Origin of the sequence: Mesorhizobium sp. M0802, assembly GCF_040320115.1 — a bacterium.
Lineage (GTDB): Bacteria > Pseudomonadota > Alphaproteobacteria > Rhizobiales > Rhizobiaceae > Mesorhizobium.
The window spans coordinates 1-110,480 of the sequence record NZ_JAMYOY010000011.1 but is presented as its reverse complement, the minus strand read 5'-3'; the positions used below and the strand labels follow the sequence as shown (position 1 = coordinate 110,480).

Below are 110,480 nucleotides of genomic sequence, written 5' to 3'. Positions count from 1 at the left end.
CGGTGCGCTGGTCGCTGTCTTCGGCTCCAACCTTCCGGCGACGCTGCGCGCCAATGTGCTGACCGTGCAGGGGGCTATCGGCGCCACCTTCTTCCTGTTCATCCTGGCGACATCCAATCCGTTCACCCGGCTCAATCCGGCGCCGATCGAGGGCCGCGATCTCAACCCGGTCCTGCAGGATCTTGGCCTCGCCATCCATCCGCCGCTGCTCTATCTCGGCTATGTCGGGTTCTCTATCTGCTTTTCCTTCTCGGTCGCCGCCCTCATCGAAGGCCGCATCGATGCCTCCTGGGCGCGCTGGGTGCGGCCGTGGACGCTGGTCGCCTGGATGTTCCTCACCGGCGGCATCGCGATGGGCTCCTACTGGGCCTACTACGAGCTCGGCTGGGGCGGCTTCTGGTTCTGGGATCCGGTCGAAAACGCCTCCTTTATGCCGTGGCTGGCCGGCACGGCTCTTCTGCATTCGGCGATCGTCATGGAGAAGCGTTCGGCGCTCAAGATCTGGACGCTGCTGCTTGCCATCCTCACCTTCTCGCTGTCGCTGCTCGGCACCTTCCTGGTGCGCTCCGGCGTGCTGACCTCGGTGCATGCTTTCGCCACCGATCCGACCCGCGGCATCTTCATCCTGTGCATTTTGACGCTGTTCATCGGCGGCTCGCTGGCCCTGTTTGCGCTGCGCGCCTCGCGGCTGACGGCCGGCGGCCTGTTCCACCCGATCTCGCGCGAAGGCGCACTCGTCCTCAACAATCTGTTCCTGACCACGGCCACGGCCACCGTGCTGGTCGGCACGCTCTATCCGCTGGCGGTCGAAGCGCTTTCGGCCGGCAAGATCTCAGTCGGCGCCCCCTTCTTCAACCTGACATTCGGCCCGCTGATGGTGCCGCTGCTGGTCGTGGTTCCTTTCGGACCATTGCTCGCCTGGAAGCGCGGTGACCTCTATGCCGTCGCCCAGCGCCTGATGGCGGCTTTCGGCGCCGCTCTCCTGGCGATGCTGGTCACCGGGCTGTTCATCGACGGCGCGTCGGTGTTCGCCGCCCTTGGTGTCGGCCTCGCCTGCTGGCTGGTCTGCGGCGCGCTCACCGACCTCGCCGTCAAGTCCGGCTTTGGCAATGTGTCGCCCGCCATCATGCAGCGCCGTTTCGCCGGCCTGCCGCGTTCGGTGTTCGGCACTGCACTTGCCCATCTCGGCCTCGGGCTGACGACGCTCGGCATTGTCGGCACGCTGTGCTTCGGCACCGAAAGGATACTGTCGATGCATGCCGGCGAGAGCGTCGAACTCTCCGGCCACACGCTGCGTTTCGACGGCCTCTTCCCGGCGCAGGGTCCGAACTACAGCGAGCAGCGCGGCCGCTTTTCCCTGATCGGCGCCGATGGCGGCGTTTCAGCCGAAATCACCTCGGCCAAGCGCTTCTTTCCGGTGCGGCAGACGACGACGACCGAATCCGGCATCGAGACGATCGGCTTCAGCCAGCTCTATCTGTCGCTGGGCGATGAAGGCACCGATGGATCCGTCGTGGTGCGCCTGTGGTGGAAGCCGCTGGTGACGCTGATCTGGGGCGGAGCTCTGGTGATGATGGCGGGAGCCGCAATGTCGCTGCTCGACCGTCGCCTGCGGGTTGGCGCACCCTCGCGCCGCCGCAAGCAGGCAGCCTCCATGCCGTCGGCAGGCGCGCCGTGAGCACCAGGTTCTCGTTGGCCTCGCTCACCCTGCTTCTGGCGCTGCTGTTTGCCGGCGCGGCGCAAGCGGTGAAACCGGACGAGGTTCTCACCGATCCGGCGCTCGAGGCGAGGGCGCGGCTACTGTCGGAAGGCCTGCGCTGCATGGTCTGCCAGAACCAGTCCATCGACGAATCCGATGCAGACCTCGCCCGCGACCTGCGCATCCTGGTGCGCCAGCGCCTGGTTGCCGGCGATACCGACCAGCAGGTGATGGACTATATCGTGTCGCGCTACGGCGAGTTCGTGCTGTTGAAGCCACGCTTCAGCCCGCGCAACGCCTTGCTTTGGGGCACGCCGGTGCTTCTGCTTCTAGTCGGCGGCATTTTCATTGTGCTGACCACACGCTCCCGCCGCTCGTTGGCAACCAAGGCGCTGAGCGCCGAGGAACAGGCGGCGCTGGACAAGGTGCTGAGCGACTAGCTCGGCCATTCCTCCAAAGGCCAGTCCCGCGACGTGTGGATGGCGCGCAGGATAACAATGCTCTGACGGCCGGCGATCAGGCGCAATTCATAGGCAATGATGTAGGGCAGGCGGCCGATGGGCTTCTCATAAGTGCCTGTTACCCGGCCAGGTCGGCCCGTCGCCATATCACCAAGGCCCCGGCCCATTTCACGGATACGGTCCGCGAGGCGTCGGGCGGCGGCAGGATTGTCCTGAGCGATAAAGGCAACTTGCTGCGTGAGATCGTCCAGCGCTTCTCGCGACCAGGTGACGAACAGCTTCACGCCTTGCCTGCGCGCCTGGCTTTCGCTGCTTCGATCACCGCGTCGAGCTCCGCCATGGCGTCGTCGTGGGGCACGACACGGCCAGCCTCTGCGTCGGCCATGCCACGTTTTATGCCTTCGATGATATCCAGCTCGCGATCGACATAGGCTGAGACCGCCTCGGCGGCGAGGAACGATTTACTACGCCTGGTATCGGTAGCGATCTGCTCCAGCTTCAGCTTGGTCTCGGACGAGACTCGAATGGTCATGGTGGTGCTTGCTGTCATTGTGAAAGCCTTGTGCTGAGTTGTGTACACCATAGGGCAGCAGGCGAGCGCAACCAAGCGATTTGTGCGACCGCCCAACATTACAAAACTTTCATGCACCGGAAATGGCGCCGTAATGTGCGCCTCTCTATTTCTCTTGTCCGAGGATGCTCTGCCTGAGCCGCATCCAGTGAAAAGAGGATACGAGACCCATGACTATCGCCCCCAACCCATATTCCCGCACCCGCAAGCGCCTGTTGGCCGCCGCCGCTTCGCTGGCCATTGCCGGCGGCATCGGTTTCGGCGCCGTTGCCACTGGTACAGCTCCCGTTCTGGCCGACGCCGTGCGGGTCGAAGCGCCCCAGGTGCCGGGCTTTGCCGATGTCGTCGAGCGCGTTTCGCCGGCCGTGGTCAGCGTCAAGGTCAAGGCCAAGATCGAGCCTGCCGCCGATGACGGCTCCGACCAGTCCGACGATCCGGACGGCATGAACAACCTGCCCGACAATCCGCAGCTGCGCCAGTTCTTCAAGCAATTCCGCGGCTTTGGTGATCAGAACGGCCATGACGGCGGCAATCGTCGCTTCAGCCACCGCGACCATAACAACGACCAGCCGCGTCCGGTGGCGCAGGGTTCTGGCTTCTTCATCTCCGATGACGGCTATCTCGTCACCAACAACCATGTCGTCGAGGAAGGCTCCGCCTTCACAGTGGTGATGAATGACGGCAAGGAGCTTGACGCCAAGCTGATCGGCACCGATCCGCGCACCGATCTGGCGGTGCTCAAGGTCGATGGCGTCGGCAAGTTCACCTATGTCGATTTCGCCGACGATTCCAAGGTTCGCGTCGGCGACTGGGTGGTGGCCGTCGGCAATCCGTTCGGCCTCGGCGGCACCGTCACCGCCGGCATCGTCTCGGCCCGTGGCCGTGATATCGGCGCCGGTCCCTATGATGACTTCATCCAGATCGACGCTTCGGTCAACCGCGGCAATTCGGGCGGCCCGACCTTCAACCTTAACGGCCAGGTCGTCGGCATCAACACCGCGATCTTCTCGCCGTCGGGCGGAAGCGTCGGCATCGCCTTCGACATTCCGGCCTCGACCGCCAAGCAGGTGGTGCAGGATCTGATGAAGAGCGGCTCGGTGCAGCGTGGCTGGCTCGGCGTCGAAATCCAGCCGGTTACATCGGACATCGCCGAATCGCTGGGCCTGAAGTCGCAGAACGGGGCTCTGGTTTCGGGCGCCCAGGACGGTGGCCCCGGCAAGCAGGCCGGCATCACCGCCGGTGACGTGATCACCCAGGTCGAAGGCAAGGACGTCGCATCGCCGAAGGAACTGGCTCGTCTGATCGGCGCCCACCCACCCGGCAAGTCGGTCGACGTCACGGTGTGGCGCGACGGCAAGAGCCAGACCATCAAGGTCGATCTCGGCACGCTGCCGTCCACCGACAAGCAGGCCTCGGCCGACCCGCAGCAGCCCGCGGCACCGGCAAAGCCCGCCGCGCTGGCCGATCTCGGCCTCACCGTCACCAAGTCGGAAAACGGCAAGGGCCTGGTGGTGACCGATGTCGATCCCGACAGCGATGCCGCCGACCGCGGCATCCAGCCCGGCGATGTCATCACCTCGGTCAATTCGACGGAGGTGAACGGCACCGACGACGTCGCCAAGGTGATGGCCGATGCGGTCAAGTCCGGCCGCAAGGCGGTGCTGATGCAGATCACCCGCGACGATTCAAACCGCTTCGTCGCGCTGCCAGTCGCCAAAGGCTGACATCACACAGTTTCCAGTGCGGCGGTTTCAACACCCCCGAGCCGCCGCACGGGAAGCAAGGGGCCGAACGCGTTAGTCAGTCATCGTGTTCTGCCCCCGGCGGCAGCGGGCCCCCATCGCCCGCTGCCGCTCTAACATCGAAGCATGGCGCCCAAAAGTGCACGGCGGTTTTGGCAAAACGACATGCTTGAACGAAAGCTTTTGCGCTCATGGCGGCCCCTCAATCTTCCGGCGAAATCGCGTATAACGGCTCTATGAAGATTCTCGTCATAGAAGACGATCGCGAGGCGGCCGACTATATGCAGAAGGCCTTTGCCGAGGCTGGGCACACCGCCCATGTCGCCGGCGACGGCGAAACCGGCTTTGCGCTGGCCGATGCCGGCGACTATGACGTGATGGTCGTCGACCGCATGATGCCACGCCGCGACGGGCTCTCCGTCATTGCCGGCCTGCGCTCGCGCGGCAACACCACGCCGGTGCTGATCCTGTCGGCGCTGGGCGAAGTCGATGACCGCGTCACCGGTCTGCGCGCCGGCGGGGACGACTATCTGACCAAGCCCTATGCCTTTTCCGAATTGCTCGCCCGCGTCGAGGTGCTGAACCGCCGCGCCAGCGCCAGGGAGGCCGAAACCGTCTACCGGGTCGGCGATCTCGAGCTTGACCGGCTGTCCCATTCGGTCAAGCGCGCGGCGCGCGAGATCACGCTGCAGCCGCGCGAATTCCGCCTGCTCGAATATCTGATGCGCCATGCCGGCCAGGTGGTGACGCGCACCATGCTGCTCGAAAATGTCTGGGACTATCATTTCGATCCGCAGACCAACGTGATCGACGTTCACGTCTCGCGCCTGCGTGGCAAGATCGAGAAGGGTTTCGACAAGCCGATCCTGCATACGGTTCGCGGCGCCGGCTATATGCTGAAGAGCGGCTAGAGCATGATCCCAAAAAGTAGGTACCGGTTTTTGGAGAAGATCATGCTCCAACAAAGGGGTAGGTCATGATGAGATTTCAGCCAAATCTCATCATGAGCTAGAACTCGATGGCCCTTTCCCTGCCGGCCATCATGAGGACGACGGCGGCGCGGCTTTCAGCGCTTTATTTCCTGCTTTTCGCGCTATGTGCCGTGTTGCTGGTCTTCTACATGACGTCGTTGTCGGCCCGCATGCTGACCGGCCAGACCCAGCAGACCATCAATGACGAGGTGCTCGGCCTCGCCCGTGCCTATCAGAGCGGCGGCCTGCCGCGGCTGGTGCGCGTCGTCGAGCAGCGCTCGCGCCAGCCCGGCGCCAACCTCTATCTCATTGCCGATGTCAACGGCCAGATCCTCACCGGCAACGTGCAGAGCCTGGCACCGGGGGTGCTCGAGACCGATGGCTGGACGACCGAACCCTTCTCCTATCGCCGTTTCGGCGAAGGTGAGCTCGAACGGCAGCGCAACCAGGCTTCTGACCCGAATGGCGCGCAGCCCGGCGAGACCGAAATTCAGCCCGAGGGCGAGAAGGGCCACAACGCCATCGCGCTGGTGCTGCGGCTGCCCAACCAGATGATCATGCTGGTCGGCCGCGATCTCGGCGAGCCCGAGCGCTTCCGCGCCGTCGTCCGCCGCGCCCTGATGCTGGCGCTGGGCATGATGGGCCTGGGCGGGCTGCTGATCTGGTTCCTTGTCGGCCGCGCCGCGCTGAAGCGCATCGACAGCGTCTCGGAGGCAAGCCGCCGCATCATGGGCGGCGATCTCACGGGACGGCTGCCGGTGACCGGCGCCGGCGATGAGTTCGACCGCCTGTCGGAAAACCTCAACACCATGCTGGCCAGGATAGCGACGCTCAACGAAGGGCTGAAGCAGGTCTCCGACAACATCGCCCATGATTTGAAGACGCCGCTGACCAGACTGCGCAACCGCGCTGAGGCGACACTTTCGGGCAAGCACAAGACCACCGACTACCGGCAGGCGCTGGAAGGCACCATCGCCGAATCCGACCAGCTGATAAAAACCTTCAACGCCATCCTGATGATCTCCAGGCTGGAGGCCGGCTATTCCTCGGAGAGCACCAGCAACGTCGATCTCGCCGCCGCGGTGCATGACGTTGTCGAGCTTTATGAGCCGGTGGCGGAGGAGGCTGGCGTGGTGCTTGAAACTGCCGCGGACGGGAATTTTTCCGTCGATGGCAACCGCGAGCTGATCGGCCAGGCACTGTCGAACATCGTCGACAACGCCATCAAATACTCGACCGATGCGACGGAAAAGCCTGCCGTGCGCGTAGCCCTGCAGCGCGTCGGTCACGAAATCCGCCTTTCCGTTTCCGACAATGGCCATGGCATCCCCGACGATGCCGACCGCGCCAGGGCGACCGAGCGCTTCGTGCGGCTGGAAAAGAGCCGCTCGCAGCCGGGATCCGGTCTTGGCCTCAGCCTCGCCAAGGCGATCATGACTTTTCACAATGGCCGGCTTGAACTTCTGCCTGCCAATCCCGGATTGTCCGTTATCATGAGCTTCCCGGCGCGGGAGGACCATTGATGGCGGTGAGGATGGCTGCGAAACGGATCGAGACCGAATGGCGCCTGCAACTGGCGGCGCAGCTCGCGCCGCTGGATGAGGCCCGCGCCCGGCGTGAACTGTCGGAGATCGCTGGCGATGCCAAGGACGAGAACCTGCCGCGGCTGGCGAAATTCCTAGGGGTCAAGGGCGCCGCACAGGAGTTTCTCGCTGCCGTCTTCGACCTCTCGCCCTTCCTCCGCGATGTCGCGCGCCGCCGGCCGCAAATCCTCGACGCGCTGTTCGATGGCAGTGTCGAGGCTCGGCTGCTCGCCATCGCCGAAGCGATCGGCAAGGCCGCCTTTTCCGAGACCGTTTCCGAATCCAGCCTGATGATGGAACTCAGGCAGTGGAAGGGTGAAGCTCACTTCCTGATCGCACTTGCAGACCTCTCCGGCGAGGCCGATGCCGCGCTGACGGTAAGGCGCCTCAGCAATCTCGCCGATGCCTGCACCTCCGCGGCGGTCGACTTCCTGCTGCGCGAGGCGCACAGCCAAGGCAAGCTCAAATTACCCGATCCCGAAAATCCGTCACGGCAATCCGGCTGGATCGTGCTCGGCATGGGCAAGCTTGGCGCGCATGAACTGAATTTCTCCTCCGACATCGACCTCGTCGTCTTCTTCGATCCGGATGCGCCGGCAATCGTCGATCCGCTCGAGGCCACAGAGCTGTTTGCGCGCCTGACCCGCAGGCTGGTCCGCATCCTGCAGGACCGCACCGGGCACGGCTATGTCTTCCGCACCGATTTGAGGCTTCGTCCCGATCCAGGCTCGACGCCGCTGGCGATCCCGGTCGAGGCAGCACTTCGCTACTATGAGGCGCGCGGCCAGAACTGGGAGCGCGCCGCCATGATCAAGGCGCGTCCCTTGGCCGGCGATCTCGATGCCGGGGATGCGTTCCTGCGGGAATTGCAGCCCTATGTCTGGCGCAAATACATGGACTATGCGGCGATCGCCGACGTTCATTCGATCAAGCGCCAGATCCATGCCCACAAGGGTCATGGCGAGATCGCGGTCAAAGGACACAACGTCAAGCTCGGCCGCGGCGGCATTCGCGAAATCGAGTTCTTCGTCCAGACCCAGCAACTGATCGCCGGCGGCCGTTTTCCGGAGCTGCGCGGCCGCGAGACGGTGCCGATGCTGGGTGCGCTGGCGGCGCGCAACTGGATCACCGCCGATGCACGCGACGCGCTCACGCAGCAATATTGGTTTCTGCGCGGCGTGGAACACGCCATCCAGATGGTCGCCGACGAGCAGACGCATATTCTGCCCGACGATGATGAAGGGCTGGAACGCATCGCCCATATGCTGGGCTTTGCCGATGCCGCCAGATTTGCCGAAACCTTTCGCGCGGCTTTGCATGAGGTCGAGCGCCATTACGCCGCGCTGTTCGAGACTGCGCCTGAATTGTCGGCCGGCGTCGGCAATCTGGTCTTCACCGGCGATGTCGACGATCCCGACACGCTGCAGACCTTGCACGGCCTTGGCTTCCAGCGGCCAAGCGACATCTGCCGCGTCATTCGGGGCTGGCATTTCGGCCGCTATCGCGCCACCCAGTCGGCGGAAGCGCGCGAGCGGCTGACCGAACTGACGCCGGCGCTGCTCAAAGCCTTCGGCCAGACGCGCCGGGCCGACGAGGCGCTGGTTCGCTTCGATGAACTCCTCGCCGGCCTGCCCGCCGGCATCCAGCTGTTTTCGCTGCTGCAGTCGAATCCCGCTCTGCTGAAGCTTATGGCGACGATCATGGGCGCCGCGCCTCGGCTGGCGGCAATCATCACAAGGCGCCCGCATGTCTTCGACGGTCTGCTCGACCCGGCGCTGCTCACCGAACTGCCCAACCGCGCCTATCTCTCAGCGCGGTTGGCCGCTTTCATCGATGGCGACAGGCCCTACGAGGATGTGCTTGACCGGCTGCGCATCTTTGCCTCCGAGCAGAAATTCCTGATCGGTGTCAGGCTGCTCGCCGGCTCGATCGACCCGGCGCGCGCCGGCCGCGCCTTTTCCGATCTCGCCGACCTCACCATCGACGCCGCATTGCAGGCGGTGACCACCGAATTCGCGCTGCGCCACGGCGGTATCGCCGGCGGCACGGTTTCGCTGCTCGGCATGGGTAAGCTCGGCAGCCGCGAATTGACGGCGGGTTCGGACGTCGACCTTATCCTGCTTTACGATCACGACCCGGATGCCGACGAGTCCGACGGCGACAAGCCGCTCGCACCGTCGCACTACTACACCAGGATGACGCAGCGGCTGATCGCGGCTGTCTCGGCGCCGACCGCCGAGGGCGTTCTCTACGAACTCGACCTGCGCTTGCGGCCATCCGGCAACAAGGGGCCGGTGGCGACCCATATCGACGCCTTCAAGAAATACCAGCGCCAGGAGGCCTGGACCTGGGAGCACATGGCTTTGGCAAGGGCTCGCGCCATCGGCGGTGACGCTGCCCTTTGCACCGAGGTCGAGGCCGAGGTGGCGGCACTTCTGGCCTTGCCGCGCGACGCCGCCAAGGTGAGGGCGGAGGCATCCGAGATGCGCGCGCTGATCGAGAAGGAAAAATCGCCGCGCGATCTCTGGGACATCAAGCTCATCTCCGGCGGCCTCATCGACCTCGAATTCATCGCGCAGGTGGCGGTTATAACCGGGCAGGTCGAAGCCGGCCGCAGGGTGACCGCGACCGGCGAAATCCTGGCGCATCTGTCGCCGGATTTCGCCGAGGCTGACGTCAGGCAGCAGCTTTGCGAAGCCTACCAACTCTATCTGGCGCTGACCCAGATGACGCGGCTTTGCCTCACCGGTGCATTCGAACGCGATGACGTTCCGCCGGGATTGTCGGATCTGCTTCTGGCGGTGACTGACCTGCCGGATTTCGGTGTGCTGGAAGCACATCTCAAGGAAACGTCGCAAAAGGTCAGAAAGGATTTCAACCTTTTGCTTCGTACGAAACGGTCGTGAGGGCGTGAAGCGTTGGCGGCTGTTTCGGATCGCATCGGGGGTGACGATGCAACAGGAGATACCCATGAGAAAGACAACCGGACTTGCCCTTGCCTTTGTCGCGCTTGCCGGCGCCGTTGGCACCACCGCCTATGCCGAGAACAATGCCAGCGCCAGAATGCGCGAGGGCGCGATGATGCGCCTCGACAAGGCGATGAAGGATTCCAACGGCACCATCAGCTTCGACCAGTTTTCCGACGCCATGAACGCGCGGCTGAAGAAGCTGGTCGCCGATAATGGCGGCAAGCTGACAGTCGCCCAGCTCGCTGACGCGCTGGAGAAGGCGCGGTTCGAGGAAATGGCCAAGCGCATAGTTGCCCGCTACGACAGCAAGGGCGACGGCACGCTGACCACGGACGACATCACCGGGCGCGAGAAGAAGGTGTTCGCCATGCTCGACCGCAACAATGACGGCAAGATCGAGCGCAACGAACTGCCAAAGAAAGGCCGCATGGGCCGCCACCACCAATGGGACGGCGGCGACGACAGCATGGAGTGAAATGGCGATATGTCTCCGGCGGCGAAAGCCGCCGGAGCCCTTACATGACCGGGGCTACTCAGTCCTTGAACGCGGCGGAGAGCACCGCTCGCATTGGCGGGCCGTCAGGCAGCCGCCTTCACCGCCAGCGCCGGCTTCTTCACCGGAATGCGCACCGACACGATCGTGCCGACGCCTTCGGTCGAGCGGATTTTCAGCGCGCCGCCCTGCAGCTCGGCCAGCGAGCGCGAGATGGCAAGGCCGAGGCCGGAGCCGGCGTGGTTCTTCGAAAACTGGTTCTGCACCTGTTCGAAGGGGCGGCCAAGCTTGCTCAGTGCCTCCTTCGGAATGCCGCAGCCATTGTCCTCGATGGTCAGCACCAGCGCGCCTGACGTGTTGCGGGCGCGCACCGAGATATGGCCGCCCTGACCGGTGAACTTCACCGCATTCGACAGCAGATTGATGGCGATCTGCTTGATCGCCCGGCGGTCGGCGAACAGCGTCATCGTATCGGCGATGCGGGTTTCGACCGTGATCGATTTCTCCGCCGCCTGCAGCGAGATCACCCGCACCGTCTCGCGGATCAGCGGGCAGAGATCGATTTCCTCGCGGTCCACCGAGAATTGGCCGGCTTCGATCTTCGACATATCGAGTATGTCGTTGATGACGCCGAGCAGATATTTGCCGCTGCCGTTGATGTCGTTGGCATATTCCTCGTAGCGCGGCGAACCGAGCGGCCCGAACAGGCCTTGTTCCATCAGTTCGGAGAACCCGATGATGGCGTTGAGCGGCGTGCGCAGCTCGTGCGACATGTTGGCTAGGAATTCGGATTTGGCCCGATTGGCGGCCTCGGCGCGCTCGGTTTCCTTCATATATTCGCGGTTGAGCTCGACCAGTTCCTTGGCGCGCTCTTCCTCGGCCCGGCGGGCGAGGCTGAGGTCGTGGATGGTCGCCATCAGCCGGCGCTCGCTGTCGACCAGCTTTTCCTGGTGCAGCTTGATCTGGGTGATGTCGGAGCCGACGGAGACCGTGCCGCCGTCCCGGGTCCTCAGTTCGTTGACCTGCAGCCAGCGGCCGTCGGAGAGCTGCCGCTCGAAGGTTGCGCCCCCTTGCGGCCCGTTGGTGTTGGCCAGCCGCCGTTCAGAGGCGAAGGCCAGCATGCGCTCTTCAAGCACGGCGCGCGCAGCGCCCGGCATGACGTCGCGGTCCGACAGGCCGTTGTCCTTCTGGTATTTGGAATTGCACATGATCAGGCGCTGGGCGGCATCCCACAGCACGAAGGATTCGTTGATGTTTTCGATCGCGGTCCGCAGGCGCAGGTCGGCCGCCTCCGAGCGCAGCGCCAGATGCCGCTGCTCGGTGACGTCGACGGCAATGCCGATCAGCTGGATCTCAGGCGCTTCCGGGTCGATCACCTGGGCCCTGGCGCGCATCCACACCCACTGGCCGTCGGCGTGACGCATCCGGAACACCTGGTCGATATGGTCGATCTCGCGCTCGACGATTTTGTTGGCCAGCTCGAACAGGTCGCCGTCCTCGGGGTGGATGATGTCGTCGACCTCGCCGAACGACAGCATCGAGTTGCAGGGCTCGTAGCCCAGCATGTCGTACATCGAGCGCGACCAGTACATCTTGCCGCGCACCATGTCCCAGTCCCACAGGCCGCAGCGACCGCGAACCAGCGCCATGTCGATGCGCTGATGGGCTTCGAGATAGATGCGGTCGGCTGTCTGGGCGCGCGATGCCTGGCCGAAATAGGCGTAGAGGATGATGATCAGCACGCCGGCTGTCAGCACAAACAGCGTGACGTTGAGCGAGACGGTCTTGCGCCAGTTGTCGAACACCGCTTCCTGCGGCACCAGCACGGCGGCGGCGTTCTTGCGGTCCCGGGTCAGGCTCACCGCCGCGTACCAGTCCTGGCCGCCGATGCTGACATCCATGACCCCGGCGCGGTCGCCGAACATGAACAGCGGCTGGCCGTTCAGCACCAGGCTGTCCAGCGATCGCCCTTGCCAGCCGGTCGACAGCGGCGACACGGCAATGATCTTGAAGGCGCTGTCGGTGATCACAAGCACATGGCTTCTGCCCATGGCGCCCTGGCGGCTCGTGCTTTCCAGAAGATCAATTGCACCGCTGGATGCCGCGGTCGGGTCGGCCGAGATTGCGTTCGCCATCTGGCCGGCGGCGAGACCTAGCACCGCCTTGCCGTCGCGCTCGGCCTCGTCGCGCTCGTTCATCAGCGACAGCACGCGCAGTGCGGCGATGACGATCAGGAAGATGATGATGAGAGCCGGTATCGAACGGCGCAGAAGGGGTTCGGCAGCCAGGAGCCGCCGGTAGGCTGGTTCAGCGATGAGCCGCGTATTGCCGGCGAGGCCGTCGCCTCGCGCCTTGCGCCGCTCAAAAGCCGTCCCTTCGGGCGCGCCCCACGCGTCCGCCTTGGCCATAAATGGCACTCCCCGAATTTCCGTACGCTTGACGATCCGGCAACACCGCACATCCGAATCGTCTGTAAAGAATCAAAGGTGATTCGCCTTGTCCAGAGGCGCGGCCGAAAAACATTAAAAATTGATTGAAATAACGCTGAAATCCCTCCCCTTGAGGGGAGGGTGGCCCGAAGGGCCGGGTGGGGTCCTCGGCGAAGCGCTCGACTCTCTCAATCACGGTCGAAGTTGGTCGAGGTCGCGCACTGCCGCAACGACCCCACCCGTCCATCCGCCTTCGGCGGCTGTCCACCGTCCCCTCAAGGGGGAGGGATCAGGCCAGCGTTCGCTCCACAATGTCCCGCAAATCCGCCGACAGGTTCTCGGCACCGGCGATGGCCAGCAGCGCTTCCCTGGCCTTGGCTTGCCTGCCCGGCTCCAGCGAGCGCCACGAGCGCAGCGCTGTCGCCAGCCTGGCCGCCACTTGCGGATTGCGTTTTTCAACCTCGAGTACGGTCTGGGTAAAAAACCGGTAGCCTTCGCCATCGGCGCGGTGGAAGCCGGTCTGGTTGGCGCTGGCGAATGTGCCGACCAGCGAGCGCACCCGGTTCGGATTGGCCATCGAGAAAGCTGCGTGACCAGTCAGCTCGCGTACCGTGTCGACTGTCCGGGGTCCCGGCACGCTGGCCTGGATCTGGAACCATTTGTCCATGACCAGCGGATCGGCGCCATAACGGGCCTCGAAATCGGCCAGCGCCTTGATCGCCTCCGGCGAACCGTCATGGCGGTGCGCAAGGACGGTCAGCGCTGCGGCGCGGTCGGTCATGTTCGTCGCGACCTCGAAATGCCGGGCGGCGAGCGCAGCCCCTTTCGGCAGCAGCGAGAGGTAGTCGAGCAGGATGTTGCGCAGCGCGCGGCGTCCCGCACTTGCCGCGTCGGGGCTGAACGGCCCGTCGTCGGCGAGGCGGCCGTATAGGTCGGTGAACGTTTGCTGATTGGCGCGCGCGATTGCCAGCGCCAGCGCCTCGCGGGCGGCGAAGATGGCGTCGGGGTCGATATTCCTGCCGATGTCGCGGGCAATGTCGGCCTCGCCCGGAAGCGAAAGCGCCAGTGCCCGGTAAGCGGGTTCCAGCGTCTCGTCGCCGGCGATCTTGCCGGCAAGTCCGGTCAGCCTGGCGGTGAAGGCCGGCTTTGCGCCGCCGAGGATCTGGCGGAAGGCCGCTATCAGCGCATCGGTCAAAAGCGTGTTGAACGCCTGCCAGCGCGCAAAGGCATCGCTGTCATGGCCGGCGAGAAAGAACTGGTCGTCGGCCTTCTGCTCGACCGAAAGCGTGATCGGTGCCGAAAAGCCGCGGTTGAGCGACACCGCCGGCCGCTCGGCAACGCCTGAGAAGCGCACCATGTGACGGCGCTTGCGAATATGGATGACACCGTCCTCGACGGCGGCGCCCTCGACGCCGCCATAGGCAACCGGTTCGCCGCCGGCGCCGACCAGCCCGAAGGCGAGCGGGATGTGCATCAGCCGCTTGCGGCTTTCCGACGGCGTCGGCGGCACCGACTGCTCGATCTCGAGCGTGAACTCGCGCGTGGCCGGATTGTGCGTCGAACTGACGGTCAGGTTCGGCGTGCCCGCCTGGTGGTACCAGAGCGCGAATTGCGACAGATCGCGCCCGGAGGCGTCCTCGAACACTTTGAGGAAATCCTCGATCGTCGCTGCTTCGCCGTCATGGCGCTCGAAATAGAGATCCATTCCGGCGCGGAACGTGTCAGGTCCGAGAATGGTGCGGATCATGCGCACGACTTCCGAGCCTTTTTCGTAGACGGTCGCCGTGTAGAAATTGTTGATCTCGCGGTAGCGGCGCGGCCGCACCGGATGCGCCAGCGGTCCCTGGTCCTCGGGGAACTGGTGTGCCCTGAGCGTGCGCACTTCGGCGATGCGCTTGACCGCGCGCGAGCGCTGGTCGGCGGAGAATTCGTGGTCGCGAAAAACCGTCAGCCCTTCTTTCAGGCAGAGCTGGAACCAATCGCGGCAGGTGATCCTGTTGCCGGTCCAGTTGTGGAAATACTCATGCGCGATGATCGCCTCGATATTGGCGAAATCGGCATCGGTGGCGGTTTCCCGGTCGGCCAGCACATATTTGTCGTTGAAGATATTGAGGCCCTTGTTCTCCATGGCCCCCATGTTGAAGTCGGAAACGGCGACGATGTTGAAGACGTCGAGGTCGTATTCGCGGCCGAAGGCCTGCTCGTCCCATTGCATCGAGCGCTTCAGCGCATCCATGGCGTAGCCGGCAAGCCCCTCCTTGCCTGGCTCGACATAGATGCCGAGTTCGACCTCGCGCCCGGACATGGTGACGAAACTGTCCGCAACCTTGCCGAGATTGCCGGCCACGAGCGCAAACAGATAGGACGGCTTGGGGAAGGGGTCGTGCCAGACTGCAAAGTGCCAGCCGTCGGCAAGCGCGCCGCTTTCGACCGGATTGCCGTTGGAAAGCAACAGCGGCGCTTCGTCCAGCCTCGCCTCGATACGCACGGTATAGACCGACAGGATGTCGGGGCGGTCGAGGAAATAGGTGATGCGGCGAAAGCCCTCGGCCTCGCATTGCGTGCAATAGACATTGCTGGAGCGGTAGAGGCCCATCAGCGCCTCATTGCTGGCCGGCGCGATCTCGGTCTCGAGCAGCAGCTGGAAACGGGCCGGCGGCCTCAAAATGGTCAGCTGGTCCGGCGTGGCGAGATACTCGGCCGGGGCAAGCTCGCGACCGTCGATGGCAATGCGCTTGAGCACCAGCCCGTCGCCGTCCAGCACCAGCGACGTCGAGGCGGCGGCGCCATCGCGGCGTTCGATCGTCAGCACTGCGGTGACACGCGTTGCGTCTGGCGAAAGGCGGAAGGTGAGGCCGGTTTGCGGGATGGAAAAGTCGTTGGGGCGGTAGTCTTCGAGCTTGAAGACCTGGCCGGTATCGGTTCGCATTCCCTTGGGTTTCCCTGTCGCTATCGGAGCCGCTGACGTGTCCTGGCCCATTAATCTAAAGTTGCGCGCTCTTTACACGAAACGGTCACTCGACAAAACTGCGCCAATGCCTATTTCGGGGCGTTCCCCTTCCGCCATCATCGTGAGGCCTTGATGACCGTCGTCAGATCGAAGTTCGGCATGGGCGCCTGTGTACCGCGTCGTTCGACGCGCATCTCAGCGGAGATCCGGGAAGCAACAGAACAGTGAAAGCCGGACCTGGAGACGAAGCGGGCGGGAAACTGTCCGATCATCCCGGCGCGCATCGGCCCAATAATCGATGTCGATTTTTGGAAAGCACGATGCGCAGATTTAAAGTGTCAGAGCGTCCTTTGCGCGTCGAAGACGACGCGCGGCGCTCTGATGTTCTCACCGGGATCATGCTCAAGGTCATGTCGGTGGCGGTCTTTGTCGGCATGCAAACCTGCATCAAGGCCGCCGGCACTTTGCCGGCCGGCCAGATCGTCTTCTTCCGCTCCTTCTTCGCCATCTTCCCGATCATCGCCTTCCTGGCCTTCAAGAGAAAACTCGGTACGGCGTTCGCCACCAAACGCCCGCTGAACCACATTGCGCGCGGTGTCGTCGGCGTTTGCGCCATGGGGCTCGGCTTCTTTGCGCTGACCCGGCTGCCGCTGCCTGAGGCGATCACGCTGAACTATGCCCAGCCTTTGCTGGTGGTGGTGTTCTCCTCGCTATTCCTCGGCGAAGCCATTCGCGTCTATCGCTGGAGCGCGGTTGCGGTCGGTCTGGTCGGCGTGCTGATCATCTCCTGGCCGGAGCTGACGCTGCTCACGTCGGGCGTCGCGCTCGGCGACCAGGAGGTGCTGGGCGTCATCGCTGCTCTTGTTTCTGCAGCAATCTCCGCCAATGCCATCCTGCTCGTGCGCAATCTTGTCCAGACTGAACGAACAGCGACCATCGTGTTGTGGTTCTCGGCGACGGCGAGTGTCATGGCGCTGCTTACGCTGCCCTTCGGCTGGCAGGCGCTGACGCCGCTGCAGGCCGGTCTGCTGGTCGCAGCAGGGTTCTGTGGCGGGCTGGCGCAGATTTTGATGACGGCGGCGTACCGCCATGCCGAAGCTTCGGTGGTGGCGCCGTTCGAATACACCTCGATGATCCTCGGCGTCGTCGTCGGCTATTTCGCCTTTGGCGATATTGCCACCATCAACACGCTCGTCGGCGGTGTGATCGTCGTTGCCGCCGGCATCTTCATCATCTGGCGCGAGCGCCAACTCGGCCTGGAACGCACCCGAACGCGCAAGGCAGCGCCACCACAGGGGTGAGGAGGTCCGCGGGGTTGCTCAGCTAGCTTCCGCACGTTCCTTCGCCAGCCGCACCAGCACCGCTCGCGTCTGCTCGTCGGCCGGGAAGAAAGACTCGATCGCCAGTTCCGACAGCGTCACGTCAAGCGGCGTGCCGAAGACGGTGATGGTGCTGATGAAGGACAGCACCTGGTCGCCATGCGCCAGCCGCAGCGGATGGACGATGCCGTTGGGCTCGACCGGCACCGGCCGCGCACCCTTGAGCCCGGACGGATAGGTTCGCAATTCGCGCTCCAGCTCGACCAGGACGGGATCGCCGGCGGCATCGTTCTGGTGTTTCAGCCGCTCCAGCAGATGCGCCCGCCATTCCGCGAGATTGACGATGCGCGGTGCGATGCCGTTCGGGTGCAGGCTGAGGCGCAGCACATTGACCGGCGGCTGGAGCAGCGACGGCTCGGCAACATCGGCCAGAAACGGGCCGATGGCGGCATTGGCGGATATCAGGTTCCAGTGCCGGTCGACGGCGAGGGCGGGGAACGGCTCATGCCCTTTGAGCACGCTCTCGACCGCGGCAAGCGCCGGCGCCAGAGTCGTATCTGTGAGTGGCCGCTCGCTGAAGCTCGGGGCAAAGCCGGCAGCCAGCAACAGCTGATTACGCTGCCGCAGCGGAATCTCAAGCTGCTCGGCCAGATGCAGCACCATCTCGCGCGAGGGCGCGGCGCGGCCGCTTTCGACGAAGGAGAGATGACGCTGGGAAATCTCAGCCTCCATTGCGAGATCAAGCTGGCTCATGCGCCGGCGCGTGCGCCATTCGCGGATCAGGCTGCCGGCGGAGGTTTGGGCTGTTGTCATCGGGCGGGATTAAGGCGGCGGGAGAGGGATTTCAATTACGTCGGAGGTTATAGCGGAGGCCGAGGCGAAATCTTCTCCCCCTCTGAGGGGGAGATGGCCGGCAGGCCAGAAGGGGTTCGACGGGATGCGACCTTCTTACGGAAATGGACGTTGGCGCTCCACGCGCAACGACCCCACAGTCGCCTTCGGCGACATCTCCCCCTCCAAGGGCCCTCAAGGGGGAGATCAGCTAGCTAGCCCACCTCTCGCAACTTCGCTTTCACCTCGAGAAAATCTCGCCACGCCAGTTTCTTGTGCGCAGGGGTTCGCAAGAGATAGGCCGGGTGCAGCGTCGGCATGGCCGGAATGGCAATGCCGGAAGCCGTGGTGTGGACGCGCCAGTTGCCGCGCAGGCGCAAGATGCCTTCGCTCGTGTTGAGCAAGGTCTTGGCCGAAGGGCCACCGAGATTGACCAGCACCTTGGGATTGACCAGCTCTATGTGCCGCTCGATGAAGGGACGGCAGATTTCGGTCTCGTGCGGCGTCGGCGTGCGGTTGCCGGGTGGCCGCCAGGGAATGACGTTGGCGATATAGACCGAAGTCCGGTCAAGCCCGATCGCCGCCAGCATGCGGTCGAGCAGCCGGCCCGAGCGGCCGACGAAGGGCAGGCCCTCAATATCCTCGTCGCGGCCGGGCGCCTCGCCGACCAACATCACCGAACCTTCCGGATTGCCGTCGGCAAAGACCAGGTTCTTGGCGGTGAATTTGAGGTTGCAGCCATCGAACGACGCCATGTGCTGGCGCAGTTCGTCGAGCGTCGAGGCACTTGCCGCCATTTGCCGGGCCAGGGCCGCCTGTGCCTCGTCGGGCACCGTCGCCATGGCCGGAACGGAACGCGCCGGCGCGTCCGGCACCCGGCTTGCGTCCAGCCCGGGGCTGGCGGCGGCTTGTTCCGGAAACTTGTTTTCGCGAGGCGGCGCGGCAGGCGCCGTTGTGCGCTCGGGGCGCTTCGGTGCTGCCCCGGCAAACCGGTTCACCGGCGCGTCCTCCAACGCTTCGTCGACGCTGGCAGAGGCGTAGAAGGCGAGCAACTCGGCCAGGTCGGATCGGTTGTTGGGGGAGGCGGCAGTCATGCCGGGCACATTCGTCCGCCGAGAGACGATTTGCAAGGTTGGGCGGTTAGTAATCTCCCCCCTCGAGGAGGGAGATTACGCGCTCGTCGGCTTTCGCCAATCACGAAGGGCATTTCGTGGCGATTTTCACGGCGTCTGCCGCTTACCCCGTCGGTATCCGCGGATCCTGCACCAGATAGAACGTCCAGCGCGGCGTGTAGTCGGTGATCAGAAACTCGAAGCGTCCCCTCTTCAGCGGGTCGATCTGTCCACTCTTGAACAAGAGCCGGTCATAGGGTTCGAAATCGCGGTCGAAATCGGCGTACGCGCTCGACAGGATGTTGTCGGGCGTCTTGTTGCGCTGGTCGAAGGACAGGCCGTCGCCGAACACGCTCGGCTGGTTGAGTATCTCCTGCAGCTCGAACTGGAATTCGACCCAGGCCTGGCCGCTGTTGTTGAGAACCTCGATACGCATGTACAGGATGCCGTTGGCGAATTCGCCGTTGGTGCTGAACGGCTGGATCGGTTTGGTGGTGCGGATGGTGAGCGTCACCGGCGTTGACGAATTCAGCTCCTCGGAGATGACCAACGGATCTTCCTTGGTGCCGGTGCCCGAGGCGCCGGTGATGTGGAAACCGCCAAGCTCGTCGGAAAAGGAATAGGCGCCGGTCGCCCACACCTTCACCGGCTCGGCCTGAGCGCGAACCGGCGTAAGCATTGAAAGGGCGAGAAGGATCGCTCGGCAGGTCCGGCCGGGCGGAAGGGGGAAGCGCGTCAATGAATAGCCGGACGGCGTGCGCATGGAAATAAGTATGGCCGATAAGAGAGCCGTCGAACAATTAAAATATGGGACGCTGAGCGCGGCCGCGCGCAAAACGCTTGCGGCAGAGTTGTCATCCGCGACTTTTTGTCGAAATCGGCATTGTCACGTCAGCGCCGGTTTCCTGTCGCGGATTGATGCGCTATGCAGCGCAGGAGCCAGCAAAATGCCGGAAACGGTTGGCCAGAGCGGAGGGGTTGATGAGCGAGATCGAACGCGAGAGCATGGAATTCGACGTGGTCATCGTCGGGGCCGGCCCGGCGGGCCTTGCCGCAGCGATCCGTCTCAAGCAGGTCAATCCCGAGCTTTCCGTCGTGGTGTTGGAAAAGGGCGGCGAGGTTGGTGCCCACATTCTGTCAGGCGCCGTCGTCGATCCCATAGGCGTCGACCGCCTGTTGCCGGGCTGGCGCGAGGAAGATGGCCACCCCTTCAAGACGCCGGTTACGGCCGACGATTTCCTGGTGCTCGGCCCCGCCGGCTCGTTCCGTCTGCCCAATATACTGATGCCGCCGCTGATGAACAATCACGGCAACTACATCGTCTCGCTCGGCAATGTCTGCCGCTGGCTGGCAACCAAGGCTGAAGCGCTAGGCGTCGAAATCTATCCGGGCTTTGCTGCCGCCAGCCTCGTCTACAACGATGCCGGCGCGGTCACGGGCGTCGTCACCGGCGACATGGGCGTCGAAAAAGACGGCACACATGGCCCGGGCTTTGCGCCGGGCATGGCGCTGATGGGCAAATACGTGCTGATCGGCGAGGGCGCGCGCGGTTCGCTGTCCAAGCAGCTGATCGCAAAATACAAACTGTCCGACGGCCGTGAGCCCGGCAAGTACGGCATCGGCCTCAAGGAGCTGTGGCAGGTCAAGCCCGAGAACCACCGGCCGGGCCTGGTGCAGCACTCCTTCGGCTGGCCGCTCGACCTGAAGACAGGCGGCGGCTCCTTCCTCTACCACCTCGAGGACAACCAGGTCGCGGTCGGCTTCGTCCTGCATCTCAACTACAAGAACCCCTGGCTGTCGCCCTTCGAGGAATTCCAACGGTTCAAGACGCATCCGGCGATATCGCGCACCTTCGAGGGCGCCAAGCGCATCGGCTATGGCGCGCGCGCCATTACCGAAGGCGGCTGGCAGTCGGTGCCGAAACTCTCCTTCCCCGGCGGCGTGCTGATGGGGTGTGCGGCGGGCTTCGTCAACGTGCCGCGCATTAAGGGTTCGCACAATGCGGTGCTGTCCGGCATGCTGGCGGCCGAGCATGTCGCGCAAGCGATCGGCGCCGGCCGTGCCAATGACGAGCTGTCTTCTTATGAGGACGCCTGGCGCGCGACCGATATCGGCAAGGATTTGAAGAAGGTCCGCAACGTCAAGCCGCTCTGGTCGCGCTTCGGCACCATTATCGGCGTCGGCCTCGGCGGTCTCGACATGTGGCTGAACACGCTGTTCGGCTTCTCGCCCTTCGGCACGCTGAAACATGGCAAGGCCGATTATGCCACGCTTGAGCCTGCGGCCAAGCACAAGAAGATCGCCTATCCCAAAGCGGACGGCGTGCTGACCTTCGACCGCCTGTCCTCGGTGTTCCTGTCCAACACCAATCACGAGGAAAACGAGCCGGTGCATCTCATCGTCGGCGACATGGAGTTGCAGAAGCGTTCCGAGCATGATGTCTTTGCCGGGCCTTCGACCCGCTATTGCCCGGCCGGTGTTTACGAATGGGTCGACAAGGACGGCAACGCCGCCGCCGATCCGTCTGACAAGGATGTGCGTTTCGTCATCAACGCGCAGAACTGCGTGCACTGCAAGACCTGCGACATCAAGGATCCCAACCAGAACATCAACTGGGTGCCGCCACAAGGCGGCGAAGGCCCGGTCTATCAGGGCATGTGAGCCTCACCGACCGGGGCCGTCTCAACCAGCAAAAATGGCGGCGATGGCCGGGTTTACCAAGGCATGTAAGGCGCTCGGCGCCAAAGATTGTTGAAACCGTCGTCTGCTTGTGGTCTCATTGCCGCGTCCATGGGGAAAATGGCATGCGCGTGTTGGTCTTGTTTTGCCTTGCCGTCGTAAGCGCGGCCTGCGGCGTCGTCGGGACGGCGTCGGCGGGGGTGAAAACCGTCGTCAAGACGCGAACCTATGACATCACCGGCACGACAGGTGCCGGTCTGGTTATCGCCATGAACCGCAGGGGCCCCAAGCACGGTTTCATGACCCACGCCATCGCGCAGACAAGCTACACCGCCGACTGGAGCCTGGACGTGGGTCAGGTCAACGGCGTCTGCCGCCTGCGCCAGGCCAATGGAACGCTCAACATCGCCTACACCTACCCGCGCGTCGCCTCGGCCATCACGCCGGCGCTGCGCAAACGCTGGAACCGGTTTTTCACAGGCGTTCTCGCTCATGAAGGAACCCATGGCCGTATCGCCGGGCAGATGATGCAGGCTGCCGAGCGGTCGGTTCGCGGCCTGAAATTTGCCAACGATCCGCAATGCAACAAAACGCGCGTCGAAGCCACGCGGCGCTTGCAAGCCACTTCCAAGCTCTATGAGGCAAAACAGATCGCGTTCGACGCGCGCGAGCACAGTGAAGGCGGCCATGTCGAGCGCATCATCGAGGCCTTGGTAGGCTTGTGAAACCGTAAGCCCCGTGGCGTACGATCTAGCCGCCCATGCTGGGCTGGATCAGCGACACAGTCGCGGTAGAATCCTCGTCGACCGGCTTGGTCTCGTCGCGCATCAATGAAAATTCCACCATCACCGGCAGATGATCGGAGCCGGTCTCTTCCATCTGCGTCGACGACAGGATGGTCACCCCGCCCTTCGAAAACACCTGGTCGATCGGCAGGCCCGCATAGCGCCGCAGGAAATCGGGCAGGGTCCGGTGGATCCAGGTCGGTCCGGCCGACGGCATCACGGTCAGTCCGCCGAGCGAGGCAACGCGCCGTACCGCGGCGCTCCACGGCACGGCGTTGCAGTCGCCGGCCATGATCGCCGTCTCGCCGAGCGAGGTGAGCGTCTCGGTCAACTCGCCGATCTGCCAGTATTGTTCCTTCGGCCACGGCCAGCTCAAATGGATCGCCGCGACATCGACCGGAGTGCCGCCGAAATCGATGGTGGCGGCCGCCATCGCGCCGCGCGGTTCGCAATGCGGCTCGGTGCCGGCCGCAAAAGGTCGCCGGGACAAAAGCGCCACGCCCCACACGCCGTCGGGATGGGCGCACAGGATGCGATAGGGATAGGCGTTCTGGATATAGCCGAGTTCGGTCGCCCACATGGCCGATACTTCGTCGAGCGTGATCACGTCTGGGTTGGTCCTGGCGATCAGCGAAAGAACCTTCTTGGGTGTCGGATTGTTGAAACGCAGGTTCATCTGCAGCAGCCGGTAGACCGGTTCGTTGCCGGGCGCGGCGTCATTGGCGGCCTGCACCGGCCACAGGCGCGGCAAGGCGCTCAACGTGCTGGCGAAGGCGGCCACGGCCAGCAGCAGGCCCACGCCCGCCTGCAGGCGAAACGAGGTGGCGAGCAGCGGCAGCGCAATCAGCCCCATCAGCACGGCAAAATGGATGCGGAAATGGGCGAAGGAATCGAAGGCCGGATGCAGTGCGCCAAAGAACCCGGCTACAAGCGCGGCCGAGAGGCCGAGCATTGCCAGGAACGCCATTGAAGCCATCATCTTTCGCACGCGTGCCATCAGACCGGGTTTTGCCCATAGACCGGGTAATACATTGCCGAGGTATCAGGCCTTTATCGGCTGAAATGCGGCCCAATCAAGATGACGAAACGCCTCGCGGCAAACATTTACGGCAAGCCGGTCTACTGAAAGGCCGTCTCCGAAAAGCTTCTCAGCTTGCGCGAATGCAACCGTTCCATCGGCATTTCCGCCAGCTTCTCCATCGCCTTGATGCCGATGGTCAGATGCTGCGCCACTTGCCGCTTGTAGAATTCGGTCGCCATGCCGGGCAGCTTCAACTCGCCATGCAGCGGCTTGTCGGAGACGCAAAGCAGCGTGCCGTAGGGCACGCGGAAGCGGAAGCCATTGGCGGCGATCGTGGCCGATTCCATATCGAGCGCGATGGCGCGCGACTGCGACAGCCGCTGCACCGGTCCGCGCTGGTCGCGCAGTTCCCAGTTGCGGTTGTCGATGGTGGCGACGGTGCCGGTGCGCATGATGCGCTTGAGATCATAGCCGGAAAGTCCGGTGACTTCGGCGACCGCCTCCTGCAGCGCCACCTGGATCTCGGCCAGCGGCGGTATCGGCACCCACACCGGCAGGTCATCGTCCAGCACATGGTCTTCCCGGACATAGGCATGCGCCAGCACATAGTCGCCCAGCGCCTGAGTGTTGCGCAGGCCGGCGCAATGGCCGAGCATCAGCCATGCATGTGGCCGCAGCACCGCGACATGGTCGGTGATCGTCTTGGCGTTGGACGGGCCGACGCCGATGTTGACCATGGTGATGCCGCCATGGTTCGGCTTCTTCAGATGATAGGCTGGCATCTGAGGCAGGCGCGGCGCCGCCACGCCTTCGCTGGGCGCGTTTTGCCCTGCCTTGGTGATGACATTGCCCGGTTCGACGAATTCGGTATAGCCGTGGCCGCCTTCAGCCATCTGGGCCCGCGCTCGGGCGACGAACTCGTCGATGTAGAACTGGTAGTTGGTGAACAGCACGAAGTTCTGGAAATGCTGCGGGCTGGTCGCCGTGTAGTGCGTCATGCGGTGCAGCGAATAGTCGATGCGCTGCGCCGTGAACGGCGCCAGCGGCCTTGGTTCGCCGAACGCGACCTCGAAGGTACCGTTGGCGATCTGGTCGTCGGTGCCGTCGAGATCCGGCACGTCGAACAGGTCGCGGATCGGCCGTTTGATGCGGTCGGCGGCGGCGCCATCGACATGGGTTCCTTCAAGGAACGCGAAATGCAGCGGGATCGGCGTGGTCGATTCCGAAACCGTTACCGGCACGCCGTGATTGCGCATGATCAGGCGAAGCTGCTCTACGAGATAGCGTTCGAACAGCACCGGCTGGGTGATGGTGGTCGAGAAATGCCCGGGGGTCGGCATGTGGCCGTAGGCCTGGCGCGAGTCGATCTGGGTGAACGAATTGGTGGTGACGCCGATCTCCGGGTAGAAGGCGCGGTAGCGCTTGCTTTCGTCGCCGCCGGCGGCAAGCGTGGCAAAGGAGTCGCGCAGAAACTTGGTGTTGCGGTCGTAGAGCACCTGCAAGGCGGCCACGGCCTTTTTGGCGTCGTCGAAGCTCCGCTTGCCGAAAGGCTCCGGCATGACGACCGATTCGATAGCTTGTGGGTAGATTCGCTTTTCCATGGCTCAATATAGAGACTTGAGGCCGCACTTGGGAGGGGAGGGTGGCCGCCAAGTGGTCGATTTATTCGTCCACGCCCAAGGTGTGCTGAGATTCAGGTAACGCTGAGCCGGAGTCGAGGACGGGCGCGAAGCGACCAAACTGGCTGGCTTCGAGAACCGGAGCGGAGCGTACTCGAAGCATGTGAGCACCAAGGCCGCCACTTGCAGGCCGGCATCACCTTAATACCGGCACACCTTACCCGCGCTGCAGACTGACCAGCAAGACAAAGCCGACGCCATGCTTCTTCGTCGCCGGCGCGTCGATCGTCGTGTCGGCATTGGCCCGCATCATTGGCATGGCCAGGACCGGCGCCGACAGCACGACCAGGACGAGCGCCGCCCGCGGCAGGAGCCGAAGGGTCTGGAGGGCGTTGATGGCGATGCGGTTCATGGCTTTTGCTTTTCTGTTTGGATCTATGTCTTTGTCGTCTCAGGGGCGAAAATGGTTCATGCAATCGAATTGGCAGGAACTGGCTGCATCCCAGGAACGGGCCGGACGGCCGGATTCGGCCACGAGGATGGCGAAGAGCATCCCGAACAGGCTCATCAACAGGCAGACGATGGTGAAGCGGCGAGCGAGCATTTGCGGAGTGTCTCCTTGAACACGCCATCAAAATGCCCTGATGCGACTGAACCGGCGCTGATGCCGGCGTTCATCTGCGGTTCAAAGTGATTGACGATGTTTTAGGGAGAGCATCGGTTCGGGTTTGCGCCGCCGCAAACGGCACGGTCCTCGCTATGGCGCGGACCGTCCTGCAAAAGAAAACGGGGCCTGTGAAGGCCCCGTTGGTCAACTCAAAGCAGCAAGATCAGAGCTTGTGCCAGGTCTGGCTCTTGCAGATCAGCCCGCCGAGCACGCAGCCGCTCATTTTGAGCGAGGTGCCCGACAGTGTTGCCTTGCCCGAATAGGTCTTGTCGTTTGCCGGATCGGTGATGTTGCCGGCATATTTGTTGGCCCCGGCCGCCTTGAGCGAACCGATAGTCTTCCCGGCATATTTGCCGGTCTTCAGGGTGATGGAGAATGAACCGCTGCCGCCGATAACTGCTGTGTCGCCGGCTTGTGTCTTCCAGTTCCCTTCGATCGGATCCGCCCAGGCCGCACCAGCCATCATCACGGTGGCCGCCAGGGCCAAGCTCACTTTGCGAAACATATCTGTCCTCCCTGGTGTTAGGTGGGGCAGCCGCCTCTCTGCCCCTTACGCAAACGTAAGCTAATCCAGCTCCCGGCAAAACAAAAGCGGGTGCCGCGACGGAAGGTTTCGCAATTTTCATGCGGGGTCGGGAGAGCGCAGCCCGTGAAAATGAAACGATCGAGGCGTTGGCTTTGGTTTGCGTGGTTAGCAGAGTGTTGATCGGCGCCTTGCAAATTTTCGTCAAATCGATCGAAAAACGGCGGGATTGCTGACTTTGTATCCTTAACGAATTTCCGCGTTTACCTCTTGTTTTAGCTTTGTTTTCTCCAAATTAAGCACGCCATTTAACGACGGATTCAAGGCTCGGCCTCATTCTCGGAAGCATCGAAAGAGCGGCTCCCCAGGGAACACCGGGGGACAGAAGAGGCCCGCTCTCGGGAGCCAGACAGGGGACTAAAATGGCACGTTTTGAAATGCTTGAAGCCGGCTTCGGCGCCATGGGGGCAACTGCCCAGGCCGACATTCTTTTCGAACTTGGCATGATGTATGCGACCGGCCGCGATTGCGAGACCGATGTCGTTGCCGCCCACAAATGGTTCAACATCGCCGCCATCAAGGGCTCGGTCCGCGCCGCGGAACTGCGCTCGGAACTGTCGGCCGCAATGTCCAAGGTCGAGATCGCCAAGGCGCTGCGCGAAGCCCGCGAATGGATGACGATGCACTGAGATCGCGAGCAGATTATCGCAGGCAGATTATCGAAAACAGGGAAGCCCCGGGATCAAGACCGCAAAGACGGTCGGAACCGGTGAAACGACAAGGCCGCGACAAGACGGCCGACCATGAAAGAACAAGAACGCGGCAGGCCGGCACGGTCCAGTCGTGCACAATGGGGACGGCGGGCAGGTTTTCGTGGCGCGGGGGCGCATGGGGACTGCTACGAGCAAAAAGCCACGACCGGCCGGAACAGGCTGGCGTGGCTTTTTGCGTTGATGAGGCCCAATCGAGCGGCGCCGATGCGCCTAGACAGGCCCAATGAAGGATGAAATTGTCCCGCCTTCGGAAAGAAGCGCGGCCAGAGCGGCTGCGCGAGTGTGGGAGGAGTTCTATCACCATGAAAAAAACGGGTATTTTGAGCGCGGCCGTATTTGGCCTGATGATGAGCGCGCCGGTTGCCTTTGCCGATGACATCACCATTTCGGTGGTCGGCCCGATGACCGGACAGCTCGCCACGATCGGCGATCAGTTCAAGCAGGGCGCAACGGCAGCCGCCGATGCGATCAACGCCGCCGGCGGTGTCAACGGCTCGATGATCAAGCTCGACATCGAGGACGACCAGTGCGATCCCAAGCAGGCGGTTTCTGTGGCCAACCGGATCGTTGCCAACAGCGTCAAGTTTATTGACGGCCATGCCTGTTCAGGTTCGAGCATCCCGGCTTCCGCCGTCTACGCCGAGGCCGGCGCGCTGATGATGAGCCCGGCCTCTTCAAATCCCGAGCTGACCGATGCCGCCGCCAAGGCCGGCTGGCCGACGATCATGCGTCTCTATACGCGTGACGACGCGCAGGGCGCCTTCATCGGCCCGTGGATCGCCAAGAAATATGCCGGCAAGAATGTCGTTATCTTGCATGACAAGAGCGCCTACGGTCAGGGCGTTGCCGATGCCGTGAAGGCGACGATGAATGCCGGTGGCCTCAAGGAGATCGACTATGAAGGCATCAATGCCGGCGAGAAGGATTATTCGGCTCTCGTCACCAAGCTGAAGGACCTCAAGGCCGACGTTGTCTATTTCGGCGGCTATCACCCGGAAGCCGGGCTTATCCTGCGTCAGTCGGCCGAGCAGAGCGTTAAGTTCCAGCTGATCATGCCGGACTCGATCGCCTCGCCGGAATTCTGGCAGGTCGCCGGCCCCGCCGGTGAAGGCACCCTGTTCGTCTTTCCGTCGGACCCGCAGGCCAAGCCGGAGGCCAAGGAGGCCATCGCCAAGATCAAGGCGGGCGGCTTCGTGCCGGAAGGCTTTACGCTGTTCTCCTACGCCGTCGTTCAGGCGTTTGCAGAGGGCGTCAAGCGCGCCGGAACGGACGATCCGGTTAAGGTAGCCGAAGCGCTGAAGAACGGCACGCCGTTCAGCACCGTGGTCGGCGACGTGACCTTCGACGAGAAGGGCGATCTGAAGAACGCCAGCTACGACATCAACCAGTGGCACGACGGCAAATACGCACCGATCGCGCAGTAAGCGGCCGCGTACTCATGGAATGGCCGGGCTTGTCCCGGCCATTTTTCATTCAAGCCTCCAGCCGGCTATGCAGCCTCTTCAACGAAGCGCACCAGCACCGTTCCGTCGGTGACCTGCGCGCCCTCGGTGGCGATTTCCGCGATCACGCCGTCATGGCTGGCCGCGATCGTGTGCTCCATCTTCATCGCTTCCAGGATCAGTAGCGGCTGGCCCTTGATCACCCTTTCGCCCTTTGCCGCGCGCACCAGCTTGACCACGCCTGGCATCGGCGCGCGCAGGCTGCCGGAAGCGGCGGCCGCCTCGTCGGTGCGCGCCAGCGGATCCGGGACGAGGAAACTGTAGCCGACCGCGCCTTCGAACACGGTGACGTGGCCTGGCCAGCGGGCAAGGCGAGGGGCGGCGCGAAGATCATGCGAATTGACGCTGTCATAGGGCGCGTCCAGCGCCACCTCGAAGCGCCCGTCCGGCCGCACTGAAACACGCGCCAGTATATCGTCCTCGCCATGGCGCAGGCGCGTGCGGCGCGCAATGCTGTGGAAATGCGCATAGCCGGCAAGCGCCGACCACGGATCGTTCGACGGCGGCAAGGCACCGGCGCCAGCCGCGGCAAGGGCCGCCGCGGCAACGATCTCGCTGCGCGGCGGGGCGACCGCGGTCAGCGCTTCCTGATGCCTGCCGATCAGGCCGGTATCGACGTCGCCGGCCGAAAAATCGGTGTTCGCGGCAAGTGCCGCGAGAAAGGCGGTGTTGACGGTCGAGCCGGCAATCTCGGTCTGCGACAACGCAGTCCCGAGCGCATCGAGTGCCGCCTGCCTGTCCTTGGCGTGGACGACCAGCTTGGCGATCATCGGATCGTAGAAGGGCGAGATCGCATCGCCGGCCCGCACGCCGGTCTCGATGCGCATGCTGGCGCCTTCGGGCGCGTTGTCGGGAAACGCCAGGTGATGCAGCGTGCCGGTCGCCGGCAGAAACCCTTTCGCCGCGTCCTCGGCATAGATGCGCGCCTCGAAGGCGTGGCCGGAAAGCGTGATTTCGCTCTGCGTCTTCGGCAGCTTTTCGCCGGCGGCTACCCGCAACTGCCACTCGACGAGGTCGGTGCCGGTGACCGTTTCGGTGACGGGATGCTCGACCTGCAGGCGGGTGTTCATTTCCATGAACCAGAAGCGGTCGGCCTTCAGCCCTTGCGAGGCATCGACGATGAATTCGATGGTGCCGGCGCCGGAATAGCTGATCGCCTTGGCCGCCTTGACCGCCGCTTCCGTCATCGCCTCGCGCAGCGCCGGCGTCATGCCGGGCGCCGGCGCTTCCTCGATCACCTTCTGGTGGCGGCGCTGCGCCGAGCAGTCGCGCTCGTAGAGATGCACGGCATTGCCAAAATTGTCGCCGAACACCTGGACCTCGATGTGGCGCGGCTTGTCGACGTATTTTTCGACCAGCACGCGATCGTCGCCGAACGCGGCCTTGGCCTCGCGCCGTGCGCCTGACAGCGCTTCCGAAAAATCTTCGGGATGTTCGACGCGGCGCATGCCCTTGCCGCCGCCGCCGGCGCGCGCCTTGATCAGCACGGGATAGCCGATCTCACGCGCCTTGGACGCCAGCAGCACGATCTCCTGCGCCTCGCCATGATAGCCCGGCACCACCGGCACGCCTGCTTTCTCCATCAGCCGCTTGGCCGCATCCTTCAGCCCCATGGCGCGGATCGAGGCGGCCGACGGGCCGATGAAGGTGAGCCCCGCCGCCACCACCAGGTCGACGAAATCGGGGTTTTCCGAGAGGAAGCCGTACCCGGGGTGAATTGCTTCGGCGCCGGTCGCCAGCGCCGCCGCAACAATCTTGTCGCCGCGCAGATAGCTTTCGCCGACGGGCGAAGCGCCGATATGCACCGCCTCGTCAGCCATTTCGACGTGCAGAGCCTTGGCGTCCGCGTCGGAATAGACGGCAACGGTGCGCACTCCCATCTTCCTGGCCGTGCGTATCACCCGGCAGGCGATCTCGCCCCGATTGGCGATCAGGATCTTGGCGAACATGGAGCCTCCAGAGTTTGTCTCGGGCGGCGCCGGTCTGGCATGAATGAGCCTATTTCGAAGCCGCGATTTTGCAGCCGCCGCTCGCGGTCTGAACCTTCCACTTTTTCAGGCCAACCTGACAGCTTCGCAACGCCAACTCTTCCGCGGCCTTCTGAGATGGCGCGTTCAGCCGCGCACCGCAGATGATGTAAAGATCGTCGACGCGCGAGTAGAATGTGGTCGCGTAGGCCGAGTGGCCACTCGCCGCGACATAGGCGTTGTACGACTTCGTGCAGGGCTCCTTTGGATTCAGTGACAACGGAGGCCAGAATCGGGTGTCTCCCTTGCTGCCCGCCAGCGATCCAGCCGCCCCGATACCGGGTGCCGTAAATACGAGCAGGCCTGCAGGCATCGATACAGTAATTCGTTTGATGCGTGTCGATTTCATCTTGCGCCGCCCATTTGAAAAATGCCCAAGCCGATGCTTGTCGGCCTACTTCGATGCCGCAACTTCGCAGCCCGCACCTGTAATGACCTTGTAATGGCTGCGGGCGGACTCGCAGGATTTCATCGCCCGTTCTTCGGCAGCCTTCTGTGACGGTGCATTCAAGCCCGAGCCGCAGATGATGTACAACGAACGGATCCGGGCATAGGGCGTGGTCGCATAGGCCGAATGGCCGCCGGCGGCCACATAGGCGTTGTAAGCCATGGTGCACTGGTCTTTCGGGCTTTTCGGCAAATACGGATAGAAATGGATGTCGCCTTTGCTTCCCGCCAGCGATGCCGCGGCGCCAACGCCGGGTACCGCAAATATAAGCAAGACTGCAAGTACCGACGCAGTCGTTTTTCCCGAATATTTCGGCCTCATCTTTACCCCATCCCCGTTGCCCAATGCGGGATGAACAATAGCGTCTATTCTCCAGTGCCGCCAGCCTGCTCACCGAAAATTGCTTTTGCGTAGGTGGATGAACCATCTTATCCATGCAGACTAGCATCCTCCAATGGCAGCAACGGCTTGTCGGTATAGTTGAGCTGTTGGCTCGTCGAAGCAGCAGAAAATAACTGTTTCGGGCGTTGAGTTCTGTCCGACGAAGGTACCTGCGATGCCAACGGCAATCTGCGTCGCCTCATTTTTCGGATAACGGTAGATGCCGGTGGAGATCGCCGGAAATGCCACGGTCCGGCAATCCCTGGCGGCGGCGATTTCGAGCGACCTGATATAGCAGGAGGCGAGCAGCCCGGCTTCGCCTTTTCCGCCGCCTTGCCAGACAGGTCCGACCGTGTGGATGATGTAACGTGCCGGCAGGTGATAGCCCTTGGTAAGCTTTGCTTCGCCGACCTTGCAGCCGTTCAGCATCCGGCATTCGAATTCGAGCTCCGGGCCTGCGGCGCGGTGAATGGCGCCGTCCACGCCGCCGCCGCCCAGCAGCGAGGAATTGGCGGCGTTGACGATGGCATCGACCGCAAGCCTGGTGATGTCGCCGGTGTGGCCATGTATCCGTTCGCCGAACTTGCTCATCCTACATCCTGAACACGCCGAACTTCGTTTCTTCGATGTCGGCGTTGAGCGCGGCCGAAAGGCTGAGCGCGAGCACTTCGCGCGTTTTCGCCGGATCGATGATGCCGTCGTCCCACAGCCGCGCCGAGGAGTAGAGCGGGTGGCCCTCATGCTCGTATTTCATCAGGATCGGCTTCTTGAATTTCGCTTCCTCGTCCGCGCTCCACTCACCGCCCTTGCGCTCGATGCCCTCGCGCTTGACCACCGCCAGCACGGTCGCCGCCTGTTCGCCGCCCATCACCGAAATGCGCGCGTTCGGCCACATCCACAGGAACCGCGGCGAGTAGGCGCGGCCGCACATGCCGTAATTGCCGGCGCCGAACGACCCGCCGATGATCATCGTCACCTTCGGCACCTTGGCGGTGGCGACCGCCATCACCAGCTTGGCGCCGTCCTTGGCGATGCCGCCGGCCTCGTATTTTCGCCCGACCATGAAGCCGGTGATGTTCTGCAGGAAGATCAGCGGGATCTTGCGCTGGCAGCACAGTTCGATGAAATGCGCGCCCTTCACAGCACTTTCGGAAAACAGCACGCCATTGTTGGCGATGATGCCGACCGGCATGCCCTGAAGATGGGCAAAGCCGGTGACCAGCGTGGTGCCGTAATTCTGCTTGAACTCGTCGAACTCGGAGCCGTCGACGACGCGCGCGATCACCTCGCGCACATCATAGGGCTGGCGCAGATCCGTCGGCACGATGCCGTAGAGTTCCTGCGCGTCATGAAGCGGCGGCATGGGTTTCTGTAAGGTCAGGCTTACAGTCTTGCGCCGGTTGAGATTTTTGACGATGCGCCGGCAGATGGCCAGGGCATGTTCGTCGTCCAGCGCATAGTGGTCGGCGACACCGGACAGCCTGGTGTGCACGTCGGCGCCGCCAAGCTCCTCGGCGCTGACATCCTCGCCCGTAGCCGCCTTCACCAGAGGCGGGCCGCCGAGAAAAATGGTCGCCTGGTTGCGCACCATGATCGTCTCGTCCGACATTGCCGGCACATAGGCGCCGCCCGCAGTACATGAGCCCATGACGCAGGCGATCTGCGGAATGCCGGCCGCCGACATGTTGGCCTGGTTGTAGAAGATGCGGCCGAAATGCTCGCGATCGGGAAACACCTCGTCCTGATTAGGCAGGTTGGCGCCGCCGCTGTCGACCAGATAGACGCAAGGCAGATTGTTTTGCAGCGCGATCTCCTGCGCCCGCAAATGTTTCTTCACGGTGAGCGGGTAATAGGTGCCGCCCTTCACCGTGGCGTCGTTGACCACGACCATCACCTCGGTGCCTTCGACACGGCCGACGCCGGCGATGAGGCCGGCCGAGGAAATCTCCTCGCCATACATGGACCATGCCGCGAACTGGCCGATCTCGAGGAAAGGCGAGCCGGTGTCGAGCAACTGCGCCAGCCGCTCGCGCGGCAACAGCTTGCCGCGCGAAACATGACGCTCGCGCGCCTCCTCCGAGCCACCGCGCTCGACGCTTGCCGCCTTGTCAGCAATGTCGGCAACCAGCGCCCGCATGCGCTCGGCATTGGCGCGGAAGGTCTCGGAGGAGGGCGAGATCTGGGTCTGGAGTACGGCCATTTCGAGCTCTACATCTGGGCTAGGAGTTTGCCGTTGCGGCGTTCGAAAATTTTATCGGATAGCAGATTGAAGCCATCCTCGAACGTGACGTCGATCATCTGTCTGGCCGCGCTTTGGGCCTGCGGATTGCTCGCATCGAAGATGAACAATTGATCCCGGCGCGGCAGCGCAAATAAAACATCGCCGGGAAACTGTGCTTTGATCGACAGCCAGAACTCGTCGAGCAGCACAAGGCTCGTGGAGAGCATCGTATTGCCGTCGACGTAATAGAGATAAAATGTGCCAATCTGGCCGTCGGAGACAATTTTCGGCAGCCATTTCTTCACATTGCCTAGTGCGACATCGCGCAAATCGGAAAGCGCCCGGCCGGGGAAGTCCGTCGGAGCAACAGGTGAGACTGAATCGGGAAGGTCGGCCATGTATACGACCGCAATTTCACCAACCAGCGGTTCGCACAATAAATCCAAACCCATCGATTTGAGGTGCTCGACATACTGCTGGGTCCGTATCACCGCGATCAGACTTTCTTCACTCGCCCTAGGTCGTATTTCGGCGAGGCCTCGGACAAGCCTGCGTATGGCCGCATCGGCGTCTTCGTCGGGGTATGAGTTCAAGTGCCCGAACACGTTTGTGACGTCTGCCGTCACTTCTGCGCCATCGAGTTTTGCACCGATTTTTGCAGGATCCGATGGGTCTGCGACAGCGCTATCGACACCCGGCTGCCGTTTGAATTCGGCAATTACGAGCTCTCTGAATTCCGCCATATTAGAAAAGCGACGCTTCTGAGCCTTCGCGCGCCCGAGAAAGCCAGCGATTGTGGAAAACAAAGCCATCGCAAATATCCCCCGCCTTGTGACTGGATGCCCCGATGACGTAACCATCTATCGCCCTACTTGTCTCTCGATACCCGCAAAACTACAGCCTGCCATCTTGGCAGGCACTAAACCCCTTCCGCCATGATCTCGCGCCCGATCAGCCAGCGGCGGATTTCGCTGGTGCCGGCGCCGATCTCGTAGAGCTTGGCGTCGCGCAACAGCCGGCCGGTCGGATACTCGTTGGTATACCCGTTGCCGCCAAGCAGCTGGATGGCGTCGAGCGCCATCAGCGTCGCCTTTTCCGCGGCAAACAGCACGCAGCCGGCGGCATCCTTGCGTGTCGTCTGGCCGCGATCGCAGGAAGCCGCGACAGCATAAACGTAAGCGCGCGCGGCATTCATCGTCGAATACATGTCGGCGAGCTTGCCCTGTACCAGCTGGAACTCCCCGATCGGCTGGCCGAACTGCTTGCGCTCATGCACATAGGGGATGGCGACATCGAGGCTCGCCGCCATCAGCCCGAGCGGGCCGCCGGCGAGCACGGTGCGCTCGTAGTCGAGGCCCGACATCAGCACCTCAACGCCGCGGCCTTCCTCATGCAGCACATTGTCGTAGGGAACCTCGACATTGTCGAACACCAGTTCGCCGGTGTTGGAGCCGCGCATGCCGAGCTTGTCGAGCTTTGGCGATGCCGAGAAGCCGGCCATCGTCTTTTCGACGATGAAGGCGGTGATCCCGTGCGATTTCCGCTCCGGATCGGTCTTGGCGTAGACCACCAGCGTTTCGGCGTCGGGGCCGTTGGTGATCCACATTTTCGAGCCGTTGAGCACATAGCGGTCTTTGCGCTTTTCGGCGCGCAGCTTGAGCGAGACGACGTCGGAGCCGGCGCCCGATTCCGACATGGCCAGCGCACCTGCCCTTTCGCCCGAGCACAATGCCGGCAGGAATTTCTCCTTCTGCGCCGGCGTCGCCCAGCGGTTGATCTGGTTGACGCAGAGGTTCGAATGAGCGCCGTAGGAAAGGCCGACCGAGCCCGAGGCGCGCGAAATCTCTTCCACCGCAATGACGTGGGCAAGATAGCCCATGCCGCTGCCGCCGAAATCGGGATCGGCGGTGATGCCGAGAAGGCCGAGCGCGCCGAGCTCTTTCCACAGATGCGTGGGGAATTGATTGCTGCGGTCGATCTCGGCAGCGATCGGCGCTATTTTCTCCTGGGCAAAGCGGCGCACCAGATCGCGCAACGCCTCGATGTCCTCGTCATGCCCGAAGCTGAGTGTGTTCGTGTACATGCCGTTCCTCCCCGATTTCGATCTTCGCGCCAACCAGGCGCATTGTCATTGAAAGATATGTCGCCGTGACTTCAGCCATCGACAGCCGCTCGCCCGGCCGGAACCAGACGATGACGCCGGTCATCATCTGGATCAGGGCCATGGCAGTGAGCCCGGTGTCATCGACACTGAAGGCGCCGGCCTCCGCGCCGTCGCGCAGGATGGCGCGCAACTCCTTCTCATAGGCGGTGCGCATGCGCAGTATCTGCGTCAGCCGGTCATGCGACAGGCTGCGCAATTCCATGTTCGAGACATGGGTGGAGTGGCGGCGCTCGATGTGGAAAGCGATGTGGTTTTCGACATAGGCGGCAAGCTGCGTTGCCGGATCGGCAGCGTCGGGGCGTGCGGCGTCCCACGCTTCGATCAGCCCTTCCATATGTTCGCGCATCAGCGTGAACAGCAGGTCTTCCTTGGTCGGAAAATAGCGGTAGAGCGCGGCGGCCTGGACGCCGACCTCGGCGGCAAGCTGCCGCATCGACATTGCCTCGTAGCCGAAGCGGGCGATCAGGCTGACCGCAGCCTCCCGGACGGCCGCTTCAGTTTTTTCGCCGTCGGATCCCGTTGTGCGTGCCATGAACGTCTCCCGATACCTAGTAATAAAACGAACGTTCAATTAATTCAAGCGGCAATAAAGTGGTTCCGTCTAGACGATGATCCGAAAGTCGATGGGCGCGTCGAGGAGTTCGAATTCCTCGGTCTCGACCTTCGAAACCGAAGCTCCCCTTGGCCCTTGCCGGAGCTGTTCGATCATTGTGGAAACCGCAGCATCGGCACCGGCAATCCAGGCCGTCACGGTGCCGTCTCGTTCATTGCGTACCCAACCTACGAGGCCAAGCCCTGTCGCTTCGCCTCGCGCCCACATCCGGTAGCCGACGCCTTGCACCTTGCCATGCACACGCGCCTGCACTGCCCTTCGCCGGTCATCCATCGTTGCCTCCCATGCACAGAAACTGGCGCGGAATCGGACGAAAGCAACAGGCTTGAGTGTCGGATTGCTGCTGGATCGACGGAGTCGGGGTCGCGGCTGATTCTGTTTTGGCCTTGGCGGCCTCGGCAGGCTCTGTTGCGATGGCAATCGGCGGGGCTAGTTTCCCCGCGCCGCGGCGAGTGCGCCGGGCAGTTCCTCGGCAAAGATGTCGAGTTCATGATCGAGGCCGACGCTGACCCGGATGCAACGTTCGAGCCTTGGCGCCATCGGCTTGCGGATGAAAACGTCGCGCGACAAAAGGTTTTGCAGCACTTTCAGCGCGAAGGCGCCGTCCTGGCCGCAGTCGATGGTGACGAAATTGGTCGCCGATGGCAGCGGCTTTAGCCCATTCGTCTCCGCAATCCCGGCGATTCGCGTGCGGCCGGCAGCGACTCGCGCCACCACGCTGTGCAGCCAGTCCTGGTCGGCCAGCGCCTCGACGCCGGCGATCTGCGCCATGCGGCTGACGCCGTAATGGTTGCGGATCTTCTCGAAGTCGCGGATCACCTCCGCTTCCGCCACCGCATAGCCGCAGCGAATGCCGGCCAGCCCATAGGCCTTGGAGAAGGTGCGCATGTGGATGACATTGGGTCGCGCGACATCGATCGGCGGCAGCGCCGAGGCCGGCCCCAATTCGCCATAGGCCTCGTCGAGCACCAGCATCGTGGTTTCCGGCAACGCTTCGACGAAGCGGGTGATATCTCCTGCTTCCCACCAGCTGCCCATCGGATTGTCCGGATTGGAGAGATAGACCAGCGGCGCCTTCTCCTTGATAATTGCCTTGAGCAGTCCATCCAGACTTTCCTTGTCGTTCTCGTAAGGCACCGTGACCAGCCGGCCGCCGACGCCGGCAATGTGGAAATTGAACGTCGGATAGGCGCCGAGCGAGGTGACCACCGCGTCGCCAGGCGCGACATACATGCGCGCCACCAGGCTAAGCAGCCCGTCTATGCCTTCGCCGACCACGACGTTTTCGGCGCCGACGCCGAGATGGCGGGCCGCAGCCTGCTTCAGATCGTAATTGTCGGGATCGCAATACATCCACTGGTCACGCGCGACGCGCTCCATACGGGCGATAACGCGCGGCGAAGGCCCGAAGCTGCTTTCATTGGCGCCGATGCGGGCGCGAAAAGCACGTCCGCGCTCGCGCTCCTGCGCTTCCGGTCCGACAAACGGCACCGTCGAGGGAAGCGCGCCGACAAGCGGCGTGAGGGCAGGGCGCTGGCGCATGGCAAAGGCTCACGAGAAGATGGGCCTTCTTGCTAGCGTGCCCAATAGGACGGCGCAAGTTCTGGCGCGGCTGGAAATAGTGGCCATCACGCCCGTGATGAAATCGGCGCGGGTGGTCACGCTCTACCACCTGACCGCCGGTAGGCGGCAACCCTTTTGAAGGCCAGCACTGCAGCCAATGGCGACGGGCGCTTCAAAAAGAAAACCCGGCGGTTGCCCGCCGGGTTCGATTTTCAGCCAGGCTGAGCGTCTTAGAACGAGCGCTGGAAGCGGAGGAGACCGCCGATGCTGCTCTTCTTGTCGGCGTTGGTGAAGTTGGAGAAATTGGCGTCGTCGAACTTGCCTGCATTGAGGTAGTCGACTTCGGCCGTGACCGTGAAGCCGGGAACAACGTCGTAGGCGATGTTGGCGGCAACACCGAGATTCTTCCATTCGTCATACGAGACCTGGGCATTAAACGAGGTCTTCTCGTTGATGGTGTAGGTGCCACCACCCCAGAAAGCCCAGTTGCCGCCCCACTGCTTGTAGAAGCCGCGGCCGCCGGCGTCGATCGCATAGCTCGAGTCCGTCAAATTGTCGTCGGTGCCGTAGCCGCCCATGATGAAGAGCGACAGGTTCTGCATCGGGGTGATGTCCAAACGAACTTTGCCGGCGACTTCTTCGTAGTTGCTGTCATAAGCGACGACGCCGGTGATGGCGCCCCAGCCCTGCGTGTACTTCACGCCGCCGACGACATGCGGAACGTAGCTGTCGATGGTGCCAACGGTTCCGGAGCCTTCTTCGAGAGAGACCACGGCCGAGAAGCCGTTGCCCGCATCGAAGTAGTACTGGACGACGTTGGTATCGAAATCGCCGTAGGGAACGAGCGTATCCTGGAGGACGTTGCCGGCGTAGCCGATGAACGTGTCGAAGGCCGATTCGTCCTTACCGACGCGCAGGCCACCGAGCTGGATCCAGGCGAAGTTCAGCGAAACGTTCTTGTTGCCGGCAGGGTTGGAGTTGAACTCGTCTGCTTCGGTCGTCGGATCGTCTGCCGAGGGGTAGCCGTTGCGGTTGCCGAAGTTGAAGCGGGTCTCGGTGTAGGTCTTCAAGGTGCCGAGTTCGGTTTCCTGGCCGGTCCAGGTCTTCAGCGTGAAACGGGCGTTCTTGTAGAAGGTATCCTGCTCGTCGCCATCCTTATGGTCGAAGGACGTCGCACCATCGAACGAACCCACGTCGCCGGCACCGATGTCGTAACGGACATAGCCGCCGATGCGCAGGCAGGTTTCGGTGCCGGGAATGTAGAAGTAGCCGGCGCCGTAGACGTCGCAAATCTTGACGTATTCAGCCGGTTCCGGCTCGGCGACGACGACGGCGTCGGCGGCGCGCGCACCGGAAACTGCGATCAGGGCCGCAGCGGAGCCGAGGAGAAGGCTCTTAATGTTCATTTTCTGACCTCCAGTCAGAATCGAACAAGACAGTGAAGCCGGCGACAGGCGTTTTCGCTGTAATCAGTTGTTATTGTTGAGGTCTATTGAAAAATGGAACTTTGCTGCGGGTGATGCGGCCATCACCACAGGCGCTTGTTTGCGGAAGCATGCCCTGAACCGGATTTGAGATAGCGCTCGAATGAAGCTGCCTTGCCCTGGTTCGAAAAGGCCATATAGGTGACGATCCGCCACGGCAGAAACTTGGATGTATGGCTGGATTTCCCCGCATTGTGCTCGACAAGCCGTCGTTTCAGGTCCGTCGTTATGCCGATATAGCGTTCGCGTTCGGCAGCCGCACTCTCCAGAAGATACACATACCACATGAGCTGCTCTCCTTTGCCGGGCGTCGAAGGGCATCCTCTCCGCCATCCTGCTTCGCGCTGAGGTGGGCTTGTCCTGCGAAGCTCGAAGAGCGAAGCAGGACTGCCAATCGAATTTTGCAAGGGATTGTCTGGGCTTACGCTGTGCGGCACGTAGCACACCACACGGTCCGGCCCTTCTACGCCAAGGCTTCGGAGGGCATCCTCTCCGCCATCCTGCTTCGCGCTGAGGGTTGGGCTTGTCCTGCGAAGCTCGAAGAGCGAAGCAGGATGGCGGAGAGGATGGGATTCGAACCCACGAGAAGCTTTTGACCTCTACTCCCTTAGCAGGGGAGCGCCTTCGACCACTCGGCCACCTCTCCGTTGCGCCGCTGGATAGAGAAAAGCGCCGGCACAATCAACAAGCCGGCGCGATAATCGTTGAAAAATCCGCATTCGGCCGCAGCGGCGCCTTTTGCATGCGGCGATTCTACGGCAGTTCCCTGGCTGGCGAGTCGGCGACATGGCCGCAATTCTGGCCGGCCATCGCCGGATTCGGCCGCATTGCGCGGCGCTGGATAAGGCTTGCGGGCCCTTCGATAGTTAATGAGAGCTTTCTGACTGAGGCCAAATCGTGTCATTTGTGCAACAACGCATGGGGATAGCGCCCGCATAGCCCTTTCGCCGGTACGATCGTGGTTGAACGCCGCCGCCTCATGGGTAATGTCGATTTCGAAGGAGCGGCGCGGTGCGCATCTTTTTCGGTAGTGGGGATGGGGCAGGGAACGCTGTCCTTCAGCAAAGAATACCCAGACCCGTTTTTTAACTTTTGACTGGAGGTCAGAAAATGAACATTAAGAGCCTTCTCCTCGGCTCCGCTGCGGCCCTGATCGCAGTTTCCGGTGCGCGCGCCGCCGACGCCGTCGTCGTCGCCGAGCCGGAACCGGCTGAATACGTCAAGATTTGCGACGTTTACGGCTCGGGCTACTTCTACATTCCCGGCACCGAAACCTGCCTGCGCATCGGCGGCTATGTCCGCTACGATATCGGCGCCGGCGACGTCGGCGCATTCACGGGTGCGGAGTCGCTCGACCACGAAGATGGTGACGCGCAGGACACCTGGTACAAGAATGCCCGCGCCACCTTCAAGACCTGGACCGGCCAGGAAACCGAACTCGGCACCTTGAAGACCTACACCGAGACCCGCTTCAACTTCGGCAACAACAATCGGTACGCCACCAACATCGCTGATGATCCGGCCACACCCCTCGTCGATGAAACCGCTTTCGATAGCAATCCGGCCGGCATGAAGAGCGTTTCGCTGAACTTCGCCTGGATCCAGCTCGGTGGCTTGCGCGTTGGTAAGGACGAATCGGCCTTCAATACGTTCATCGGCTATGCCGGCAACGTCATCCAGGATACGCTGGTCCCCTACGGCGGCTTCGACACCAACGTCATCCAGTACTATTTCGATGCGGGCAACGGCTTCTCCGCCGTCCTCTCGCTCGAAGAAGGCGCTGGCGTCGTCGGCACCATCGACAGCTATGTTCCGCATGTCGTCGGCGGTCTGAAGTATACGCAGGGCTGGGGCGCCATCACCGGCGTCATTGCTTACGACAGCAACTATGAAGAAGTAGCCGGCAAGGTGCGTTTGGACGTCACCCCGATGCAGAACCTGTCGCTGTTCATCATTGGCGGCTACGGCACCGACGACAATCTGTCGGATCCGACCTGGGCAATCCCGGCCGGCGGCCGCGGCTTCTACAAGCAGTGGGGCGGCAACTGGGCAGTCTGGGGTGGTGGCACCTACACCATCAACGAGAAGACCTCGTTCAACGTCCAGCTTTCGTATGACGAGGACAAGAACTTCGGCGCCGCGGCGAACATCGCCTATGACGTCGTCCCCGGCTTCACGGTCACGGCCGAAGTCGACTACATCAACGTTGGCGACTCCGATTGGACCGATGCCCGCGATGACGACGCCATTGGCGGCATGCTCCGCTTCCAGCGCTCGTTCTAAGGGCTAGCTTTAAACAGGTGAATACCAGCCCGGGCGATTCAACGCCCGGGCTGTTTTGTTTCGTGACTGGGTCAAGACAAGCAGAAGGAACAGGGGGAATCGGCAGCTGAACAGTCCGTAGGGTGAGTTCGTGGGATCCGCTGATGGTGGATGAATTCACAACTGCGTGATTAAATCTCTTGAAAGGACGCTTCCAAGCGGGTAGGTCTGACTCTATCCACTCGGGGGTGTGGCAATTTATGACCATCGAAGCGATACAAGAGGGCGACCCCTCCGAACATTTCTCAATGTTCTCTTCTCAAAATGCGAAGATAAAATACAGCTACAACAAGATCAGAGAAGTAAAGTCGCACCGGGTCGGAGAGCTTTTTTCAGCGTACCGAGACATACTCTGGGATGATGGGCGACATAAGTACAATGTCAGCTCCTTCATCGGCGAAATAGACGAGATTCTCCTTGGAGAACGGTTCAGCGCCTTCGACCAGAGCACCCTTGACAACCTTATCGGCACCTTGCGCCAGCGCGGCAACAGCAACGCAACCATCAATCGAAAGATGGCTGCCCTCAGCAAACTGCTGCGCAAGGCTTACAAGATGGGGGATATCCACAGCCTGCCCGAGTTCCGCCGCCAGAAGGAGCGGGCGGGACGGATACGTTTCCTCGAAAGGGACGAAGAAGCAAGGCTGTTCGCCGCCATCAGGACCCGCAGCGAGGATGCCTACCGTCTTTCATGCTTTCTCGTGGACACCGGATGCCGTCTCGGCGAGGCGCTCGGACTGATCTGGAACGACATCCAGGAACACCGCGTCTCGTTCTGGATCACCAAATCCGGCCGCAGCCGCACCATCCCGATGACCGAGCGGGTCAAAGAGGTGATCAAACTGCCGCCCTCAGAGGGCCGCCGGCCCAAAGGTCCGTTCACCAAACTCAGCCAGGCGCAGTTTCGCGCCATCTGGAACGATGCCAAGGCCGAAGTCGGCCTCGGCGCCGACGACCAGGTGGTGCCGCATATCTTGCGTCACACCTGTGCCTCACGTCTGGTCCAGGGCGGCATCGACATCCGCCGCGTGCAGATGTGGCTCGGCCACCAGACGCTTTCGATGACCATGCGCTATGCGCATCTGGCCACCAACGATCTCGACGGCTGCGTTGTCGTGCTGGAAACGCCCCGCGGCGAGGGGTTATCCGGCGATGGAAAAAACTCCGCCTTCGCATCGCCGCTGACCACGGCCTCAGTGCCGGCACCTGCCCAAAAGAGCAAAGCGGCAGCTGCGAAGGCACCCAAGACGCCCCGGAAAAGCTCGAAAGCCAAATAGTTGCCCAAGGCTTTCATATACTGCATGGCAACCCCAGGATCATATTTGATCTTGGGGTTTACTTTTCCTGGGCCGTATTTAGTACTCCATCCAGGAAGGCCGCGATAGCGCCCGGCAGGTTGCCTGTCTCCAGGAAGGGGGCATGGCCTTGGCCCTCGACGGTGGTCGCTTCCATGCCGGGATGACGCTTTTGCATCTCGTCGAGTGTGTCGGCCGACAAGAGTTTCGAGTTGGCGCCGCGAATGGCAAGCAAAGGTATCGCCGCCAGCGCCTCGAACTGTGGCCACAGATCCGGCAACGGCTTGCTGAGGTCGAGGCCCGCCACCGTCTCGACCAGTTGGGGGTCGAAATCCGGCAACAGGAGGCCTTCGTCCGTCTCGCGGTAGAGGGCCGACACCATCCGCTCCCAATCCGCCGCGGTCAGAGCGGGAAAATCCGCGCCGTGCGCGACGCGTTGCGCATCGATCGCCTCATGGCGGCTCTTCGGTTTCGGTGCCGGGTCGAGATAGGTTTGGATATGGGCCAGCCCCGCGGCCTCGATCACGGGTCCGATGTCGTTCAGCACTATGGCTTTCAGTATGGCTGGCCGCAGCGCGCCGAGCACGTGGATGATCAGTCCGCCACGCGATGTGCCGACGAAGGCCGCTTCCTCGACGTCCAGGGCAGCCAGCCCGTCGAGGACATCGCCGGCCTCGATGCCGATAGTGTAGTGGCCGATATCAGGGTCGTAAGCGGACTGGCCGCGGCCACGGTAGTCGAAGGCGATGACCTTGCGCGGATTGTCGGCCCGCTGTGACAAATAAAGCGCCAACTCATGAAAGTCGCGCGCGTTGCGGGTCAGGCCGGGCAGGCAGACCACCGGCCAGTTTCCCGAGTTTGTCTCACCGTAGATGCGAGCGTGAAGTCTGAGGCCGTCCGGCGCTGTGTAGAAGAAATCGGAAAAGCCGTCGGTGCTCGACATATTGAAAGGACTCCCTGGCCGGATTGTCTCCGTCTGCTACAGGCGAGGGTGGGAGCGGTCAAATCGAGGGTTGTCGGCAAGCTGACACTCTTGGAAATGTCGGAGGGACAGCGCCCCCCTCTGTCCTGCCGGACATCTCCCCCACGAGGGGGGAGATTGGCGGTTCAGGCGCTACGCCCTTCCTTCGACGTTGGAGATTGGCGAAATCGGCAACGACAGCTGATCTCCCCACTCGTGGGGGAGATGGCCGGCAGGCCAGAGGGGGGCGCGAAGGATCGCCAACGTCTGCCCATGGCGACAGCTCTGCCGCCTCAACCCCGCCCGTTCACCAAATCCCCAACGATGTCGTACTTCCCCGAAATACGCATCTTGTAGACCTCGTAATTCTCCATCACGCGCTGCACGTAACTTCTTGTTTCGGTGTAGGGAATCCGCTCGATCCAGTCGACGACGGCGTCGATGCCCTTGCCGCGCGGGTCGCCGTACTTGGCTACCCATTGGCTGGCGCGGTTGGGGCCGGCATTGTAGCCGGCGAAGGTCAGCACATAGGAGCCGCCGAAGCGGTCGAGCTGCTCGCCGAGGAAGGCAGCCCCCAACGTCGCATTGTAGCCGGCATCGCTGGTCAGCCGATCCTGGGAAAAGCTCAGTCCTGCCTTCTTCGCCAATTGCTTGGCGGTGCCCGGCATCAGCTGCAGCAGGCCGCGCGCGCCGGCGCTGGAGACGGCGCCGACATTGAATTCGCTTTCCTGGCGGGCGATCGCGTAGGCCAGCGCCTTGCCCGAGCCGGAAATGTCGGCGGTGTCGGGAATGACGCCCAGCGGATGCGACAGCGCGCCGACATCGATGCCGCGCGCGCCGGCGATCTTGCCGATCTTCAGCGCCATGAAATGATTGCCCTGCTTTTCCGCCAGCAGCGCAAGCAGCGCCAGCTCGCCGGGGCTGGTCAACTGCCCGGCGAGGTCGCGGTAAAGCGTCTCGGCATAGCGGTCGTAGCCCGCCTCCTGCAGCCGCTTGATGGCGCTGACGGCTTCGCGGCCGTCAAAGCTTTGGCGGTCGGCAGTGCTTGGCTCGGGATAGACGATGTTCAGCGTGCGCAAGCCAACCCGTTCCGCCGCCAACTGCCCGTAGAAAGTGGTGCCATAGGCTGCCGCCTTGGTGAAATAATCCTTCGCATTGCCGGGACCGCCGACTTCCGCCGCGCGGCCAAGCCAGTAATAGGCGCGTGACAGCGACATCGGTCCCTGCGCGAGATCGGCGATGCGGGCAAAATGGGTCGAGGCCGTCGCAGGATCGTTGAGGCCGCGCAACGCATACCAGCCGGCGTGGAATTCGGCCTCGGCGGCGCTGGCGGGGCTTTCGGCGGCATGCGCGGCAACGATCTTGTAGGCGGTCTTCCAGTCGCCCTGGTCGACCAGTGCGCGCGACAGCACGCGGCGCTCGACCCACCAGGCATCGGGATCGACCAGCGCGTCGCGGTTCGTTGGCGCTTTCATCATCACCGCGGCGGCGTCCGCAAACTTCCGCTGCTTGCGCAGATATTCGGCTTGCGCGAAGAAATAGCCGGCCGATTGCTGCGCGGCAGGCACCGCTTTCAACAGCTTGGCCGCGTTCTTGTCGCCACGCGAGGCGGCGGCCCAGGCATCGGCCAGCGGTTGCGCGCCGGCAAGGGCTGCGACCCGCAGCGCCGAATTCTCCCGGTCGGCATAAAACATCCGCTCCATGCGGAAACGATGGTCGGCAGCCGGAATGATGGCGCCGAACTCCTTGATGACGGCCGCCTCGTCCCTGGCTTCCAGTTTCTCGGTGCGCCAGAATGGCGACAGCACGGAAAGCGCAGCCTTGGTGTTGCCAAGAGCTACATAAGAACGGGCAAGGATGACCACGCCTTGAAAGGTCAGCGGCTGGCTGCCGTCAAAGGCTTTCACCACGGTCTGCGGCGAGGGGTTTTCGCGATAAAGCGCGCGCTCGCTGTTCTTGCGCAGAGCGATGGTGCCCGGCCAATTCGGCAACATCTTTGCGGTATCGGCAATCTCGCTGCTCGGCACACGGTCGCCGCCATAGAGCGCGATTGCCCAGGCCAGGATATGGCGGTCCAGCGAATTGGCCGGCAATGTTTCGCGCACGGCTCGCGCCGCGGCGATATCGCCGGTCGCCAATGCGTCGAGACCGCTTTTCAGCACGACGATGCTGGGGGAGGGCGCATCGGTCTCCGCTCTGTCTTGCATGTCGGGCATCGGGATCGATGAGGTCGTCTGCTCGTCGACGCTCTCGTTTGCCGCCGTCCCCACTATCAGCAGGGCAACGGCGCCAAGCAATATGAAGCGGAGTGGCCGACCGGCCGGCATGATCCTGATCTTTCCCTGTTGCGGCACTTTAGATGGCAAGCCCAGGTGCCCGAGAGCCTAGACTTAGGTCGTGAAGAGCCCGTAAACAAAGGGTTATCCAGGCCGTTCGAATTGCGCTTGCTGGCACCATCGGCATGCTTGCCGCGCAACAGTGTCGAGACTATGGTGCGCGGCTTCGCTTTCGGCTAGAAGGCGCCCGATGCAGTCGCCCAAAAGCGGGAACCGGTTTTGGGACGACGACATGCATAAACAAACAAGTCCCAAGGAGTTGGACGACATGCTGAGAGGCTCGCTTACTGCGCTCGTGACGCCGTTCGAAAAGAGCGGACGTTTCGACGAGAAAGCCTTTCGCGCTTTCGTCGAATGGCAACTTGGCGAGGGCACGACGGGCCTCGTCCCGGTCGGCACCACCGGTGAGTCGCCGACGCTGTCGCATGACGAGCATCGCCATGTCGTCAAGGTCTGCATCGATGTGGCCAAGGGCCGCGCTCCGGTCGTCGCCGGCGCCGGCTCCAACAACACCGCTGAAGCGGTCGGTCTGGTGCAGTATGCCGAGCAGGCGGGCGCCGACGCCGCTCTGGTCGTCACGCCTTATTACAACAAGCCAACACAGCGCGGCTTGTACGAGCATTTCGCTGCCGTCGCCAGGGCGACCAAGCTGCCGATCATCATTTACAACATCCCGCCGCGCTCGGTGATCGACATGATGCCGGAGACGATGGGCAGGCTGGCGCACGACTTCAAGAACATCGTCGGCGTCAAGGATGCCACCGGCAAGGTCGAGCGCGTGTCCGAACAGCGCGCCACCTGCGGCAAGGAGTTCATCCAGCTTTCAGGTGAGGATGCCTCTGCCCTCGGCTTCAACGCTCATGGCGGTGTCGGCTGCATCTCGGTGACGTCGAATGTCGCGCCGCGGCTGTGCGCCGAATTCCAGGAAGCCACACTGTCCGGTGACAGCGCCAAGGCGCTGGAATTGCAGGACCGTCTGCTGCCGCTGCACAAGGCCATCTTCCTCGAGCCCGGCCTGTGCGGCGTCAAATACGCGCTGTCGAAAATTGGCAAGGTCGAGAACGTGGTGCGCTCGCCGCTGGTGACCATCGAGGCGTCGACCGCCGAGAAGATCGATGCGGCGATGAAACACGCCGGCTTGATAAATTAAGGATGAGGCGCCACCTCTCCGCATCATGAACCAGGTCAGAAAAGCCGATCCCAACAACAAGACCGTTGCGGAAAACCGCAAGGCGCGGTTTTCCTATGAGGTGCTCGACACGGTCGAGGCCGGCCTTGTGCTGACCGGCACCGAGGTCAAGTCGTTGCGCCAGGGTCAGGCCAACATCCAGGACAGCTACGCCTCGGTCGAGGGCGGCGAGATCTGGCTGATCAACTCCTATCTGCCGGAATATCTGCAGGCCAACCGCTTCAACCACGAGCCCAGGCGGCGCCGCAAGCTGCTGCTCAACAAGCGCGAGATGGCAAAACTGGCGCAGAGCATCGATCGCGAAGGCATGACGCTGGTGCCGCTGAAAATCTACTTCAACGACCAGGGCCGTGCCAAGCTGCTGCTCGCCGTCGGCCGCGGTAAGAAACTGCACGACAAGCGCGAGAGCGAAAAGCAGCGCGACTGGTCGCGCGAAAAGGGCCGGCTCATGAAGGAACGGGGCTAAGAACCTCGAGCAGTCCCAGAAAAGCCAGACGTCGGCTTTCAGGTTTCGAACAGCTGCAGCAGCAAAACACGATGGGGGTAGGCTTGAAGAACCGGATCATCCTCTGGGGTGCGGCCAGTCTGGTCTTTGCGGGTCTTGTCGGGGCAGGCGGCTTCTTCTATTTCCGGGCCTTCTCGCCGGATCGTGACAGCTATCCGGTCAGGGGTATCGACGTTTCCCATCATCAGGGTGAGATCGACTGGCGGCGCGTTGCCGCCGACGATGTCGCCTTCGCGGTCATAAAGGCGACCGAGGGCGGCGACCATGTCGACGATGCCTTCGCCAAGAATCTGCGCGAGGCGCGCGCGGCCGGCCTCGCCGTCGGCGCCTATCACTTCTTCACCTTCTGCCGGCCGGGCGCCGACCAGGCGAAAAATTTCATCGCGGTGGTGCCGCACGACCAGCCGCTGCTGCCACCGGTCGTCGACATCGAATTCGGCGGCAACTGCCCGCAACGCCCGTCGCCGGAACAGCTGAGCGCGGAACTCCAGGCCTTCCTCGGACCGGTTGAAACTGCGTTCGGCAAGCCGGCGATCATCTACCTGACCGACGAGGCTGAGGACGCCTATGCCGGACAGATGGCTGTGCGGCAGCGCTGGCTGCGCTCGCTGGCGTTCAAGCCGAGCGAGGACGGCTGGATTTACTGGCAGTACCACAATATGGGCCGTGTCGACGGGATCGAGGGCGATGTCGATCTGAATGTGCTGAAGGGCGGGCAGGAGAAGCTGGCTGAGTTGTTTGCCGCGCCTTGACCTGGCGTGCTCGACCGGCGCGAGATTGGAACCAAACATCGCGGCGCTGATCGGCCCTACCCAGCGTTCCGGCCAGTCTGCGCGCTAACGAAGGTCGGTTTCAGACCGAGCGCTTCCGGGACTTTCATGATTGTCGCAATTCCGGGTTCCCGTCGCCGCTCAAGGCTTTGGAGAGCGCCTGTCTCGTCGTGCCTGCCTTTCGGCAAGCTTCGTCATCCGCCCGGGCAAGCCAAGGGCAAGATCGTGCTGGCGGGGTTCTGAAGGCGTTAATTGCGCAGGAAGGCGGCGATGTCGCTGAACACCTTGACAAACATGGGTTCGGTCAAAACACCGGTGTTTGTGTTGTAGCGCGAGCAATGATAGCTGGAAAACAGCGTGACGCCGCCGGCCGGCAACTGACCGCCGTGCTTGAACGGATAGGCGGCGACGCGTTGGCCCAGCGCCCTGACGGTCGACTGGTGGGCGATCGAGCCCAGCGCGAGCACGGCGCGCAATTTTGGAAAGCGCGCGATCGTCGGCACCAGAAAGCTGCGGCAAGTGGCGATCTCGGCGCCGACCGGCTTGTTCTCCGGCGGCACGCAGCGCACCGCATTGGTGATCGCGGTGCCGATCAGTTCGAGCCCGTCATCCGGCCGCGCCTTGAACTCGCCGCGGGCAAGACCGTGAGCGATCATCGTTGAGTAGAGCAGGTCGCCGGCATAGTCGCCGGTGAACGGTCGCCCGGTGCGGTTGGCGCCGCGCAGGCCGGGCGCCAGCCCGACGATCAGCAGCTCGACGGCGTCCTCGCCATCAGGCGGCAGGAAAGTCGGCACCGGCGCATTGAACCACGACGGCTCGCGCTGCCGCCAGTCTGCGATGAAATCATGCAGGCGCGGGCAGAGCGGGCAGTCGCGGTCGGGTTCGGGAGCGGCGTCCAAGGCCGCCGCCGTCAATAGTCTTCCTCTTCGACTTCGGCCGGCTCGGGCCTGCGCACCGGCCGTTCGGAGGGATCCCGGCCGACCTCGTTCTTCAGCGAGGTCAAATCGATGAAATGGTCGGCCTGGCGGCGCAGATCGTCCGAGATCATCGGTGGTTGCGAGGCCATGGTGGAGACGATCGAGACCTTGCGGCCGCGCCGCTGCAGCGCTTCGACCAGTGTGCGGAAGTCGCCGTCGCCGGAGAAGATGACATAGTGGTCGACAACATCGGCAAGTTCGAGCGCATCGACGGTCAGTTCGATGTCCATATTGCCCTTGATCTTGCGGCGGCCGGTCGAGTCGGTGAACTCCTTGGCCGGCTTGGTCACCACCTTGAAGCCATTATAGTCGAGCCAGTCGATCAGGGGACGGATCGAAGAGTATTCCTGATCCTCGACCAGAGCGGTGTAGTAATAGGCCCGCAGCAGATAGCCGCGCTTTTGGAAGCTGGATAGCAGTTTGCGGTAGTCTATGTCGAAGCCGAGTGCGCGCGACGTAGCGTAAAGATTGGCGCCGTCTATGAAAAGAGCGATTTTTTCACGGGGGTCGAACATGGCAATATTCCTTTTTGGAAATAGGTGGCGGACTAATCGAAATGGGTCGTTTATATCGCTCGGCTCGTAAATAAACCGGCTGACCTTTCGTCAACCGAGATAGCGCCAGTTTTACGGCAATCCAAGGGTGCCGGGCGCACTGCAAGCAATTGTGATCGGAGCCGTGTCGTCGCCCGGTAGGCGGGCTTCGCCGGCAAGGCATTCAGCGGCGCCAGAAGCTGGCATTCGCCAGCCCATGGGGCCACAGAGCCATAATGCTTGTATTTTGGCGGCGTTCGGGTTATGGACCGCGCCTGTTTTCCATCAAATCCAGGCATGAAAGGGGCAATCAATGGCCCGCGTAACCGTTGAAGACTGCATCGACAAGGTCGACAACCGCTTCGAGCTCGTGCTGCTTGCCGGCCATCGCGCCCGCCAGATCAGCCAGGGCGCGCCGATCACCGTGCCGCGCGACAACGACAAGAACCCGGTCGTGGCGCTGCGCGAGATCGCCGACGAGACGCTGTCGCCCGACGACCTCAAGGAAGATCTGATCCACTCGCTGCAGAAGCATGTCGAGGTTGACGAGCCCGAGGCCGACGGCGAGGCGATCGCCGACCAGACCGGCAACGCAGTTGCAGCTACCGACGCCGACGACGCGGAAGAAAACGTCACCTTCGATCGCATGACCGAGGAAGACCTTTTGGCCGGCATCGAGGGCCTGGTTCCCCCGGAAAAGAGCGACGACTACTAATCGCTGCCCTGGACCTGCCGGGAATATGGTTCCGGCACTTCCGTCCCGTGTGTTTCGTGGTTATCTATGAGATGCGCCGTACATCAGTGCGGCGCATCAATCATTTCAGCACCGTGAGAACCCGCCCATGATGCGTCAGTATGAGCTTGTCGAGCGCGTTGCGCGCTACAAGCCTGACGTCAACGAGGCGCTGCTCAACAAGGCCTATGTCTACGCCATGCAGAAGCATGGCCACCAGAAGCGCGCTTCCGGCGATCCCTATTTCTCGCATCCGCTCGAAGTCGCCGCCATCCTCACTGAAATGCACATGGATGAGGCGACGATCGCTGTCGCCTTGCTGCACGACACGATCGAGGACACCACCGCGACGCGGGCCGAGATCGACGATCTGTTCGGCCCCGAAATGGGCAAGCTGGTCGAAGGCCTGACCAAGCTGAAGAAGCTCGATCTCGTCTCCAAGAAGGCCGAGCAGGCGGAAAACCTGCGCAAGCTGTTGCTGGCAATCTCGGAGGATGTCCGCGTTCTGCTGGTCAAGCTCGCCGACCGTTTGCACAACATGCGCACCCTCGACCACATGCCCGAGGCCAAGCGCCTGCGCATCGCCGAGGAGACGATGGACATCTACGCGCCGCTGGCCGGGCGCATGGGCATGCAAGGCATGCGCGAGGAACTGGAAGAGATCGCCTTCCGCTTCATCAATCCGGAAGCCTACCGCGCCGTCACCGCGCGGCTTGCCGAGATATTCGAGCGCAACAAGGGTGTGCTGACCGACATCGAAAAGGCGCTGTCGGCGCTGTTCGAGAAGCATGCCATCAATGCCGGGGTGAAGAGCCGGCAGAAGAAGCCGTGGTCGGTGTTCCGCAAGATGGAGGCCAAGGCGCTGTCCTTCGAGCAGCTCTCGGACATCTTCGGCTTCCGCGTCGTCGTCGACAGCGTCGAAGACTGTTACCGCGCGCTCGGCGCCATTCACACCACATGGTCGATGGTACCTGGCCGCTTCAAGGATTACATCTCGACGCCCAAGCAGAACGACTACCGTTCGATCCACACCACCATTGTCGGCCCATCGCGCCAGCGCGTCGAACTGCAGATCCGCACCCGCGAGATGAACAAGATCGCCGAATATGGCGTCGCCGCCCATTCGATCTACAAGGACACCGGCGGCAAGACGAACGGTGCCGCCCATGCGATCTCGAAGGAGACCAACGCCTATGCCTGGCTGCGGCGCACCATCGAGCAACTGGCGGAAGGCGACAACCCGGAAGACTTCCTCGAAAATACCAAGCTGGAGCTGTTCCAGGACCAGGTATTCTGCTTCACGCCGAAAGGCATGCTGATTGCGCTGCCGCGCGGCGCCACGCCCATCGACTTCGCCTATGCCGTGCACACCGATGTCGGCGATACCTGCGTCGGCGCCAAGGTCAACGGCCGCATCATGCCGCTGATGACGGAACTGAAGAACGGCGACGAGGTTGAGATCATCCGCTCCAAGGCGCAAGTGCCGCCGGCGGCCTGGGAGTCGGTGGTGGTCACCGGCAAGGCGCGTTCAGCCATCCGCCGCGCCACCAAGAACGCCATTCGCAAGCAATATTCAGGTCTTGGTGCCCGCATTCTCGAGCGCGCCTTCGAGCGCGCCGGCAAGACCTTCACCAAGGAAAGCCTGAAGCCGGTGCTGCACCGGCTGGCGCGCAAGGACAGCGAAGATGTGCTGGCCTCGGTCGGGCGCGGCGAACTTGCCTCGACTGACGTCATGAAGGCCGTCTTCCCAGACTACAAGGACGAGCGCGTCACCGTCAGCGCCCCCAAGCAGCGCGAGGAGGGCTGGTCGAAGATCCGCAACGCCGCCGGCATGCTGTTCCAGATGCCCGGCACCCGAGCCGCGCGCAAGGACAAGGACCAGCCGCGCGATGGCGCGGTGCCGATCCGCGGCGTGCGCGGCGACCTGCCGGTGCGTTTCGCGCCGGAAGGGGCCGTGCCTGGCGACCGCATCGTCGGCATCGTCCAGCCGGGCACCGGCATCACCATCTATCCCATCCAGTCGCCGGCGCTGCAGGCCTTCGACGACCAGCCGGAGCGCTGGATCGACGTGCGCTGGGACATTGACGAGCAGACCAAGGAGCGCTTTCCGGCGCGCGTCTCGGTCACCGCCATCAACGCGCCGGGCTCGCTCGCCGATATCGCCCAGGTCGTTGCCTCCAACGACGCCAACATTCATACGCTGTCGATGGTGCGCACCGCGCCCGACTTCACCGAAATGCTGATCGATCTCGAAGTCTGGGATCTGAAGCACCTCAACCGGCTGTTGTCGCAGCTCAAGGATAGTTCGAGCGTCAGCGATGCGCGGCGTGTGAATGGGTGAATAGTGAATAGTGAATAGTGAAAGAAGGCGCTCTCACTACCATTCACCATTCACCATTCACCATGGACATGGGGCGAGTTATGAATACCGACGAGGTGCTGGGCATTTTCCGCGAGGCGGGCGCTGTTCTGGAGGGGCATTTCATCCTGACGTCCGGCCTGCGCAGCCCGGTCTTCTTGCAGAAGGCGCGCGTCTTCATGCATGCCGACAAGACCGAGCGCCTGTGCAAGGCGCTGGCCGAAAAGATCCGCAAGGCGGTGCCTGGCAAGATCGACTATGTCGTCGGCCCGGCGATCGGCGGCCTGATCCCAGCCTATGAAACATCGCGCCATCTCGGCGTACCTGCCATTTGGGTCGAGCGCGAAGGCGGCGAGTTCAGGCTGCGCCGCTTCGAGATCGCGCCGGGATCGCGCGTCGTCATCGTCGAGGACATCGTCACCACTGGTCTTTCGATCCGCGAAACCATCGACTGCCTGCGCGCGATTGGCGCCGAGGTCGTGGCGGCGGCCTGCATCATCGACCGCTCGGCCGGCAAGACCAATGTCGGCGTGCCGCTGATCGCGCTTGCCGAATATGAGGTGCCGGCCTATCCCGCCGACCGCCTGCCGCCGGAACTTGCCGCCATCCCGGCGATCAAGCCGGGTAGCCGCAACATTTAGGGGACATCACCATGATCGCCGGCATCGATCATTTCGTGCTGACGGTCCGCTCGGTGGAGGACAGCTGCGCCTTCTACCAGCGGGTGCTTGGCCTCAAGCGCCTCGACGAGCCGAACCGGCCGACGGGGTTGCTGTTCGGATCGCAGAAGATCAATCTGCATCAGGCAACGCACACTTTCGAACCGAAAGCCAAGACGCCGATGCCTGGGTCCGGCGATTTCTGCCTGATCGCCGCAAGGCCGCTTGCCGAGATTTGCGCCAGTCTGGAAGCCAACGGCGTTGCCATCGAAGTCGGCCCGGTCGAGCGCACCGGCGCCCGCGGTAAGATGATGTCGGTCTATTTCCGCGATCCGGACAGCAATTTGGTCGAAGTCAGCGAATATCGGGAATAGTCTATCCGCCTCGGCGTCGTCTTCGCGCGGACATTGCCGTCGTCAGGGAGCTTTCATCGATATTGTCCTCAGTTTCGCCCCAATGGCGCTCTTGTTACCCGCCTGCGGCAGACCATCGTTACCCGCCTGCGGCAGACCATCGCGGCGGCGTTTCATTGTTCCGCCGCAAGGCAGTCGCTATATCAAAGTCGTTGTTGCCTTTCTGCGCCCTCGAAGCGCAAGATGGAGCGACCGCGCCCGGCCAGGGATGGTTGCAATTTGGGCGTGACGAACCGGGAACTGGAACAGAGTGCTTTTTCGACGCCGAAAGCCTGATGGCATTCTGGAGCGGGTGCGTACCTATCTGTGGCCGCGCCGCTCGTTTTCGCGCTCGTTGCAATATTTCTCCAAGCGCATCCTGCGGCTGAAGGCGACACCGCATGCGGTCGCGGCCGGCGTCGCGGCCGGCGTTTTCGCCTCCTTCTTTCCGCTCGGCTTCCATTTCGCCGTCGCCGCCGTGCTCTGCTGGGTGGTCGCCGGCAATCTGGTGGCCGCCGCCCTCGGCGCGGTATTCTTCGGCAATCCGCTGACTTTCCCGCTGCTGTGGGGAGCGTCCTGGGAAGTCGGCAAGCTGATCCTGCATGAACGCCTGCCCAAGAACGGACCGCCTGCGCATCTTGGTGAGATGATGCACACGCTGTCGTTTGCAAAACTGTGGCATCCGGTGCTCGAGCCGATGCTGATCGGCGCTGTGCCGCTCGGCCTGATCTTCGGGCTGATCTTCTACGGTATCACCCGCTGGGGGATGACAGCCTTTCGCGAGCAGCGCAGGAAGCGCATGGCAGAGCGGGCGCATAAGGCCGAGCACCGCGGACGGGAAGTTCCGGCGGAATGATCATCGGCATCGGCAGCGACCTGATCGACATCAGACGCATCGAAAAGTCGCTGGAACGGCATGGTCAGCGCTTCATCCAGCGCATCTACACCGAGGTCGAACAGGTCCGCTCGGAAGGCCGCAAGGGCCGCGCAGCCTCCTATGCCAAGCGCTTCGCCGCCAAGGAGGCCTGCGCCAAGGCGCTTGGCACCGGCCTGGCGCAGGGCGTGTTCTGGCGCGACATGGGGGTCGCCAACCTGCCCAGCGGCGCGCCGACGATGGCGCTGACCGGGGGAGCGGCGGCACGGCTGGCCAAAATCCTGCCACAGGGGCACAGAGCGGCGATCCACCTCACAATCACCGATGATTTCCCGCTTGCTCAAGCCTTTGTGATCATCGAGGCGTTGCCCGCCGAACAAGCGCCACATTGATTGCATCAGACGACCGCTATCTAACGCCGACTTGACGTTGCCCAGCGCGCGCCGAGACTCTATACCATCCAACGCACAATCGAGGACGACATGAGCGTGGCTGAAAAATCCGAGAAGAAATCCGGCGGGCTTGGCGAAATCGTCAGCGTCATCATCCAGGCTTTGCTGCTGGCCATGGTCATCCGCACGTTGCTATTCCAGCCCTTCTCGATCCCGTCCGGCTCTATGCGGCCGACCTTGCTCGAAGGCGACTATCTGTTCGTCACCAAATGGTCCTACGGCTTCTCGCGTTATTCGCTGCCATTCGGCCCCGACATCTTTTCCGGCCGCATCTGGGGTTCCGATCCGAAGCGCGGCGACGTGGTGGTCTTCAAGTTCCCGCCGGATCCGTCGCTCGACTACATCAAGCGCGTCGTCGGCCTGCCGGGGGACAAGATCCAGATGAAGGACGGCCAATTGTTCATCAACGGCCAGGGCGTGCCTCGTGTGAAAACCGGCCAGATCCAAAATCCTGATATCACGGAAGTGCCTGAGCCGGTCGACGTCTATCGCGAGACCCTGCCCAACGGCGTCAGCTACGACACGCTCGACCTGACACCGAATTCGATCACCGACAACACCCGCGAGTTCGTCGTGCCCCCCGGCAACTATTTCATGATGGGCGACAACCGCGACAATTCCTCCGACAGCCGCCTCAGCGTCGGCTACGTGCCGGCGGAGAACCTTGTCGGCCGCGCTAACATCGTCTTCTTCTCGATCGCCGGGAAGGCGAGCCCGCTCGAGATCTGGAAATGGCCGTCGCTGGTGCGCCTGTCGCGCCTGTTCCATTTCGTGAATTGATGGCTTTGAAGCGCCCGACGGGTGAAACTCTGGCCGATTTGGTGACAGCCAAAACCGGCCATTCCTTCCGGGATGTCCGTTTGCTCGAGACCGCGCTGACCCATTCCAGTGCGGTCAAGGCAAGCAGCAACAACCAGCGCCTCGAATTCCTTGGCGACCGCGTGCTCGGCCTGATCGTTGCCGACCTGCTTTTCGAAAAGTTTCCTGAAGCGCCGGAAGGTGAAATCGCCCCGCGCTTCAATGCCCTGGTCGATGCGCGGACATGCTCCGAGATCGGCATTGAAATGCAGCTCGAAGATCTGGTTCGGGCCGACGCTGCCTTGAAGGCGCGCTCGCGCGGCTCGGGCGGAAACTATCTGGCGGATGCGGTCGAGGCGCTGATCGCGGCGGTCTATATCGACGGCGGCCTCGATGCCGCAAGGCAATTCGTCCTGCGTTACTGGGAGCCGCGCTCGCAAAAGGTGGTGGCCAAGCCGCCCAATCCGAAATCCGACCTGCAGGAATGGATCGCCAAGACCAGCGATGTCAGGCCCGAATACGCGATCGAGAAACGCGAGGGACCTGAACATCAACCGGTTTTCACGGTGTCCGTGAAGGTCGGCGGTTTTGCGCCGGCAAGCGGCACGGGCGGCTCTCGCCGCGCAGCCGAAGAAGCGGCGGCATCGGCGTTTCTTATGCGCGAGGGCATCTGGGCCAACCAAGGGAGTGCGGCGTGACCGGCAGCGAAGATCTCCCTCCGGCAGCGGAGGCCACGCATTCCGGCTTCGTTGCCCTGATTGGGGCGCCCAATGCCGGCAAGTCGACGCTGGTCAACCAACTGGTCGGCGCCAAGGTGTCGATCGTCACCCACAAGGTGCAGACCACCCGCGCCATCGTGCGCGGCATCGCCACGCATGACAACGCGCAGATCGTCTTTGTCGATACGCCCGGCATCTTCAAGCCGAAGCGCCGGCTCGACACCGCGATGGTGACCACCGCCTGGGGTGGCGCCAAGGACGCCGATATCGTGCTTCTGCTGATCGATGCCGAGCGCGGCATCAGGGGTGACGCCGACGCCATCCTCGAGCGGCTGAAGGACGTCCGCCAGCCGATGGTGCTGATCCTCAACAAGGTCGACCGGGTCAAGCACGAGGCGCTGCTGGCCCTGGCTGCGGCAGCAAACGAAAAGGTGCCGTTCAAGCGCACCTTCATGGTCTCGGCGCTGACCGGCTCCGGCTGCAAGGATTTGCTCGACTATCTCGCGCAAGCGCTGCCGGTCGGCCCCTGGTACTATCCGGAAGACCAGATCTCGGACCTGCCGATGCGCCAACTGGCCGCCGAGATCACCCGCGAGAAGCTGTATCTGCGGCTGCATCAGGAGTTGCCCTATTCCTCGCATATCGAGACCGAGAAATGGGAAGAGAAACCGGACGGCTCGGTGCGCATCGACCAGACCATCTATGTCGAGCGCGACAGCCAGAAGAAGATCGTGCTCGGCCACAAGGGCGAGACCATCCGCGCCATCGGCCAGTCGGCGCGCATGGAAATAGCCGGCATTCTCGAGCAGAAAGTGCACCTGTTCTTGTTCGTCAAAGTGCGTGAAAACTGGGGCGACGACCCCGAACGCTACCGTGAGATGGGGCTTGAGTTTCCCCATTGAGCTTCATCGTCTAGAAATGCCGCTCCGGCAGTTTGAGACGATGACATGCCTGATCCAAAACCGACCATCGATACCGATCTCGTGCGCCGGCTGGTCAACGCGCAGTTTCCGCAATGGCGGCATCTGCCGGTGAGCCCGGTGACGTTTGGCGGTTGGGACAACCGAACCTTCCACCTCGGCAATGATATGACTCTGCGGCTGCCGAGTGCCGCACCATATGCCTTGCAGGTCGAAAAAGAGCACCGCTGGCTGCCCAGGCTGGCGCCGCTTCTGCCGCTGCCGATCCCGGTTCCACTGGCGATGGGCGAGCCTGGGGAGGACTACCCCTGGCAATGGTCCGTCTACCGCTGGATCGACGGCGAAACAGCCAAGACCGCCGAAATCGCCGATCGCCCACAGTTCGCGGTCGATCTGGCCAAGTTCCTCATTGCGCTCCGGCGGATCGATCCGGCGGGCGGGCCGCCCGCGGGCCAGCACAATTTCTTCCGCGGCGGATCGCCGAGCGTGTATGACAACCAGACAAGGGAAGCACTCCAGGCGCTGGAGGGGCAGATCGACACCCAGGCGGCCACCGCTGTCTGGGATGCGGCCCTTGCCGCCACCTGGCAAGGGTCGCCCGTCTGGTTTCACGGCGACGTCGCCTGGGGCAACCTTCTGGTCCAAAACGGCCGTTTGAGCGCCATCATCGACTTCGGCACCTCAGGCATCGGCGATCCCTCTTGCGACCTGGCGATCGCCTGGACATTCTTCCAGGGCGAGAGCCGGGAGGCATTCCGGGCTGCCATCGACGTCGATGAAGCGACCTGGGCGCGCGGCCGCGGCTGGACGCTGTGGAAAGCGCTGATCACCGTTGCCGGACACGACGCCAACCAGGCCGAGGCGGAACGATCGCGCCGCGTCATCGACGACGTCCTGGCCGATCACCGGGAATTCGCGTGATCAGAGCCTTTCGACGATGTGTGGGGATCCAATGTCAGCACAGATCGCACGCGGCGCGCCAAAACCTTGATTTAGCCAAGCAACCGGTGACAAGCTCCTGCCATGGAATGGCGCGACGAGGGAATCATACTCGGCACCCGCAAGCATGGCGAAACCAGCGCCATTCTCGAGGTAATGACGCGTGCGCATGGCCGCCATCTCGGCCTGGTGCGCGGAGGGCGCTCGCGCAAGCAGCAGCCGGTGCTGCAGCCCGGCAACCGCGTCGACCTTTTGTGGCGGGCACGCCTCGACGAGCATCTCGGCACCTTCCAGGCCGAGGCGATCGAGATGAATGCCGCCCGGTTGATGGACAGCGCAGTCGCCGTCTACGGCCTGCAGACCATGGCCGCGCATCTCAGGCTCCTGCCGGAGCGCGACGCCCATGGCGGCCTGTATGAGACGCTTGCCGTGATGATCGCCCATCTGGACGATTCGGATGCCGCCGGCGAACTGGTGGCGCGCTTCGAACTGCTCATCCTCGACGAACTCGGTTTCGGCCTCGATCTCAGCCAGTGCGCGGCGACCGGCGCCAGGCAGGATCTGGCCTATGTCTCGCCGAAATCCGGCCGCGCGGTTTCGCGCCAGGCCGGCGCGCCATGGCGCGACAAGATGCTGGCGCTGCCGGCCTTCCTGCGGCGCGGCTCCGGCTTGCGGGCGGACCACGCGGCACTCGAGGACGCCTTCCATCTGACCGGTTTCTTTTTCACCCGCCATGTCTACGAGCCGCGCGGCATCGAACAGCCCGATGCCCGTGCCGGCTTCCTCGCCGCCTTGCGCAAGCATCATTCGGGCGGCAAGGCCGCCCTTACGGCAGACGCTGCGCCAGAAGGGGGAGGGAGACTCGGTGGGTGCTGACCTCCGCAAACCGTCCAGGTTCACACCAAAAGCTGCATGCGGGAGCATTCCCTCCCCCTTGTGGGGAGGGTTAGGGTGGGGGTACTCGTAGGGCAAGAGCCTCAGCCGGCTTTGCGATGCTCCATGAAATCATCGAGGATGGCGCGCTGACCGCCGAGGATCTTGAGGCTGGCCTCGGCGAAGGAAAACCAGCCGGCCCTGTCGATTTCGGGAAATTCCCTCGTCACGCCTGACCTGGGCGGCCATTCCATCGTGAACATGTTGCTTTTAACGGCATCGGGATCGAAATCGGCTTCGACACTCCAGGCGATGACGATCTTGCCGCCGGCTTGCCGATAGCTGCCGACAGGTTCGAAATCGCCATCGATGCTGACTCCGAGTTCTTCCCCAGCCTCGCGCCGGGCGGCGGCCAACTCATCTTCATTGTCCTCGACGAGGCCCTTGGGGATCGACCAAGCGCCTTCATCCTTCCTTGCCCAGAACGGGCCGCCGGGATGGACGAGCAGAAATTCGAGAATGCCGGCCCTTGTCCGGTGGATCAGCAGCCCTGCACTTCGTTTCGGCATTCGATTTCCTCGTAGTTCATCCGAGGATAGCATGGCTCCTGGGCAAGTGGCGGCGGCATGCCATTCCTGGCTATCTCAGATGATGGGTGAGGATAAAGACCGTAGGCCGCTGGAATTTGCCGACGAAACATGCTCGATAACTTCTTTTCGGCCACCATTGCGGTGGCGTGACTTGAATAGCCGTCTGGGGTGGCCGTGTGGCCGCCGCAATTGTCAGTGAAAACTGGCCTGGTTTGGGGGAACCGCCATGTTTGAAAGCCTGATTGGCGCCGTCGTCGTTATCGTGCTTTTTGTCCTCGTCTTGCGCCAGCAGGGCCGCGTCAGTCTGATCGAGCGCGAGCTCGGAGCGCTGCGCAGCCTGGTTCTGTCCGGAGTGCATGCGACACCGCCCGTTGCCAAACCGGCCGAGCAGGCTGCAAGCGCACCGGCGGATGCCGCTCACGCTAGCGCACCAGTTGCCGACATAGCTTCGCCAACAACAGCAGACGCGGCACATGCCCAGGCACCGGCCGCCGAAGCCGATGCGGCCACCAGCGAGGCCGTGCCAGAACTGTCGGCCGCGGCCAAGGCGGCATTCACCGGATCCGCGCCTGCCGCCACGTCGAAGGCAGCCCGCCAGTCAGAGGTCGAAACGGCGCTCGGCACCCGTTGGGCGGTCTGGGTCGGCGGCGTCGCGCTGGCCCTGGGCGGCCTGTTCCTGATCCGCTACACCATCGAGGCCGGCATTTTCGGCCCTGAAGTGCGGCTGTCCCTGGCGGCGCTGCTCGGCCTGGTGCTGATCGGCGGCGGCGAGTTCATCCGCCGCACCGGCTTCAAGGTGCCGGTGCAAGGGGCTGCAGGCGCCTATATTCCGGCGATCCTGACGGCTGCCGGCGCCTTCATCCTGTTCGGTACGGTCTATGCCGCGCATGCCATTTACGGTTTCGTCGGGCCGGCCTTCGCCTTCACCGTGCTCGGCGCCATCGGCGTGGCGACCATTGTCGCCGCCCTCGTCCACGGCCAGGCCCTGGCCGGCATCGGTCTCGTCGGCTCGATGGCGACGCCGGCGCTTGTGTCCTCGCAGGCGCCCAACCCATGGGCGCTGTTCGTCTACCTGGCGATCGTGCTTGCCGCTACAGCCGTGATCGCCCGCATTCGCGACTGGAAATTCCTGATTGCGGCGGCCTTCTTCGGCACCGGCGCCTGGACCATCGTCTACATGATGAGCACGCTAGTCGCCGACCTTGCCGTCATCCTGTTCATCGACGCGGTGACGCTGGCGGTGCTTGCCTTTGTCTGGCTGGGCACACGTGACAGCGAAGCGGAGACGGCGAAGACCGGCTTCGACTGGCCCTCGATCGTGCCAGGCGTTTTCGTTGCGTTTTCAGCGCTAGGCCTGTCCGTCGACACGACGCTGGTCGCCGCCGGTGGCGCCTTGCCGGGCGCCTTCGTCCTCGTCGCCCTTGTCGCCACCGCACTCTACCGGCCGCGCGCGCTGCCGCTGCTGCATGCCGCCGGCGTGGTGAGCGTGATGATCCATCTCGGCATCATTCCGCCCACCACCATCGGCTCCGACATAACCCAGGGGAATATCGGCTTTGACGGCATGCCGGTGGCGGCCGGAAATCCGTTGACGCTGCGCATCGGCATTGGCCTCGGCCTGGTCTTCATCGGCGCCTGCTTCTGGGCCGCACGCCGCTTCGCCGCCTCAGCACGGGTCCGCGCGGCATGCTGGGCGGCATGGGGCGTCGCTGCGCCGCTGCTTATTCTGCTGACGCTGTGGCTTGCCTACGGCAATCTCGACCGCGACCTTGTCTACGCAGAGATAGCTGCCCTTCTGGTTGTTGTCTTCGCTGCCGGTGGCGAATGGATCGCGCGCGCCGAACAGCCGCCGCTCAAGGGCGACATCGCCGTCTCCTTCGCGCTTTGCGGCTCGGCTCTGGCCGGCCTGCTGATGCTGCACATGGCCTTCGGATCCGGCTGGACGACCATTCTTGCCGGCGTTGCCGCCATCGTGCCGGCGCTGGCGACGCGGTGGCGCAGCTATCCGGTGCTTGGCTGGATTTCGGTCGGCGCGGTCGTTGCCGTGCTGGGCCGCGTCGCCTTCGATCCGACCATCGTCGGCGCCGAGTTCCTGACGACGACGCGGGTGTTCAACTGGCTGCTGCCGGGATACGGCGTACCGGCGCTAGCCTTCGGCTTTGCCGCCTGGCAACTCGCGCGTACCACCCCCGCACTACCAACAGCTGGTAATGGCCGGCCGCGCCTAGCGATGGAGGCGGGTGCAGCCCTGTTTGCGCTGCTCACCGTCGCCATGCTGGTGCGCCACGCCATGCATGGCGGCGTCATCGACACCGGTCCGGTGACGCTCGCCGAACAGGCGATCTATACGCTGATCGCCATCGGCGCCGGCGCGATACTGGTGGCCATCGACATGCGCTCGCCAAGCTCTGTGCTGCGCTACGGCTCGATGGCTGCCGGCGTGCTCTCGGTCGCCTTCATCGTCCTCCAGCATTTCCTGGTGCTCAATCCGCTGTTCACCGACGAATCGACCGGCCAGATCCCGGTGTTCAACCTCTTGTTCCTGGCTTATCTCCTGCCGGCCATCGCTGTCGGCGGGCTGGCGCTCTATGCCAGGGACAAGCGGCCGCCATGGTATGCGCAGATGCTGGCGGTGGTGGCGGCATTGCTTGTCTTCGCCTACGCCACACTGTCGGTCAGGCGCGTGTTCAAGGGCGAGTTCATCGGCCTGTGGAGCGGCCTCGGCCAGCTCGAGACCTACACCTATTCGGCGCTCTGGCTGGTCATTGGCGTCGTGCTGCTCACCGCCGGCGTCTGGCTGAAGTCGCAGGTGCTGCGCATCGCCTCGGCGGCGCTGATCGCGATTGCCGTGGTAAAAGTCTTCCTGTTCGACATGTCGGAACTGGAAGGCGTGCTCAGGGCGCTGTCCTTCATCGGTCTTGGCGCCGTGCTGATCGGCATCGGCCTGTTCTACCAGCGGCTGCTGACGCGGGCGGCGAGGGAGGCCAACGCTGCAACTTGAAGTGATATACGAGATGGAATATATCAATATCCAACGGAGGATATTCGATGCCGCTCTATATCCGCGACGACGAAGTGGATGCGCTGGCCAGCAGATTGCAACGCGAGACGAACGCTCCGAGCAAAACGGAGGCGGTGCGGGTCGCGCTCGTGCACGAACTTGAGCGCAATCGGGCGAAGGTGCCGCTGCGCGATCGGATCGCCAGTCTTCAGGACAGGGCCAGGAAGCTTGGCCTGCCCAATCCCGATTTCGATATGAAGAAGTTCACCGACGAGATGTGGGAAGACTGATGTTTGTCGACGCGTCGGTGATCGTCGCCATTCTCAACCAGGAACCTGGGTGGGAGGAATTGCTGAAGCAGCTATCCGGTTTTTCCGGGCAGGTCTGGGTTTCTCCGTTGGTTCACTTCGAAGCAACACAGGCATTGGCAAGGGCCGGCGCCGGCCCGCGCAGACCCAGCGCTGAAGCCCTTCTCCATGCCCGCGATCTGATCGATGAGTTCATTGTGGAGATCATGGGAGAGAGTCTGGCCATTGACGACAACATCGGCTCTCGGGCCATTGACGCGAGTGCCCGTTACGGCAAAGCCGTTGGCCACAAGGCGGATCTGAATCTCGGGGACTGTTTTGCTTACGCCTGCGCGAAAAGCCGCGATCTTCCACTGCTATACAAAGGCCATGATTTTGCACAGACCGATTTAGGATAATTCGGCCCTTTTGTTGATTGCGGGGAATAATTTAGCCGATCAACTCGTTATCTCACTGCTTGGGTGACCGGGGCGGCAGACCGCTTCGCGCTGGCCGCTTGCGCCGCGCCGGGAAGGCGCGTTCAATCGGGTTAAACAAGGGCGACCTCAGAACCAGCGGTCATGGACGAAAAGAAGGCAGCAATCCTTGGCGAAATACCGCGCCTGCGCCGCTACGCACGCTCGCTTCTGCGCGACCGCGAATCCGCTGACGATCTCGTCCAGGATTGCCTCGAACGAGCGCTCTTGCGGCTTGAAAGCTGGCAGACGGGAGAAAGCCCCCGGAGGTGGCTGTTTACGATCATGCATCATTTGTTCATCGATCAGATGCGCAAGGTGAACCGGCGCGGTGAGGCGGCGATCCTGCCGCTTGACGCAAACGAGGCGCAGGCAGTCCCCGCCGAGCAGGCCGAGAACGCCGCCTCGCGCGAGATCATCGACGCATTGCAGGCGATCAGCCCCGACCGCCGCGCCGCTCTAGTCATGGTCGCCATCGAAGGATTCTCCTATGCCGAAGCCGCCAACATTCTCGGCGTGCCCGCCGGCACGCTGATGTCGCGCATAGCGCGCGGACGCGAGGAGCTGCGCAGCCTGCTCGATGACACGGCGCGCCGCCGCTCGATAAGGATCGTCGAGAAATGACCCGCCGCGATTTTTCCGAACGCGATATCCACATGGCTCTCGACGGCGAGCTGCCGGGCGACGAGCGCGCCGCCTACGACGCCTGGATCGACGCCAATCCCGAAATGAAGGCGAAAAGCGCCCGCTACACCGCCGACCGCGCCGCGTTGCGCGCCGCCTTTGCCGGTGTGCTCGACGAGCCCGTGCCGGTGCTGTTCAAGCAGATCGTTAGCGGTGAAGGCGCGACCAAGGCGGCGGCGCGGCAGTCGCGCTGGTGGCTTGCGGCCGCGGCGGCCGCAGTGCTCGTCATCGGCGGTCTTGGCGGCTATTTTGCCGGCATCGACGGCATCGGCAGGGAAGATGGCGCCGATGACCAACTGGCCGAAGAGGCGATCGCCGCCCATGTCATCTATGCCGCCGAACAGCGCCATGCGGTGGAAGTGCCGGCAAGCGACAAGGATCACCTGCAGACCTGGCTGTCCAACCGCGTCGGCCTGAAACTGGTGGCGCCGGATCTGGTGGCGGAAGGCTTCCAGCTGGTTGGCGGCCGGCTGCTGCCGGCCGGCCAGGGCAAGGCAGCGATGCTGCTTTACGAGGACGCCAAGGGTCAGCGCATCTCCTTGTTCGTTACCGCTGATTCCTCAGCCAAGTCCAAGGGCACCTACATGGCCGAGGCCGACGGCCCCGAGGCGGTCTACTGGCTGGACAAGGGCTATGCCTGCGCCGTCGTCGGCTCGCTGCCGCGCGAGCAACTGGCTGCGGTCGCCAAGCGGGCCTACGGTCAGCTTCTGGCTGGTATCGCCAGTTAAGCGCATTCCGTTTCGGGAATGCGCCGGGGTAGAAAGTGTCACAATTCGGCCCTATTCGAAGTGCGATAGCGCTTGATGGATATCGGCGTTTCGGCTGATGTTTGCGACGTTTTTGACCGCGGCCTTTTCCTCCACCCAATCGAGGTTTTCCAAACCCGCATGCCTGCCGAGATTCGCAAGGCCCGCGCGTCCGACGTCGATGACCTCGCCGCCATCGAGAAGGCGGTCTTTTCCAGTGACCGCATTTCCCGGCGCTCCTTCCGCCTGTTGATCGAACGCGAGACAGCCGAGATGCTGGTCGCCGAAAGCGATGGTCGTGTCGCCGGCTACGCCATCGTGCTGTTTCGCAAGGGCAGCGGCGTCGCCCGGCTCTATTCGCTTGCCACCAGCCCGTTTTTCAGGGGCCGCGGCATTGGCCGCATGCTGCTTGCAGCGGCCGAAGAAGCTGCCTTCGAGCACGACCGCATGATGTTGCGTCTCGAAGTGCGCGAGGACAATCTTCGCGCCATCGGCATCTATGAGCAGAGCGGCTACCGCAAGATCGGTCGCGAGCCTCACTATTACGAGGATGGCGCCACCGCGCTGCGCTACGAAAAGACCTTGCGCGGCGATATTCCGGTCGCCACCAAAGTCCCGTTCTACCAGCAGACCTGCGAGTTCACCTGCGGTCCATGCTGCCTGATGATGGCGATGGCCAATTTCGATTCGGGCTTCGTGCCCGATCCGGTCATGGAAATCCGCCTATGGCGCGAGGCAACGACCGTGTTCATGATGTCCGGCCCCGGCGGCTGCGAGCCCTTCGGCCTTGCGGTTTCCGGCTACGAAAGCGGGCTTGCGGCGGAAATCTTCGTGTCCTTCTATGGCGCGCTGTTCTTGCAATCGGTGCGCAGCGACGACAAGCGCCGGGTGATGGAACTTGCCCAGGTGGACTTTCGCCGCCGCGCGGAACTATACGGCATCCCGGTGAATTACCGTCCGTTCACCATCGACGATATACGCGGCGCCCTGGCTCAGGGAAAACTGGTGCTGGTGCTGATCAGCGGCTTCCTGATGTTCGGCAAGAAGGTGCCGCATTGGGTGCTGGCTATCGGCGACGATGGCGACCACATCCTGATCCACGATCCCTGGGTCGAGGACGAAAGACAGGAGACCATCCTCGATGCCGCCAACATTCCCGTGCCGCACGGCATCTTCATGAACATGGCGCAATTCGGCCGCGACGGACTGCGTGCTGCCATCACTCTTGGGAAACGCTGATAACAATGACCTGGGTCATCCTCACCGGCCGTCAGAACGATCTCGACCCGGCGGCGACGCCGCACAAGATCATCACCAACCGTGACTATCTTGCGCATCCGGCGCTGTTTCGGGGCCAGCAGCCGAAGGTCATCAACCTGTCGAACAATTACGCCTACCAGAGCCGCGGCTATTATGCCTCTCTGCTCGCCGGTTCGCGCGGCCACAAGGTCATCCCGACGGTCGAGACGATGATCGACCTGTCCGAGCGCAAGCTCTACGAGCACGCGCTGCCGGAACTGGAGCTGGCGCTCAACAAGTGCCGCAAGGATCTCGGAGGCGTTTTCCCGCAAAAAATCTGCATCTTCTTCGGCATCGGACCGTCGAAGGTCTGGGACCGCTTCGCCAAGCTGTTGTTCGACTGGTTCCGCGCTCCGGCGCTTGAGGTTCACATCAAGGACAGCGCCGAATGGGCTTCGATCCGCAAGATCGGCTTCCTGCCGCTGGCCAGGATGGCCGAGGAGGAAGAAGCCTTATTCGTGCAGGCGCTCGAGACGTACACCAACCGCGAGTGGCGCGACACCAAGGGCCGCACGCCGGCACGCTACACCTTCGCCACGCTGGTCGATCCGCATGAAGAACTGCCGCCGTCGGAGATTTCCTCGCTGCGTTACTGGGCCAAGATCGCCGAAAAGATGGGCGTCGAAATCGAGCCGATCACCAGGAGGGACCTGGCCAAGCTCGCCAATTACGACGCGCTGTTCATCCGCGAGACCACCTCGATCTCAAACCACACCTACCGCTTCGCGCGCCGCGCCCAGCAGGAAGGCATGCCGGTGATAGACGACCCGCTGTCGATGATCCGCTGCACCAACAAGGTCTATCTCAACGAACTGATGGCCTACAACAAGGTGCCGGTGCCGCCGACGGTGATGATAGCCGGCACCTCGGACCTCGAACTGGCGGCGCAGACGCTGGGCTTTCCGCTGGTGCTGAAGATCCCGGATTCATCGTTCTCGCGCGGCGTCAAGAAATGCGGCAACTTCGAAGAACTGAAGACGCTCGCCACCGAGTGGCTGGAGGATTCCGATCTCCTGATCGCGCAGAAATTCATCCCGACCGAATATGACTGGCGCGTCGGCGTGCTCGGCGGGCAGCCGCTGTTTGCCGTGCATTATCTGATGGCGAAAAAACACTGGCAGATCGTCAACCACAAGGCCAGCGGCAAGCCCGACCAGGGCGGCATCAAGACCTTCACGCTGAAAGAGACGCCGCCGCATGTCGTCGACACCGCGGTGAAGGCGGCGCGCTGCATCGGCGACGGGCTTTACGGCGTCGATCTCAAGGAAACCAAGGATGGCGTCTTCGTCATCGAGGTCAACGACAACCCGAACCTCGACCATGGCTGGGAGGATTCCGGCGAAAAGGACGAAGTCTGGGTGCGGCTGACGCAATGGTTCCTGGAGCGGCTGGACCGTCCCGGGCGTTAGTTTGCCGTCCCGGGCGGCAATTCAACCGAGGGGGAAAAATGCAGTTCATCGTCATCGAGGATTTCACCGGCTGCGACCGCAAGGAGATCTACCGCCGTTTCGGCGAGCGCGGCAGATTGAAGCCGGACGCGCTTGTCGTGCACCACTCCTGGATCGCGGCTGATATGAGCCGCTGCTTCCTGCTGGTCGAGGCCGATGACGTCACGCTGCTGCAGCGCTGGGTCATCGAATGGTCTGACCTGGTGGAGTTCGAGATCATTCCCGTGGCGACGAACAAGGACATGGTCGCCGCACTGGCCGGCCATCTCTGAGCAGCTCGGGCCATCAGCCGAGCACCGGCGAACCCACCGACCGCCGGCATTCCTCAATCAGCCAATTGCGAAACGCCGCCACCAGGTCGCGCCTTGCACTGCGTTCGGGGATCGTCAGGCAATATGGCTGACGCAGCGCGATCGATAGGGCATTAGCCCGGACCAAACGGCCCTCTTCCAGCGCCCCGGCGCAATAAATGCCTTGCGCCAGCGCCGCGCCCAGCCCTGAAATGGCAAGGTCGAGCGCTGCCCGCGACGAGTTCGCCGACAGTCCGCGCTGCACTGCGCGGCCGGGCTCTATGCCCGCCGCCTCGAACCAGGTGCGCCAAGACGGAAACGACGCGCCGGTCGGTCCCCAGTCGGTGTGAATCAGTGGCAGGCCGGCGAGGCTGTCGGTTTTGGCGGTGAGTTCTGGCGCGCAGACGGGGTAGACGGCGTCCCTGACGATCTCCTCGCTCGGGTGTTCACGATAGTGCGGGCCGAAGGACAGCCGGATGTCGATCAGTTCGCGGTCGAACGGCACCGGATCGTCATCGCCGCGCAGGGATATGTCGACGGCGCCGTGGCTGGCGACAAAGCCGGCGAGGCGTTCGGAAAGCCAGCCCATCGCCATGGACGGCGGCACCGATACGACAAGCCGCGGGCGGAAGGCATCGCTGCCACGCGCGATGCTGCCGATCTCCCGAAAAGCCAGGGTCAGCCGGGGCAGCATCTCGACGCCGGCTTCCGTCAGCACCACGCGGCGGTTGACGCGATGGAACAGTTTTCGACCCATCTGCTCCTCGACGGTGCGAATGAGCTGGCTGACCGCAGCCGCCGAGATCGAGAGCTCATCCGCCGCTGCGGCGAAACTCCCCGAGCGCGCCGCCGCCTCGAAGGCTTGAAGTCCTCTCAGGGAAGGAAGCGCGGTCATTGGGTGATCCGATAGGTAAGGTCAGCTTATCTGTGTCGCAGAAATCCTCGTCTTTCGAAAGCTTTCTTATTCGAGTAGCTTGGCGCCATGACCGTATCGGCCCAGTTTGAACCCAGAGACCATCGCGACGTCATCGCGTTCCTGACCAATGAGCAGCGCAGCCGCCTGACCGGCAAGTCGGACGGGCCGGGTCTGGTCCAACTCGCCTTCCATCTCGGCGCGATTGTGGCTATCGGCGGGCTGATTGCGGCCAAGGTGTCGTACTGGCCGCTGTTGATGTTGCCGCAAGGCATTCTTATCGTCTTCCTGTTCACGCTGCTGCATGAGACGGTGCACAGGACGGCGTTCGAGACGCAGTGGCTCAACGATGCCGCCGCAAGGGTCTGCAGCCTGGCGATCGCGCTGCCCGCCGACTGGTTTCGCTATTTCCACTTCGCCCATCACCGTTTCACCCAGGATCCAGAGACCGATCCGGAACTCGCCTTCCCGAAACCGGAGACGATGCGGCAATACATCGTCCACGTCTCGGGCCTGCCGGTGTGGTGGGGGCATTTGCAGACACTCTACACCAACGCGATTGGCGGCTGCCACGACAGCTACGTGCCGCCGAAAGGCCTGCCCAAGGTGCGCACTGAAGCCCGCGCCATGATCGCTTTCTATGTCGTGGTCGCCGCGCTAGCCCTGTGGTTCGAGGCAAGTGTACTGCTCTATGTCTGGATCGTGCCGGCGCTGCTCGGCCAGCCCTTCCTCAGGCTCTATCTGCTGGCCGAGCATGGCCGCTGCCCGCTTGTCGCCAACATGCTGGAAAACACCCGCACCACGCTGACCAACTGGCTGGTGCGCAAAGTCGCCTGGAACATGCCGTATCACGCCGAGCACCACGCCTATCCCGGCGTGCCCTTCCATCAGCTGCCGGCCTTCCACCAGCTGATCGAGCGCCATCTCAAAGTCGTCGAACCCGGCTATGTCAGCTTCCACGAGAAATACGTCGAGACCTTGCGCTGAGGCGCTCGGCCGTCAGCGTAGCGTCTGCTCAACGAGCGTGACGAAATAGCGGAGCACGGTGGGGACGATGGCGTCGTTGAAGACATAGCGATCGCCGTGCAGCCCTTCGCCCGGTCTGACCGCTCCTGCGCCGACCCAGGCATAGCAGCCGCCGGCTTCGCGGACCATGTAGGCAAAATCCTCGCAGCCGAGGCTCGGGTTGAATGCGGTCTCGACCTGCTCGCGGCCGACAACCGCGGTTGCCGCCTGGACGGCCCGGTCAGTGGCAGCCGACGTGTTGACCAGCGGCGGGTAGCCTTTCTTGTAGGCGAGCTTGGCGGTGAGGGCATGCGCCGAGGCAATGCCTTGCGCGATGTCGCCGATCAGCCTTTCGCAATGGTCCGACAAAGTGGGCTCGAAGAAGCGGCAGGTTCCCTGCAGCCAGACCTTGCCCGGCACGATGTTGCCGACATTGCCGCCATGGATCTGGGTGATCGAAACGACCAGCGCCATTTGCGGGTCGACCGAACGGCTGACGATGCGCTGCACGGCTTGAACGAAGGCGCCGGCCGCGAGCACGGGATCGTCGCCTAGCTGCGGCATGGCGGCATGCGCGCCGGTCCCCTCAAAGTTCAGTTCGAAAGTGTCGACGGCCGCCATCATCGACCCGGCACGGGCCGCGATCTTTCCGAGCGGCAGCCCCGGCCAGTTGTGGACGGCGTAGACGGCTTCCACGGGGAAGCGCTCGAACAGTCCGTCCTCGATCATCCGCATGGCGCCGCCTTCATTTTCTTCCGCCGGCTGGAAGATGAAACAGACGGTGCCGTCGAAGGCTCTGTTGTCGGCGAGCAGCTTGGCGGCGCCGAGCAGCATCGCGATGTGCCCGTCGTGGCCGCAGGCATGCATCACGCCGTCTTTCTTCGACGCATATGGCAATCCTGTCTTCTCCAGCACGGGCAAGGCATCGAGTTCGGCCCGAAGCCCGATGGCGCGCACGCCTGGCCGTCCTCTGAGGACGCCAACCACGCCGGTGCCGCCTATGCCTTCATGAACCTCGTCGAGCCCGAAGGTGCGCAGCTTGTCGGCGACGAAGCGCACGGTCTCATACTCTTGGAAACCGAGTTCGGGGTTGGCGTGGATGTGATGCCGCCATTCCACCACCTGCGGGGTGAGGGCGGCGATGGGGTCGTTGTGCAGCATTGCGCTCTCCTTGCCGGCTATCCTAAATTCGGCCTTGTCGATGCCAGCACGTAAAGGTTTTGCGCCGGCAGCGTCTTGAACAGGATTGACCGTGTCTGGAATTCAACAGCCTCAGGAGACGACGCAGTTCTGGCGTCATCCGCGCTTTCGCGATCTTGGCATGCTCAAGGCGCGCTTCACGCGGCATCGCTACCAGCTGCACACGCACCCGACCTATGTCGTCGCCCTGATCACGCAAGGGTGCGAGCGGGTCCGCATCGGCAACGAGACTGTCCTCGCGCCGTCGGGCACGGTTCTGCTCGTCGATCCGGAGATATGGCATGACGGCGAGGCGGGTGCCGACTAGGGTTGGGCTTACCGCACCTTCTATCCGTCGGCCTCGCTCATGGGTGCGATCGCGGACGAGCTCGGGCAGGATCGCCCGCCGTTGTTTTCGCAAGCGATCGTCGATGATGCCGATCTCGTCCAGGCAGTAGGCGTCGCGCACTTGGCTTCGACATCGAATGATGCCACCAGCGCCGAAACATCCATGCTGATCGCCTTGCGCAAGCTCATCCTGCGCCATGGCGATTGGGGCGGCCGGCGGCGCGAGGCGGTCGAAAGCTTCGGATCGAAAAGCCGGCTCCGGGTCTATGAACAGGTCATCGAAGACCATCTGAACTCGGACCTCGATTTGCAGCGGCTCGCTGAAGCCGCAGGCGTGACGCGCTTTCAAGTTATCCGCGATTTCAGGAAAGTGCTGGGTCTCACCCCTGCTGCCTTCATCCGTGACCGCAGGCTGCGCCGTGCCGATCTGCTGATCCGGCAAGGTTCAGATCTCGCCGGTGCCGCCTTTGCGGCCGGCTTCTCCGACCAAAGCCATCTCTCGCGCACCTTCCGCGCCGCGCATGGAATGACGCCGGGGATGTTCAGGCGCGCCGGGACGCTGCCCTCGTCTTGAGAAGTCGAGCCATGTCGGCGGCCTTTGACGGCATGCCGATCAGAAAGCCCTGCGCCTCGACGCAGCCAGCCTTGCGCAATATGTCGAGCTGCGCTTCGGTCTCGACGCCTTCGGCGGTGACGGTGATGCCAAGTTCGGCACCAAGCCCGATGATCGTGCGCACGATCGCCGCCGTGTCCTTGTTGTCGATATCGTGGATGAAGGAGCGGTCGATCTTGATCTTGTCGACGGGAAAACGCCTGAGATAGCCGAGCGACGAATAGCCGGTGCCGAAATCATCGAGCGCGATGCGGATACCGAGTTCGCGCAGCTGCCTCAGCGTCTTCAGCACCGTCTCGCTCTCATCCATCAGCACGGTCTCGGTGATTTCCAGTTCGAGCCGGCTGGCCGGCACACCGGAAACGGCCAGCGCCGAAATCACGCTGCGGGCAAAGTCGGCGCTTCTGATCTGCACTGCCGAGACATTGACGGCGATGCGCATTCCAGGCGGCCAGCCGGCGGCCACGCTGCAGGCCTGTTTCAGCGCCCATTCGCCCAGCGGAACGATCAGCCCGCTGTCTTCGGCGGCTGCGATGAAATCGTCGGGCGCCACCAGGCCGCGCGTCGGTGAATTCCACCGCATCAACGCTTCGGCGCCGACGATCTTGCCCGACGCGATGTTGGTGATCGGCTGGAACTCCAGCACGAACTCCCGCCGTTTCAGTGCCGTCTCGAGATCGGTTTCGAGCGCCAGGCGCGCCCGCACCAAGGCATCCATGCCGGGCTCGAAAAAGCGGTAGACGTTGCGGCCTTCGCTCTTGCCGCTGTAAAGCGCCATGTCGGCGTTCTTCAAAAGCGTGTCGGCGTCCTTGCCGTCACCGGGATACAGCGCGATGCCAAGGCTGATGCCGACATGCATGTCGCGGCCCTTGTCGCGAAACGGCTGGCTGACGACAGCGACGATGCGTTTTGCCAGTTGTTCCGCATCGGTGGCGCCTTTGGGATTGAACTGCAGGATGGCGAACTCGTCGCCACCGAGGCGGGCGACCACATCGGTGTCGCTGCGCAGGCTGTGCCGCAACCGCTCCGCCACGCATTTCAGCAGCCAGTCACCGGCCGGGTGTCCCCAGGTGTCGTTAACGGCCTTGAAGCGATCGAGGTCGAGCGAGAAGATCGCCAACGGTGTATCGCCGGTCATCGCCTGGTCGAGCCGTTCGCGAAACATCGAGCGGTTGGGCAGGTCGGTCAGCGTGTCGTAATGGGCAAGGTGGCTCATGCGCTCTTCGGCGCGCCGGCGCTCGGTGATGTCTTCGAAGGTCGCCACCCAGCCGCCACCGGTAAGCGGCCGGCGCGCAACCAGCAGCGTTCGGCCATCGGCAAGGCTGCGGTCTGTCGAACGCTCCTCACCGGCCTGCAGGCTGGCTCTGGTGTTGGCGATCTCGCCGTCGATGTCCATCGACGGATAGATGCGCAGTCGCACCATCTGTTCGAGCAGGGCGCGCTGGCTCATGCCGAGCGGGAAGTCGTCAGGCGTGACCTTGTAGAGGTCGAGGAAGCGCTGGTTGCGCACGATCAGCGTGCCTTCGGCGTCGTACATCAACAGGCCTTGCGACATGTTGGCGAGCGCCGCATCGAAGCGGCGGTGCTGCTCCTTCAGTTCCTGCTCGGCCCGCCTTTGCTCCGTAATGTCCTCATAGATCGACACCCAGCCGCCTGAGGCCAGCGGCCGGTGCGTGATGGAAACGATGCGTCCGTCCGACAGTATTTCCTCGTAGGTCGAGGCTTGCGCGCGCTCGATATAGGGCTTGCGGATGGCATACAGGTCTTCGGCGCTCTGTGAGGCGACACCGATGTCGACGCTGTGCTTTAGAATGTCCAGGAACGCGATGCCGGGCCGCACGATCTTCGCGTCGAGGGAGAAGATGCTGATATAGTTGCCGTTGCAGATGATCATCCGCTCGTCGGCGTCGAACATGCACAGCCCATGCGACATATTCTCGACGGCCGCGGAAAAGCGCTCGTTCTGGTGGCGCAGTTCGTCGGCGATCTGCCGTGGCGCGGCGACGCCTCCGGCTCCCCGTCTGCGGACGGGCGAACCACCCTTGACGTGCGCAACGGACATGAGGCGTGCCTGCTGACCGTGATCGAAACCCGGTACTGTGGTTACCGCTGGTTAATTTAGCGTATGTTCACTGCGCCGAATGCACGGCAACCGTTGCCTGGCGTTGCTTTTCAAGCGTTGCGTAGCGTTTGAGGAAGGCAGCTTGCGCCGAGGTCACCGAGTGCGGCTTAAAGTCGAAGCGGTCGGCATTGAACCCGCGCGGCCGGCCAAAGAACTCGGTTGCTTCCGCGGTCGAGAAACCGGCAAGCAGCGTCGCCTCGTAATAGGCGGCGATCTGGTCGGCGCGCTTGATCTCCTTGCGCAAGCCGACGCCGAGTTCGGGCGGCAGCGAAAAGCGCTGATGGATGGCGCGCTGGAGACGCAGCTCACACTCCTTGTAGGAGCCGCCCATTACCGATTTGAACGGCGAGATCATGTCGCCGATGACATATTCCGGCGCGTCATGCAGCAGTGCTGCCAACTGAGCATTGGCCGAGGCGTCCGGCTGCAACTCGCTGAACAGCGCCTCGACCAGCAGCGAATGCTGGGCGACCGAAAAGGCGTGATCGCCGCGGGTCTGCCCGTTCCAGCGGGCGACGCGGGCAAGCCCGTGGGCGATGTCGGAGATTTCGATGTCGAGCGGCGAGGGATCTAGCAGGTCGAGCCGCCGCCCCGACAGCATGCGCTGCCACGCGCGCGGTGGCGCTCCGACGCGATCGGCAGCCATCAGGCGTCCTCCGCGCCGATGGCTTCCCTGGGAAAGCTGAACTTCGCCCAGGACGGGATGGCGAGCGAGACGGTGACATCACCGGCCAGTACCGGCTGGCCAGCGTCGAGCGCCGCCTTGACCCGGTCGATGCGGGCAATGGCGAGTCCGGCCGTGCCCGCGCTGGAACCGAGCGTGCCGACCGGCCGCCCCGCAACCGTCAGCTCCGAGCCCGGCGCGGGCAAGGCATGGTCGGCCGAAACGATCAGCACGCGCCGCCTGGCGGTGCCGCGATGCTGCATGCGCGAGACCACTTCCTGGCCGACATAGCAGCCTTTCTTGAAGCCGACGCCGCCGGTCTCGTCGAGCAGCACGTCGTGCGGGAAGGCATCGCCGAGCTGATAATCGGAACCGCTTTCGGCAATGCCGTTGGCGATGCGGAGCGCCTGCCACGCAGCCGGATCGCCACCTACGGATGCGCCGCCATAGGAACGGCTCACAACCACATCGCGGAAGCGGGCATCGGCAAGTGTCGTTGAATCAGAAGGTGAGGCGCTTGAATCATCGCCCCACGCAACCGTCACAAGCACTTGATCCTGCTTCGCGATCTCGGCCTTGGCGCGCAGCTTGTAAAGCATCAGCCGGCGCAGGAAGTCGTCTGCGACGTCGGCACGGCAATCCAGCCGGAATCCGTCCTCGCCGCTACGCGAGATCAGGAAATCAAACAGGATCTTGCCTTGCGGCGAAAGCAGCGCACCGGGTTTTGCCGCACCGGCGCCCAGCGTGTCGAGGTCGGTGGTGAGGATGTTCTGCAAAAAATGCTCGGCCTCCGGGCCTGACACAGAAATGAGAGCGCGGTCTTTGAGCAGGGCAAAAGGCATGGGCGGCAAAGAACCTGATCTTGCAAAACGGTCGGCCTTTACGTAAGCCGACGATACTCCCCCCGCAAGAGACCGAACGCCCATGGCCACCACCTACGACCTCATCCTGACTGGCGGCACGGTGGTCAACCATGATGGCGAGGGCGCGGGCGATGTCGGCGTCAAGGGTGGTCGCATCGTCGCAATGGGCGATCTTCGCCAAGCTTCGGCCGGCGAAGCGATCGACTGTCGCGGGCTGCACGTCCTGCCAGGCGTCGTCGACAGTCAGGTGCATTTTCGCGAGCCGGGGCTGGAGCACAAGGAAGATCTGGAGACGGGCTCGCGCGCGGCTGTGCTGGGCGGGGTCACCGCCGTCTTCGAAATGCCCAACACCAATCCGCTGACCACCAGCGAGGCGGCGCTTGCCGACAAGGTGCGCCGCGCCACCAGCCGGATGCATTGCGACTTCGCCTTCTGGGTTGGCGGCACGCGCGAGAATGCCGATGATGTCGGTGAGCTCGAGCGGCTGCCGGGTGCTGCCGGGATTAAGGTGTTCATGGGCTCGTCCACCGGCGACCTGCTGGTCGAGGACGACGAGGGTGTCGCATCGATCCTGCGCAACACCCGCCGCCGTGCCGCCTTTCACTCGGAGGACGAGTTCCGGCTGCGCGAGCGCCTGGGCCTGCGCGTCGAGGGCGACCCGTCATCGCATCCCGTCTGGCGCGACGAGATCGCGGCGCTTCGCTGTACCGAGCGGCTGGTGCGCATCGCGCGAAACACCCGCGCCCGCATCCATGTGCTGCATATCTCCACTGCCGAGGAAATCATCTTCCTCCAACAGCACAAGGATGTCGCCACCTGCGAGGCGACGCCGCACCATTTGACACTCGCCGCCGACGACTATGCGCGGCTGGGCACGCTGATCCAGATGAATCCCCCGGTTCGCGCGGCCCGCCATCGCGACGGCGTCTGGCACGGCATTGCGCAAGGCATCATTGACGTGCTCGGCTCCGATCACGCCCCGCACACGCCGGCCGAGAAGGCAAAGCCCTATCCGGCCTCGCCGTCTGGCATGACCGGGGTGCAGACGCTGGTGCCGATCATGCTCGACCATGTCAATTCAGGCCTGCTGACCCTGCAGCGCTTCGTCGACCTCTCCAGCCACGGCCCGCAGCGCATCTTCGGCATGGCCAGGAAAGGCCGCATCGCCGCCGGCTACGATGCCGATTTCACCATTGTCGACCTCCAGCGGCGCGAGACCATCACCAATGCGCAAGCCGGCTCCAGGGCCGGCTGGACGCCCTATGACGGCAAGGAAGTCACCGGCTGGCCGATCGGCACCATCGTGCGCGGCCTTCGCGTGATGTGGGAAGGCGAGATCGTCACGCCCGGGCAGGGCAGGCCGGTAGAGTTTTCCGAGGCGCTGCCGGCTTAGCGGTTTCTTGCTGCGTTGGATTTTTTAAGCGCTATCCACTACGTTAAGGGCATTATGAACGCAGATATCGCGCCCATGATCGTCCCTGCGGAGTTTCCGGAGCTCCAGGCGCTCGCCTGGAACCGCGATGCGGCACGCCCGATTCCGGCCGAAGAGGCATTTGCGCTGTATGAGCGTAATTGGCGGTTTGTCGATCAAAAGCGTCTTACTGTGCGTGAGAAGATGCTTATCCAAAGTTTGGCAGACAAATTCGGTCACGGCGTGCTCTTGACCGCCGGCTGATTTCCCTCACCTGATCGTTCCTCGCAGCCGGAATATCAACAGGACACACCGCGAGCGTCATGATGGAATTCAAGAGGCCCGAGCACCAGATCATTGCCGAAGCGCTCGGGTTGATGGATCGCCATTTCCTGACCGCAAACCAGTGCTGGTTCGGCGGTGGCACTGCGATCGTTATGAAATTCGGGGAATATCGCCGCTCACTGGATGTGGACTTCCTGTGTGCCGACAGTGATGGCTATCGCGAATTGCGGACCTCCGCAGCCGAACGTGGCGTCAGAGCATTCTTTCCTGAGCCGGTCGAGGCTGTTCGGGACTTCCAGATCGATCAATATGGCTTGCGGACGATCGTGCGGTTGAAAGGCCAAACGATCAAGTTTGAAGTCATCCGCGAAGGCCGCATAAAACTGCGAGGCCATTTCGACGACGATCTGAATGTATCCGCCCTGGTCCCGGCGGATATGTTTGCCGAGAAGTTGCTGGCGAACGCGGATCGATGTCAGGACCGTGCAATTGCATATCGCGATGCCATCGATCTTGGAGTGCTGGTTGGCATCTATAAGGAAATCCCGAGCGACGCTGTTGGCAAGGCGAAGGCGGCCTATGGCGTGGATATCGAGCGCAAGGTGGCTTGGGTGGTAAACAGGCTGCGGGACAAGGAAGAATTGCGGCATGCCGCCGAGGTGCTGCAAATGGATCCCAACGCGGCGGTCGAAGCGATTTCGGCCCTTCGAAATGAAGGTATCCGCATATGGCCTGACACAGGCCTCGAGCTTTCTAGCCCTAGCCAGTAGCCATCCCAGGGGAATCGCCGTTCAATCCCCGGCGACGAAGAATGTCCACTGCCCGGCCGGCGTGATGCCGACGCGGTAGAAGATGTAGGCGCCGAACTGCTTCATGTCGTCATAGTCGCCGGCGGTGACGATCTTGAACAGTTCGACCCGCTGCCTGGCGTTGAGCTTGTCCAGCGGCAGGGCGAAGAAATACGGCCAGACATAGAGTTCCTGCGGTGTGCCGACGTCTACATGGACATAGCCGGCATTGAGCACCTCTTCCAGGATAGCGAGGATTTCCTGACCTTCCTTGTCGCCCGATAGCGCTTTCAGGAACGCGATCGGGTCGCCCTCGATTTCGCCCAGCGACAATTGGGTCATGGTGTCGCCCTTGCCGATCAGCGGCCGCAGCTTCTCGATGTCGCCGCTGACGCAGGCCTCGACCATCAGATCGCGCATGCGCCTGACGGGCTCCGGCAATTTGGAAAGGTCGTAGACGACTTCGGGCACCGGCGCTTCTGGATCGGCACGCGGGTTGGCCACGCCGCCATCGTTGGCGGGGGCCTCCGGTTGGCTTTGTCCGGGCTCCGTGGGCGATTTCGGCTGGCTGGCCGCCGGTGGCGCTGTGCCGGGCAGATCGGGCATTGGCACTGAATTTTCAGACGGCGCCGTCTCACCATTGGCTGGTGGCCCGGCAGGAACTGGAAGCTCCTCGCGCTTGATCTCGCTCAACGCGTAGGCAGGGTTGCTGGTCAGGACAAACGCCAGCGGACCCGCGGCGCAGGAAGCGGCAAGCCAGATGCTGAGGGCCACGCCGCGAGGCCGGCCTGACATCGAAAAATTCACCGCTTGCCTCTCCTTGGGCCTAGGCTCTTCAGGCATGATGCCCAAACGGCGCGCCGTCGTCAAAGAACCGGTAAGCTGGCGATGCACCCTCTGAGACGCGCGCCGCCTAGTGCCGAAACCGCTCCGGCTCGAAGGCGCCGGCGATCACCTTTTCACGCATGCGGTCGAGCAGGGCAAGGGCCGAGGTCTCGCCATTGGCTCGCAGCATCTCGCCGAACGCGGTTTCAAGCGCTGCCTCGGCGATGATTTCAGGTTCTATGCCGGCCGACAGACCTTCCGCCCAGGCCTCGCTATGGCTTTCCACCGCGGTCAGGCGCTTTTCTTCCCTGACAAGCGCGTCGATGTCGTTGACGCCATGTTCCATTTGCGATGTCCACCTTTTCAAGCGGCGGTCCGACGGGTCGGATCCGGCTTGGGCTGCCCCTATCTCACGCAGGCTAAGTAAGTATCTGTAAATACGACATTTTTTTGATCGTCTTTACAAACTTCGTCGCCTGCGTTCGGTCCGATTCAAACTTAGCCGATTAGACCGGTGAGCGGGATGAAAACCTTCAGTTTGAGTTAATTCCGCATTCGCGCGCTAACGTTTCGTTAATACTGTTGCGCAAGTGCAACACCAAGATTGCATCAACGTGCCGTGGATACAAGGCGGGTGCTCGAAAAGGCGTTGGCTAAACGCCGTCTGGCGCTCGTCAGTTGCCGTAACGCGAGGCGATGTCGCGCGACAGCGTCTCGCCTTCCTTCATGTAGCGGCTGATGGCTTCGGTCGCTGACGGCGTGCATTGGGTATAGGTGCCGCCGAAGGAACGGTAACCGCGGTTGAAGCTGGCGATGAAGCGGGCACGCCGCTCCGGATCGGGATTTTCCGAATCGATCAGCTTTTCCATCTCGGTGCGCCACTGGTCGCCCTTTTCGCCGCACAGATTGCGTAGGAAATGCAGCGACCCCAGCACCTCGGCCAGTCGCATCAGCCCGGGCTCGAACGGCGACTCGGCGGCCAGCGCCGGCTGCACGGCAAAAGCCGTGGCGGCGGCGATGCATGCGGCAAGGAACAGCGAGGTGCGGGTCATAAGTCTATCTGACGAAACATTTTGTCGCCTGCAAGGCGATTCTCGGAGCGGCAGATATCGGCTTGTTTCAGGCCAAGAGTTCTTCAGCCACCTCCATGACGTCACCCGCGAGCGGCAGCGTCGCCATTTCATCAAGACTATAGAAGGCAGCGATCTCGGCATCGTCGCTGGCCGTCGCGTCGCCGTCGGCATAAACGGCGCCGAACACGGTCAGCAGATAGTCGACCGGGTGATTCTCGCCGCTGCCGTCGATGTGGATGTCGCGAAGCGGACGATAGTCCTGCGCCCGCAGCCCGGTTTCCTCCAGCAATTCGCGCACTGCTGCTTCTTGCAGCGTCTCGCCGGGCTCGACCTTGCCGCCGGGAAAGGCATAAAGGCCCTGCGACGGCGGCCGCGCCCGTTTGACCAGCAGCACCGTCCTGCCGCGCACGACGGCGACCGAGACTGCGGGAAGTGTCTTGCGCTGCTCGTTCATCGATCTCGTTTTCGCCTATGTGAGGCCAAACCCTTGTGGACCGGCTGGCAGCGAGCAGCTTTAGCGGTTGCGCAGCGCCGGTTCCATCGCCACGTTCGCGATCGGATCAATTCATCGAGCTTGCCAATGTGCGGACGCTTTGCCCTGACGGCCACGCCGGACCAGACCGCCGCCTTGCTCGGCCTGGCGGAGCTGGAGGATTTTCCGGCCCGCTACAACATCGCGCCGACGCAGCCGGTGCTGATGGCGCTGTCGGGGCCGCCGCGCATGCCGGGCTCGAATTTCCCGGATCGCCAGGCGATGCTGGTGCGCTGGGGACTGATCCCCACCTGGGTCAAGGACACCAGGGAATTTCCGCTGCTCATCAACGCGCGTTCGGAAGGCGCTATTGAAAAAGCCTCGTTCAAAGCCGCCATGCGCCATCGCCGTGCCTTGGTGCCGGCCTCCGGCTTCTATGAGTGGCAGCAATCCGGGAGCGGCAAGAAGGGCCAGCCCTACTGGATACGGCCGAGGCATGGAGGGTTGATCGCCTTTGCCGGGCTGATCGAAACCTATGCCGAACCGGGCGGTTCGGAAATGGACACCGGCGCTATTCTTACCGTCAACGCCAATGCCGGCATCGCCCATATCCATGACCGGATGCCGGTGGTGATCGCGCCTGAAGATTTTGCCCGCTGGCTGGACTGCCGCACGCTCGAACCGCGCGATGTGGCCGACCTGCTCAAGCCCGCGCTGCCCGATTTCTTCGAGGCAATTCCGGTCTCCGACCTCGTCAACAAGGTTGCCAACATCGGGCCGGAGATACAGGACATGGGCATCGTCGAGCCCGGCAAGGTCAGGCGCCAGAAGCCCGGCGCGGACGACAGTCAGATGACGCTGTTTTAGAGCGCGCTCCCAAGAAGCCATGTCCGGTCTTCGGGAAGAACCTGCTCAATAGGAAGAGCTGTTGTTTTCAGGCGCGCTATGGGGCCTCAGCCTTCCGTTCCGGCGCACGCCTTGGCGGCGGCGGCACGATGCCTGTTCAGGCAGCGCGGGGCGAAGTGATTTTCGGCGCCGGCTTTTTATTCTTCGCGGTATGGAGAAGGGCGGCGACGATCGCGGCCGGGCCGATCGCACGGTAGTGGTTGGCGAGCGCCGGTTGCTTGGCGCGGCTCGATTCCTGCTTGGTTCGTGACATCGATCTCTTCCCTGGTAACATTTCCGTGTCTGCGTTTGCCGGCCGAATCTGACCGAATCGTGACCTATGGTGGACTAGCCGGCGAATGTTTCATGACTGTGCCGACATGTTTAATAAAATGTTTCAGCGGCTCCTGACCTATGATCCAGCGACGCTTTTGCCGGAAGTTGCGACTTGACGGCAACACCGGCCAAGGCGATAAAGCCGCCGATGAAAACGTTTTCCGCCATTTGTGGCATTTGCATTATTGGCTAGCTTCGCGCTGGTCCGGACGTTTTCGCCTCATCTTTCCCCAGAGTGGACAAACGCCCCGGCCAGCAGGCTGGAGCCGATTTGTGCCTTGGCACAGGTTAGACTCCATCCAGAACTTAACGGGCCGGAAGGGCACGCATGTCTGACGCATCGAAGGGTCTCAGCCTCTACAACACGCTAACGCGGACGAAGGACGTGTTCCTCCCGATCGACCCGTCGAATGTGCGCATGTATGTCTGCGGCCCAACCGTCTACGACTTTGCCCACATCGGCAATGCGCGTCCGGCGATCGTCTTCGACGTGCTGTTCCGTTTGCTGCGTCACCTCTATGGCGAGGCTGGTGTCACGTATGTGCGCAACATCACGGATGTCGACGACAAGATAAACGCCCGCGCGCTGCGCGATTTCGGCGCCGAGATCGCGTCGGGAAGCCTGACGCTCAACGAGGCGATCCGCCGCGTCACCGAAAAAACCGCCGATCAGTACCACAAGGATGTCGCCGCACTCGGCTGCTTGTCGCCGACGGTCGAGCCACGCGCCACCGAGTTCGTCGCGCGCCGCGCCGACGGCAAGGTTGACATGATCACCCTCATCGAACGTTTGATCGAACGCGGCCACGCCTATGTCGCCGCCGGCGAAGTGCTGTTCGACACCGCCTCGATGCCGGATTATGGCGAGCTGTCGAAGCGCAATCTCGACGAACAGCAGGCCGGTGCGCGAATTGCCGTCGACGCTCACAAGAGGAGCCCGGGGGATTTCGTGCTGTGGAAATTGTCGTCACCGGAGGAGCCCGGCTGGGACAGCCCATGGGGCAGGGGCCGGCCCGGTTGGCATATCGAGTGCTCGGCCATGTCGGCCGCCTATCTCGGCGACGTCTTCGACATCCATGGCGGCGGCCTCGACCTGATCTTCCCGCACCATGAGAACGAGATCGCCCAGTCGCGTTGCGCCCACGGCACCGACGTCATGGCCAATGTCTGGATGCACAACGGCTTCCTGCAGGTCGAGGGTCAGAAAATGTCGAAGAGCGTCGGCAATTTCTACGCGATCGCCGAACTGCTGGAGACCGAGACCTTCGGCGGCCGCAAATGGCCGGGCGAGGTGCTGCGTCTGGCGATGCTGATGACGCATTACCGCGAGCCGATCGATTTCTCCGTGCGCAAGCTGGAGGAAGCCGAGAACACGCTGCGCAAATGGAAACGCGCGGCTGACCTGGCGCCGTCGGCAGGGCAAGTCCCGGCGGAGATTGTGGCGGCACTGTCGGACGACCTCGCCACCTACGCCGCCTTCCAGCAACTCACGCAGCTTGCCGGTGAGGCCGCGGAGGGCAACGAAGCGGCCGCATCGCTGAAGGCATCGCTGTTGTTCCTCGGCTTCGATATCGGCGCGGCCAAGGTCGACGAGGCAGCGATCGCCAAGGCGATCGCCAAGCGCTTGGAACTGATCGCAGCGAAAAACTGGGCCGAGGCCGACCGCATCCGCGACGAGTTGCTGACGCAAGGCGTGCAGCTGAAAGACGGCAAGGATCCTGTCACGGGCGAACGCGTGACGACGTGGGAGGTAAAGCGGTGAGGGTGGCGCGAGACACCGTTGTAAGATTGGCGAAGGCGGCAGCGACAGCCAATCTCCCCCCTTGCGGGGGAGATGTCCGGCAGGACAGAGGGGGGTGCGAAGGAACGCCAGCGTTCCTTCTTGCCCACTTTCATTTCGGCCACTTTCTGAGAACGCAATGGCTGCCGGTTGAGACGCTGGCGGGACAGCACCCCCCTCTGTCCTGCCGGACATCTCCCCCGCAAGGGGGGAGATCAGCCCTCGCCTCGGTTTTCGCTAATCGCCAGCGCGGAGTGGCCTGAGCATGGGTCACGACCTCGTTCCATCGCGTCAGCGCAAGAATGCAAAGTCCATGCGTCGCGTCATGACCGATGCCGAGCTGAAACTGTGGAATGAGTTGCGGGCTCACCGGCTGATGGGGATAAGCTTTCGCCGACAGGTACCGATTGGACCCTACATTGTCGACTTCGCCTGTTCGGCCCACCACCTCGTAGTCGAGGTTGATGGCAGTCAGCATGCCGACGTAGAAGATGCAGAACGCGACAAGGCACGCAGCGCTCAATTGAGTGCCAGTGGCTGGACCATCCTGCGCTTCTGGAACGACGACGTCATCCGCGATATCGACAATGCCTGCCAGCACATCGTCATCGGGGCCGGCTTGGCCGGCGCCGACGTGCCGGCGCCAGCAAGGGAGGAGCTTGTTTCATGATCGACCATCTCGGCATCAATGTCGCCGACTTCGACGCGTCGAAAGCCTTTTATGACCAGGCGATAGCGCCGCTTGGCGCCTCGCTGATCTACATGGTGCCACTGGAATATACCGGCGGCGCCAAGGTCGGTGGCTATGGCCGCGACCGGCCGGTGTTCTGGCTGCAGGCCAGCGATGACAAGCCGAGGACCCATCAGCACGTCGCCTTCACCGCGCGCAGCCGCGCCGAGGTCGACGCCTTCCATGCCGCGGCGCTCGCCGCCGGCGGCAAGGACAATGGCGGGCCGGGGCTGCGCCCGCATTATCACCCGGACTATTACGGCGCCTTCGTCTTGGATCCCGACGGCAACAATGTCGAGGCCGTCTGCCATGCGCCCGAATGACTATGAAACGGAGTGAAACGCCATGAGCCTCGACAACCGGCCGATCTACACCGGTGGCTGCCAGTGCGGCGCGGTGCGCTTTCGCGTCGAGGGTGCGCTGGGTGACGCCTCGATCTGCCATTGCCGCATGTGCCAGAAGGCGTTCGGCTCATTTTACGCGCCCCTGGTCTCGGTGCGTGGCGCCAAACTCGACTGGACGCGCGGCGAACCGAAATATTTCGCCTCGTCCAGCCATGTCGATCGTGGCTTTTGCGCCAATTGCGGCACGCCGCTGACCTTTACCGCGCCCGACGGCATCGGCCTCGCCATCGGCGCCTTCGACAATCCGGCTGATATCGTGCCGCTGATCCAGTGGGGCACGGAGGCAAAACTTCCCTATGTCGACACCCTTCCGCAATTGCCGGGCGAGGACACTATGGCCGACATGTCGTCGGCTCCGTATCTGGCCGATCTCGTCTCCTACCAGCATCCCGACCATGACACCGACCAATGGGACACCGAACACCGGCCGCCAGAGGGAAAATCATGACCGATGAAGTTCGAACCGGCGGCTGCCAGTGCGGCGCCGTGCGTTTCCGCATCAAGGGCAAGCTTGGCCGGGCGTCCATCTGCCATTGCCGCATGTGCCAGAAACAGTTCGGGTCTTTTTTTGGCGCCCTGGTGACAGTGCCCAAGGATGGCGTCGAATGGGTACGCGAGGAGCCGACCTACTTCCAGTCGTCGGTCAACATCGATCGCGGCTTCTGTGCCCGCTGCGGTACACCGCTGACCTATCGCCAACCTGGCGCACTGGAGATCGCCATCGGCGCCTTCGACGACCGCTCCGATCTGGCGCCGCAGATCCAGGTCAACTACGCGGTCCGATTGCCTTGGGTGGAAACGATCTTTGACCAGCCCGTGCATCAGGATCCGGATTTCTACTCCCGCCAGGAGCAGATCATCTCGTTCCAGCATCCCGACCACGAAACCACGGACTGGCCCGCGCACGGCCTGAAGATATGAGCAATGAAATGAACAGTGAACTTCGTACTCTTTATCCCGAGATCGAGCCCTTCGAGTCCGGCATGCTCGATGTCGGCGACGGCCATCATATCTATTGGGAGCGCTCCGGAACCAGGGGCGCCAAGCCGGCCGTGTTCCTGCATGGCGGTCCCGGCGGCGGCTTCTCGCCAAAACATCGGCAATTGTTCGACCCGAAGCTTTACGACGTCATCCTGTTCGACCAGCGCGGCTGCGGGAAATCGACACCCAACGCCTCGCTCGAGGCCAACACCACCTGGCACCTGGTTGCCGACATCGAGCGGCTGCGTGAGATGTGCGGCTTCGAAAAATGGCTGGTGTTCGGCGGCTCGTGGGGCTCGACGCTGGCGCTGGCCTATGCCGAGAAGCATCCTAATCGCGTCAGCGAGCTTGTCGTGCGCGGTATCTACACGCTGACCCGCGCCGAACTCGAATGGTACTATCAGTTCGGCGTCTCCGAAATGTTCCCCGACAAATGGGAGCGTTTCCAGGCGCCGATCCCTGAAGCCGAGCGCGGCGACATGATGGCCGCCTACCGCAAACGGCTTGTTGGCTCCGACCGCAATGCGCAGATGGAAGCCGCGCTTGCCTGGAGCCTGTGGGAAGGTGAGACGATCACGCTGCTACCGGAGCCGGAGACCAGCGACAAGTTCGGCGAGGACGACTTCGCCATCGCCTTTGCCCGCATCGAGAACCACTATTTCGTCCACGCCGGCTGGCTGGAGGAGGGGCAGCTTCTCCGCGATGCGCATAAGCTCGCGGATATTCCCGGCACAATCGTCCACGGCCGCTACGACATGCCGTGCCCGGCGCGCTATGCCTGGGCCCTGCACAAGGCCTGGCCGAAGGCGGATTTCCACCTCATCGAAGGCGCCGGCCATGCCTATTCGGAGCCGGGGATTCTGGATCGGCTGATACGCGCGACGGATGGGTTTGCGGGGAAATGACAGCGCGCGGCACCCCCCTCTGTCCTGCCGGACATCTCCCCCTCAAGGGGGGAGATTGCCTGTCATCGGGCCTTTCGCAAATCTCCGTCGCTGCGGGAAAAGATCCGACGCTAAAGCTGCCGATCTCCCCCCTTGAGGGGGAGATGGCCGGCAGGCCGGAGGGGGGTGCTCGCGCGCCAACAGAACAATGACAAAGCAACGCCTCTATCTCTTCGACACAACCCTCCGCGATGGCCAGCAGACGCCGGGCATCGACTTTTCCGTCGAGGACAAGATCGCGATTGCCAAGCTGCTCGATGAGTTCGGCATGGACTATGTCGAAGGCGGCTATCCCGGCGCCAATCCGACCGACACCGCCTTCTTCCAGCAGAAGCGAACGGCGAAGGCAAAGTTCGTCGCCTTCGGCATGACCAAGCGGGCAGGCGTGTCGGCGTCCAACGACCCGGGCCTGGCAGCGCTCGTGCAGTCCAAGTCCGACGCCATCTGCTTCGTCGCCAAGAGCTGGGACTATCATGTCCGCGTCGCGCTCGGCTGCACCAATGAGGAAAACCTCGACTCGATCAACGCGTCGGTCGAAGCAGCTGTTGCCGCCGGCAAGGAAGCGATGGTCGATTGCGAGCATTTCTTCGACGGCTTCAAGGCCAATCCCGACTATGCGCTGGCCTGCGCCAGGACCGCCTATGATGCCGGCGCGCGCTGGGTGGTGTTGTGCGACACCAATGGTGGCACGCAGCCCTCGGAAGTGCGCGCCATCGTCGACAAGGTCATTGTTTCAGGCATTCCGGGCGGCCATCTCGGCATCCATGCCCATGACGACACCGGCCAGGCGGTGGCCAATTCGCTCGCCGCCGTCGAGGCCGGCGTGCGCCAGATCCAAGGCACGCTGAACGGCATCGGCGAGCGCTGCGGCAACGCCAATCTGGTCTCGATCGTACCGACGCTGGCGCTGAAGCCGGCCTTCGCCAATCGCTTCGAAACTGGCATCTCGGTTGAAGCGTTGACCGGTATTTCACGGCTTTCCCGCGCCTTCGACGAATTGCTGAACCGCGCTCCGGAAGCGCAGGCGCCCTATGTCGGCGCCTCGGCCTTCGCCACCAAGGCCGGCATCCATGCCTCCGCACTGGCCAAGGAGCCGGCGACCTATGAACATGTGCCGCCCGAGGCGGTAGGCAACCGCCGCCGCGTTATGGTTTCGGACCAAGGCGGCAAGGCCAATTTCCTCGCCGAGCTGAAGCGGCGCGGCATCGATGTGCCCAGAGACGACCATCGTCTCGATGCGCTGATCTCGGTGGTCAAGGAGCGCGAGGCCGAGGGCTACGCCTATGAGGGCGCCGATGCCTCCTTCGAGCTGTTGGCGCGCAAAATGCTGCACGGCCTGCCGGAGTTCTTCAACGTCACTTCGTTCCGCTGCATGGTCGAGCGCCGCTTCGATGCCAACGGCCAGTTGAAGACGGTCTCCGAAGCCATCGTCAAGGTGATGGTCGAGGGCGAGGAGAAGATGTCGGTGGCCGAAGGCCACGGCCCGGTCAACGCGCTCGACATCGCGTTGCGCAAGGACCTCGGCAAATTCCAGAGCGAGATCGCCGACATGGAGCTCGCCGATTTCAAGGTGCGTATCCTCAATGGCGGCACCGAGGCGATCACTCGCGTCCTGATCGAATCGCATGACGGCACCGGCGCACGCTGGTGGACGGTCGGCGTGTCGGAAAACATAATCGACGCCTCCTTCCAGGCGCTGATGGATTCGATCGTCTACAAGCTGATGAAGAACCGCGACATGGCGGGATTGGTGGCGGCGGAGTAGGGTTGCAAGACGTGGGTTTCCTCGCCCCCCGAAGTGGGGCGAGGAACTGGCGCCGCCCCTTGAGCCATCAGCGGAAGTCCATTGATCCATCACAATTTTGCGATGGTTTTGGATGGCCCACTGGGCCATAGCGGTTGCCATGGCCAGCGACACGATCCAGCCCGACGCCGACTCCAAAGCCCGCAGCGGCTTTCTCCTCGCGCTCGGCGCTTATCTGCTATGGGGCCTGTTGCCCTTCTACATGAAGGCGGTTGCGCATCTGCCGCTGATCGAGGTGATCGCCCACCGCATCGTCTGGTCGGTGCCGATTGCTGCTGCAGTGCTGGTCTGGGCCGGCCGCACAGCCGATTTCAAGGCGGCAATCCGCTCACCACGCAGCATCGCCATGGCGGCGTTGACGGCGACCCTGATCTCCGTCAATTGGGCCATCTATGTCTGGGCGATCTCGGTTGACCGCACCGTCGAGACGGCGCTCGGCTATTACATCAACCCACTGGTCAGCATCGTCGTCGGCGCGGCTCTTCTCGGCGAGAAGCTCGACCGGCTGCAGATCGCGGCCGTGGCACTGGCGGCGATCGCCGTTGCCGTGCTCACCGTTGACGCCGGCAAATTGCCCTGGGTGTCGCTGGCGCTGGCCTTTTCCTTCGCCGCCTACGGCTTCTTCCGCAAGACGCTGCCGATCGGCCCGAGCCAGGGCTTTCTGCTCGAAGTGCTTTTGCTCTCGGTGCCGGCGCTTGCCTACATCGTCTTCCTGGTCGTCAACGGCCAGGACCATTTCATCTCCAGCAACGGCACCGATATGGCTTTGCTCATCGGCTGCGGCCCAGTCACCTCGGTGCCGCTGCTTCTGTTCGCCTTCGGCGCCAAGCTTCTGCGCCTCTCCACCATCGGCATCATGCAGTACATCGCACCGACCATGGTGTTCCTGATCGCCGTGCTGATTTTCGACGAGCCGTTCGGCACCACGCAAGCAATTGCCTTCGCGCTGATCTGGGCGGCATTGGCGATGTATTCCTGGTCGATGTTTCGTGGCCGTGAAATCCGCCCGGTGGCGTTGGCCCCGAAGTAGGGAGCCTTTCGATGTACGTGCTGCATTTCGCCAACAAGAACTATTCGTCATGGTCGCTGCGGCCATGGGTGCTGATGCGCACCCTCGACATTCCGTTCGAGGAGCAATTGACGCCGTTTCCGACCGGGCCCAGTTTCGATCTCTACCGGGCGTTCTCGCCCAGCGGGCGCGTGCCTTGCCTGGTGGATGACGGCTGGGCTGTCTGGGATTCGCTGGCTATTGCCGAGTATCTCGCCGAGCGCCACCACGGTGTGTGGCCTGCCGAGGCCAAGGCGCGAGCCTGGGCGCGCTCGGCCGCCGCCGAAATGCATTCTGGTTTCACGGCCTTGCGCGGCGCATGCCCGATGAATTGCGGCTTGCGGGTAAAACCGTTGCCGATGTCGGACGCGCTGAAGCAGGATCTGTTCCGTTTGGGCGATCTCTGGGACGATGGCCTTGCCCGGTTCGGCGGGCCGTTCCTTGCCGGCGGCCACTTCACCGCCGTCGATGCCTTCTTCGCCCCGGTGGCGTTCCGCGTCCAGTCCTATGGATTGTCTTTCGAAGGGGCAGCTGCAGCCTATCCCGCGCAATTGCTTGGCCTGCCGGCCATGCAGGAATGGTATGCCGCGGGTCTCGCCGAGACCTGGCGGGAGCCGGACCATGAGGCGGAGGTCGCTGCCTCCGGCACCATCGTCGAGGATCTTCGCGCTACGGCGTGATGGGCAGCGGGGCCTCTCTCACTATTCACTATCACATCTTATCAATCACCGACTGCACGCCTTCCGTCGGCGCATCGACCGACGACCCCGCCACCATGATGGCGGCGACGATGGCCTCGGGGTCTTCGACCACCAGCGGCTTGACCCGTTGCGCGGTGTGGATGAAGCCTTCGCTGGCCATATGGTCGAGCAGCGCCAGCATCGGATCCCAGAATCCTTGAACGTTGGCGAAGACGATCGGCTTGCGGTGATGGCCGAGCTGGCCCCAGGTCATGATCTCGACGATTTCCTCGACCGTGCCGATGCCGCCGGGCAGCGCCACAAAGGCGTCGGATTTCTCGAACATCTTGTGCTTGCGCTCGTGCATGTTGTCGGTGATCAGCAACTCGTCGAGCCGGTCAAGCGCGGTTTCGGTCGCCTCCTTGTTGATGAGGAAGCGCGGAATGATGCCCGTTACCTTGCCGCCGGCCTTGAGCGCGCCTTCGGCGACTGCGCCCATAATGCCTTTGGTGCCGCCGCCATAGACCAGCCGCAGGCCGGCTTTGGCGAGCGAGCGGCCAAGCAGGTGCCCGGCCTTGGCATAGATTTCATCGCGGCCCGGAGACGAGCCGCAATAGACGCAGACGGATCGAATCGTGTTCATTCGTGATTGGTGATTGGGTCTGAATGCGGGGTCAAGCCCCAAGGGCTGACAAGCCCGGGCTTTTTCTTGTCGGTGCCGGCAAAACACGCTAGACCGGCTTCAGGTGGCTAAGGGGTAGGGGAAATATGGCTGTTAATCCATTGAAGGCGTTTCTGTTCGCGGCCGGTGGGACCGTCGCGGTCGTCGGAACCGCCTATGTATCGGGCGCACTCGACCCGTATCTGAATCCCACGCCGCCTGCGGCGATTGCAGCGCTGACGCCGCCGGCTGAAAAGCCGGCCGATCCGGGGACCGAGGGAAGGCTGCCGCCGGCGCCCGCCGCGCCCACCGATGCCAAGGCTCCCGCAGCACCCGCGCCTGCCGACGCAACGGCTCCCGCGACCGAAGCTGCGGCTCCGGCGGCACCTGCCGCGCCCGCTGCTGCCCCAACAACCCCAGCGCCGGCCGCGGCCGGCCCGGTTGCGCCGAGCTTCGACGTCGTGCGCGTCGAAAGCAACGGCTCGATCGTCGTTGCCGGCAATGCTGCGCCCAATTCGAAGGTCGAGATCCTCAACGGCTCCTCGGTGCTTGGCTCGACTGTCGCCGGTCCGGACGGCGCCTTCGTCATCGTTCTCGACGATCCGCTGAAGCCCGGCGACTATACGATTGGGTTGCGCGCGACGGCCGGCGATGTGGTTACCCCTTCCGTGCAGACCGCCGTCGTTTCGGTTCCCAAGGACGCCGCCGGCCAGGTGCTGGCGATGGTCGAGGAACCCGGCAAGCCGGCCGAGCTGCTTAGCGTCCCGGCGCCTGAGACCAAGCCCGCGGCACCGGCCGCCGGCGATCAGGCCGCTGCCCCAGCCGCTGAGGCGCCTGCTACGGCTGCGCCTGCCGTGGCCGCTGAAACAGCACCTGCTGCTCCGGCTGTGGAAGCCGCAACTGCCCCTGCAGCGCCAGCAGTACCTGCAGCGCCGCCGGCGGCAGGCGTGGCTGCACCCAAGATCGTCGTCGAGGCGGTCGAGATCGACGGCAACAAGATCTTCGTCGCCGGTCTGGCTGACGCCGGCCGCAAGGTGCGCGCCTATGCCAATGATATCCTGCTTGGCGATGCGGTGACCTCGCCCGACGGTCATTTCCTGGTCGAGGCGACGCGCGACATCCCGGTCGGCAGCTACACCATCCATGTCGACGGTCTCGACGCCGACGGCGTGAAGGTCGTGGCCCGCGCCGCCGTGCCGTTCGAGCGCGAACCCGGCGAAGCGATCGCCGCCGTGGCGCCCGCGGAGGCCAAGCCCACCGAGACCAAGCCCGCCGAAGCAAAGCCTGCTGAGCCGGCCGCACCGGCTGCTGCCGAAGCACCGGCCGCTCCGAAGCCTGCGGCGCCAGCCACTATCGCGGCTGCCCCTGCGAAGCCCGCACCGGCTGCTGCCGCATCCGCACCAGCCGCACCGGCAGCGCCCGCCGCTGAGGCTCCAGCCGTCGTCGCGGCGGCAACGCCCGACGTGCCCGAGACGGTGGCGCCAAAGCTCGAACATGCAGACGGCGCGGTCATCATCCGCAGGCACGACACGCTGTGGCGGATCTCACGGCGCGTCTACGGTCACGGTGTGCGCTTCTCGACCATTTATCTCGCCAACCAGGACCAGATCAGCGATCCCGACCGCATCTGGCCGGGGCAGGTGTTCAAGGTTCCGGAAAAGTCCAAGGAAGGCGAAGCCGCCGACCTCAAGGCGATGGGCGAGCAGGTGACAACGGCGCCGGTGAAGACGCAGTAGCGGCCGAGCGCTTGATCTCCTCCCTTGAGGGGGAGATGGCCGGCAGGCCAGAGGGGGTCGCCGCGCATAGAACGCCGACCTTCTCTTTGCTGCAAACGACGTTGCATCAGGACGTACCGACCCCCTCTGTCGCCTTCGGCGACATCTCCCCCTCGAGGGGGGAGATTAGGTCGCTCTACCCATCGGGTTAGCTTGCCACGCACCCGTTCATCGTCTATCGCCGATGAACGATGGCAGACTCGCTCACTGAACCAGACCACGCAAACTGCGCACCGCCCCAAAGCCGCGCCGTTGCCGCGAGCTTCGCCGCACTCTCGCACCCGGCGCGCATCGAGATCCTTAGACATCTCTCGGCCAGCAATTCCTGCTGCTGCCGCGAGGTGGTCGATCATCTCGATCTGGCGCAGTCCACCGTGTCCCAGCATCTGAAGATCCTGGTCGAAGCCGGGCTGGTCCGCTTCGAGCCCGACCGCCAGCGCTCGCGCTATCAACTCGACCGCGCCGCGCTCGCCGACGTTTCCGCATCGCTGACCGCACTCGTCAATTCCTGCTGCTCCGGCCGCTGATTTCTCACCCCAAAGGCAAGACAAGTGGCAGAAAAAACCGTTTCCGATAGCTCGACCTTCAGCACCTTGCGCAATCTGTGGCCCTATATGTGGCCGGCCGACCGCGCCGATCTCAGGGCACGCGTCACCTGGGCAACGCTGCTTCTGGTCGTTGCCAAGCTGACACTGGTTGCCGGGCCGTACTTCTTCAAATGGGCGACCGATTCTCTGGCCGGTGACGCCAAATCGCCGCCGCCGCTGCCGTCCTTCCTGCTGGCGCCGGTGATGCTGGTCGTCGCCTACAATGTCGTGCGGCTGGTGCAACTCGGCTTCAACCAGCTGCGCGATGCGCTGTTTGCCCGTGTTGGCCAGTATGCGGTGCGCCAGCTTGCGTTCCGCACCTTCGTTCACATGCACCAGTTGTCGCTGCGCTTTCACCTCGAGCGCCGCACCGGCGGCCTGTCGCGCATCATCGAGCGCGGCACCAAGGGCATCGAGACGATCGTGCGCTTCATCATGCTGAACACGGCGCCGACCATCCTCGAATTCGCGCTGACCACCGGCATCTTCGCCTACACTTATGGCTGGAAATATGTGGTCGTGGTGGCGGCCACGGTGTGGCTCTACGTCTGGTTCACGGTGCGCGCCAGCGACTGGCGCATCTCGATCCGCCGCGACATGAACGACAGCGACACCGACGCCAACACCAAGGCGATCGACTCGCTGCTCAACTACGAGACCGTCAAATACTTCAACAACGAGGGTATGGAGGCTGAGCGCTTCGACCGTTCGATGGCGCGCTATGAAATGGCGGCGACCAGGATATGGACCTCGCTCGGCTGGCTGAATTTCGGCCAGGGCATCATCTTCGGTCTCGGCACCGTCATCGTCATGTGCATGTCGGCGCTGGAGGTGCAGGCCGGCACGCAGACGGTCGGCGATTTCGTCTTCATCAACGCCATGCTGATGCAGCTTTCGGTGCCGCTCAATTTCATCGGCTTCATCTACCGCGAAATCCGCCAGGGGCTGACCGACATCGAGCAGATGTTCGACCTGCTCGATGTGCCGCAGGAAATCACCGACAAGCCGGATGCCAAGCCGCTCACTGTTACAGCCGGCAAGGTCGAGTTCCGCGACGTGCACTTCGCCTACGACCCCAGCCGCAAGATTCTGAAGGGCGTCTCCTTCGAAGTTCCGGCCGGCAAGACGGTGGCCATCGTGGGCCCGTCCGGCGCCGGCAAGTCGACGATTTCGCGGCTCTTGTTCCGCTTCTACGACGTCCAGGGCGGTCAGGTGCTGATCGACGGCCAGGATGTCCGTGATGTGACGCAGGCGAGCCTGCGCGGCGCCATCGGCATGGTGCCGCAGGACACCGTGCTGTTCAACGACACCATCGCCTACAACATCCGTTACGGCCGCATCGGCGCCAGCGAGGAAGACATGCAGAAAGCCGCCGAGCTTGCCCAGATCGGCCCGTTCATCGAACGACTGCCCGAAGGCTACCGCTCGATGGTCGGCGAGCGCGGGCTAAAACTGTCGGGCGGCGAAAAGCAGCGCGTGGCGATTGCCCGCACGATTTTGAAGGCGCCGCCGATCCTGATGCTCGACGAGGCGACCTCGGCGCTGGACAGCCACACCGAACAGGAGATCCAGGCCGCCCTCGACCTGGTCAGCAAGGGCCGCACCACCATCGTCATTGCCCATCGCCTATCGACGGTGATCACGGCCGACGAGATCATCGTACTCAAGGACGGCGAGATCGCCGAACGCGGCACCCATGCCGAGCTGATGCGCCAACACGGCCTCTACGCCTCGATGTGGGACCGCCAGCGCGAATCGACGGAAGCCGAGGAGAGGCTGCGCATTGCTAGGGAGAGCGATGAGCTGGGTGTGGTTGTGCGCAGAAGGACTTCGGAGGTGAGCTAGGCGGCGGAGCGCCGATCTCCCCCCTTGAGGGGGAGATGTCGCCGAAGGCGACAGAGGGGGTCGCCGCGCGTGGAGCGCTAACCTTCATCGGTCGCAAGGGGGGCGCATCCAGTCGAACCGACCCCCTCTGGCCTGCCGGCCATCTCCCCCTCAAGGGGGGAGATATGCAGCGTCGTCGCCATCATCACCACCGAAAATTTCCCCTTGACCTCAACCTAAGTTGAGATCGCAAACCCGTTCCTGAGCCACCGAACCCAAGTCGTTCAAGAACGGAGACAGATTCAAATGGATAAACTTGCCGAGGCAGCCGTGTTCAGGGTCGACAAATTCGTCGTTCCTGCCGAGGCCCGTGAAGAAATCCTTCGCAAGGTCAGGGCAACGCATGAACTGCTGCGCCTGCAGCAAGGCTTCGTCCAGGATTTCGTGCTCGAGCAATTTTCGGGTCCGGGTGAGTTCAACCTGGTCACCATTGTCGAATGGGAAAACCAGGCGGCCGTCGACAATGTCGTGCCGATCGTCAAGGCGGCCCACGAGCGGGCGGGCTTCAACCCGCAGGAGACCATTGCCCGGCTGGGTGTGAAGGCCGATATCGCCAACTATCAGCGTCTGCCTGAGATGTAGGAGGGCCAGCCCGTGCCAGGTGCTGGCGCCTCGACGCTCAGCACCTGGCCGGTGCGGGCATCGCTGATCATGTTCTCGAAACCACGCCATTCGGCGGCGACGATGAACAGTGTCGTGCCATCCGGCCCGCCCAGCATGCAGGCAAAGCAGCCGCGATCGGCATCGACTGTCTGCAACACCTCGCCACCTTCGCGCACCCGCACGCAGCGCTTGTTGGGAACATCCGCGTACCAGGCAGCCCCTTCGGCATCGAGGCAGATGCCGTCGGGAAAGCCATCGAGATCGGCCCAGACCCGGCGGTTGGAAAGCCCGCCATCCTCCGCGATATCGAAGGCGGTCAGCCGGTTGGCATGCGACTCCGCCACGATCAGTGTCCTGTTGTCCGGCGTCACCGCCATGCCGTTGGCGAAAGCGATGTTCTCGGCCACTTGTCGAACCGAGCCGTCCGGCGTGATCAGCACGATGGTGCCGGGCCCGAAATGCTCGCCCGGTGCAGGCGCCGACCCGCCGCCATTGACATAGATGTTGCCGCGCCCGTCGACGACGATCTCGTTCCACGGGCTGTTTGACAGCGACCGAAGATCGGCATGGGTGGCCAGCGTCCCGTCCGCCTCCTGCCGCAGCAACAAGCCATCCCGACCCGAGACGATCAGCAATCGGCCATCCGGCAACCAGTCGATCGAATAGGGCAGGATGGCCGGCACGGTGAGCATCACCTGGTTCCCGCCGTCCTCATCCACCGCGACGATCTCTCCGGTTCCCCAGTTGCAGAGCCACAGGCGTCCGTCGTGCCAGCGGGGAGACTCTCCGAAAGCGAGGCCTTCTGTAATGACCTTGGCGTTCAGGGCGACTGATTTCGAGGATGGCATCTCTGACCCTTGGTTTGTCGACTCGCCGCAATTCGGCATTGTCGCGAAGCGCTTTCCTGCCAAGGACGTGTGAATCTATGGCGCCCCGACATGACCGTCGACAATTTCGGCAAACCATCGTGCGGATGCCTCTGGATCAGAGTGCCTTTAATCCTTGAGGGCAGCTGATATTGTCGCGTCGGAAATAACCCGTTCGCGCAAGTTTTGCGACCAAGAGAGTATTTTCGATGTTCGGTTTCTTTTCCCGCAAATCCAAGAAAACGCCCGAGAAGTCGGCATCAGATCCTGGAAAGCAGTTGGAATTCGGCCTGCCGTTGCCAGTCGTCGTACTGCGTTCGAACGTCGAGGATCCTGATGAAGAGCCGTTTTTTCTCGTCTTCGCTGTCATGCAATTCGTCACAGCGATGGTTTCCAAAGGACTCTATCGTTATCCCGAAATCGACACCAAGGCGATGCAGGTCCTTCATGCCGACTCGTACTCTTCGGAGGTAAAGAACGGCGGCCATAGTCAATTCATCCACAATGCCGGGCAGGAAATCGGCGCCATGATTGCCAACGCACGAGCTGGACTCACTGCTTGTGGCGCAAAGGGCCAGCTTGCGACTTTGGAAAAGATGTCCAGCTGGATTGCAGACCATCCCAACGAAGCCGCCCAGCAGACGGGCTTCGAGGGCGGGCGGGATGATTTTCTCGATACACTTGATCATGCGTTCTACGTTGCGTTTGGCGCGCTGGATCGCGTCATGGCCTGATCTGCAAGTTGTCGATAGTGACGATTACGACGACGTCATACACCGGCTGGTGATGGCCAATCCGAAGCGCGAAGGCAGGCTTCTTCATAAGTCCGTTGGCAACTTGGCAGGCCAGATGATCTTGAGCTGGCGCGATGTCGGGGCCGGCCTTGCCTGCGCCAAGATCGCGCCGCCCGAGATCAAAATCGCGTTCGGCATGGCAAGGATGCTGAACATAGAAGGAGAGAAACAGCTGGTTTTTCAACTTCAGACCAGCGCGAAGAAGACCCGACTATGCAGTGCGACGGAGACACACGTCACGGTCTACGAGTACATCGCTCCAGAAGAGTTGCTTGTCATACCGCCAGGCGAGAGCCCGCTAGCGGCTAACGCCCCGAAAGTTGGCGCCAAGCTTGGCATTGCTGAAGAGCCCGAGATCACAGCGGTCATTGAGCTGGCGGAACAATACCATGCTCCCGCCGCCGTCGACCTCCTGCTCCGCAAGGCAGGCTTCGACCCGACGGATGCCATCGTTTCTGCGAATTCGGTGGTGCAGAAGGAGGAAGGAGCAATCGTGAATTGGGTGGTGCTGGCATCAGGCCAAGTCTTCCTTTTCCAATCGTTGCGGAACGGCGGTGTCCTCTTGCGCGGCAAGGATGATGAAAGCCTCGCTGAGGCCGCTATGGCCGAGCTCAATGCCCACTTTGATCGCTCCGCTGCGGCGGGTTAGCGACAGCAAGCCTACTTTTTCTCCGTCAGGAAGAACGTGCCATCGGCATGGCCGTTGGCACCGCATGACAAGGGCTCCGATCTGCCATCCTTGCCGGCGCCGCTCTGCTCGACGACAAGCGCATCGCCGTCGCGTCGGAAGGTAAAGACAAAACCGGTTGGGTTGTCGTTGTCGACGGCACGGTCGACCAGCCGCAGAGTGTTGCGCTCCTCGACCGTGCCGTCGATCTCGCATGACCCACTTCCCGAGACTGGATTGGAAACGACATCTTCCGAGATTTCGACCTTGCCTCCGCCAACAGCCTTGATGTCGACGCTGCCGCGCACGCTGCTCCATGTGCCGATCAAACCTGCATCGGGGGGCTTGCGTATGCCGGACAGGAAGGTTGCGCGGTCGCGCAGGAATTCGCCGAGATCGAAAGTCTGTTGGTTCTTGGGCGAACTTTCGTTGAAGCCGGCGATCTGGTCGCGATACGCGATGAAATCGCTTTGGTCGTCCCGCAGCGCCTTGCCGGCATGAGCATCGAGCCTCTTCAGCAGCGCGGTATAATTCTTCGCGACGTCGGCATCGGCCTGCGCCAGGGTCGGATCGGCGCAAATGGCCTTTTCCGCCACGCTGGCGGCCTTGGCGCAATCGAAGGATGGCTTGCCTTGCGCCGCTGCGTGGTCGCTCGCTGCCAGGAATACGGTCAAAACGGCACCCATGGCTGCCAATCGTATGGCAACAAGGTACGCTTTGCCTGTGTTTGGCATCATGGGCGGTCGGCCTTTTCGCCGCGCACTGAGCCAGCGGCGGTATGAACTCTGGCGGCAAAGCCGCCGGCAGGCAAGCACGTGACCGTTCCTGCCGGCTGCGGCCGATGCGGCCTTGCCCAATGTTGCGTTGCGGCCGCGGAGCCTTTCCGGTATTGAGGCCGGACCTGAAACAGGGACCGCCCCCAGCCCATGAGCTCCAGCCAATGAGCCTCGTCGACTCGATCAAGAATGCCTTCGTTCCGATCCATCGCGAGGGCTATCCGTTCATTGCCGCCTTTGGTGCGGGCACGCTGTTCCTCGGCTATTTCTCCTCGGTGCTGTTCTGGATCGGCCTGATCCTGACCGCCTGGTGCGTCTATTTCTTCCGTGACCCCGAGCGTGTCACCCCGGTCGATGACAGGCTGGTGGTCAGTCCCGCCGACGGCGTCATCTCGGCGGTCGGCCCGGCCGTGCCACCGCGCGAGCTCGGCCTCGGCAACACCGAAATGACCCGCATCTCGGTGTTCATGAATGTCTTCTCCTGCCATGTGAACCGTGCTCCCGTGCGCGGCCGCATCACCAAAATCGAGCATCGGCCGGGCAAGTTCCTGAATGCCGAACTCGACAAGGCAAGCTCGGAGAACGAGCGCAACGGGCTGGTCATCGACAGTCCCAACGGCATCGTTGTCGCCGTGCAGATCGCCGGCCTGGTGGCACGCCGCATCGTCTGCTGGGCCGAGACCGGCGGTTCGATCGCCATCGGCGAACGCTTCGGCTTGATCCGCTTCGGCTCGCGCGTCGATGTCTTCCTGCCTTCGACCGCGGTGCCGCGCGTCGCCGTCGGCCAGACGGCGGTCGGAGGTGAAACCGTGCTCGCCGAATTCGGCGGCGTCGCCGCAACCCCGCTCGTCAGGATTTCGTAAGCGGTGGGCGCGCAGTTCAAAAAGTTCGAGGCCCATGGCAGTGGCGGCCCGCGCATCCGCGAAATTCCGATGCGCATGGTGCTGCCTAATCTGGTCACCGTGCTTGCCATCTGCGCCGGCCTGTCCGGCATCCGCTTCGGCTTCGAGGGCCGTTTCGAGCCGGCCGTGGTGATGGTGCTGCTCGCCGCCTTCCTGGACGGCATAGACGGGCGCCTGGCGCGCATGTTGAAGGCGACATCCAAATTCGGCGCGCAGATGGATTCGCTGGCCGACATCGTCAATTTCGGCGTCGCGCCGGCACTGGTGCTCTACGCCTTCCTGCTCGACCGCGCCGGCTCCTTCGGCTGGATCGCAGCCCTTCTGTTCACCATCGCCTGTGGCCTGCGGCTGGCGCGCTTCAACGTGCTCGACGAAGACCATGACCGGCCGATCTGGCAGAGCGAATACTTCGTTGGCGTGCCGGCGCCGGCCGGCGCCGTGCTGGTTATGCTGCCGCTCTATCTGTCCTTCCTCCGGCTCGGTCTCGAGCCGGACCGCCTGACGGCATTCGTCGCCACCGGCTTCACTGTGCTGGTCGCTTTCCTGCTGGTCAGCCGGCTGCCGGTCTATTCCGGCAAAAGCCTGAAAGTGCCGGGCGACAAGGTGCTGCCGATCATCCTGGCGGTCGTTCTCTACGTCCTGCTGTTGATGACCTATCCCTGGTACACGCTGACCGCCTCTGTCGCAGGCTATCTCATCTTCCTGCCTTTCAGCGTGCGGGCGTATTCGAAGCGCGCCAAGCGCGAGGGCGAAAAAGTGCCGCCGTCGGATATTGGGTAGTTGTTATCTCCCCCCTTGAGGGGGAGATGTCGCCGAAGGCGACAGAGGGGTCGGTACGCCCCGGACGCGACCTCGTTTGAGCGAAGAGGACGTCGGCGCTTCACGCGAGGCGACCCCCTCTGGCCTGCCGGCCATCTCCCCCTCGAGGAGGGAGATACGCTAAGCCGCCAGGCCCAACCCCAGCTTCTCGATCGCCAGGTTCCGCGTCGAGACATAATCCGTCTTGCCGGAACCCAGCACCGGGATCTCCTCGACCTTGACGATGTCGTTGGGCACCATCAGTTCGGCCGCACCTGCCTTCTTGCCAAAGGCGCGCAGTTCTTCCGGATCGGCGTCGTCGGCGGTGGTGACCAGCACGATGCGCTCGCCGCGCCTCTTGTCCGGCACCGCCACCGCGGCGTGGCGCTCTTCCGGCCACAGCGACTGCACCAGCATCTCGACGGCGCCCAACGACACCATCTCGCCAGCGATCTTGGCGAAGCGTTTTGCCCGGCCGCGAATGGTGATGAAGCCTTCGCGGTCTACCGAGACGATGTCGCCGGTGTCGTGCCAGCCGTCCAGCGGCTGCAATTCGCCGGGCCGGTCAGCGGTCATGTAGCCCATCATCAAATTCGGCCCGTCGAGCCACAGGCGGCCGGCACCCTCGATACCCTCGACCGGTTCGAGCTTCATGCGCATCGCCGGCAACAGCCGTCCGACCGTACCGTCGCGGCCATGGATGGCGGTGTTGACGGCAACGACTGGGGCGGCCTCGGTCAGCCCGAACCCCTCGATGATCGAGGCATCGAAGCGCTCGCGATAAACGCGCCGCGTCTCCGGCTTCACCGCTTCCGCGCCGGCGACGACGAAGCGCAGGCTGGAGAAATCGCCATCCTTCGCGGTGCGGGCATAGTTGGCAAGGAACGTGTCGGTGCCGAACATGATGGTCGGCTTCACCTTGCGAGCGATCTCCGGGATGATCTTGTAGTGCAGCGGTGACGGGTAGAGGAACAGTTTCACCCCGGTCACCAGCGGCAGGATGGTGCCGCCGGTCAGGCCGAAAGAGTGAAAAACCGGCAGCACGTTGAGCAGGATGTCGGACGGCGAAATGGTAATGCGCGCCTCGGCCTGCATGGCGTTGGCGTGGAGATTGCGGTGCGACAGCACCACGGCCTTGGGCGTGCCTTCCGAGCCTGAGGTGAACAGGATTGCGGCGGGCTTGGCCGCATCCTGCCGCTGCAGCGGGAACCGCCAGAGCACCGCTGCTGCGAGCCTTTCCAGTGTGGTGACGCTTGCGCGCACATCCTCCAGCCACAGCATCTTGGCGCCGCCGGCCTCGACCGCGGCGATGATGTCGGCAAGCGCCGCCTTCTCGACGAACGCGCGCGAGGAAACCACCGTTCGGATGACTGCCGTGCGCACCGCGGCGGTTACGCTGGCCGGCCCTGCCGTGTAGTTGATCATCGCCGCCACCCGGCCGGCCGAGAGCAGGCCGACGAAGGAAAGCACCACGCCATTGGCGTTGGGCAGCAAAACCCCGACCGCTTCGCCGGGCGCCGCCACCGCCTCGAAACGGCGGCCGAGCACGCGCGCGCCGATGAACATTTTTCGATAGCTGAGCGAGCCGCTGATCACATCCTCGATGATCGGGTGCGAGGCGCCGGTGCGATCCGCGGCATCGCGCATGGCCAGGAACAGGCCGCGATCGAGGTTGCTGCCATAAAGCCGCGCCTCGGCGATGCGGTCGAACAACGCATTGGTGTTGGAAGCCTGGTCGGGGTTGCGCGCCACCAGTTCGGCAATCGTCATTGGCTCCAGCACGCTGATCGAGAGTTTTGGGAACCAGTGGCGCGGCGCCCGGTTCTTTGGCGTCAAGGAAACCGGCAGGTCGCGCGCGCCGGTGACGAAGATCGGCACGATGCGGGCGTCGGCCTGCATGGCGATGCGGGTGACGGCGCGGAACAGGCGAAACGTCTTCACATCGGGCTCGACGTCATCGGGCAGATAGACGGCAAGCCGGCCTTTACCCTTCAGCACCCTGACCAGCCGCCGGCTGACGAAGAGATGCTCGGCGTTGAAGGCGATGGTGCGGCCAAGCTCGCGCCAAGGCTCCATCCAGGGCGAGCGCGCCGAGGCCTCGTCGAGAATGTGCAGCGTGTCGTCGGGCAGCAGCGACAGCATCAGCGCCGGCTCGAAGCGTGACTGGTGCGAGACCACATAGATCACCGGCGTCGGCGCGTTGCGGGCAATGCGGATGCGCCGGTCCTCGATCCGGTAGGCGAGCTTGAACGGCACATAGAGCAGCGCCTGGGTAAAGCGCAGGTCGAGACGAAACGTCTCGATCGCGCCAATCAGCAGCCAGGCCAGCACGAGGCCTGCAAGCAGCGCCAGTGTCAGGATCATGCCGCGTCTCTCCCAACGGTCCGGTATGCGGCTCTTCGTCCGCTTGGAGAGCAGAGGGTAGCGCAATGGGGGGCAAGGTCAATGTAGAGCCTCTTCCTTCTCCCCGTTCACGGGGAGAAGGTGCCCCGAAGGGCGGATGAGGGGCGGCGCTGCGCTTTCACGTTGGCTCAAGCCGCCTTGATCCGCCCGCTGATGAACCGGAACTCCTGGCTCTTGCCGCCATAGCCATAAGCTGCGGCCGGAACCTCGTGCACGAAGGCATAGCTTTCCTCGTGCACACCACCCAGCAACTTACCAAAGGCCTCAAAGATCGCCTTCAGATAAGCCTCCAGTTCCAGCTTGGTGTTGGTGCCGTCGACCACCTTGATGTCGAGCCAGAAGGTGTTGGCGCCATGCTCCGCCAGCGATTTGCCGCCGGCGAACCAATGCTGCGGGTCGACATAGGTGACGGCGACGGCGGTGATCGTCGGGTCCTTGCGCAGATGGGTTGCGGTCAGGCCGGTGATTTCCTTGGCGATTGTGGCGGACAGCTTGGCGTCGGGTTTGCCGGTGACGCTGATGTTGATGATGGGCATTTTTCTCTCCTTCGTTTGAGCGGCGTCTGTTTGCCGTTGGAGAGACAGTGCCACCGTCTTTAAATCAAAAAAATCGAATTGTTTCGAACAAAAGGTTCTGTATTATCGAAGTATGCAAGCTCTCGATCCCGATCTGCTCAAGACCTTCCTTGCCTTTGTCGATGGCGGCTCGCTGGCTCAGGCTGCGTCTGTTGTCGGCCGCTCGCCCTCGGCGGTGACCGCGCAGATGCAGCGTCTGGAGGAGATCGTCGGCGAACCGCTGCTGGTGGCGCAGGGGCGCGGGCGCGGGCTGACGCCGGCCGGCGAGGATCTTGTCGGTCATGCCCGCCGCATTCTTGCCGTGCACAGCGAGGCCTGGCTGGCGCTCAAGGGCGCGCGTGCCGCTGGTCGCGTCGCCATCGGCACGACACAGGATTTCGCCGATAGCGGCCTGCCGGAGCTGCTGCGCGCCTTCGCGACCAGCCATCCGCGCGTCAGGGTCGAACTCCGCGTTGGCCGTTCGGCCGAGCTTGGCGAGGCGCTGCAGGCCGGGCAGCTCGATCTGGCCGTTGTCATGCGCAAGACGCCGGCCAATGACGAAGTCGGGCTGTTCAGTGAGCCGATGCTGTGGCTGTGCTCGCAAAAAGGGCTTGCCGTGCGGGAAGAGGAATTGCCGCTGGCGCTGCTCGACCCCTATTGCGGCTTTCGCGAAGCAGCACTCGCGGCCCTCGATGCTGCCGGCCGCCGCTACCGCATTGCCGCCGGCAGCGCCAGCCTTGCCGGCTTGCGCACGGCGGTCAATGCCGGCATCGCGCTGACCTTGCGCACCGCCCGCTTTGCCCATTCAGGCATTGCCGAAGCACCGCGCGAATTCGCCCTGCCGCCGGTGCCGACAGCGCAATTCGCGATAAAACTCGGCCAGGGCGCCGAGCGGCCGGCGCGCGATCTTGCCATCCTGCTCAGCGACAACCTCGCCTTGCCCGGCTTTGCCGTCTGATGTCCAAAGAAAAAGCCGACCTTTACGGTCGGCTTTGAGGAGGACGGGTCGAGGGGTTTGGGGGGACTTGGGGGGTGACCCGTCGCACATAAAACTGCCTGATCCGCATGATGGTTCCATGACTTGGAAAATAATTATTGGGTTGCCGCGCTTTTTCTCGCGGCCAGCCAGTCGCGCCCCGCATGGGCGAAAACCGCGCACAGTACTATGGCGCCGCCGATCAGGCTGGCGGCCGGCGCGATCTCGCCGAGGAACAGGAAGGCGAACAGGATCGCAAACGGCACTTCGGCGGCACCGAGAAGGCCGGACTCGGGCGCAGGGATCAGCCGCGAGCCTTCCGTCCACAGGATCGACGCCGCCGCAAACGATCCTCCGAAGGCGACGAGCAGCACGGCGTCGCGAGCAGAAATCGCCAGGGGGTCGGTGACGAACCAGCCGAGCACGAACAGCAGAAGCGCCGAGACTGCGCCCGCCCACACCACCGGCGTGTCGCGGAAGGCGCGCACCATGATCATGTAGAGCGCGCTGCCGGCGGTCATCAGCAGCGCGAGCCCATCGCCAAACAGATGACCGCTGCCGAAGCCGGAGCCGACCATCATCGCCACGCCGCACAGCGAAACGGCGGCGGCGGCAAGCGTCTGCGCCCGGAACGGCTCGCGCACCAGCACGAAGGCGAGCAGCGCGGTGATGAAGGGCGCGGTGGCGTAGATGACCGCGACATTGGCGACATAGGTGAATTTGAACGCCGAGATGAAGGCGATGCTGGCCGCGGCGCCCTCGAGGGCCAGCAACCAGCCGCGCCAGCCAAGCCGCAAGCTTTCCCGCCCGCCGGAGCGGCGCCGGCGCCACAGCACATAGAAGGTGATCAGGATCGCGCCGACAAAGCCGCGCCAGCAAGTGATGGTCAGCGGGTCGGCGTGGATCGATTTGGTCAGCACGCCGGTGAGGGCGAAGAAAGCCGCCGAGGCCGCCACCAGCATGATGCCGAGCGTACGCTCGGCAGCGGTATCTGTGGTGCCTGGGCCGTCGAGCGCTTCCGTCATCTCAGCAGCCTATCCGTCTTCTCCTGCCACCATGCTGTCAGCACGGGGTACTCATAGCCGCTTGCGGAAATGCTCGTTGCCGATGATCAGCAGGCCGGCGCCGACGATCAACGCCGCCCCCAGAAACACCTCGCGACGCGGCACGTCGCCCCAGATCGCAAAGCCGAGCCCGAAGGCCCAGACCAATGAGGTGTATTCGAACGGCGCCACGATCGACACCGGCGCCCGCTTCATGCCTTCGAACAGCATAAATTGCGCCACGCCGCCGAGCGCGCCGACGCTGATCAAAAGCAGCAACTGGCGCCAGTCCGGCATCTGCCAGACCAACAGCGCCGGCACCGTGGAAAACACCAGGAAGTAGAAATTGTTGAGCACAAGCTGGATCAGCGTGCGCTCGGCCAGCGCCGTCTTGCGCAACAGCACCACGGCAATGCCCCACAGCACTGCCGCAGCCAGTACCAAGAGCATCGGCACGGACAAGCCGAGACGAGTGGGATCACAGGCGATGAAGACGCCGACGAAGCCGATGAACACCGCCAGCCAGCGCAACAGCGGCACCTTTTCGCCAAGCATCACCACCGACAGCACGGTGACGATGATCGGGGCGGCGTAATAGATGGTGGTGAGTTCGGCCAGCTGCAGGGAGCGGGCCGCGTTGTAGTAGCAGAGCCAGGCGCCGAGCGTGAAGGCGCTGCGCACCAGCATCGGCCGCACGATGGGCGAGCGCATTGTGTCGGCAAAGACGCGCGGTCCGCCGATTGCAGCACAGCCGATAAGCACAGCGATCGAGCGGAAGAACATGATCTGCCAGACGCTGATGCCGACGACCAGAAGCTTGATCGCTGCGTCCTGGGTCGAAAACAGGAAATAGGCGCAGCCGGTGAACAGGATGCCGGCAAGCACCCTTTCGCGGGTTTCCAGAATGGCAATATCGGCCATGCGGCGTGTCCGGCGCTGTCAAGAGGACGAAGAAGAAGCCTGCCCCAATCAGGCTCCCATTGCAGGCTATACGGGCGAAAGCCTGCGGGGCGCTACGCCAGTGGCAAGCTTGCGTTGGCGCAGCCTGGCCGACAGCGTGGGCACGCCGTTCACTGTGTTGCCTGGTAGAGCTCCGAAGCGGCCTCCTTCAGGGCGCGCCGGCCGCCCGGCCTGAGATACATCATGTGGCCGCCTTCGACGACGTCGAGACGGATGGGTTTTGCCCCGCCCAGCGTCGGGATTTGGCTCACCAGATAGCGTGAGGCCAGATAGGGAGTGACCAGATCGGTGTCGCCGTTGACGATCACCACGCCGAGCCCCGGGTTGAGCGAGCGCGCCCGCTGCAGATCGTCCATCACCCCGGCATAGCCTTGCCGCGAGCCGCCATAGTCCCAGGCGTGGGTCACATCGCCATTGAGCAACCTGTAGCTGACATCGGTGCGAAAATTCAGCTCGTCGCGCGCATAACCGACAAAGGCCGAGGTCAGCGCCGGCACGCTGCGGTCGAGCACCGGATCCGGGCCGGCGCTGCGGGCGCTCTCCGGGGCGATGTCGCTGGTGGCGATGGTGCCGTCATACGGGCTGAGCACTTTGCCACTGGCGCGCTGGAATTCGCGCGCGAACAGGCCGGTCGGGATGCGGGCGAAATTGCGCTGCACGAGGTCGAGCGGCAGGCCGGTGATCTCGGCCACGCGCTGGCTGGCCAGCCGCCCGCCCTGTTCCAGCCCGCCGGTCAGAGCCGTGAGGTAGTCGCCCAGCGCATACTTTTCGACCTCGGCGAGCTTTTCGCGCAGTGCTTCGCCGCTGAAGCCTTCGCTGCGCAGGCGCACCGCCGCCAGCGAGGGCAGTTCCAGCGCCCAATGCAGTGGCTGGAATTCGTCGGGCAGCACCAGCGTGAACTCCAGTGCAGGCGAGATCAGTACGATGCCGTTGGGGCTCAGGCCGACATCTTCCTGCAGGGTCCTGGCGAGAAGTGCCGCGCGGAACCCGCCATAGCTTTCGCCGGCGAGGAAGAGCGGCGATCCGGTGCGGCCGTTCTGGGCGAGATAGAGCCGGATGAAAGCGCCGATCGAACTGGCGTCCTGGCTGACGCCCCAAAAATCTTTCGTGTCCTGGCCGGGGGCCTCGCGGCTGTAGCCGGTGCCGACCGGATCGACGAAGACGAGGTCGGTCATGTCGAGCCAACTGTCGGGATTGTCGATCAGCTTTTGCGGCGGCGGCAGGAATTGGCCATCGGCGCCGGTCGCGACGACACGCGGGCCGAGTGCGCCGAGATGCAGATAGGCGGATGCCGCGCCCGGGCCGCCATTGAAGACGAAGGTGATGGGGCGAGCCTTCTCCGCGCCCGCCAGTGGCGGCAGCGTATAGGCGACATAGAAGATTTCCGCGGTGACCTCGCCCTTGCCGGATAGCAGCGACAGCGTGCCGGCCTTAGCCTGATAGTCCAGCTTGCGCCCGGCAATGGTGATTGAATGGCTGGTCGTCTGCGGTGCCGGCAGCAGCGACAGCACGCCGCCGGCAGGGGCGGGGCGCTCGGGCGTTTCGGCGAGGACTGGCTGCGCGAAGGCTGCAAGCACCAACAGGGTAAGCGAGATCAGTTTCAGCTTGAACGGCATGATGTCTCCGCGGGAATGACTCTGCTTAGGTATGGCTGGGGCGGTCGAAGTCAAAGTAACTCTTCGCGAGCTAGCGTTCCTTCACGCCCCCTCTGTCCTGCCGGACATCCCCCACAGGGATGGAGATTGGATGTCGCGACCGCCTTCGCTAATCGCCGGCGTAGAAAGCGCCATCGGCGAAGCTGCAGATCTCCCCCTGTGGGGAGGTGGCCGGCAGGCAGAGGGGGGCGCTGTCTCGCCAGCATATCAGTGCTATCAAAGCGCGACGGACTCGAAAAGGAATGCAACATGGACGCCACCGCACTCAAGGCCATGCAGGCACCGATCAAGGAGGCTTATCGCGACGATTCCTCTCGAGCGCTGATCACGCTTCGCGCCAAAGGCTCCATCGACGACCAGTCGATTGCCTGCAAGGTCGAGACGGGGAGGGCGCTGGCGGTCGCCGGCCTGCTTCCGGCGACCGGCGGTTCCGGGCTCGAATTGTGTTCGGGCGATATGCTTTTGGAGGCGCTGGTGGCGTGCGCCGGGGTGACGCTGAAGGCGGTGGCCACCGCACTAGAGTTCAAACTCGGCGCGGCGACCGTCGAGGCCGAAGGCGATCTCGATTTTCGCGGCACGCTGGGCGTGGCCAAGGACGCCCCCGTGGGCTTTCGCGCCATCCGGCTGAATTTCAACCTCGACACGGATGAGCCGCAGGATCGCATCGACGCGCTGATCAAGCTGACGGAACGCTATTGCGTGGTCTTCCAGACCATCAACAGCAAGCCGGAGCTGACGGTGAAGGCGCGCGCCTGATCTCCCCCCTTAGGGCATAGGCGCTAAGATAGCTTTGGCATGGACTGAAACTTGCGCTTTCGTGGTGGTTCGCGCCAGCGATATCGCAAGGCATGGAGATTTTGGCGCAGGGCCGCCAAGGAAGGTTGAGTAAAGATGGTCGCGATCAGAGAGGCGACGATCTGGCGGGTGGCGCGCCACAGCAGCGGGCGCCCGTCGCTCAAGGGGGAGAGACACCCAACTCCTGCGAGAGGGGTTCGGTCACAAGCGCGATGAGGAAGTGTGCAAGGATCCAAGGCTTTGCGATCCTTGGGTCTTTGGCGGGAGGAGAGCGCAGCCCGATCAGGCTCTTCAGGCGCTTGAAGGCGAGTTCGATGCGCCAGCGCATGCGGTAGAGCTTGAGGACCGTATCGGCGGGAAACTCCTCCCGGTCAAGCGAGGTCACAAGCAGGACGAAGCCGGCCGCAATCAGCGTCTGCGGTTGAACCTTGTTGCCCTTGGCCCTGGCTTCCTTGTTGATTTTGCGCCGCGCTTCTTGTGCCGCGGCCTCGGATTTGCGCAAGGCGATCAGGCGCATCTTCACAGGCTCGCCCTTCTTGAGTGCCAGCCGGGCAGGCGTTTCGCAGACTTCCTCCCGGCAGCTCTCCAGGAAGCCGATGAG

At 63.2% G+C, this 110,480-nt stretch carries 111 protein-coding genes and 1 tRNA gene (1 of these 112 running past the window's edge); 63 read left to right on the top strand and 49 right to left on the bottom strand.

Features of this window, described 5'->3' with window-relative positions:
• Window positions 1–1,678: the 3' portion of a heme lyase CcmF/NrfE family subunit gene (locus NKI10_RS17100; protein ID WP_352861058.1), read on the top strand. 314 nt of this gene lie to the left of the window's left edge; the window shows 1,678 of its 1,992 coding nt (coding positions 315–1,992); the start codon falls outside the window, past its left edge; it ends in the stop codon at window positions 1,676–1,678.
• The gene (locus NKI10_RS17095) at window positions 1,675–2,139 is read left to right on the top strand and encodes a cytochrome c-type biogenesis protein (RefSeq protein WP_352861056.1); all 465 of its coding nucleotides are present in this window, start codon (window positions 1,675–1,677) and stop codon (window positions 2,137–2,139) included. The genes NKI10_RS17100 and NKI10_RS17095 overlap by 4 nt, the downstream gene beginning before the upstream one ends.
• On the opposite strand, the gene NKI10_RS17090 is transcribed toward NKI10_RS17095, so the two are convergent.
• Window positions 2,136–2,444 carry a type II toxin-antitoxin system RelE/ParE family toxin gene (locus tag NKI10_RS17090; RefSeq protein WP_023742647.1) on the bottom strand — a complete coding sequence of 103 codons (309 nt, stop codon included), beginning with the start codon at window positions 2,442–2,444 and terminating at the stop codon, window positions 2,136–2,138. The two genes, NKI10_RS17095 and NKI10_RS17090, sit on opposite strands and share 4 nt — an antisense overlap.
• Complete coding sequence (locus NKI10_RS17085) at window positions 2,441–2,710, bottom strand: CopG family ribbon-helix-helix protein (protein ID WP_023684527.1); 270 nt, start codon at window positions 2,708–2,710, stop codon at window positions 2,441–2,443. The genes NKI10_RS17090 and NKI10_RS17085 overlap by 4 nt, the downstream gene beginning before the upstream one ends.
• A 191-nt stretch (window positions 2,711–2,901) precedes the next feature.
• Between NKI10_RS17085 and NKI10_RS17080 the strand changes: the two genes are divergently transcribed.
• From NKI10_RS17080 to NKI10_RS17060, 5 genes are all read left to right on the top strand, one after another.
• Window positions 2,902–4,455, top strand: a complete 1,554-nt coding sequence (locus NKI10_RS17080) for a Do family serine endopeptidase (protein ID WP_352861053.1) — start codon at window positions 2,902–2,904, stop codon at window positions 4,453–4,455.
• Window positions 4,456–4,709: 254 nt separating this feature from the next.
• The gene (locus NKI10_RS17075) at window positions 4,710–5,384 is read left to right on the top strand and encodes a response regulator transcription factor (protein WP_023670185.1); all 675 of its coding nucleotides are present in this window, start codon (window positions 4,710–4,712) and stop codon (window positions 5,382–5,384) included.
• A gap of 107 nt (window positions 5,385–5,491) precedes the next feature.
• A complete protein-coding gene (locus NKI10_RS17070) occupies window positions 5,492–6,967 on the top strand; it encodes a sensor histidine kinase (protein ID WP_352861051.1) in 1,476 nt (491 codons plus the stop codon).
• Window positions 6,967–9,933 (top strand): bifunctional [glutamine synthetase] adenylyltransferase/[glutamine synthetase]-adenylyl-L-tyrosine phosphorylase, encoded by a 2,967-nt coding sequence (locus NKI10_RS17065; RefSeq protein WP_352861049.1) that lies wholly within the window; start codon window positions 6,967–6,969, stop codon window positions 9,931–9,933. The genes NKI10_RS17070 and NKI10_RS17065 overlap by 1 nt, the downstream gene beginning before the upstream one ends.
• A gap of 64 nt (window positions 9,934–9,997) precedes the next feature.
• Window positions 9,998–10,471 carry an EF-hand domain-containing protein gene (locus NKI10_RS17060; protein ID WP_023702181.1) on the top strand — a complete coding sequence of 158 codons (474 nt, stop codon included), beginning with the start codon at window positions 9,998–10,000 and terminating at the stop codon, window positions 10,469–10,471.
• 104 nt (window positions 10,472–10,575) lie between these two features.
• Here the strand turns inward: NKI10_RS17060 and NKI10_RS17055 are convergent, their stop codons facing one another.
• Together NKI10_RS17055 and pepN are read right to left on the bottom strand one after the other, a co-directional pair.
• Complete coding sequence (locus tag NKI10_RS17055; protein ID WP_352861047.1) at window positions 10,576–12,897, bottom strand: PAS domain-containing sensor histidine kinase; 2,322 nt, start codon at window positions 12,895–12,897, stop codon at window positions 10,576–10,578.
• Between the two features lie 310 nt (window positions 12,898–13,207).
• Complete coding sequence (pepN, locus tag NKI10_RS17050) at window positions 13,208–15,847, bottom strand: aminopeptidase N (RefSeq protein WP_352861045.1); 2,640 nt, start codon at window positions 15,845–15,847, stop codon at window positions 13,208–13,210.
• Window positions 15,848–16,266: 419 nt separating this feature from the next.
• Between pepN and NKI10_RS17045 the strand changes: the two genes are divergently transcribed.
• The gene (locus NKI10_RS17045) at window positions 16,267–17,169 is read left to right on the top strand and encodes a DMT family transporter (protein WP_245263951.1); all 903 of its coding nucleotides are present in this window, start codon (window positions 16,267–16,269) and stop codon (window positions 17,167–17,169) included.
• An 18-nt stretch (window positions 17,170–17,187) separates the two neighbouring features.
• Here the strand turns inward: NKI10_RS17045 and NKI10_RS17040 are convergent, their stop codons facing one another.
• The 3 genes from NKI10_RS17040 to NKI10_RS17030 form a co-directional block, all read right to left on the bottom strand.
• A complete protein-coding gene (locus tag NKI10_RS17040; RefSeq protein WP_023702177.1) occupies window positions 17,188–18,000 on the bottom strand; it encodes a helix-turn-helix domain-containing protein in 813 nt (270 codons plus the stop codon).
• Between the two features lie 233 nt (window positions 18,001–18,233).
• On the bottom strand, window positions 18,234–19,112 hold the full coding sequence (locus NKI10_RS17035; protein ID WP_023702176.1) for a uracil-DNA glycosylase: 879 nt from the start codon (window positions 19,110–19,112) through the stop codon (window positions 18,234–18,236).
• Window positions 19,113–19,254: 142 nt separating this feature from the next.
• Window positions 19,255–19,809 carry a hypothetical protein gene (locus NKI10_RS17030; protein ID WP_023698594.1) on the bottom strand — a complete coding sequence of 185 codons (555 nt, stop codon included), beginning with the start codon at window positions 19,807–19,809 and terminating at the stop codon, window positions 19,255–19,257.
• A gap of 302 nt (window positions 19,810–20,111) precedes the next feature.
• On the opposite strand from NKI10_RS17030, the gene NKI10_RS17025 reads away from it, so the two are divergent.
• A complete protein-coding gene (locus NKI10_RS17025; RefSeq protein WP_023715674.1) occupies window positions 20,112–21,791 on the top strand; it encodes an electron transfer flavoprotein-ubiquinone oxidoreductase in 1,680 nt (559 codons plus the stop codon).
• Complete coding sequence (locus NKI10_RS17020; RefSeq protein WP_502897545.1) at window positions 21,788–22,534, top strand: DUF922 domain-containing protein; 747 nt, start codon at window positions 21,788–21,790, stop codon at window positions 22,532–22,534. Before NKI10_RS17025 ends, NKI10_RS17020 begins: the two co-directional genes overlap by 4 nt.
• A gap of 25 nt (window positions 22,535–22,559) precedes the next feature.
• On the opposite strand, the gene NKI10_RS17015 is transcribed toward NKI10_RS17020, so the two are convergent.
• The 5 genes from NKI10_RS17015 to NKI10_RS16995 all read right to left on the bottom strand — a co-directional run bounded on the left by NKI10_RS17015 (window position 22,560) and on the right by NKI10_RS16995 (window position 26,406).
• On the bottom strand, window positions 22,560–23,573 hold the full coding sequence (locus NKI10_RS17015) for an endonuclease/exonuclease/phosphatase family protein (RefSeq protein WP_156932609.1): 1,014 nt from the start codon (window positions 23,571–23,573) through the stop codon (window positions 22,560–22,562).
• Window positions 23,574–23,713: 140 nt separating this feature from the next.
• Window positions 23,714–25,174, bottom strand: a complete 1,461-nt coding sequence (locus tag NKI10_RS17010; RefSeq protein WP_352861042.1) for an AMP nucleosidase — start codon at window positions 25,172–25,174, stop codon at window positions 23,714–23,716.
• Between the two features lie 277 nt (window positions 25,175–25,451).
• Window positions 25,452–25,646, bottom strand: a complete 195-nt coding sequence (locus NKI10_RS17005) for a hypothetical protein (protein WP_023670200.1) — start codon at window positions 25,644–25,646, stop codon at window positions 25,452–25,454.
• A gap of 39 nt (window positions 25,647–25,685) precedes the next feature.
• Window positions 25,686–25,838, bottom strand: coding sequence for a hypothetical protein (locus NKI10_RS17000; RefSeq protein WP_023670201.1), 153 nt, complete (start codon window positions 25,836–25,838; stop codon window positions 25,686–25,688).
• Between the two features lie 226 nt (window positions 25,839–26,064).
• On the bottom strand, window positions 26,065–26,406 hold the full coding sequence (locus NKI10_RS16995) for a DUF2147 domain-containing protein (protein ID WP_023705415.1): 342 nt from the start codon (window positions 26,404–26,406) through the stop codon (window positions 26,065–26,067).
• Between the two features lie 440 nt (window positions 26,407–26,846).
• Between NKI10_RS16995 and NKI10_RS16990 the strand changes: the two genes are divergently transcribed.
• A complete protein-coding gene (locus NKI10_RS16990; protein WP_006199745.1) occupies window positions 26,847–27,113 on the top strand; it encodes an SEL1-like repeat protein in 267 nt (88 codons plus the stop codon).
• A 386-nt stretch (window positions 27,114–27,499) separates the two neighbouring features.
• The gene (locus tag NKI10_RS16985; protein WP_023687260.1) at window positions 27,500–28,621 is read left to right on the top strand and encodes an ABC transporter substrate-binding protein; all 1,122 of its coding nucleotides are present in this window, start codon (window positions 27,500–27,502) and stop codon (window positions 28,619–28,621) included.
• Between the two features lie 65 nt (window positions 28,622–28,686).
• On the opposite strand, the gene NKI10_RS16980 is transcribed toward NKI10_RS16985, so the two are convergent.
• The 10 genes from NKI10_RS16980 to NKI10_RS16935 form a co-directional block, all read right to left on the bottom strand.
• Window positions 28,687–30,648 carry an acetyl/propionyl/methylcrotonyl-CoA carboxylase subunit alpha gene (locus NKI10_RS16980; RefSeq protein ID WP_352861040.1) on the bottom strand — a complete coding sequence of 654 codons (1,962 nt, stop codon included), beginning with the start codon at window positions 30,646–30,648 and terminating at the stop codon, window positions 28,687–28,689.
• 49 nt (window positions 30,649–30,697) lie between these two features.
• On the bottom strand, window positions 30,698–31,075 hold the full coding sequence (locus tag NKI10_RS16975) for a hypothetical protein (RefSeq protein WP_352861038.1): 378 nt from the start codon (window positions 31,073–31,075) through the stop codon (window positions 30,698–30,700).
• Between the two features lie 45 nt (window positions 31,076–31,120).
• Complete coding sequence (locus NKI10_RS16970) at window positions 31,121–31,495, bottom strand: hypothetical protein (RefSeq protein WP_023670207.1); 375 nt, start codon at window positions 31,493–31,495, stop codon at window positions 31,121–31,123.
• Between the two features lie 120 nt (window positions 31,496–31,615).
• Window positions 31,616–32,146, bottom strand: coding sequence for an O-acetyl-ADP-ribose deacetylase (locus NKI10_RS16965; protein WP_352518911.1), 531 nt, complete (start codon window positions 32,144–32,146; stop codon window positions 31,616–31,618).
• Window position 32,147: 1 nt separating this feature from the next.
• A complete protein-coding gene (locus tag NKI10_RS16960; protein ID WP_352861035.1) occupies window positions 32,148–33,755 on the bottom strand; it encodes a carboxyl transferase domain-containing protein in 1,608 nt (535 codons plus the stop codon).
• 8 nt (window positions 33,756–33,763) lie between these two features.
• Entirely contained in the window at window positions 33,764–34,588 is an 825-nt protein-coding gene (locus NKI10_RS16955; RefSeq protein ID WP_352861033.1) for a DUF1444 family protein, read from the bottom strand.
• Window positions 34,589–34,695: 107 nt separating this feature from the next.
• Window positions 34,696–35,859: an isovaleryl-CoA dehydrogenase gene (locus NKI10_RS16950; protein WP_023731403.1), complete on the bottom strand. Its 1,164-nt coding sequence runs from the start codon at window positions 35,857–35,859 to the stop codon at window positions 34,696–34,698.
• Window positions 35,828–36,472 carry a TetR/AcrR family transcriptional regulator gene (locus NKI10_RS16945; protein WP_352861032.1) on the bottom strand — a complete coding sequence of 215 codons (645 nt, stop codon included), beginning with the start codon at window positions 36,470–36,472 and terminating at the stop codon, window positions 35,828–35,830. Before NKI10_RS16945 ends, NKI10_RS16950 begins: the two co-directional genes overlap by 32 nt.
• 69 nt (window positions 36,473–36,541) lie before the next feature.
• A complete protein-coding gene (locus NKI10_RS16940) occupies window positions 36,542–36,826 on the bottom strand; it encodes an acylphosphatase (RefSeq protein WP_352861030.1) in 285 nt (94 codons plus the stop codon).
• Between the two features lie 156 nt (window positions 36,827–36,982).
• A complete protein-coding gene (locus tag NKI10_RS16935; protein ID WP_352861029.1) occupies window positions 36,983–38,095 on the bottom strand; it encodes a pyridoxal phosphate-dependent aminotransferase in 1,113 nt (370 codons plus the stop codon).
• Here NKI10_RS16935 and NKI10_RS16930 point away from each other — a divergent pair.
• Window positions 38,094–38,255: a hypothetical protein gene (locus NKI10_RS16930; RefSeq protein ID WP_352861028.1), complete on the top strand. Its 162-nt coding sequence runs from the start codon at window positions 38,094–38,096 to the stop codon at window positions 38,253–38,255. The genes NKI10_RS16935 and NKI10_RS16930 overlap by 2 nt on opposite strands.
• 91 nt (window positions 38,256–38,346) lie before the next feature.
• Here NKI10_RS16930 and NKI10_RS16925 read toward each other — a convergent pair whose 3' ends face one another.
• The 3 genes from NKI10_RS16925 to NKI10_RS16915 all read right to left on the bottom strand — a co-directional run bounded on the left by NKI10_RS16925 (window position 38,347) and on the right by NKI10_RS16915 (window position 40,246).
• Entirely contained in the window at window positions 38,347–39,522 is a 1,176-nt protein-coding gene (locus NKI10_RS16925) for a porin (RefSeq protein WP_352861026.1), read from the bottom strand.
• A gap of 122 nt (window positions 39,523–39,644) precedes the next feature.
• Window positions 39,645–39,887, bottom strand: coding sequence for a GIY-YIG nuclease family protein (locus NKI10_RS16920; RefSeq protein WP_023747471.1), 243 nt, complete (start codon window positions 39,885–39,887; stop codon window positions 39,645–39,647).
• 268 nt (window positions 39,888–40,155) lie between these two features.
• Window positions 40,156–40,246: transfer RNA gene (locus tag NKI10_RS16915), tRNA-Ser, on the bottom strand.
• Window positions 40,247–40,710: 464 nt separating this feature from the next.
• Here NKI10_RS16915 and NKI10_RS16910 point away from each other — a divergent pair.
• Together NKI10_RS16910 and NKI10_RS16905 are read left to right on the top strand one after the other, a co-directional pair.
• Window positions 40,711–41,883, top strand: coding sequence for a porin (locus NKI10_RS16910; RefSeq protein WP_352625976.1), 1,173 nt, complete (start codon window positions 40,711–40,713; stop codon window positions 41,881–41,883).
• 239 nt (window positions 41,884–42,122) lie between these two features.
• Window positions 42,123–43,199, top strand: coding sequence for a tyrosine-type recombinase/integrase (locus NKI10_RS16905; protein WP_352514212.1), 1,077 nt, complete (start codon window positions 42,123–42,125; stop codon window positions 43,197–43,199).
• Window positions 43,200–43,257: 58 nt separating this feature from the next.
• On the opposite strand, the gene NKI10_RS16900 is transcribed toward NKI10_RS16905, so the two are convergent.
• Window positions 43,258–44,160 carry an alpha/beta fold hydrolase gene (locus NKI10_RS16900; protein ID WP_352861023.1) on the bottom strand — a complete coding sequence of 301 codons (903 nt, stop codon included), beginning with the start codon at window positions 44,158–44,160 and terminating at the stop codon, window positions 43,258–43,260.
• 311 nt (window positions 44,161–44,471) lie between these two features.
• Window positions 44,472–46,505, bottom strand: a complete 2,034-nt coding sequence (locus NKI10_RS16895; RefSeq protein WP_352861022.1) for a lytic transglycosylase domain-containing protein — start codon at window positions 46,503–46,505, stop codon at window positions 44,472–44,474.
• Between the two features lie 277 nt (window positions 46,506–46,782).
• Here NKI10_RS16895 and dapA point away from each other — a divergent pair, with 277 nt between their 5' ends.
• From dapA to NKI10_RS16880, 3 genes are all read left to right on the top strand, one after another.
• Window positions 46,783–47,664: a 4-hydroxy-tetrahydrodipicolinate synthase gene (gene dapA, locus NKI10_RS16890; protein ID WP_023727558.1), complete on the top strand. Its 882-nt coding sequence runs from the start codon at window positions 46,783–46,785 to the stop codon at window positions 47,662–47,664.
• Window positions 47,665–47,689: 25 nt separating this feature from the next.
• Window positions 47,690–48,169, top strand: coding sequence for an SsrA-binding protein SmpB (gene smpB / locus NKI10_RS16885; RefSeq protein WP_023687280.1), 480 nt, complete (start codon window positions 47,690–47,692; stop codon window positions 48,167–48,169).
• 71 nt (window positions 48,170–48,240) lie between these two features.
• Complete coding sequence (locus NKI10_RS16880) at window positions 48,241–48,960, top strand: glycoside hydrolase family 25 protein (RefSeq protein ID WP_352861020.1); 720 nt, start codon at window positions 48,241–48,243, stop codon at window positions 48,958–48,960.
• A 266-nt stretch (window positions 48,961–49,226) separates the two neighbouring features.
• Here NKI10_RS16880 and NKI10_RS16875 read toward each other — a convergent pair whose 3' ends face one another.
• Both NKI10_RS16875 and NKI10_RS16870 read right to left on the bottom strand, forming a co-directional pair.
• On the bottom strand, window positions 49,227–49,892 hold the full coding sequence (locus NKI10_RS16875; protein ID WP_023822745.1) for a uracil-DNA glycosylase: 666 nt from the start codon (window positions 49,890–49,892) through the stop codon (window positions 49,227–49,229).
• Window positions 49,889–50,470 carry a LabA-like NYN domain-containing protein gene (locus tag NKI10_RS16870; RefSeq protein WP_023670234.1) on the bottom strand — a complete coding sequence of 194 codons (582 nt, stop codon included), beginning with the start codon at window positions 50,468–50,470 and terminating at the stop codon, window positions 49,889–49,891. The genes NKI10_RS16875 and NKI10_RS16870 overlap by 4 nt, the downstream gene beginning before the upstream one ends.
• A gap of 331 nt (window positions 50,471–50,801) precedes the next feature.
• On the opposite strand from NKI10_RS16870, the gene rpoZ reads away from it, so the two are divergent.
• The 11 genes from rpoZ to recO all read left to right on the top strand — a co-directional run bounded on the left by rpoZ (window position 50,802) and on the right by recO (window position 60,209).
• Window positions 50,802–51,203 (top strand): DNA-directed RNA polymerase subunit omega, encoded by a 402-nt coding sequence (gene rpoZ / locus NKI10_RS16865; RefSeq protein WP_023670235.1) that lies wholly within the window; start codon window positions 50,802–50,804, stop codon window positions 51,201–51,203.
• Between the two features lie 127 nt (window positions 51,204–51,330).
• Window positions 51,331–53,562 carry a RelA/SpoT family protein gene (locus NKI10_RS16860; RefSeq protein WP_352658528.1) on the top strand — a complete coding sequence of 744 codons (2,232 nt, stop codon included), beginning with the start codon at window positions 51,331–51,333 and terminating at the stop codon, window positions 53,560–53,562.
• A gap of 80 nt (window positions 53,563–53,642) precedes the next feature.
• Entirely contained in the window at window positions 53,643–54,221 is a 579-nt protein-coding gene (gene pyrE, locus NKI10_RS16855; protein ID WP_023731418.1) for an orotate phosphoribosyltransferase, read from the top strand.
• A gap of 11 nt (window positions 54,222–54,232) precedes the next feature.
• Entirely contained in the window at window positions 54,233–54,613 is a 381-nt protein-coding gene (locus NKI10_RS16850) for a VOC family protein (RefSeq protein ID WP_023702681.1), read from the top strand.
• Window positions 54,614–54,902: 289 nt separating this feature from the next.
• Window positions 54,903–55,487 (top strand): DUF2062 domain-containing protein, encoded by a 585-nt coding sequence (locus tag NKI10_RS16845; RefSeq protein ID WP_023709783.1) that lies wholly within the window; start codon window positions 54,903–54,905, stop codon window positions 55,485–55,487.
• Window positions 55,484–55,897: a holo-ACP synthase gene (gene acpS / locus NKI10_RS16840; RefSeq protein WP_023670240.1), complete on the top strand. Its 414-nt coding sequence runs from the start codon at window positions 55,484–55,486 to the stop codon at window positions 55,895–55,897. Before NKI10_RS16845 ends, acpS begins: the two co-directional genes overlap by 4 nt.
• 90 nt (window positions 55,898–55,987) lie before the next feature.
• The gene (gene lepB / locus NKI10_RS16835; protein WP_023670241.1) at window positions 55,988–56,737 is read left to right on the top strand and encodes a signal peptidase I; all 750 of its coding nucleotides are present in this window, start codon (window positions 55,988–55,990) and stop codon (window positions 56,735–56,737) included.
• Window positions 56,737–57,453, top strand: a complete 717-nt coding sequence (rnc, locus tag NKI10_RS16830) for a ribonuclease III (protein ID WP_023692856.1) — start codon at window positions 56,737–56,739, stop codon at window positions 57,451–57,453. Before lepB ends, rnc begins: the two co-directional genes overlap by 1 nt.
• Window positions 57,450–58,376 carry a GTPase Era gene (era, locus tag NKI10_RS16825; RefSeq protein WP_023670243.1) on the top strand — a complete coding sequence of 309 codons (927 nt, stop codon included), beginning with the start codon at window positions 57,450–57,452 and terminating at the stop codon, window positions 58,374–58,376. Before rnc ends, era begins: the two co-directional genes overlap by 4 nt.
• Window positions 58,377–58,421: 45 nt before the next feature.
• Entirely contained in the window at window positions 58,422–59,315 is an 894-nt protein-coding gene (locus tag NKI10_RS16820) for an aminoglycoside phosphotransferase family protein (protein ID WP_023816807.1), read from the top strand.
• A 102-nt stretch (window positions 59,316–59,417) separates the two neighbouring features.
• Window positions 59,418–60,209: a DNA repair protein RecO gene (gene recO, locus NKI10_RS16815; RefSeq protein WP_023670245.1), complete on the top strand. Its 792-nt coding sequence runs from the start codon at window positions 59,418–59,420 to the stop codon at window positions 60,207–60,209.
• Window positions 60,210–60,310: 101 nt separating this feature from the next.
• Here recO and NKI10_RS16810 read toward each other — a convergent pair whose 3' ends face one another.
• Window positions 60,311–60,775 (bottom strand): NUDIX hydrolase, encoded by a 465-nt coding sequence (locus tag NKI10_RS16810; RefSeq protein WP_023670246.1) that lies wholly within the window; start codon window positions 60,773–60,775, stop codon window positions 60,311–60,313.
• Window positions 60,776–61,022: 247 nt separating this feature from the next.
• Here NKI10_RS16810 and NKI10_RS16805 point away from each other — a divergent pair, with 247 nt between their 5' ends.
• The 8 genes from NKI10_RS16805 (at window position 61,023) to NKI10_RS16770 (ending at window position 69,009) form a co-directional block, all read left to right on the top strand.
• Complete coding sequence (locus tag NKI10_RS16805; RefSeq protein ID WP_352861017.1) at window positions 61,023–63,797, top strand: DUF2339 domain-containing protein; 2,775 nt, start codon at window positions 61,023–61,025, stop codon at window positions 63,795–63,797.
• A gap of 47 nt (window positions 63,798–63,844) precedes the next feature.
• Window positions 63,845–64,087, top strand: coding sequence for a type II toxin-antitoxin system VapB family antitoxin (locus NKI10_RS16800; RefSeq protein WP_023670248.1), 243 nt, complete (start codon window positions 63,845–63,847; stop codon window positions 64,085–64,087).
• Entirely contained in the window at window positions 64,087–64,503 is a 417-nt protein-coding gene (locus NKI10_RS16795; RefSeq protein ID WP_023670249.1) for a type II toxin-antitoxin system VapC family toxin, read from the top strand. The genes NKI10_RS16800 and NKI10_RS16795 overlap by 1 nt, the downstream gene beginning before the upstream one ends.
• A gap of 162 nt (window positions 64,504–64,665) precedes the next feature.
• Window positions 64,666–65,184, top strand: coding sequence for an RNA polymerase sigma factor (locus NKI10_RS16790; RefSeq protein WP_023670250.1), 519 nt, complete (start codon window positions 64,666–64,668; stop codon window positions 65,182–65,184).
• Window positions 65,181–65,972, top strand: coding sequence for an anti-sigma factor family protein (locus NKI10_RS16785; protein ID WP_023670251.1), 792 nt, complete (start codon window positions 65,181–65,183; stop codon window positions 65,970–65,972). Before NKI10_RS16790 ends, NKI10_RS16785 begins: the two co-directional genes overlap by 4 nt.
• 159 nt (window positions 65,973–66,131) lie before the next feature.
• On the top strand, window positions 66,132–67,229 hold the full coding sequence (locus NKI10_RS16780; protein ID WP_023670253.1) for a peptidase C39 family protein: 1,098 nt from the start codon (window positions 66,132–66,134) through the stop codon (window positions 67,227–67,229).
• Between the two features lie 5 nt (window positions 67,230–67,234).
• Complete coding sequence (locus NKI10_RS16775) at window positions 67,235–68,698, top strand: RimK family ATP-grasp domain-containing protein (protein ID WP_023684488.1); 1,464 nt, start codon at window positions 67,235–67,237, stop codon at window positions 68,696–68,698.
• 38 nt (window positions 68,699–68,736) lie between these two features.
• Window positions 68,737–69,009, top strand: a complete 273-nt coding sequence (locus NKI10_RS16770) for a DUF3303 domain-containing protein (RefSeq protein ID WP_023670254.1) — start codon at window positions 68,737–68,739, stop codon at window positions 69,007–69,009.
• Between the two features lie 13 nt (window positions 69,010–69,022).
• Here the strand turns inward: NKI10_RS16770 and NKI10_RS16765 are convergent, their stop codons facing one another.
• Complete coding sequence (locus NKI10_RS16765; protein WP_023749698.1) at window positions 69,023–69,922, bottom strand: LysR substrate-binding domain-containing protein; 900 nt, start codon at window positions 69,920–69,922, stop codon at window positions 69,023–69,025.
• 87 nt (window positions 69,923–70,009) lie between these two features.
• Here NKI10_RS16765 and NKI10_RS16760 point away from each other — a divergent pair, with 87 nt between their 5' ends.
• Window positions 70,010–70,927 (top strand): fatty acid desaturase family protein, encoded by a 918-nt coding sequence (locus NKI10_RS16760; protein ID WP_352723806.1) that lies wholly within the window; start codon window positions 70,010–70,012, stop codon window positions 70,925–70,927.
• A 12-nt stretch (window positions 70,928–70,939) separates the two neighbouring features.
• Here NKI10_RS16760 and NKI10_RS16755 read toward each other — a convergent pair whose 3' ends face one another.
• Window positions 70,940–72,106: an amidohydrolase gene (locus NKI10_RS16755; protein ID WP_023692869.1), complete on the bottom strand. Its 1,167-nt coding sequence runs from the start codon at window positions 72,104–72,106 to the stop codon at window positions 70,940–70,942.
• Between the two features lie 91 nt (window positions 72,107–72,197).
• Between NKI10_RS16755 and NKI10_RS16750 the strand changes: the two genes are divergently transcribed.
• Window positions 72,198–72,452, top strand: a complete 255-nt coding sequence (locus NKI10_RS16750) for an AraC family ligand binding domain-containing protein (RefSeq protein WP_352861013.1) — start codon at window positions 72,198–72,200, stop codon at window positions 72,450–72,452.
• A 39-nt stretch (window positions 72,453–72,491) separates the two neighbouring features.
• Window positions 72,492–73,046 (top strand): helix-turn-helix domain-containing protein, encoded by a 555-nt coding sequence (locus NKI10_RS16745; RefSeq protein ID WP_352861011.1) that lies wholly within the window; start codon window positions 72,492–72,494, stop codon window positions 73,044–73,046.
• On the opposite strand, the gene NKI10_RS16740 is transcribed toward NKI10_RS16745, so the two are convergent.
• From NKI10_RS16740 to ygfZ, 3 genes are all read right to left on the bottom strand, one after another.
• Window positions 73,015–75,147 carry a putative bifunctional diguanylate cyclase/phosphodiesterase gene (locus NKI10_RS16740; protein ID WP_023692871.1) on the bottom strand — a complete coding sequence of 711 codons (2,133 nt, stop codon included), beginning with the start codon at window positions 75,145–75,147 and terminating at the stop codon, window positions 73,015–73,017. The two genes, NKI10_RS16745 and NKI10_RS16740, sit on opposite strands and share 32 nt — an antisense overlap.
• A 67-nt stretch (window positions 75,148–75,214) precedes the next feature.
• Window positions 75,215–75,853 carry an HD domain-containing protein gene (locus NKI10_RS16735; protein ID WP_023670260.1) on the bottom strand — a complete coding sequence of 213 codons (639 nt, stop codon included), beginning with the start codon at window positions 75,851–75,853 and terminating at the stop codon, window positions 75,215–75,217.
• On the bottom strand, window positions 75,853–76,713 hold the full coding sequence (gene ygfZ, locus NKI10_RS16730) for a CAF17-like 4Fe-4S cluster assembly/insertion protein YgfZ (protein WP_352861008.1): 861 nt from the start codon (window positions 76,711–76,713) through the stop codon (window positions 75,853–75,855). The genes NKI10_RS16735 and ygfZ overlap by 1 nt, the downstream gene beginning before the upstream one ends.
• Window positions 76,714–76,795: 82 nt before the next feature.
• Here ygfZ and NKI10_RS16725 point away from each other — a divergent pair, with 82 nt between their 5' ends.
• The 3 genes from NKI10_RS16725 to NKI10_RS16715 all read left to right on the top strand — a co-directional run bounded on the left by NKI10_RS16725 (window position 76,796) and on the right by NKI10_RS16715 (window position 79,200).
• Window positions 76,796–78,127 carry a dihydroorotase gene (locus NKI10_RS16725; protein ID WP_352861006.1) on the top strand — a complete coding sequence of 444 codons (1,332 nt, stop codon included), beginning with the start codon at window positions 76,796–76,798 and terminating at the stop codon, window positions 78,125–78,127.
• A 54-nt stretch (window positions 78,128–78,181) separates the two neighbouring features.
• Window positions 78,182–78,409 carry a hypothetical protein gene (locus tag NKI10_RS16720; protein ID WP_027049982.1) on the top strand — a complete coding sequence of 76 codons (228 nt, stop codon included), beginning with the start codon at window positions 78,182–78,184 and terminating at the stop codon, window positions 78,407–78,409.
• Between the two features lie 62 nt (window positions 78,410–78,471).
• A complete protein-coding gene (locus tag NKI10_RS16715; RefSeq protein ID WP_023684480.1) occupies window positions 78,472–79,200 on the top strand; it encodes a nucleotidyl transferase AbiEii/AbiGii toxin family protein in 729 nt (242 codons plus the stop codon).
• 21 nt (window positions 79,201–79,221) lie between these two features.
• Here the strand turns inward: NKI10_RS16715 and NKI10_RS16710 are convergent, their stop codons facing one another.
• From NKI10_RS16710 to NKI10_RS16695, 4 genes are all read right to left on the bottom strand, one after another.
• Window positions 79,222–80,025 carry a hypothetical protein gene (locus tag NKI10_RS16710; protein WP_352861004.1) on the bottom strand — a complete coding sequence of 268 codons (804 nt, stop codon included), beginning with the start codon at window positions 80,023–80,025 and terminating at the stop codon, window positions 79,222–79,224.
• 106 nt (window positions 80,026–80,131) lie between these two features.
• Window positions 80,132–80,389: a hypothetical protein gene (locus NKI10_RS16705; RefSeq protein WP_023673564.1), complete on the bottom strand. Its 258-nt coding sequence runs from the start codon at window positions 80,387–80,389 to the stop codon at window positions 80,132–80,134.
• A 328-nt stretch (window positions 80,390–80,717) separates the two neighbouring features.
• A complete protein-coding gene (locus NKI10_RS16700) occupies window positions 80,718–81,095 on the bottom strand; it encodes a TIGR02301 family protein (RefSeq protein ID WP_023705383.1) in 378 nt (125 codons plus the stop codon).
• 67 nt (window positions 81,096–81,162) lie between these two features.
• Window positions 81,163–81,570, bottom strand: coding sequence for an NUDIX hydrolase (locus tag NKI10_RS16695; protein ID WP_352861002.1), 408 nt, complete (start codon window positions 81,568–81,570; stop codon window positions 81,163–81,165).
• 126 nt (window positions 81,571–81,696) lie between these two features.
• On the opposite strand from NKI10_RS16695, the gene NKI10_RS16690 reads away from it, so the two are divergent.
• On the top strand, window positions 81,697–82,455 hold the full coding sequence (locus NKI10_RS16690; protein WP_023702699.1) for an SOS response-associated peptidase: 759 nt from the start codon (window positions 81,697–81,699) through the stop codon (window positions 82,453–82,455).
• 136 nt (window positions 82,456–82,591) lie between these two features.
• Here the strand turns inward: NKI10_RS16690 and NKI10_RS16685 are convergent, their stop codons facing one another.
• Window positions 82,592–82,747 (bottom strand): hypothetical protein, encoded by a 156-nt coding sequence (locus tag NKI10_RS16685; RefSeq protein ID WP_023673568.1) that lies wholly within the window; start codon window positions 82,745–82,747, stop codon window positions 82,592–82,594.
• Window positions 82,748–83,137: 390 nt separating this feature from the next.
• Here NKI10_RS16685 and cysS point away from each other — a divergent pair, with 390 nt between their 5' ends.
• The 9 genes from cysS to NKI10_RS16640 all read left to right on the top strand — a co-directional run bounded on the left by cysS (window position 83,138) and on the right by NKI10_RS16640 (window position 91,180).
• Window positions 83,138–84,571 carry a cysteine--tRNA ligase gene (gene cysS, locus NKI10_RS16680; RefSeq protein ID WP_023702700.1) on the top strand — a complete coding sequence of 478 codons (1,434 nt, stop codon included), beginning with the start codon at window positions 83,138–83,140 and terminating at the stop codon, window positions 84,569–84,571.
• 283 nt (window positions 84,572–84,854) lie between these two features.
• A complete protein-coding gene (locus NKI10_RS16675) occupies window positions 84,855–85,259 on the top strand; it encodes an endonuclease domain-containing protein (RefSeq protein ID WP_352860999.1) in 405 nt (134 codons plus the stop codon).
• Window positions 85,256–85,642 (top strand): VOC family protein, encoded by a 387-nt coding sequence (locus tag NKI10_RS16670; RefSeq protein WP_023673572.1) that lies wholly within the window; start codon window positions 85,256–85,258, stop codon window positions 85,640–85,642. Before NKI10_RS16675 ends, NKI10_RS16670 begins: the two co-directional genes overlap by 4 nt.
• A 22-nt stretch (window positions 85,643–85,664) precedes the next feature.
• Window positions 85,665–86,171: a GFA family protein gene (locus NKI10_RS16665; RefSeq protein ID WP_352860997.1), complete on the top strand. Its 507-nt coding sequence runs from the start codon at window positions 85,665–85,667 to the stop codon at window positions 86,169–86,171.
• Window positions 86,168–86,644 carry a GFA family protein gene (locus tag NKI10_RS16660; protein ID WP_023684470.1) on the top strand — a complete coding sequence of 159 codons (477 nt, stop codon included), beginning with the start codon at window positions 86,168–86,170 and terminating at the stop codon, window positions 86,642–86,644. The genes NKI10_RS16665 and NKI10_RS16660 overlap by 4 nt, the downstream gene beginning before the upstream one ends.
• Window positions 86,645–86,652: 8 nt before the next feature.
• Entirely contained in the window at window positions 86,653–87,609 is a 957-nt protein-coding gene (gene pip / locus NKI10_RS16655) for a prolyl aminopeptidase (RefSeq protein ID WP_023742612.1), read from the top strand.
• A gap of 187 nt (window positions 87,610–87,796) precedes the next feature.
• A complete protein-coding gene (gene cimA, locus NKI10_RS16650; protein ID WP_023742611.1) occupies window positions 87,797–89,413 on the top strand; it encodes a citramalate synthase in 1,617 nt (538 codons plus the stop codon).
• Window positions 89,414–89,552: 139 nt separating this feature from the next.
• The gene (gene rarD, locus NKI10_RS16645) at window positions 89,553–90,482 is read left to right on the top strand and encodes an EamA family transporter RarD (RefSeq protein WP_023742610.1); all 930 of its coding nucleotides are present in this window, start codon (window positions 89,553–89,555) and stop codon (window positions 90,480–90,482) included.
• Between the two features lie 11 nt (window positions 90,483–90,493).
• On the top strand, window positions 90,494–91,180 hold the full coding sequence (locus NKI10_RS16640; protein WP_352860995.1) for a glutathione S-transferase family protein: 687 nt from the start codon (window positions 90,494–90,496) through the stop codon (window positions 91,178–91,180).
• A 31-nt stretch (window positions 91,181–91,211) separates the two neighbouring features.
• On the opposite strand, the gene NKI10_RS16635 is transcribed toward NKI10_RS16640, so the two are convergent.
• Window positions 91,212–91,823 carry an LOG family protein gene (locus NKI10_RS16635; protein WP_023673582.1) on the bottom strand — a complete coding sequence of 204 codons (612 nt, stop codon included), beginning with the start codon at window positions 91,821–91,823 and terminating at the stop codon, window positions 91,212–91,214.
• A 125-nt stretch (window positions 91,824–91,948) separates the two neighbouring features.
• On the opposite strand from NKI10_RS16635, the gene NKI10_RS16630 reads away from it, so the two are divergent.
• From NKI10_RS16630 to NKI10_RS16615, 4 genes are all read left to right on the top strand, one after another.
• Complete coding sequence (locus NKI10_RS16630) at window positions 91,949–93,577, top strand: LysM peptidoglycan-binding domain-containing protein (protein WP_352860993.1); 1,629 nt, start codon at window positions 91,949–91,951, stop codon at window positions 93,575–93,577.
• Window positions 93,578–93,807: 230 nt separating this feature from the next.
• A complete protein-coding gene (locus tag NKI10_RS16625) occupies window positions 93,808–94,143 on the top strand; it encodes an ArsR/SmtB family transcription factor (protein ID WP_023693986.1) in 336 nt (111 codons plus the stop codon).
• A 24-nt stretch (window positions 94,144–94,167) separates the two neighbouring features.
• Window positions 94,168–96,048, top strand: coding sequence for an ABCB family ABC transporter ATP-binding protein/permease (locus tag NKI10_RS16620; protein WP_352860991.1), 1,881 nt, complete (start codon window positions 94,168–94,170; stop codon window positions 96,046–96,048).
• A gap of 285 nt (window positions 96,049–96,333) precedes the next feature.
• Window positions 96,334–96,669, top strand: a complete 336-nt coding sequence (locus NKI10_RS16615) for an antibiotic biosynthesis monooxygenase (protein ID WP_023685667.1) — start codon at window positions 96,334–96,336, stop codon at window positions 96,667–96,669.
• Here NKI10_RS16615 and NKI10_RS16610 read toward each other — a convergent pair.
• On the bottom strand, window positions 96,648–97,538 hold the full coding sequence (locus NKI10_RS16610; RefSeq protein ID WP_352860989.1) for an SMP-30/gluconolactonase/LRE family protein: 891 nt from the start codon (window positions 97,536–97,538) through the stop codon (window positions 96,648–96,650). The two genes, NKI10_RS16615 and NKI10_RS16610, sit on opposite strands and share 22 nt — an antisense overlap.
• A 227-nt stretch (window positions 97,539–97,765) precedes the next feature.
• On the opposite strand from NKI10_RS16610, the gene NKI10_RS16605 reads away from it, so the two are divergent.
• The gene (locus NKI10_RS16605) at window positions 97,766–98,290 is read left to right on the top strand and encodes a DMP19 family protein (RefSeq protein ID WP_352860987.1); all 525 of its coding nucleotides are present in this window, start codon (window positions 97,766–97,768) and stop codon (window positions 98,288–98,290) included.
• Entirely contained in the window at window positions 98,244–98,999 is a 756-nt protein-coding gene (locus NKI10_RS16600) for a hypothetical protein (protein ID WP_352860985.1), read from the top strand. Before NKI10_RS16605 ends, NKI10_RS16600 begins: the two co-directional genes overlap by 47 nt.
• A gap of 11 nt (window positions 99,000–99,010) precedes the next feature.
• Here NKI10_RS16600 and NKI10_RS16595 read toward each other — a convergent pair whose 3' ends face one another.
• Entirely contained in the window at window positions 99,011–99,703 is a 693-nt protein-coding gene (locus NKI10_RS16595; protein WP_352860983.1) for a lysozyme inhibitor LprI family protein, read from the bottom strand.
• 92 nt (window positions 99,704–99,795) lie between these two features.
• Between NKI10_RS16595 and NKI10_RS16590 the strand changes: the two genes are divergently transcribed.
• Together NKI10_RS16590 and pssA are read left to right on the top strand one after the other, a co-directional pair.
• Window positions 99,796–100,656, top strand: a complete 861-nt coding sequence (locus tag NKI10_RS16590; RefSeq protein ID WP_352860981.1) for a phosphatidylserine decarboxylase — start codon at window positions 99,796–99,798, stop codon at window positions 100,654–100,656.
• 3 nt (window positions 100,657–100,659) lie between these two features.
• Complete coding sequence (gene pssA, locus NKI10_RS16585) at window positions 100,660–101,475, top strand: CDP-diacylglycerol--serine O-phosphatidyltransferase (RefSeq protein ID WP_352860979.1); 816 nt, start codon at window positions 100,660–100,662, stop codon at window positions 101,473–101,475.
• A gap of 159 nt (window positions 101,476–101,634) precedes the next feature.
• On the opposite strand, the gene NKI10_RS16580 is transcribed toward pssA, so the two are convergent.
• Both NKI10_RS16580 and NKI10_RS16575 read right to left on the bottom strand, forming a co-directional pair.
• Window positions 101,635–103,857 carry an AMP-binding protein gene (locus NKI10_RS16580; RefSeq protein ID WP_352860977.1) on the bottom strand — a complete coding sequence of 741 codons (2,223 nt, stop codon included), beginning with the start codon at window positions 103,855–103,857 and terminating at the stop codon, window positions 101,635–101,637.
• Window positions 103,858–104,024: 167 nt separating this feature from the next.
• Window positions 104,025–104,432, bottom strand: coding sequence for a tautomerase family protein (locus tag NKI10_RS16575; protein ID WP_023831148.1), 408 nt, complete (start codon window positions 104,430–104,432; stop codon window positions 104,025–104,027).
• Window positions 104,433–104,544: 112 nt separating this feature from the next.
• Between NKI10_RS16575 and NKI10_RS16570 the strand changes: the two genes are divergently transcribed.
• Window positions 104,545–105,408 (top strand): LysR substrate-binding domain-containing protein, encoded by an 864-nt coding sequence (locus tag NKI10_RS16570; protein ID WP_023831147.1) that lies wholly within the window; start codon window positions 104,545–104,547, stop codon window positions 105,406–105,408.
• A gap of 134 nt (window positions 105,409–105,542) precedes the next feature.
• Here the strand turns inward: NKI10_RS16570 and NKI10_RS16565 are convergent, their stop codons facing one another.
• From NKI10_RS16565 to NKI10_RS16555, 3 genes are all read right to left on the bottom strand, one after another.
• The gene (locus NKI10_RS16565; protein WP_023689124.1) at window positions 105,543–106,451 is read right to left on the bottom strand and encodes a DMT family transporter; all 909 of its coding nucleotides are present in this window, start codon (window positions 106,449–106,451) and stop codon (window positions 105,543–105,545) included.
• A gap of 51 nt (window positions 106,452–106,502) precedes the next feature.
• Entirely contained in the window at window positions 106,503–107,390 is an 888-nt protein-coding gene (locus NKI10_RS16560; RefSeq protein ID WP_023831146.1) for a DMT family transporter, read from the bottom strand.
• A gap of 149 nt (window positions 107,391–107,539) precedes the next feature.
• Window positions 107,540–109,045 carry a S10 family peptidase gene (locus NKI10_RS16555; protein WP_023805671.1) on the bottom strand — a complete coding sequence of 502 codons (1,506 nt, stop codon included), beginning with the start codon at window positions 109,043–109,045 and terminating at the stop codon, window positions 107,540–107,542.
• A gap of 288 nt (window positions 109,046–109,333) precedes the next feature.
• Between NKI10_RS16555 and NKI10_RS16550 the strand changes: the two genes are divergently transcribed.
• The gene (locus NKI10_RS16550; RefSeq protein ID WP_352860973.1) at window positions 109,334–109,840 is read left to right on the top strand and encodes an OsmC family protein; all 507 of its coding nucleotides are present in this window, start codon (window positions 109,334–109,336) and stop codon (window positions 109,838–109,840) included.
• Window positions 109,841–110,039: 199 nt separating this feature from the next.
• On the opposite strand, the gene NKI10_RS16545 is transcribed toward NKI10_RS16550, so the two are convergent.
• On the bottom strand, window positions 110,040–110,480 hold a 441-nt coding region (locus NKI10_RS16545), incomplete at its 5' end, for a transposase (RefSeq protein WP_502897544.1).

What these genes read in the sequence shown, in the direction of transcription:
- NKI10_RS17085 (WP_023684527.1), bottom strand. Translation starts at nt 2,710, where the DNA reads ATGACAGCAAGCACCACCATGACCATTCGAGTCTCGTCCGAGACCAAG.
- NKI10_RS17080 (WP_352861053.1), top strand. Translation starts at nt 2,902, where the DNA reads ATGACTATCGCCCCCAACCCATATTCCCGCACCCGCAAGCGCCTGTTG.
- NKI10_RS17075 (WP_023670185.1), top strand. Translation starts at nt 4,710, where the DNA reads ATGAAGATTCTCGTCATAGAAGACGATCGCGAGGCGGCCGACTATATG.
- NKI10_RS17070 (WP_352861051.1), top strand. Translation starts at nt 5,492, where the DNA reads ATGGCCCTTTCCCTGCCGGCCATCATGAGGACGACGGCGGCGCGGCTT.
- NKI10_RS17065 (WP_352861049.1), top strand. Translation starts at nt 6,967, where the DNA reads ATGGCGGTGAGGATGGCTGCGAAACGGATCGAGACCGAATGGCGCCTG.
- NKI10_RS17060 (WP_023702181.1), top strand. Translation starts at nt 9,998, where the DNA reads ATGAGAAAGACAACCGGACTTGCCCTTGCCTTTGTCGCGCTTGCCGGC.
- NKI10_RS17055 (WP_352861047.1), bottom strand. Translation starts at nt 12,897, where the DNA reads ATGGCCAAGGCGGACGCGTGGGGCGCGCCCGAAGGGACGGCTTTTGAG.
- pepN (WP_352861045.1), bottom strand. Translation starts at nt 15,847, where the DNA reads ATGCGAACCGATACCGGCCAGGTCTTCAAGCTCGAAGACTACCGCCCC.
- NKI10_RS17045 (WP_245263951.1), top strand. Translation starts at nt 16,267, where the DNA reads ATGCTCAAGGTCATGTCGGTGGCGGTCTTTGTCGGCATGCAAACCTGC.
- NKI10_RS17040 (WP_023702177.1), bottom strand. Translation starts at nt 18,000, where the DNA reads ATGACAACAGCCCAAACCTCCGCCGGCAGCCTGATCCGCGAATGGCGC.
- NKI10_RS17035 (WP_023702176.1), bottom strand. Translation starts at nt 19,112, where the DNA reads ATGACTGCCGCCTCCCCCAACAACCGATCCGACCTGGCCGAGTTGCTC.
- NKI10_RS17030 (WP_023698594.1), bottom strand. Translation starts at nt 19,809, where the DNA reads ATGCTTACGCCGGTTCGCGCTCAGGCCGAGCCGGTGAAGGTGTGGGCG.
- NKI10_RS17025 (WP_023715674.1), top strand. Translation starts at nt 20,112, where the DNA reads ATGAGCGAGATCGAACGCGAGAGCATGGAATTCGACGTGGTCATCGTC.
- NKI10_RS17015 (WP_156932609.1), bottom strand. Translation starts at nt 23,573, where the DNA reads ATGATGGCTTCAATGGCGTTCCTGGCAATGCTCGGCCTCTCGGCCGCG.
- NKI10_RS17010 (WP_352861042.1), bottom strand. Translation starts at nt 25,174, where the DNA reads ATGCCGGAGCCTTTCGGCAAGCGGAGCTTCGACGACGCCAAAAAGGCC.
- NKI10_RS17005 (WP_023670200.1), bottom strand. Translation starts at nt 25,646, where the DNA reads ATGAACCGCATCGCCATCAACGCCCTCCAGACCCTTCGGCTCCTGCCG.
- NKI10_RS17000 (WP_023670201.1), bottom strand. Translation starts at nt 25,838, where the DNA reads ATGCTCGCTCGCCGCTTCACCATCGTCTGCCTGTTGATGAGCCTGTTC.
- NKI10_RS16995 (WP_023705415.1), bottom strand. Translation starts at nt 26,406, where the DNA reads ATGTTTCGCAAAGTGAGCTTGGCCCTGGCGGCCACCGTGATGATGGCT.
- NKI10_RS16990 (WP_006199745.1), top strand. Translation starts at nt 26,847, where the DNA reads ATGGCACGTTTTGAAATGCTTGAAGCCGGCTTCGGCGCCATGGGGGCA.
- NKI10_RS16985 (WP_023687260.1), top strand. Translation starts at nt 27,500, where the DNA reads ATGAAAAAAACGGGTATTTTGAGCGCGGCCGTATTTGGCCTGATGATG.
- NKI10_RS16980 (WP_352861040.1), bottom strand. Translation starts at nt 30,648, where the DNA reads ATGTTCGCCAAGATCCTGATCGCCAATCGGGGCGAGATCGCCTGCCGG.
- NKI10_RS16975 (WP_352861038.1), bottom strand. Translation starts at nt 31,075, where the DNA reads ATGAAATCGACACGCATCAAACGAATTACTGTATCGATGCCTGCAGGC.
- NKI10_RS16970 (WP_023670207.1), bottom strand. Translation starts at nt 31,495, where the DNA reads ATGAGGCCGAAATATTCGGGAAAAACGACTGCGTCGGTACTTGCAGTC.
- NKI10_RS16965 (WP_352518911.1), bottom strand. Translation starts at nt 32,146, where the DNA reads ATGAGCAAGTTCGGCGAACGGATACATGGCCACACCGGCGACATCACC.
- NKI10_RS16960 (WP_352861035.1), bottom strand. Translation starts at nt 33,755, where the DNA reads ATGGCCGTACTCCAGACCCAGATCTCGCCCTCCTCCGAGACCTTCCGC.
- NKI10_RS16955 (WP_352861033.1), bottom strand. Translation starts at nt 34,588, where the DNA reads ATGGCTTTGTTTTCCACAATCGCTGGCTTTCTCGGGCGCGCGAAGGCT.
- NKI10_RS16950 (WP_023731403.1), bottom strand. Translation starts at nt 35,859, where the DNA reads ATGTACACGAACACACTCAGCTTCGGGCATGACGAGGACATCGAGGCG.
- NKI10_RS16945 (WP_352861032.1), bottom strand. Translation starts at nt 36,472, where the DNA reads ATGGCACGCACAACGGGATCCGACGGCGAAAAAACTGAAGCGGCCGTC.
- NKI10_RS16940 (WP_352861030.1), bottom strand. Translation starts at nt 36,826, where the DNA reads ATGGATGACCGGCGAAGGGCAGTGCAGGCGCGTGTGCATGGCAAGGTG.
- NKI10_RS16930 (WP_352861028.1), top strand. Translation starts at nt 38,094, where the DNA reads ATGGCAAAGGCTCACGAGAAGATGGGCCTTCTTGCTAGCGTGCCCAAT.
- NKI10_RS16935 (WP_352861029.1), bottom strand. Translation starts at nt 38,095, where the DNA reads ATGCGCCAGCGCCCTGCCCTCACGCCGCTTGTCGGCGCGCTTCCCTCG.
- NKI10_RS16925 (WP_352861026.1), bottom strand. Translation starts at nt 39,522, where the DNA reads ATGAACATTAAGAGCCTTCTCCTCGGCTCCGCTGCGGCCCTGATCGCA.
- NKI10_RS16920 (WP_023747471.1), bottom strand. Translation starts at nt 39,887, where the DNA reads ATGTGGTATGTGTATCTTCTGGAGAGTGCGGCTGCCGAACGCGAACGC.
- NKI10_RS16910 (WP_352625976.1), top strand. Translation starts at nt 40,711, where the DNA reads ATGAACATTAAGAGCCTTCTCCTCGGCTCCGCTGCGGCCCTGATCGCA.
- NKI10_RS16905 (WP_352514212.1), top strand. Translation starts at nt 42,123, where the DNA reads ATGACCATCGAAGCGATACAAGAGGGCGACCCCTCCGAACATTTCTCA.
- NKI10_RS16900 (WP_352861023.1), bottom strand. Translation starts at nt 44,160, where the DNA reads ATGTCGAGCACCGACGGCTTTTCCGATTTCTTCTACACAGCGCCGGAC.
- NKI10_RS16895 (WP_352861022.1), bottom strand. Translation starts at nt 46,505, where the DNA reads ATGCCGGCCGGTCGGCCACTCCGCTTCATATTGCTTGGCGCCGTTGCC.
- dapA (WP_023727558.1), top strand. Translation starts at nt 46,783, where the DNA reads ATGCTGAGAGGCTCGCTTACTGCGCTCGTGACGCCGTTCGAAAAGAGC.
- smpB (WP_023687280.1), top strand. Translation starts at nt 47,690, where the DNA reads ATGAACCAGGTCAGAAAAGCCGATCCCAACAACAAGACCGTTGCGGAA.
- NKI10_RS16880 (WP_352861020.1), top strand. Translation starts at nt 48,241, where the DNA reads ATGGGGGTAGGCTTGAAGAACCGGATCATCCTCTGGGGTGCGGCCAGT.
- NKI10_RS16870 (WP_023670234.1), bottom strand. Translation starts at nt 50,470, where the DNA reads ATGTTCGACCCCCGTGAAAAAATCGCTCTTTTCATAGACGGCGCCAAT.
- rpoZ (WP_023670235.1), top strand. Translation starts at nt 50,802, where the DNA reads ATGGCCCGCGTAACCGTTGAAGACTGCATCGACAAGGTCGACAACCGC.
- NKI10_RS16860 (WP_352658528.1), top strand. Translation starts at nt 51,331, where the DNA reads ATGATGCGTCAGTATGAGCTTGTCGAGCGCGTTGCGCGCTACAAGCCT.
- pyrE (WP_023731418.1), top strand. Translation starts at nt 53,643, where the DNA reads ATGAATACCGACGAGGTGCTGGGCATTTTCCGCGAGGCGGGCGCTGTT.
- NKI10_RS16850 (WP_023702681.1), top strand. Translation starts at nt 54,233, where the DNA reads ATGATCGCCGGCATCGATCATTTCGTGCTGACGGTCCGCTCGGTGGAG.
- acpS (WP_023670240.1), top strand. Translation starts at nt 55,484, where the DNA reads ATGATCATCGGCATCGGCAGCGACCTGATCGACATCAGACGCATCGAA.
- lepB (WP_023670241.1), top strand. Translation starts at nt 55,988, where the DNA reads ATGAGCGTGGCTGAAAAATCCGAGAAGAAATCCGGCGGGCTTGGCGAA.
- rnc (WP_023692856.1), top strand. Translation starts at nt 56,737, where the DNA reads ATGGCTTTGAAGCGCCCGACGGGTGAAACTCTGGCCGATTTGGTGACA.
- NKI10_RS16820 (WP_023816807.1), top strand. Translation starts at nt 58,422, where the DNA reads ATGCCTGATCCAAAACCGACCATCGATACCGATCTCGTGCGCCGGCTG.
- recO (WP_023670245.1), top strand. Translation starts at nt 59,418, where the DNA reads ATGGAATGGCGCGACGAGGGAATCATACTCGGCACCCGCAAGCATGGC.
- NKI10_RS16810 (WP_023670246.1), bottom strand. Translation starts at nt 60,775, where the DNA reads ATGCCGAAACGAAGTGCAGGGCTGCTGATCCACCGGACAAGGGCCGGC.
- NKI10_RS16805 (WP_352861017.1), top strand. Translation starts at nt 61,023, where the DNA reads ATGTTTGAAAGCCTGATTGGCGCCGTCGTCGTTATCGTGCTTTTTGTC.
- NKI10_RS16800 (WP_023670248.1), top strand. Translation starts at nt 63,845, where the DNA reads ATGCCGCTCTATATCCGCGACGACGAAGTGGATGCGCTGGCCAGCAGA.
- NKI10_RS16795 (WP_023670249.1), top strand. Translation starts at nt 64,087, where the DNA reads ATGTTTGTCGACGCGTCGGTGATCGTCGCCATTCTCAACCAGGAACCT.
- NKI10_RS16790 (WP_023670250.1), top strand. Translation starts at nt 64,666, where the DNA reads ATGGACGAAAAGAAGGCAGCAATCCTTGGCGAAATACCGCGCCTGCGC.
- NKI10_RS16785 (WP_023670251.1), top strand. Translation starts at nt 65,181, where the DNA reads ATGACCCGCCGCGATTTTTCCGAACGCGATATCCACATGGCTCTCGAC.
- NKI10_RS16780 (WP_023670253.1), top strand. Translation starts at nt 66,132, where the DNA reads ATGCCTGCCGAGATTCGCAAGGCCCGCGCGTCCGACGTCGATGACCTC.
- NKI10_RS16775 (WP_023684488.1), top strand. Translation starts at nt 67,235, where the DNA reads ATGACCTGGGTCATCCTCACCGGCCGTCAGAACGATCTCGACCCGGCG.
- NKI10_RS16770 (WP_023670254.1), top strand. Translation starts at nt 68,737, where the DNA reads ATGCAGTTCATCGTCATCGAGGATTTCACCGGCTGCGACCGCAAGGAG.
- NKI10_RS16765 (WP_023749698.1), bottom strand. Translation starts at nt 69,922, where the DNA reads ATGACCGCGCTTCCTTCCCTGAGAGGACTTCAAGCCTTCGAGGCGGCG.
- NKI10_RS16760 (WP_352723806.1), top strand. Translation starts at nt 70,010, where the DNA reads ATGACCGTATCGGCCCAGTTTGAACCCAGAGACCATCGCGACGTCATC.
- NKI10_RS16755 (WP_023692869.1), bottom strand. Translation starts at nt 72,106, where the DNA reads ATGCTGCACAACGACCCCATCGCCGCCCTCACCCCGCAGGTGGTGGAA.
- NKI10_RS16745 (WP_352861011.1), top strand. Translation starts at nt 72,492, where the DNA reads ATGGGTGCGATCGCGGACGAGCTCGGGCAGGATCGCCCGCCGTTGTTT.
- NKI10_RS16740 (WP_023692871.1), bottom strand. Translation starts at nt 75,147, where the DNA reads ATGTCCGTTGCGCACGTCAAGGGTGGTTCGCCCGTCCGCAGACGGGGA.
- NKI10_RS16735 (WP_023670260.1), bottom strand. Translation starts at nt 75,853, where the DNA reads ATGGCTGCCGATCGCGTCGGAGCGCCACCGCGCGCGTGGCAGCGCATG.
- ygfZ (WP_352861008.1), bottom strand. Translation starts at nt 76,713, where the DNA reads ATGCCTTTTGCCCTGCTCAAAGACCGCGCTCTCATTTCTGTGTCAGGC.
- NKI10_RS16725 (WP_352861006.1), top strand. Translation starts at nt 76,796, where the DNA reads ATGGCCACCACCTACGACCTCATCCTGACTGGCGGCACGGTGGTCAAC.
- NKI10_RS16720 (WP_027049982.1), top strand. Translation starts at nt 78,182, where the DNA reads ATGAACGCAGATATCGCGCCCATGATCGTCCCTGCGGAGTTTCCGGAG.
- NKI10_RS16715 (WP_023684480.1), top strand. Translation starts at nt 78,472, where the DNA reads ATGGAATTCAAGAGGCCCGAGCACCAGATCATTGCCGAAGCGCTCGGG.
- NKI10_RS16705 (WP_023673564.1), bottom strand. Translation starts at nt 80,389, where the DNA reads ATGGAACATGGCGTCAACGACATCGACGCGCTTGTCAGGGAAGAAAAG.
- NKI10_RS16700 (WP_023705383.1), bottom strand. Translation starts at nt 81,095, where the DNA reads ATGACCCGCACCTCGCTGTTCCTTGCCGCATGCATCGCCGCCGCCACG.
- NKI10_RS16695 (WP_352861002.1), bottom strand. Translation starts at nt 81,570, where the DNA reads ATGAACGAGCAGCGCAAGACACTTCCCGCAGTCTCGGTCGCCGTCGTG.
- NKI10_RS16690 (WP_023702699.1), top strand. Translation starts at nt 81,697, where the DNA reads ATGTGCGGACGCTTTGCCCTGACGGCCACGCCGGACCAGACCGCCGCC.
- NKI10_RS16685 (WP_023673568.1), bottom strand. Translation starts at nt 82,747, where the DNA reads ATGTCACGAACCAAGCAGGAATCGAGCCGCGCCAAGCAACCGGCGCTC.
- cysS (WP_023702700.1), top strand. Translation starts at nt 83,138, where the DNA reads ATGTCTGACGCATCGAAGGGTCTCAGCCTCTACAACACGCTAACGCGG.
- NKI10_RS16675 (WP_352860999.1), top strand. Translation starts at nt 84,855, where the DNA reads ATGGGTCACGACCTCGTTCCATCGCGTCAGCGCAAGAATGCAAAGTCC.
- NKI10_RS16670 (WP_023673572.1), top strand. Translation starts at nt 85,256, where the DNA reads ATGATCGACCATCTCGGCATCAATGTCGCCGACTTCGACGCGTCGAAA.
- NKI10_RS16665 (WP_352860997.1), top strand. Translation starts at nt 85,665, where the DNA reads ATGAGCCTCGACAACCGGCCGATCTACACCGGTGGCTGCCAGTGCGGC.
- NKI10_RS16660 (WP_023684470.1), top strand. Translation starts at nt 86,168, where the DNA reads ATGACCGATGAAGTTCGAACCGGCGGCTGCCAGTGCGGCGCCGTGCGT.
- pip (WP_023742612.1), top strand. Translation starts at nt 86,653, where the DNA reads ATGAACAGTGAACTTCGTACTCTTTATCCCGAGATCGAGCCCTTCGAG.
- cimA (WP_023742611.1), top strand. Translation starts at nt 87,797, where the DNA reads ATGACAAAGCAACGCCTCTATCTCTTCGACACAACCCTCCGCGATGGC.
- rarD (WP_023742610.1), top strand. Translation starts at nt 89,553, where the DNA reads ATGGCCAGCGACACGATCCAGCCCGACGCCGACTCCAAAGCCCGCAGC.
- NKI10_RS16640 (WP_352860995.1), top strand. Translation starts at nt 90,494, where the DNA reads ATGTACGTGCTGCATTTCGCCAACAAGAACTATTCGTCATGGTCGCTG.
- NKI10_RS16635 (WP_023673582.1), bottom strand. Translation starts at nt 91,823, where the DNA reads ATGAACACGATTCGATCCGTCTGCGTCTATTGCGGCTCGTCTCCGGGC.
- NKI10_RS16630 (WP_352860993.1), top strand. Translation starts at nt 91,949, where the DNA reads ATGGCTGTTAATCCATTGAAGGCGTTTCTGTTCGCGGCCGGTGGGACC.
- NKI10_RS16625 (WP_023693986.1), top strand. Translation starts at nt 93,808, where the DNA reads ATGGCAGACTCGCTCACTGAACCAGACCACGCAAACTGCGCACCGCCC.
- NKI10_RS16615 (WP_023685667.1), top strand. Translation starts at nt 96,334, where the DNA reads ATGGATAAACTTGCCGAGGCAGCCGTGTTCAGGGTCGACAAATTCGTC.
- NKI10_RS16610 (WP_352860989.1), bottom strand. Translation starts at nt 97,538, where the DNA reads ATGCCATCCTCGAAATCAGTCGCCCTGAACGCCAAGGTCATTACAGAA.
- NKI10_RS16605 (WP_352860987.1), top strand. Translation starts at nt 97,766, where the DNA reads ATGTTCGGTTTCTTTTCCCGCAAATCCAAGAAAACGCCCGAGAAGTCG.
- NKI10_RS16600 (WP_352860985.1), top strand. Translation starts at nt 98,244, where the DNA reads ATGCGTTCTACGTTGCGTTTGGCGCGCTGGATCGCGTCATGGCCTGAT.
- NKI10_RS16595 (WP_352860983.1), bottom strand. Translation starts at nt 99,703, where the DNA reads ATGGGTGCCGTTTTGACCGTATTCCTGGCAGCGAGCGACCACGCAGCG.
- NKI10_RS16590 (WP_352860981.1), top strand. Translation starts at nt 99,796, where the DNA reads ATGAACTCTGGCGGCAAAGCCGCCGGCAGGCAAGCACGTGACCGTTCC.
- NKI10_RS16580 (WP_352860977.1), bottom strand. Translation starts at nt 103,857, where the DNA reads ATGATCCTGACACTGGCGCTGCTTGCAGGCCTCGTGCTGGCCTGGCTG.
- NKI10_RS16575 (WP_023831148.1), bottom strand. Translation starts at nt 104,432, where the DNA reads ATGCCCATCATCAACATCAGCGTCACCGGCAAACCCGACGCCAAGCTG.
- NKI10_RS16570 (WP_023831147.1), top strand. Translation starts at nt 104,545, where the DNA reads ATGCAAGCTCTCGATCCCGATCTGCTCAAGACCTTCCTTGCCTTTGTC.
- NKI10_RS16565 (WP_023689124.1), bottom strand. Translation starts at nt 106,451, where the DNA reads ATGACGGAAGCGCTCGACGGCCCAGGCACCACAGATACCGCTGCCGAG.
- NKI10_RS16560 (WP_023831146.1), bottom strand. Translation starts at nt 107,390, where the DNA reads ATGGCCGATATTGCCATTCTGGAAACCCGCGAAAGGGTGCTTGCCGGC.
- NKI10_RS16555 (WP_023805671.1), bottom strand. Translation starts at nt 109,045, where the DNA reads ATGCCGTTCAAGCTGAAACTGATCTCGCTTACCCTGTTGGTGCTTGCA.
- NKI10_RS16550 (WP_352860973.1), top strand. Translation starts at nt 109,334, where the DNA reads ATGGACGCCACCGCACTCAAGGCCATGCAGGCACCGATCAAGGAGGCT.